Origin of the sequence: Streptomyces sp. NBC_00554 (genome assembly GCF_041431135.1) — a bacterium.
In the GTDB taxonomy this organism is placed as follows: Bacteria; Actinomycetota; Actinomycetes; order Streptomycetales; family Streptomycetaceae; genus Streptomyces.
This window is the reverse complement of record NZ_CP107799.1, coordinates 2,066,351-2,181,693: the sequence shown is the minus strand read 5'-3', so window position 1 is coordinate 2,181,693 and position 115,343 is coordinate 2,066,351. Positions and strand designations below refer to the sequence as shown.

Below are 115,343 nucleotides of genomic sequence, written 5' to 3'. Positions count from 1 at the left end.
GTAGAAGAAGAACTGGGGGTCGTCGATCATGCGGATGCCCCATATCTTCCCGTCGATCGTGTGGGACGCGATGTCGGCCTGGTTGAAGTCGTCCTTGACCGGGGCGATGAGGTCGGTCAGATCCGCGACCTGGCCGCTCTCGACGAGCTGGATCTGCGGGTGGAACTCGAACACGTCCGGCGCGTTGTCGGTGAGCAGCGCCGAGAACAGCTTGCTCTCGAAGTTGGAGCCGGTGATCCACTGCGTGGTCACGTTCGCCTTGTCGTAGGCCTTCGCGTACTTCTTGATGGCCTGCTCGGTGCCGGCCTCGCCGTAGGCGTGGAAGTACTGCGTGAGGTTCTTGCCCGAACTCCCGCCCCCGGAGCGCCCGTTGTTGCTCCCGCAGGCGGCCAGCGGCCCCAGTGCGGCGAGGCCCGCGGCGGCTCGCAGTACGGATCGACGGTCCCAGTTGCTGCTGCTCATTGCCGACATGGTGACGCCCTTGTCTCTAGTACGGCTGCGGCTCAATTCCCTGTGCGGTGCGGGACGTTAACCTTCGGCTAAGGCTTCGGCAAGGGGTCGGACGAAGTCTGTTCGAAGCGTTGTGCCTGGTTCGGGATACCGGACGTGCGGGCCCCCTGAAGGCGGGGGCTTTGTGCGCTGCGGTGGGTAACTACTTGCGCTTGGCGGGCCGTTGGCCGACCGACTGGAGCGCCCCTTCCAGGGCGAACGTCGCGGCTCCGAGGCAGACCGGATCGGTCGGAACGGGGGAGAGGACGATTTCGGTGGCCGCGAACGGGCGCTTCAGCGCATGCCGGGCGACGGCCTCGCGGACCTCTTTGAGCAGCGGTTCGCCGAGCGTCGCCGCGACCCAGCTGCTGAGCACGACCACCTCGGGGTTGAGGAGGTTCACCAGGTCGGAGATCCCGGCACCGAGGTAACGGGCGGTGTCGCGCACGACCTTGAGGGCCACCGGGTCCTGCGCGGCGACACCGCGGGCGAGCGCGTCGATCGTGGCGGTCTGGTCCTCGGGGTGCAGCAGCGGGCTGCGCGGGCTCAACTCCCGCAGGTTCAGCATGATTCCGGGCGCCCCGACATACGTCTCCACGCATCCGTGGTTCCCGCAGTGGCACAGCCGGCCGTCAAGGACGAGCGTCGTATGGCCCCACTCGCCCGCGCTGTTGCTGACCCCGCGGTGCACCCCGCCGCCGAGTACGAGCCCGGCCCCGACACCCGTGCCGAGGTTGACGACCACGGCGTCCCCGCGCCCACGGGCCGCGCCGAACCACAGCTCGGCGACCGCGCAGGCGCGCAGCGGATTGTCGAGGTACAGCGGGTAGGCGATGTGCTCGGCGAGCAGCTCGAGCAGCGGCACGTCGTGCCAGTCCCAGTTCGGGGCGTACTCGCACACCCCGTCCTCGCGGTCGACCTGGCCCGGCACACTCACGCCGACACCGAGGACGCGCGCGCCCTCGATCCCGGCCTGGGTGACCACCGAGCCGACGGCCGCCGCGACATGCCCGACGACCTGCTCCGGGCGGCTCTCACCGGGGCGCATGTCCTCGGTGGCGCGGGCGAGCACGTTCAGCGCGAGGTCGAACAGCTCCACGCGTACGTACGTCTCCGCGATGTCGACGCCGATCAACGCGCCCCCCGACGCGTTGACGGCCACGAGCCCCCGCGGGCGGCCACCCGCGGAGTCCTCGAACCCGACCTCGGTCAGCATCCGAAGGTCGAGCAGCTCGCCGACGAGCGTGGCGACGGTGGCCAGGCTGAGCCCGGTGGCCGCCGCCAACTCCTGCCGGGAGGTGGGCGACCGGGCGATGATCTGGCGCAGGACCTCATAGCGGTTCGCCGTGCGGATGTCGCGTGATGTGCCGCGCTTCATCGATCTCCCCTCGGATCCCCGCGCCCGTGCCGAGGCTCGCAAGCATCGGCGCGGCGCAAGGCTATGGTCTGGGACGGACTTTCGACAAGGGGTTAGGAAATGGGGTGTAGAAAGTCCCCCACGAAGGCGTTGGTGAACTTGCCCGCGGGGTCGAGCGACTGGGCCAGCGACCTGAAGTCGTCCAGCCGCGGGTACCGCTCGCGCAGCACCGCCGACGGCACGGTGAACACCTTGCCCCAGTGCGGCCGTGCGTCGAAGATGTCGAGCGCCGCCTCGACCCGCCGCACCACCGGCAGTACGGCCGCGGTGTCCTCGACCCAGGTGAAGTGCAGGGCGACGGTGTCCCGCCCGTACGCCGGGCTCAGCCACTGGCGGTCGGCGGCGACGGTCCGCACCTCGCAGACCTGGAGCACCGGTGCGATCGTCTCGCGGATCGCGTCCAGCGCGTGCAGCGCCGACAGGGCTGCCGCGCGCGGCAGCAGATACTCGGACTGGAGCTCGGCCCCGCTGCTCGGGGTGAACTCGGCCCGGAAATGCGGGAGTCGCTCGTGCCAGGGGCCGGGGACGCCGAACTGCTGGGTGCAGTTGCGTGCGGGCATGCCCGGCACGGGGTGCGCGGCCTCGGTGGCGGGCTCGGCCCACGGAAACCCGGGGAAGGGCTGGTCGGTGCGCCGCTTGAGCCACACCTGCCTGAAGCCCGGCCGCCCCCAGTCGGTGAAGAGACTCACGCTGTACGCCGATGCCGCCACCGCCTCGAAGTCCAGCCCCTCCAGGGGGAGTTCGGTGAACACCTGCTGGCTCACCTCGAAGTCCGGCTCCAGGTCGAGGGTGAGCGCGGTGACGACACCGAGCGCGCCCAGCGAGGTCACGGCACCGTCGAAGCGGTCCTGGCCCCGGGCGATCGTCACCGTCGAGCCGTCCGCCGTGATCAGCTCGACCTCGCGTACGGCGGAGGCCAGTGAACCGTTCGTGACCCCCGAGCCGTGTGTGCCGGTCGCCACGGAACCCGCCACGGAGATGTGCGGAAGGGACGCCATGTTGTGCAGCGCGAGCCCGTGCTCGTGCACCTGGCGGGCGAGTTCGGCGTAACGGACGCCGCCCGCGACCCGTACCGTACGGGCCGTCGTGTCGACGTCCACCGCCGGGGGCAGCGCGGTCAGCGAGAGCAGTACGCCGTCGTCGCCCGGCTCGGCGATCTCGTTGAACGAGTGCCCGCTGCCCAGGACACGCACCTTCCGGCTGTCCGCCACCAGCGTCGCGAGTGCGTCGAGCGAGTGCGGCCGGTGCAGTTCCTTGGCCGTGTACGTGATGTTGCCGGCCCAGTTGGTCAGGGTCTCGGTCATCCCTGTGATCCCTCCCCGGGAAGTCGCCGTCCGCCGCGGCCGGTGTAGTGGCCACCGGGGGAACGTACCTTGCCGGGGCGCGGCCCTCCACGGGCGGTCCGTCGAGTCGTGGTCGTGACTCACCGCCCGGTCCATTGACCCTCCCGCGCGGCGACAACTACCGTAGAGACCGGTTGCTATCCATGAAGTCGCCGAGCCGGAAGGTCGCCTCCTTGTCCGAGCGTCCGTTGGCCTTGTTCGCCATGACCGCCCAGAACGTGCCGCATATTTTCCCGCCGGAGGTACTGGCTCGTTTGCGCGACTCCGTAGAAATCGATCCCACTCTGGTGGCCGAGAACTTCACCGACCCCCGGGTGCGCGAGGCTCTCGCGGAGACCGAGATCCTGATCACCGGCTGGGGCTGCCCGACCCTCGACGAAGTCACCCTGGAAGCCGCACCGAAGCTGCGCGCCGTGCTCCACGCCGCGGGCTCGGTCAAGAGCCTCACCACACCCTCGGTCTGGGCACGCGGACTCGCCGTGTCGTCGGCGGCCGCCGCCAACGCGCTGCCCGTCGCCGAGTACACCCTCGCCATGATCCTGCTCGCCGGTAAGGACCTCTTCGCGCACCGGGACCGTCTGCGCTCTCAACGCGCCTTCCCCTACGGGGAGATCATCCCCGGCATCGGCAACTTCGGCCGCCGCGTGGGCATCGTCGGAGCCTCCCGCATCGGCCGGCGTCTCATCGACCTGCTCCGCCCCTTCGACCTCGCGGTGAGCCTCGCCGATCCGTACGTCGACGAGGCAGGGGCCGCCGAGCTGGGCGTTCCGCTGCTGCCGCTCGACGAACTGCTCGGCGGCAGTGACGTCGTGACCGTCCATGCCCCGGAGACCCCTGAGACGCTCCACCTGATCGGCCGCCGCGAGCTCGCCCTGATGCCGGCCGGGGCGGTCCTCATCAACACCGCGCGCGGGTCGCTCGTCGATCACGACGCGCTGATCGACGAGCTGCGCACCGGACGGCTCAGCGCGATCCTCGACGTCACCGCCCCCGAGCCGCTGCCGGCCGACTCCCCGCTGTACGACCTTCCGAACGCCTTCATCACCCCGCATCTCGCGGGTTCCCAGGGCAACGAGGTCGCCCGGCTCGGGCTCACCGTCGTGGAGGAGATCGAACGGCTACTGTCCGGGCGGGAGTTGGCCTTTTCGGTCGACCGGGAGGCGCTGTCGCGGGCGGCGTGACCGTCATCGGGTTCTGGCCGGGTCTCATCGGTATCCCGGCCGGAACCGCACCTGCTTTCGATGTGCGGATATCGTTGTTTGTGGTCGCTCCGGCAACTAATAACGTCAATCAATGGTCACGTGGATGCGATATCGGTAGCATCCGCCCATGACGTACAGCCGCCGCCTGCCCGAATCCGACCTCACCCGCCACAGCCGCCTGCGTGAACAGGGCAGCCTCGATCGCGCCGACCTCGACGCGATCCTCGACGCGGGGTTCGTCTGCCACCTCGGAGTGATCGTCGACGGGCGCCCGCTGGTCGTACCGACCGTCTACGGGCGGGACGAGCGGCAGCTGTACGTCCACGGTTCGGTGGCCAGTCGCAGTCTCGCGGCCGACAGCCCGGTCTGTGTCACCGTCACGCACGTCGACGGGCTCGTACTCGCCCGGTCCGTGTTCGAGCACGGCGTGAACTACCGGAGCGCGATGATCCACGGCGTGCCGCGAAAGGTCACCGACCCGGCGGAGAAGTTCGAAGGCCTGCGACGGCTCACCGAGCACGCCACGCCAGGTCAGTGGGACTACGCGCGAAGGCCCAGCCGCAAGGAGCTGGCGGCGACCACCCTGCTCGCGCTGTCCCTCGAAGAGGCCTCGGTGAAGATCCGTACCGGCGCCCCGGACGACGGGGACGGGCCCGACGCCGAGCTGGGCCTGTGGGCGGGCACCCTGCCGCTGACCTCGGCCTGGGGCGCGCCCGAGCCCGATCCCCTGCTGGCCCCGGACCTCGCGGCTCCGGCGCACATCTCGCGGCGCGAGGGGACCCGGCACGGGTGACGCGCAGGCAGGGGCATAACGTGAGGAGTCGAGCACAGGGCTCGAACACTGAGCCTGAGTGAGCCGGGAGCGAGGAGATCGGGATGGGCGGCAGCCGTACCGCGCTGGTCGAGGATCTGATGGAACGGTTCCCGCACGTGCCGCGGGAAGCCGTCTTCAAGGAGGACCTGCTCCGGGGAGGTGTCGCCTTCGACGCGTCGGCTCTCTCCGACAACGAGGGCGGTGACGTCAAGCCGAAGTCGTACTTCATCTTCTCCTTCGACCACGGCACCCTGCCCGAGCTGGGCGAGGCCGCACTCAGGCGCCCGCCCGAGGAGATCATCCTCACCGGTGGCCCGTACGACCTGCGCCGCACCGTCGTCTCCGTACGCGTGAACCCGGCCTCGCCGTACCGCGTGGCCGCCGACGAGCACGGCGTCCTCGGGCTCTACCTCGACGGGAAGCGGATCTCCGACGTCGGCGTGCCTCCGATGCCCGAGTACTACAAGCACAAGCTCTCCAACGGGAAGTCCGTGATGGAGGTGGCCCCGACCATCCAGTGGGGCTACCTGATCTACCTCACCGTCTTCCGCGTCTGCCAGTACTTCGGCGCCAAGGAGGAGTGCCAGTACTGCGACATCAACCACAACTGGCGCCAGCACAAGGCGGCGGGGCGTCCGTACACCGGCGTGAAGGACGTGGACGAGGTCCTCGAGGCGCTGGAGATCATCGACCGGTACGACACCGCCAAGGCGTCCACCGCGTACACGCTGACCGGCGGCGCGATCACCTCCAAGCTCCAGGGCCGTGACGAGGCCGACTTCTACGGCATGTACGCCAAGGCCATCGAGGAGCACTTCCCGGGCCGCTGGATCGGCAAGGTCGTGGCACAGGCGCTGCCGAAGGACGACGTACAGCGCTTCAAGGACTACGGCGTGCAGATCTACCACCCCAACTACGAGGTGTGGGACGAGTACCTCTTCAAGATGTACTGCCCGGGCAAGGAGCGCTACGTCGGGCGCGACGAGTGGCACAAGCGCATCCTCGACTCCGCGGAGGTCTTCGGGGCGCGCAACGTCATCCCCAACTTCGTGGCGGGCGTGGAGATGGCCGAGCCCTTCGGCTTCACCACGGTCGACGAGGCCATCGCGTCGACGACGGAGGGGCTGCGCTTCTTCATGTCGCACGGCATCACGCCCCGCTTCACCACCTGGTGCCCGGAGCCGACCACCCCGCTGGGCAAGGCCAACCCGCAGGGCGCGCCGCTCGAGTACCACATCCGCCTGCTGGAGGCCTACCGCGCCACCATGGACGACTTCGGGCTCCAGTCGCCGCCCGGATACGGTGAACCCGGCCCGGGGCGTGCGGTGTTCTCCGTCAGCTCCTTCATGGACAGCCTTCCCGCACGGGAACCCGAGACGGAGCCGGCCGGCCTGTAGTCGCGTAAGCACCTAGTCATCAACTCGCCGCCGGACCGCGGCCGGGACGTCCCCCGGCCGCGGTCCGGCGGCTTGCGCCCGGTCATGTCACGAACCAGCCGTCACGCTGATACTTCCGCGCCTCAATTCCGTACAAGACTGTGGATGCCCGCAAGGCGCTCGCAAGGCCGGAACCCTGGCCGCGCAACCGCTTACCGCTTCATTTGAATACGCGGCTTGTCAGTTGTGTGGAAACCGTGAAAGGCTCGGGCCCCGTCGTTGAGACGGACCCCAACTCCTTTGTAGGACAAGTGAGTTGGCATTGCATGACTTGGCACATGGACGCAGTTGATGCAGGAGCCCCCCATGCCTGACCTGCCGACCCCCCAGGACGCTGCCGAGGCCGCGCTGTTCTCGGAGTGCTGGGACGTGGTCCTGTCGTACGCCGACCTGTGCACGTCCGGTTCCGCCGCGGCCACACAGCTGGCGACCGAGGCGTTCACCCACGGCATCCGTGAGGCGCGCGCCCTCGGTTCAGGAACGAAGGGTACCGGCCGCAGGACGCCCCGGCTGCCCCGAATTCCCTTGCTGCTGACCTCGGTTCGCACCACCGCCGCCGCCTGGGAGGAACACGGGCAGGGCCACCGGCTCGACCCCGACCTCAGGCTGTGGCTCAACTCCGGGAAGGCGGCCCGCTATACCGGGCCGCCGCTGCACCGCCCGCTGGCGCTGCGCGGCCTCCGTGACATGCAGGAACCGGACGCGGCGCTGTTGTGGCTGGCCGAGGTCGAGGCGCTGCCGCTGCCCGCGGTGGCCCGAAGACTAGGCCTCGACCCGGCGGCCGCGGCAGAGGAACTCGCCCAGGTACGGGCGCTGTTCAGGGACCGGTGCCATCGCAACCACCTCGACACCCCGATGGACGCCAACTGCCGCAGTTACGCCCGGCTCCTGGATGCGGTGACCCGCTCGCCGGGCGCCGAGACACCCGAGGATCTCTCGCGGCATCTCGCCCGCTGCGTGGACTGCGCGGAGGCGGCGGCCTGTCTGCGGCTGCACGGCGGCGGGCTGCCCTCGGCGCTCGCGGGCGGCGTGATCGGCTGGGGCGGCCTCGCGTATCTGGAGCGGCGCCGCCGGGCGGCGGACGCCGGTCTCCTTGGCGGACGCAGGGACGCGGCCGTGGACACCGGCCTCGCCGTGGGCAAGATGGCGGCGCCCCGGATCGGCCGGACCGGGCTCCTGGTCACGGCCGTCCTCGTCTCCGCGCTGGCGCTCGGGGTCACGCTGATGCCCTCCGACGACACCGCGGGGACCGACACCTCGGCGGGCGGAGAGTCAGTGAACCGCCTGCCCGTGGCGGAGCCGGGCACCGTGCTCCCGGCGGCCACCGCCCGCCCCTCGGGCTCGTCGGCGTCGCCCGATCCCTCGGAGTCGGACCCCCGCACGGGGGCGACGACCCCGAACCCCGATACCGAACCCCAGGGCAATTCCTCGTCCTCCGCCGACGTCACACACAAGGCGGCGGACCCCACGAAGACCGCGTCGCCGTCCTGCCGGATCAAGTACGAGATCATCAACCAGTGGCCGGACGGCTTCCAGGCCACCGTCACCGTCACCACCACCAAGGCCCTCGGCACCTGGCGCGTCTCCTGGACCTTCCAGGACGGCCAGCGGGTCACCCAGATGTGGGACGGCACCTTCGCCCAGGAGGCCACCCGAGTCACCGCCACCGCCGCCGACTACAACAAGACCGTCGCCGCAGGCGGCACCTTCACCGTCGGCTTCCTCGGCTCCTGGCAGGGCGCCAACTCGGTCCCGGACGACTTCACGCTGAACGACGCAAGCTGCGCGACCGGGAGCTGACCCGGGCGCCTCGTCGGATTCGCCCGATTGCTCCGGTCGCCCTGCCGCCCGTTGCTCTGTCCACTGGGCGAGATCTTCCGGCCGAGGCGTTGCGCACCCCGTCCCGCTTGACTTAATTTCTGAAATTAAGTCCGGTGGGGAGTGAGGGGAACCATGAGAGCCGAGGGCATGCGTCGAGGCAACGCTTCGGCGGTTCTGCGTGCCGTCCTCGCCGGGGGCCCGCTCTCCCGCGCCGACATCGCACGCAGTACGGGTCTGTCGGCGCCCAGCGTCACCAAGCTCACCGCCGTACTCGTCGAGGCGGGGGTACTGCGCGAGGAGGCCCCGCTGGAGACGGCGCAGGGGCGGCCCCGTGTGCCGGTCGGCGTCGACCCGCGTGGCCCCGCCGCGCTGGGCGTGCACATCGGGCTGCTGCGGACGACCCTCGGGCTCGTCGCCCTCGACGGGACCGTCGCCGCCCAACGGGTCCTCGACCACGACGCCCCCGCCGACGGCGGGCTCGACCCGCGCCGCATCGCGGAGCAGGCCGTCGACGGCGCCCGGGAGTTCCTGGCCGACCGGCTCGGCGGGCGGCGGATCCTCGGGACCGGCATCAGCCTCGGCGGCTGGGTGGACGGCGACACGGGCACGGTCGTCGAGCACAGCGCCCTGGGGTGGAGCGACGTACGGCTCCTTGAACTGCTTGACGGGCGGCTGCCCGGGCCCGTCCTCCTCGACCAGAACGTACGGGCCTCCGCGCGCGCCGAGTTGTGGTTCGGCGCCGGACGCGAGGTGGACGACTTCGTGTACGTCTTCTTCGGCAACATTCTGGGCGCCGCCGTGGTCGTCGACCGTTCCGTGCACCGTGGGCCGGGAGCCGCGGCGGGCGGCATCGAACACCTGCCGGTGAGCGGCGAACCGGGCACCCCGTGCCCCTGCTGCGGAGCCGCCTGCCTCTCGGCAGTCGCCAGCGACGCGGCTCTGGTGGAGCGGGCCCGCACCGCGGGCATCCTGTCCGCCGCCGACGAACACCTCCCGCTGGAACGGCTCATCGCCGCCGCACGCCCGGCCGGCACCGGCTCCGGCGACCTCCGCGCCCAGGAACTGCTGCGCACCCGCGCCCGCCACGCCGGCCGTGCGGTCGCGACCGTCGTCGACCTGCTCAACCCGAGCCGGGTCGTCCTCGCGGGCGGCATCGTCGCCGCCGACGAATACCTGGCCGACCTGCGCCAGGAGATCACCGACCGTGTGCACCGCGGCTGGAGCGCCACCGAACGCGTCGTGACCAGCACCTTCGGCTCCGGCACGCTGGTCGTCGCCTCGGCGATGCCGCTGCTGGAAGGGGTCTATCAGGACCCGATCGCACTCCTCGGCCCCGAAGGCCGGGAAGGCCCGGCAGCTCAGGGCGTCGCGTCATGAACCCCTTGCGGCAGGAGAGCTGGGAGCTGTTCCGGATCACCGTGAGCGCGCGGACGGAGTGGCTGGTGCTGCGAGTCTGCGGGCCGGACGGCGATCACGGATACGGGGAGTGCTCGGACGCCGGGTCGTTGGAGACCGTGATAAGGGAACTGGACCGGTTCGACGGCGCCTGCGATTCCTGCGGCTTCGCCGCGATCACCGTACGCGGTGCCGTGGAACAGGCACGCCTCGACCGCGCCGCCCGCCGCGCGGACGTACCCCTGCGAAAGCTGATCATCGGTCAGGAAGCTTCGAGAACCGTCGAGTTGTACGCCAACATCAACCGCGCCCCGGGCGGCCGCACCCCGCGCGACATCGCCGCGACCGCCGAAGCCGCCGTACGCGAAGGCTTCACGGCCGTCAAACTCGCCCCGTTCGACACCCCGGACACCGACGGGCGCCGTACCCTCGCCGAGATCGGCCTGGAGCGCGTCCGCGCCGTACGCGAGGCGGTCGGCTCCGGCGTCGACGTCATGGTGGACGCGCACGAGCGCCTCACCCTCGACGAACTCACCCCGCTGCTCGGCCCGTTCGAGGAGCTGGCCCTGTACTGGCTGGAGGACGGCGTCGGCATCGCCCGCCCCGCCGAACTGGCCGAACTGCGCGCCCGCACCCGACTCCCGCTGGCCGGAGGCGAGTTCGCGCACCGGGCCGACGACATCGAAGCCGTACGCGGACTCCTCGACGTACTGCTGCCCGACGTGAAGCACGCGGGCGGCCCGCGCGCCGCGCTCGAACTCACCCGCCGGACCCGGGGCACGGCCCGCATCTCCTTCCACAACCCCTCGGGCCCCGTCGCCACCCTGCACGCGGCGCAGCTCGCGCCCACCGACGCGGCGGTCGCCGAGCGCCTGGAGTTCGCGTACGGCGAGGTCGCCTGGCGTTCCGACGTCGTGCACGGCGCCGAGCGGGTCCGCGACGGCCGGCTCACCCTGCCGGACGCCCCCGGCATCGGCCTCGAACTCGACACCGATCACCCGGCGGTCACCCGGGTCTGGAGCGGGCGCCTCGAACCGCGCCCCTCCTGTTGTAGCTGACACCTCACCACGCGCTTTCGCAGCTCTCGCCTGCCCTCTCATCTCCCTTGCTCTTCATCTCCCCTTCTGCCGACCGGAGTTCCGTCATGCCCTCGTCCAGCAATCTCCGCACACCAGAGAGACTCGCCATGTCCCGGCGCCGACTGCTCGCCGCCATCGGTGCCGGCGGCGCACTGCTCGCCGTCCCCGCCTGCCGCAGCGCCGCCGACGAGGGCGCCACGACGTCAGGGACGGCCGCCGCCAAGGGCGGCACGCTGAAGATCGCGCAGACCGCCGACATCGCGCCCGCCACCCTCTTCGGCCAGAACAACCCGAACTTCACCGTCGCGCGCACGGTCTTCAACACGCTGACCGAGTACGACCACAAGACGCTCGAGCCGAAGCCGTCGCTCGCCGAGTCGTGGACCGAGGCGAAGGACGGCAGGTCCATCACGCTGAAGCTGCGCGAGGGCGTCACCTTCCACAGCGGCCGCGCCTTCACCTCCGCCGATGTCGCCTTCGCCATCGAGAACCTGAAGAAGGACACCACCGCGTCCCAGCTCAAGCACGTCGCCCTCGCCATCGAGAAGATCGACGAGACCGACGCGCACACGATCACGCTGCACCTCGCGCACCCGGTCAGCAACCTCTTCGACCTCTTCGAGATCCTCCTCATCGTCGACAAGGAGTCCATCGACGAGCTGCTCAAGGGCACGAAGATCATCGGCACCGGCCCGTTCGAGGTCGCCGACTACACACCGGGTACCGGCTTCGAGCTGAAGCGGAACGACGCGTACTGGAAGAAGGGCGCCCCGCTGCTCGATGCCATCGAGGTCTCGGTCGTCAGCCAGTCCGCCTCGATGGTCTCCGGGCTCCGCTCCGGCGGCACCCACCTCCTCGTCGACGTCGCCCCGCTGGACGCGGCCTCGGTCAAGAACGACGCCCGCTTCGAGGTGACAGTCTCCGATGCCCACGACTCCGGCTTCTACGTCGCCTCCAACGTCAAGGTGAAGCCCCTCGACGACAAACGCGTACGCCAGGCCGTCGCCTGGGCCGTCGACCGCGAGCGGATCCTCAGCCAGGTCCTCGGCTCCATCGGAACGGTCACCTCCCTTCCCTGGGCGACGAGTTCACCGGCGTACGACAGGACGAAGGCCGCCCACTACAGCCGCGACCTGAAGAAGGCCAAGGCCCTCATCGAGGCGGCGGGCGCGCAGGGCGAGAGCGTCAAGGTCGTCTACAACGCCGGGCTCGCCACCAACGCGAAGATCGCCGAGATAGTGCAGTACGACCTCACCGAGTTGGGCCTGGACGCGAAGGCCGAGCCGCTCCAGGCCGCCGACTTCCTTGCTCAGCTCCAGGCGGGCGAACTCCCCGGCCTGTTCATCAACGGCCACGGCTTCGGCCAGCTGCACCCGGCGACCCTCGTCAAGGGCGCCTTCCCCTTCAACGCGGAGAAGAACGCCTCCAACTTCGACAGCGACGCGTACCGGACCCTCGCCGACCAGCTGTGGAAGGCGACCGAGGAAGCCGAGGCGAAGCAGGCCGCCGACGCGCTCAACGACCTGCTGCTGGAAGAGCAGTTCGTCTCCGACCTCGTCGCGAGCTCCCACACGTACACGCGCAGCAAGAAGGTCCAGGGACTGAACTGGACGATGTACGACTACCTCGACCTCGACCAGACCTCGATCGGCTGACCCCGCCATGCTCCGCTACGCACTGCGGCGCGTGCCGTCCGCCCTGCTCGTGCTGCTGGTGGCGTCCGTGCTCGTCTTCGGTGTCCTGCGGCTCGCGCCGGGGGATCCGGCCGTCGTCCTCGCGGGCCCGGACGCCTCAGCGGCCACGGTCGCCGAGGTGCGATCCTCGCTCGGCCTCGACGCCGCGCTGCCCGTCCAGTACTGGACCTGGCTCACCGGTGTCCTCACCGGCGACCTCGGCACGTCGTTCATCCTCGGCGCGCCGATCACCGAACTGATCTGGCACAGCCTCGGCAACACGCTCGAACTCACCGCGGCCGCCCTGCTGTTGGCGCTCGCGGGCGGCGGCGCGGCGGGCATCGTCCTAGGCACGGCACGCCGCGCACGCCTGCTCAGCGGCGCCGTGCACCTCGCACTCGCCGTCCCGCCGTACGTCACCGGTGTGCTGCTCGTCCTCGTCCTCGCCGTCACCTTCAGGGTGCTGCCGGCCTCGGGGCACGAGTCGCTGCTCGCCGACCCGGTCATCGGCGTGCAGTACCTGCTGCTGCCCGCGCTCTGCCTGGCACTGCCCACCGGCGCGGTCCTCGCCCGCTTCCTCGCGGCCTCGCTGCGCAGGTCCCGGCAGGAGGACTTCGTCCGCACGGGCCGGGCCAAGGGCGTGACGGAGGGGCGGCTGCTGGCCCGGCACGTACTGCCGGGTGCGCTGCCGCCCGTCGTCACCGTCCTGGGCATCCAGGTCGGTCAGCTCCTCGGCGGCGCGATCGTCGTTGAGGCGGTGTACGCCTGGCCGGGGGTGGGGCAGCTGCTCCTGCAGGCCGTACTCAGCCGCGACTATCTCCTCGTACAGGATCTGCTGCTGTTCGCCGTCGCGGTGTTCGTGGTGCTGCAGACACTCACTGACCTGGTGCAGGCGGGGCTGGATCCGCGGGCGCGGATCGGGGGATCGGTATGACCACCCTGGTCGCGGTACGGGTCCGGCGCGCCGTCGGCTCCCGGGCGCTCCGCGCCCCCGCCGCCCGCTGGGGTCTCGCCCTCGTTGTCCTCCTGGTGCTGCTCGGGGCGGCCGCGCCCTTGCTGACCGGGCATTCACCGCTCACCCAGGGCACCGGCGCACTGGCCGGGCCGAGCGCCGAACACCCCCTCGGCACCGACGAGTTCGGCCGAGATCTGTTCAGCCGCACGCTGTACGGCATCCGGCTCGACCTGCTCGTCGCCTTCACCGCGGTGCCGCTCGGCGCGGTGGCCGGTATCGGCCTCGGCCTGCTGTGCACCCTGCACCTGGCACTCGACGTCGTCCTGCAACGGGCCTTCGACGTCATGCTGGCCTTCACCGCCCTGATCCTCGGCGTCACGCTCGCCGCGATCCTCGGCCCGGGCACGGCCGCCGTCTTCTGGACGGTGACGGGCGTCAACATCCCGCTCTTCGGGCGGATCACCCGCGATGCGGTACGAGTGGAGAAGGACCGGGAATACGTCCTGGCCGCAGTGGCCCTGGGCGCCCGACGGGGCCGGATCCTGCTCGGCGACATCCTGCCCAACATCGTCGACCCGCTCGTCGTGCAGGCGGCGCTCTCGCTGTCCACGGCCGTCTTCGTCGAGGGCGCGATGAGCTTCGTGGGCATCGGAGTCACCCCGCCCACCCCGTCACTCGGCGCGTTGCTGCGGACCAGCGTGTCCTTCCTGGCCGACAATCCGGCCTACGCACTCGGTCCGATCACCGTCGTCGTGGGGCTTGTCGTCGGCTTCAACCTCCTCGCCGACGGGCTGAACAAGGGGTTGCTGAAACGATGACTGTCGCTGTTGTCACTGGTGCGGCTCGCGGAATCGGGCGCGCCATCGCCACCGAACTCGCCGACCGCGGGCACATGGTCGTCGCCGTCGACATCCTGGAGTCCGTACGGGAGGCGGCCACCGAGCGGATCAGGCCGGTGGTCGTCGACCTCGCCGACTCCGACGCGCCCGAGCGCATCCTCGACGGCGCCTGCGGGGTGCTCGGTGGTGTTCCCGGGAACCCTGACGGCGCTCCCGGTGCTCACGACGGCGCTCCCGGGATTCTCGTCAACTGCGCCTTTGCCGAAGAGCGTTCGGCCCTCCTCGACAGTACGGAGTCCGGCTGGGGGCTCACCTTCGACGTCAGCCTGCACGCGGCCGTCCGGCTCTCGAAGGCCTTCGCCGCCCGGCTGATCGCCGAGGAGAGGCCGGGTGCCATCGTCAACATGGCTTCCGTACATGCTCAGTTCGCGGCCACCGGGTTCGGCGCGTACTCCGCCGCCAAGGCCGGGCTCGTCGCCTTCACCCGGACCGCCGCGCACGAATGGGGCCCGCACGGCATCCGCGTCAACGCGGTCGCGCCGGGGCTCGTCATGGTCGAGCGCAATGCCCAACTGGCCGATGACCCCGAAGAGTTCGCCGCGCGGGTCCGGCCCTATCCGCTGCGCCGGGCCGGTCTGCCGCACGAGGTGGCCCGGGCCGTCGCGTTCCTCGCCGGGGACGACGCCTCGTTCGTCACCGGTGCCGTACTGCCCGTCGACGGCGGCCTGTCCGCCCGTACCCCGGAGGTAGACCTGTGATGCACCGCGCGCGATGTAGCCGTCTCCGTGCCGCGCCCTTCCCCCGTCCCGCCGTCCCTCACGGAGTCCCGCCATGCGTTCCGGAAGCACCGCCCTGCTGACCTGCCTGACGGCCCTCGGCGCGGCCCTCACCGCCGCCTCACCGGCCCAGGCCGCCCCCACCACGTACTACGTGGACTGCTCCGCCGCCGCCGACGGCACCGGCGGCTCCTCTTCCCCGTACAACTCCCTGACCTCGGTCAACGCCCTCACCCTCACGGCCGGTGACCAGGTTCTCCTGCGGCGCGGCACCGCCTGCTCGGGCCAGCTCGCCCCGGACGCCACCGGCACCGCTTCTGCCCCGGTCGTCATCGGCGCCTACGGCAGCGGTGACAAGCCGGCGGTCAACGCGGACGGCGCGGTCAACGCCGTACTCCTCGACAACACCCCGTACATCACCGTCCAGGACCTGGAGTTGACGGCGGACGGCGACAACACGGCGTACCGGCGCGGGGTTTACGTCCACGCGGCGGACGCGGGCGTCGTCAGCGGCATCACGCTGCAACGGCTCGACATCCATGACGTACGCGGTGTGCTGCCCGCGACGGTCAGCGGGAACTATCACGGCACCGGAAAGTACGCGAACGCCACCGGCGGCATCGTCATCGAGGCGCAGGGCACCACCACGCCGACGGCCTTCGCGGACACGCGCATTCTCGACAACGAGATCCACTCCGTGGACCGCGAGGGCATCTACACCTGGTCCAACTGGTGCAAGCGGGACCAGCTCGCCGCCTTCTGGCAGGACACCCTGTGCTTCGCCGACTGGAAGGCCTCGACCGGTCTGGTCGTCCGCGGCAACGACCTGCGTGACATCGGCGGAGACGGCATCGTCGCCAAGGGCCAGGACGGCGCGCTCATCGAGCACAACAAGGTCACCGGCTTCAACGAGCGCGCGGGCAGCGTGAACATCGGCATCTGGACCGCCAACAGCGACAACGGCCTCTTCCAGTACAACGAGGTGTCCGGGGGCAACACGACCAAGGACGGCCAGTCCTACGACGTCGACCACTCCACGTCCGGCACGGTCTTCCAGTACAACCTCTCCCACGACAACGACGGCGGCTTCTTCCTCATCTGCCCGTACGACACTCCGGTCACCGACTTCACGATCCGCTACAACATCTCGGTCAACGACCGCACCCGCACCTTCCAGGTGTGCTCCGGCGAGATCGACAACGGCGACATCTACAACAACACGATCTCCGTGGGCACCGGCCTCAGCCCGGTCTTCCTCACCGAGTCCACCTCGGACCCGCTCGACCTGGCCTTCACCAACAACATCGTCCGCAAGTCCGGCTCGGGATCGGTGAGTTGGAACTACTCCGACGCCAACGTCACCTTCGACCACAACGCCTTCCACGGCCTGACGGCACCGGCGGCGGCGACCAACACGGTCACCACCGCACCGGGTCTCGTCGCCCCCGGCCTCCGCGATCCGCACGGCTACCGTCTCATCACGGGGTACGGAACACTCGGCACCGGCGCGGTGGTCGCCGGCAACGGGGGACTGGACTACTACGGCAACGCGGTCTCCTCGACAACCGCCCCGAACATCGGGGCGTACGGCGGCAGCGGTACGACGACCCCCCTGGTGACCGACCTCTTCGACACGCTGTCGTCGACCTGGACCACAACGGGTACCGCATCCGTGGTCACGGACCCCTCGGGAGATCTGGGCAACTCGGCCCGCCTGACAGGTACTTCGACCCTGACCCGCACCATCGGCGGCACCACCACACGCCGCGTCTCCGCCCTCGTACGCTCCGACTCCCCGTCCACGCCCGTCGCCGTCGAGGTCCTCAACTCCTCGGGCACGGTCGTCGCCACCGCCTCGCAGTCCGACACCACGGCGGGGGAGTGGCACCGCGTGGAGCTGTCCGCACCGTCGACGGCGACGATGCTGCGGGTTCGGGCGACGTCGCCGGGGTTGTCATACGTGGATGACGTGATCGTGCAGCCGGTGGGTTGATGACGGTCGGCCGAGACCCGGCGGTTGATGCCGGTCGGTTGATCCCTGCGGGGCCTGGGGCGACGCCTCAGGCCCCGCCGCGGTCACGCGTCCGACAGCAGCACCTCCAGAGCCACCCCCGTCTCCGGATGACGGCCGGCCAGTGCTGCTCCCCGCGGGCCGGGATCCGCCGGCTCCCATGCCCCGTCGCAGCCCAGCAGGCCCGCCACCGCGTCGCATGTCGCGGGGTGGGCGGCGAGGAGTGCGGTAGGGCGGTTGCCGTCCGGGTGCCGTGCCGGGTGGGCGGCTTGCGGTTGTGGCCGGGTCCGCCAGGGCGGGACCCATTCGTCGAGCGCCGCGAGCCGGCCGGGGAAGGTCCGTCCGGCCTCGCGGATCAGCAGGGGAGCCAGCTCGGTGCCGCTCGATCGCAGGGTGGTGATCAGGGTGGGCAGCCAGGGCAGGAGCACCGGGTCCGGCAGCCGCCCGAAGGCGTTCGACACCGCTTCCACGACGAAGTCGGTGAGGCTCGGGACGGGCTCCAGGGCGTGGACGAAGCCGCTCAGATAGCGCGGATAGGCGGGTACGACCAAGGGGTTGGCGAGGAGTTCGTCGCACCTCGCCCGCAGGTCCGCGCGGGAGAGGTGTCCGAGCTGCGTCCGGGCCGCCCACAGCAGCGCGGTCCTCGACGGGTCCTGCGGATGCGACTGGGCTACGGCCAGCTCCAGTTGGGTCCGGTCGCAGCCCAGCGACAGCGCCAGACCCTCCATGCTGAACAGGAAGCCCAGCATCGCCGCCACCTGGCGGACGGTGGCGTCCTCGTCGGTGAACGCGGTTGGCAGCAGGGTGCAGTAGTGCGCGTATCCGGCCTTCACGAAGGACTCGATCCACGGCGGCAGCACCGGCTCACTGGTGCGGTAGTACGCAAGCAGCCGCCGCACCCGGCGCAGCACCTCCGGCGCGCCGTCCACGCCGCGTTCGGCCGACAGCACTTCCAGGGCACGGGTGCCCAGCTCGTCGGGGAGACGGCGGCCGCGCAGGTACAGCGTCGCGTCCTCGACGGCCGCCAGAACGGTCGCCGCGGTGGCCTGCGGGCCGTACGCCGCCCGGCGCAGGCGCTGTTCGAGGACCTGCTCGATGCTGACGCCCTCGTAGCCGAGCTCGATGAGCGCACGCTGATGGGTGCCGAGCGCCAGGTCCCACGACTCCTGGATCGGCCGTTCGCCGAGCCTCCGCTCGCCCATGATCGGCCGCGCGGTGCCGTGAGGCATCAGGTACTTCAGCATCCACAGCACGTCGGAGCAGGGCCCCAGCTCCGGCTGGCCGGCCATGTCCAGCAACGCCCGCTGCACACCTCGCTGTTGGAGCCGCAGGTTCAGCGGCGCGAGCCGGTCGTGCACATCGCGGGCCAGCGGCGGCAGCGCGTCGTAACCGACCTGGCCGACCCGGTCGCCGCCCATCATGATCTCCACGAGGCGGCGCACATCGCGCCGGCCCGGCACGGAGTCCTTCTCGATGCAGGTGACGGCCGCGTCCTGGAAGTCGTACGGCGTCGGCTTGGCCCGGTCGCGCATCCCGGCCAGCAGGATCGACGTCTCGAACACCGCGATGGCGTCGGCCGTGGAGGCCAGATAGCCGGCCCGGCGCGCGGCACGCACGATGTCGACCGACCAGCCGAGCAGTTCCGCCTCGTCCAGCGGGTCCAGGACGGGCTGTTGGCGCAGGAAGCCGGTCAGCCTGTCCGAGGGCGGGACGGCCGACGGTACGGGGACCGCGGCGGCGGTCTTCCTGGCGCGCGTCTTCTTCACGCCCGCCTGTCCCGTCAGGCGGTACGGCTCCACGCGCGTGCGCCCGACGTTCTTCGCCCATTGCGTCGCAGCGATCGACACCGAGCCGGCGGCGAGGCCGAACTGCGCCTCGATCGCCGCGTGGCTGGACGGAATCAGACCGTGCTGCCACTTGGTGGCACTGCGGGGACCGATCTCGAAGGTGTCCGTGCCGTCAACACCGAACTCCGCGACGCGGCTGGCCGCGTGGAAGGCACCGCACACGTAGAGACAGTCCGCGGCATCGGTGCCGGTCGCGGCGAGGTGCTCGCGCATCCTGGTCCACATGTACCGCTCGCGGTCCTCGTCCACGCGCACCCGGTGCGGGTCGCCGGGTGCGAGACGCCGGAAGAGGCTGCCGATCAGCAGCATGACCTGGCGGTAGGTGTCGTGGTCGCTGTCGCCGAGCGGCAGTTCGACGTACTGGTGCCACCACTCCGACCAGTGCCGCACCCTGCCGTGCCGCAGCAGGTGCTCCTCCAGTTCGGCGAAGCGCGGCCGCAGGTCGCCGATCTCCACGCCGACCGCGTCACCGTGCAGCGCGGCCTCCTCCTCGGCGGGCGGTGCGTCCGGATCGGCCGGCCCGGCGTCCTCCGTACCGCGCGCGTCCCACTGGTAGACGTGGTCCGAGGAACGGTCGACGAGGACCAGTTCGACGCCCGGGGTGTCCAGGGCGTAGGCGATCGCCTGGTACTCGGCGGAGGCCTCGGTGATCGGGGCGACCACCGACAGCGGGGACCACTCGGCAGGGAAGCCGTCGACCTCGGTCGCGAAGGCCTGGACCGCCACCGGGAGCCTGCAGTTGCGCAGTTCGGTCAGCAGCGGCGCCATGTCCTCGCACAGCTCCAGGTAGACGACCTTCGGCTGCTTCTCGCGCAGGCGGCGGGCCATCGCGAGCGCCGAGGCGGGCGAGTGGTGGCAGACGGGGAAGATCTCCAGCGGCTCGCGCACCGCGCGGTCGACGTCCTCGACGATGCCGAGGAGGATGCCCTCCAGAGCGCCCGGCCCGTCGGCGAACTCCGTTGCCGCTTCCTGCAGTTGGGTGCGCAGTGCGGTGAAAGTTCCCTCGCTCATGACAGGGTGGCGATCGCGTCGCGGCCGCCCTCCAGGAATTCCGGCCAGGAGCCGCCCTCTTCCTTGCTGCGCGGCTCGACGACACCGTGCAGGTACTTGTTGAGGATGGCCAGGTCCTCGGGTTCGCGCCGGGCCAGCGACCCGACGAGCGAGGAGGCCAGCGCACGGGCGGTCAGGGCGCGTTCGCCGAAGAAGTTGCCGTGCAGGATCGCGTCCTCGAGCACCCCGATCTGCTCGGCGGTGGACAGCGCCGACTCCAGCTTCTCGTCGTCACTGCCGGCCGCGGACGCCGAGGCGCGCAGGTCGGCGAAGCTCTGCAGCAGCACGTCGAGCAGCGTCGGCGGCACCTCCAGCTCGATCTGGTGGCGGCGCAGCAGTTCCTCGGTGCGGAAGCGGACGATCTCCGCCTCGCTCTTCTTGTTCGTCACCACCGGGATGCGGACGAAGTTGAAGCGGCGCTTGAGCGCCGACGACAGGTCGTTGACGCCCCGGTCGCGGCTGTTGGCGGTGGCGATGATCGAGAAACCGGGCTTGGCGAAGACGATGCTGTCGCTGTCGAGTTCGGGAACCGAGACGTACTTCTCGGACAGGATCGAGATCAGCGCGTCCTGGACGTCGCTGGTGGAGCGGGTGAGTTCCTCGAAACGGCCGATCGCGCCGGTCTCCATCGCGGTCATGATCGGCGAGGGGATCATCGACTCCCGCGACTGGCCCTTGGCGATCACCATGGACACGTTCCAGGAGTACTTGATGTGGTCCTCGGTCGTACCGGCCGTCCCCTGCACGACCAGCGTGGAGTTACGGCTGATCGCGGCGGCCAGCAGCTCGGCCAGCCAGCTCTTGCCGGTGCCGGGGTCGCCGATGAGCAGCAGACCGCGGTCGGAGGCCAGTGTGACGATGGAGCGCTCGACGAGACTGCGGTCGCCGAACCACTTCTGCGCGACCTCCCGGTCCAGGCCGTCGGAGCGCTCGGAACCCAGGATGAACAGCCGGATCATCTTCGGCGACAGCCGCCAGGAGAAGGGCTTGGGGTTGTCGTCGACGGACTCCAGCCAGTCCAGCTCCTCGGCGTACTTGATCTCGGCGGGGGCGCGCAACAGCTCGGACATGCAAGGGCCTTTCTGGGCGTGAAAAGTCATGGGCGTGACGCGTCTGAGGCGTGTGAAGTGCTAGGCGAGAAACGTCTTGAGCTCGTGGACGAGCTTGCGGATGTGTCCGGAGAGCACCGGCGTGCCGAGGGTCTTGAAGCGCTCACGGAACCAGGGGTTGACCTCCTGGCGGCCCGAGCTGGTCACCGATCCGACCGGGATGAACTTCACCCCGGAGCGGTGAACCGCCTCGATGCCCTCGAACAGTGGCTGGGAGCGGTCGAATTCGTAGAAGTCCGAGATCCACACCATCACGGTGTTCCGCGGCTCCGTGATCTTCGGTCGGGCCATGGCCATCGCGACGGGCCCGTCGTTGCCGCCGCCGAGTTTGGTGCGCAGCAGGGTCTCGAAGGGGTCGTGCACCCAGGGCGTGAGGTCGAGCGCCTGTGTGTCGTACGCGATCAGGTGGACGTCGACCTTCGGCAGCCCGGCGAAGATCGACGCCAGGATCGTGCAGTTCACCATCGAGTCGACCATCGAACCCGACTGGTCCACGACGACGATCAGCCGCTGGGGCATCGTCTTGCGGGCGGTGTGCCGGTAGTAGAGCCGGTCGACGTACAACCGCTCCTCCTCCGGGCTCCAGTTGGTGAGGTTCTTCCAGATCGTGCGGTCGAGGTCGAGATTGCGGAACACCCGCTTGGGCGGGACGGAGCGGTCCAGGTCGCCCGCCGTGGCCTTCTCCACCTGGGTGCGGAGCACTTCGGCGACGTCGTCGACGAAACGGCGGATCAAGGACTTGGCGTTGGCCAGGGCGACGCCGGAGAGGTTGCTCTTGTCCCGCAGCAGCTGCTCGATCAGCGACATGCTCGGGGTCAGCTGCGCGGCGAGCTTGGGGTCGGCCAGCACCTCGCGCAGGTGCATCCGCTTGACGAGATCGGCCTCGATGGCGCCAAGTTCGGGGCCGAAACCCGGGATCAGCATGCTGCCCGCTCCGGCGCCTCCGCCCGCGCGGCCGCCGCGCAGCTCGCCTGGCCGGCAGCCGAGCGCGCGCTCCAGCCATCCCGCGTCGGACTGCCAGCGGGCCAGCTGCCCGGCGGTGACCGTGCCGGAACCGGAGGCGAAGACGTTGAGCAGCACCTTCGACACCAGTGCCGCGCGCCGTACTTCGGCGGCCCGGTCGCGGGCACCGGCGTCGACGCCGTCGGGCTCTGGCGCCATCAGACCGTCGAACTCGGCGGCCAGCTCCGGATGGCGCTGCACGATCGAGTCGATGGAGGCCCCCGGGTCCAGCAACGCGGGCGGCAGACCTAGGTCCTCGACGACGGCGAGGCTCCCCGATTCCAGGGCGGGCTGCTCCTCGTGGTCGAAGAGGCGGGCGAGGAGCCGCCAGTACTGGATCTGCCGGCGGTTCTCCTCGGAGTCCGCCCGGGGTGTGTGTTCGGTCGTCTGCTCGGTCATTTCCGCAGCAGCCTTCCCGCGCGCTCGCGCAACACCGTGACGGCATCGGTGGCGGCCTTCTCGGCCTTGACGGCGGCCTTGTCGGTCGTGCCTCCGGCCCACGCCCCGGCGTGGATCGCGAGGGCCTTCTTCCGCACGGTCGTCTCGACGGCGAGCGGCTGGACGCGATACCTCCCGGCGTCCCAGCGGAGCAGGCCGATACAGGCGCTCGACCCCGCGACGGCTTCCGGCGTCAGTGGTCCGGCGGCCGGGATGCGGTCGGTGTCGACGGCGAGGGGTTGTCCGGCGACGGTGAAGGTGAGGATGCTGCCGCCGTGTGCACCCTTGTCCTTGTCGATGCTGTAGCCCTCCAGGAACACCGGCAGGGCGATGCGCGCCGGGTGCCGGTCCAGCGGTGCCGTCGCCGTGTCGGTGGCGGTCGGCAGGGCGACGCGGGCGGTGACGAAGGCGTCGGCGGGCTCACCCGGGCGGGCGTGCTCGTCGCTCCAGACCAGGTCGCCCTCGGCGGTGACCGGCATACCGGTGAGGCCCATCGAGCGGCCTTCACTGACGGCCGCCAGCAGTGACATGTGAGGTCGGAGCAGCTGCCAGACACCGGCTCCGACGACGGTGTCCGGTTTCGGCACCGAGACGCAGGCGCGCACCAGGCGGGGCGCGGTGCCGTCGGCGGGCTCGAACACCGCGTGGACCTGGGCCTGCGCGGAGGTCGCGTGTTCCTGGAGGTCGACGCCGAGGGGCAGCAGGCGGCCGGTGGCGGTGCCGGTCGGGGGCGCGGCGGCGGCGCCGGGCAGGGTCAGGAGCATCGCCCGCGACCAGAGGTCGCCCCAGCGGCGGGCCGGGATCCTTTCCAGGGTCGCGCCGGGGCAGGACGCGGCGAGTTCGGCGGAGAACCCGTCGAGAAGGGTCGCCAGGCGGCGCAGGGCCGGGTCGGGCAGCATCGCGGAGACGACCTGCGCCGCCCCCGAGACCACCTCGTGGTCGATGCCCTGCCAGCCTGTGCGTGCGAGATCGGACAGCCAGGAGCGGGCGGCGGCGAGCAGGTTCGCGGCCTGCCGTTCGGCGGGCGCCGGGGGTGTCACCTCGCCGCGGGTACGCCCGGTCACCTCGTCGAGACGGCTCGCGAGGGAGTCGTGGACGGAGCCGAGGAGTGCGGTGCGGGCGGCGGCGAGGGCGACGAAGTGGTCCTCGCTCGCGACTCCGGACGCCGCCTTCTCGGCCGCTTCGGAGACCCGGGAAGCGAGCGGTGTGCCCGCGACCGAGTGGGCCAGCTCCGTCAGTCCGGCCACCTGGGCGGGCTGGGGGCGGAGCAGCCCGGCGACGAGAGCCCGGTCGAAGGCGTCCACGGCCGTCAGCGCTTCGTCGAGCCCGTCCGGCCCGTCTCCGGTTTCGGAGGACGGGTCGACGTGCTCGCCCGCGGTCGGACCGAGCTCGCGCGGGGGCGTACCCACCGTCGTCACCCTGGTCGGCGGGAACCACTGCATCTCCGGCAACGGCGCGGTGGTCGGGGCGAGTTCCAGGTAGGCCAGGTGGCGCAGGAACCGGCTGAAGACGGGAGCCGCTGCCTTGGTGTCTCCCTGCGGCGGACGGGCGCTGCTCATGTCGGCGGCTATCGTCAGCGCGCTCGGCTCCCCGCTCACGGTCTCGACCCTCAGATAGCGGGCGACGCGCTCGGCGCCGTACTGGAGCACCGCCTCGGTGATCAGCGCCCGGATGTGGTTGCAGAACCCGCCCCGCGCGCCGCCGCAGGGCCGGTTGTTGTTGGTGCTGCAGGCGAACGCGTAGTCACCGGCGGCGACCGACGAGACGTAGACCCGCTCGATGTCCGAGCCGCTGGACACCACGCCCTGCAAGCGTCCGTCGGCCAGTTCGACGAACGGGACCTTGGCGAGCTTGCGCGGTCGTGCGGGTGCGGTCACCCGTGCCGTGCTCGACCTCTCCCAAGCTGACAACGCACCATCTCCTATGCACCCGTGGGGACTTCCCCGTCACAACGGCGGGGCACGAATGAACATAGTGGCGACCACTGACAACGCCGGGCGGGCGCCGAGACCTGGCCTAGGAGCGCCGAGACCTAGGGGCGCCGAGGCCTACAGACCGTACGAACCGTCGGCGCGGATCGACTCCCTTTCCCAGTCCTCGCGGCTGCGCACATAGCGCGGAGAGGCGGCGACGATGGACTGCGTCTCCGCCGAGCCCGGCCGCAGGCGCCAACGTACGGTTCCCGTCACCCGGGCGGCACAGGAGTCCACGAACGACTGGCTCGCCTGCCGCAGTTCCCCGAACCAGCGCCCTTCGAGCGCCTCGCGCACCCAGATCTGTTCGATGTGCATCTTCTCCCGGATGGTCTCCGCGTCCAGCGTCGCCGTCTCCAGGTGGCGGTAGGTCTTCAGGAGCAGTGCGGCGGCAGGCATCTCGCGGAGTTCGAGCACCTTCTGACCGCCGGGGAGATGTTCGAGCCCGCTGTAGCGGCCGATTCCATGGGCGCCGGCCCGGCGGTTGAGCGCGGTGACCAGCAGATGCAGCGGGAGGCGCGTGCCGTCGACGGAGACGGGCACACCCTCGGCGAAACCGATCTCGACCGTCTCGTCCGGGATCCCGTCCTCCCGCACGCTCCAGCGGTACAGGTGCTCCGGAACGGTGTGCTCCTCGGGATCGTCCAGCACACCGGACTCGAACTCCCGGCACCACAGGTTCGCGTCGATGCTGGCGACCCGTTTGCTCATGTGGAAGAGCCCGATCTCCTCGAGCTCCCTGGCCTTCTGGTCACGGTCCACCGGGTCGAGGTCGTACGGGCTTCCGTAGTGGCCCTGATAACCGAGCAGTCCCAGTGCCCCGTTGAGTCTGCGCAGGGTGTTCTGCGAGCGGTTGGCCGTGTGCAGCACTCCCCAGGCGCCCAGGCCGACCGCGATGTCCATGGCCAGCTTCGCGATGAGGGGCCTGCTGAGTGACGAGCTGACCGGATGCGTGTCCAGATAGACGGCCTGCGCGGCGATCGCCGGGCGGACGTACTCGTCCGCGAACAACTCCCGCCCGTCGACGACATGAAGACGTACGGAGAGCCGATCGGTCACGAGCCGCAGATCGTCCGGGTCCTCACCGGCGCCCAGGTCGACGCTCACCGCGTGGATGTCGGTGAAGCCGGCCTTCGCCAGCCGGTGGAGGAGATAGCTGCTGTCCAGGCCACCGCTGAAGAGCGTGACCACGGGACGCCCCCGGTCGAACCGCTCGGAGGTGAGATCGGCGAAGGAACGGATGAGGCCGGGACGCCCGGGGCGGGGGCCGGGGGTGCTTCCCAAAGGGTTCAACTCGCGGGCTCCTGATCCGTATCCGTATGGGTGGCCATGTCCGTATCCATGTCCATGAGGCGCCGCAGTTCCGCGGCGAAACCGGCCACCGTCGGCTCGTGCAGCAGCGCCGCCAGCGGAATGTCCGCCCCCAGCCGGTGGCGCAGACTCTCGACCACCTGGACCACCTTGAACGAGTCGCCGCCCAGGTCGAAGAAGTCGTCGTCGGGGCCGATGCCGGGGGTCCCGAGCGCCTCGCACCACACCTCGGCCACGACGGTCTCCACGGACGCACCGGCTACCACCGTGACCGTGGAGACGTCCGCACCGGCGGCCGCCCCGACCGTGCCGTGCGCCACCGCCGCAGGCATGGGAACGGCCGCAGGCACGGGACCGGTCGCAGGCACGGGAACGGCCGCCCGCTGCGCCGTCCAGTCCTCGAGGAGCAGCCGGTCCAGCTTGCCGTTGGCCGTCAGGGGCAGGCTGTCGACCGCCTCGATGGCCGTCGGCACCATGTAGGGCGGAAGCCAGGTGCGCAAGGTTTGACGTACGGCCGAGGGCAGCCCCAGTGACTCCGCGCCCTCCTCGGCCACCACATACGCGGCCAGCCGCTTCTCGTACCCCGAGCCGTGGGCGACGACCGCCGCCTGCCGAACTCCCGCGCAGCGCACCGCGGTTGCCTCGATCTCCCCGAGCTCGATACGGATGCCCCGGATCTTCACCTGGCGGTCCACGCGGCCCAGGAACTCGAGAGCGCCGTCGGGACGGGCTCTGACCAGGTCACCGGACCGGTAGAGCCGGCTGTCCGGGCTCAACGCCGGGGAGGTGATGAAGCGTTCCGCCGTGAGTTCGGGCCGGTGCAGATAGCCCAGCGCGAGGCCGGCGCCGCCGATGTGGAGCTCGCCCGGTTCCCCATAGGCGACCGGAGCGCCCGCCTCGTCGAGGATCCACAACTCGGTGTCCTGGATGGCGGATCCGATCAGCACGGTGTCCAGGTCGGGATCGCGCGGGCACACCCAGGCGGTGCAGTAGATGGTGCACTCGCTGGGGCCGTACAGATTGGTGAGCGAGGCGGTGGAACGTGCGTGGAAGCGCTTGACCAGCTCGGGGCTGAGCGACTCCCCGCCGGTGAGCACCTGCCGGATGCCGTCGTACCGTTCCGCCGGGTCACGTGTCAGCAGAAAGAGTTCGAGCAGGGACACGACGCAGTAGAACGTCGTGATCCGGTGGTCCCGGATCAGCGCGGCGAGATAGTCGGCGTCGCGTTGGCGGCCCGGTGCCGCGATGACGACGGCGGCCCCCGCCAGCAACGGCCAGTACAGCTCGCAGAGATACATGTCGAAGCTGCACACCGTGTGGTGGATCATCCGGTCGTGCTCGTCCATGCGGTGCGTGGACTGCAGGGCCATCAGCCGTGAGACGAGCGCGCGATGACTGATCAGCGAGGCCTTGGGGCGGCCGGTGGAACCGGAGGTGTAGATGACGACCGCGGGGTCCTCGCCCGACGCGGTCACCGGCGGCGCAGGGGGCGTCGGCCGTCGTACGGCGTACTCCTCGTCCGTGACCACCACGAAGCCCGGCATCCCACTGAACCGCGAGCGCAGCGCGGGGCTGGTCATCAGGGCCCGGGGTGCGCAGTCGTCGATCGTACGGAGCGTGCGCCGCAGTGGGTCGTTCACGTCGATCGCCGCATGGGCGGCGCCCGCGAACACCACGCCCAGCATGGCCACCACGAAGTCGACGGACCGCTCGTGGTAGACGACGACGCGGTCCCCGGGCCCCACACCCCGCGCGCGCAGCGCGGCCGCGGCACGCAGGACCCGTTCCTTCAACTCGCCCATGGTGAGCACGGTGTCGCCGGACACGAGCGCGGGGAGAGCCGGGTCACGGTCCCACCGCTCCAGCAGGAGGGCGTCGATCCGGTGGTGGGAATCCAATGGCGCAGTCGTCATCCAAGTAGTCCTCACGCGAACTGGTCGAGATTGCCGGCAAGGGCGTCCACCACCACGGCGGGGTTCTCCGTCAGCAGCATGTGACCGCCGGGCACCCAGGCGGTGCGGGTGTTCTCGCTGAACAGGGACCAGCCGGCGGTCCGTTCCTCGGGACACAGGTGGTCCTCGTCCCCGAACACGGTGAGGAGCGGGCAGGTGAGGAGCGGGTCCGGATCCGACGAGTAGTCCTCGACGGCACGGATGTCCGCCACGATTCCCGGCAGAACGAGCTTGAGCATCTCCTCGTTGGCCGAGACGGATTCCGGGACGCCGCCGAACTCCTGGAGAATGTCCAGCACTTGATCCGTGTCGTCCGTGTCGCGCAGCAGACGGCGCCCGGGATCGGGCTTCTCGGTGACTGCCCACTGCGAGACGACCACGAGGCCCACCACATGGCCGCTGCCGTCACGCTGAAGTTCGCGCACCGCCTCCAGGCCGACGACCGCGCCGGAACACACTCCGACGACGATCAGCGGGGCCGTACCGGGCAGCGAACGGACCGTCGCCACGATGTCCGCCACCAGGCCGGGCAGCTCCGGGACGCCCTCCCGGATGCGCGACTCCCTCCCCGGCAGCCGGGCCGTCGCCACCAGCCACTCGGCCGGAGCGTGCTCCGCGAAGGCCAGACCGCTCGACGCCCCGGCACCGGCATGCGGAATGATCAGCACCCGCACTGCCGCGTCCTGCGGTGCGGCGCCCCTGAGTACGAAATTCCTCGAAGGCACGTTGTCAGCCCGCCGTGACGAACTCGGTGAGCGCCCCGGCCAGATGGCCGGGATCCCTGGCACCGACCAGCTCGCGCGCCGAGTGCATGGACAGGCCGGGCACCCCCACGTCGACCGTGGTCACGCCCAGGCGGGCAGCGGTGATCGGGCCGATCGAAGTGCCGCAGCCCATCGCGTTGTTGGACACGAACCGCTGCCACGGCACTCCGGCCCGCTCACAGGCGGCCACGAAGGCGGCGAAGCCGGTGCCGTCGGTGGCATACCGCTGGTTGACGTTGACCTTCACCACAGGTCCGCCGTTGGGCAGCGGATGGTTGTCCGGGTCGTGCCGCTCGCTGTAGTTGGGGTGCACCGCGTGGGACATATCGGCCGACACACAGAACGCACCCGCCATCGCCCGTGACCAGTCCTCGCCGCTGCCGCCCCGGGCGGCCAGTGAGCGGCTCAACACACGCTCCAGGAGCGGACTTTGGGCGCCGGTCTCCGAGCCGCTGCCGCACTCCTCGTGGTCGAAGGCGGCGAGCACCGGGATCCGGAAACCGCCCGTGGGCCCGGCGCCCTTCGACCACGCGTCGGCGGCCGCGGTGAGCGCCGTGACGCCCGCGTGCACGGACACCAGGTTGTCCATGCGCGAGGACACCAGGAACTCGCGCTCCAGGCCCAGGTGACCGGGCGCCTGGATGTCGTGCAGCATCAGGTCCCAGCCGAGGATCTCCGCGGGGTCCAAGTCGGCCTCCGCCGCGACCCTCCGCAGCAGTGCGCCCGGCTCTTGCCCGCCCAGGGACCAGATCGGCTGGGTCTGGCGCTGCCGGTCGAGCGACAGGCCCTCGTTGACCGAGCGGTCCAGGTGGATGGCCAACTGCGGTACGCGGAACAGCGGTTCGTCGATCTTGACGAGGGCGGAGCTGCCGTCACGCAGGCTGAGCCGCCCCGAGATGCCCAGGTCCCGGTCGAGCCAGGTGTTGAGCGGGACGCCTCCGTAGATCTCCACGGCGATCTGGCGCCAGCCCGCGGACGCGGTGTCGGGCGTCGGCTTGACCCGGAGGTTGGGGGAGTCGGTGTGCGCTCCGACGATCCGGAAGGGCGTGTGCGCGGGCGCGCCCTCGGGGACGTACCACGCGACGAGGGCACCAGCGCGGGTGATGAAGCCGCCCCCGCTGATCCCGGTCCACTCCTCGGTTTCCCGCAGCTCGGTGAAGCCCGCCTTCTCCAGGCGGCGCGCGGCCTGGGCCACGGCGTGGTAGGGCGAGGAACTGTCCTTGAGGAAGGCGAGCAGGTCCTCGTTGTGGCTGCGGTCGGTGGCGATGGTCACTCGGAGTCTGCCTCTCGGGGCGTCGCGTACGGGGTGAGTGCCGCCGCGACATGACGGTCGGGGTGTGTGCACAGGTCGTCGAGCAGCGTGAGATAGGAGGCGAGGAGATCCTCGGCCGACTCCCTGTCCCACAGGTCGGCCGAGTACTCGAGGAAGGTCCGGTAACCGAGGCGCGGGTCACGGCGCGGTGAGATGCCGAAACACAGTTCCGCCCGGGCCACCGGCGGGGCCAGGTCCTCCACCGTGACGTCGAGTCCGGGGATCTCGATGTCGGTGTCGGGGTAGTTCTGGAAGGCCAGGACGTACGGCACCCGGTCGGGGACCTCGGTGGCGCCCGCGTCGCGCATCGCCTGCATGATCCGCGCGGTGGGCAGGACGTTCGCCATCACGGCGAGCGCCTCCGCACCGATGCGCGCCACGAGTTCGGCGAAGCTCTCGGCGGGGTCGATCCGTACCCGGACCATGACTGCCGTGCTGGTCATCGCCACCAGCGTTTCCGACTCCGTGCCCTCGCGGTTGGCGTACGGGATGCTCAGCAGCACGTCCTGTTCGCCGGAGAGACGGGCGAGGTGGATCCCGAGCGCCGCGACCGTGACCGCGAACGGGGTCACGCGCCGGTCGGCCGCGAACTCCTCCAGCGCCGTACGGAGTTCACCGGTGCCCACGCCGCGCACCGTGCCGCCGTCACCGCTGAGCTTCGCGGGCCGGGGACGGTCCGTGGGGACATCGAGCCGGACCGGAACCCCCTTCAGATAGGTGGCGCAGTACGTGGCCCGCCGGGCCTCGGTGTCCGGGTCCCGCGCCTCCAGCTGGTGTCGGGCATAGTCCGTTGGCTGGGCCGTCGGCGCGCGGAGGGTGTGCGCGGTACCGGACGCGGCGGCCTCGTACAGCTCGGCGAGTTCAGAGATGAGCAGCGAGTGGGACCAGCCGTCGGCGCAGATGTGATGAAGGACGAACATCAGCTCCCACTCGTCCTCCGCGATCCGCAGCAGCCGCAGCGGGGCGAGCGTCGTGCGCGTGATGTCGATGGGGGTCGCGGCCAGCTCGCGGCACACCTTGTCGGCGCGCGCGGCGCGCCTCTTGGGATCGAGCCGGCTGAGGTCGTCGACCCGTAGTCGCAACGGCCGCGCGGCCGTCACCTCCTGCCACCAGACGCCCTCGCCGTCCTTCACGAAGCGTGTGCGCAGGGCATGGTGACGGTGTATCAGCTCGGTGAGCGCCGAGCGCAGTGCGTCGGGGGAGAACGCTCCCCGGAACCGGATCCTGGTCGGTACGTTCCAGATCTGGGCCTGCGGAACGGAGTAGTGGCCGGCGATCATCCGGTCCTGTTGGTCGCTCACCCGGGACCGGTCGACGACCTCGCCGTCGGCGGGCGGGAGGGCGACCGGGGTGAGCGCACTGCTGGACTCCGCCAAGTCACCGCGCTCGCCGTCCAGTTGGCCGACCATTGCGTTCAAGGTCGCGTCCGCGAAGAAGTCCGCAAGGGCGATCTCGGCACCCAGCACCTCGCGCACCCGGTTCACGAGCCGGATCGCCGCGATCGAATTGCCGCCCAGCTCGAAGAAGTTGGCGTCGTCGGCGACGTGCTCGACCCCGAGAACCGACTTCCAGACGCCGCGCAGCGCCTCGTGGAGGGGCTCGGCGGACGAGGTGGCGATGTCCCCCACCAGTTCGGCGGCACCGCCCGTCATGACACCGAGGACCCGGTCGAGGTCGCCCAGATACCCCTGAACCGTCCCCGCGTCGAAGAGATCCGCGTCGTAGCGGATACGCAGACGCAGTCCGGTGCCGCTCCTGATGACCATCAACGCCATTTCCAGCGGCGCCGATTCGGTACCTCCGTCGACCTCCTCGCAGCGCAGTCCCGGCAGGTCGAGCCGGGTCAGCGGCGCGGTGTCGAAGTCGGCCGACACGGTGATCAGCGGTCGCGGGCTCCCGCGGTCGGGGTTGACGTCCGCCAGCAGCGTGTCGAGGTCGACGTACTGGTGCGCGTCCGCCGCGAACAGGGCGTCGCGGGTGGCTCGTACGGCGGCGGTCAGGGACGTCGTGTCCGTCAGGGACGCACGCAGCGGCAGCACGGCGACATGGAAGCCGACGGTGTCGGTGGTCCCCGGCGTGCGCCTGCCGAAGGTGGAACCGACGACGAACTCGTCCTGGTCCGAGCGTTCGCGCAGCACCAACTGCCAGGCGGTGAGCAGCGTGGCGAAGAGTGTGACCCCGTTCCGCCCGCTCCACTGCTGGAGCCCGACGGTCCGGGCACCGTCGAGGCGGATCTCGGCGGCCGCGCCGCTGCCCGCCACCCGGCGGCCGCGCGGCCGGTCGGTGGGCAGCGCGGGCACGCGCGGCAGCGGGGCGAGGTACGTACGCCACCACTCCAGATCGGCCGGGTCCCGGTCGGGCTCGACCTCGCCCACGGTGCTGCCCGCCGGCGTCGGAAACCGCGCGGGACGCCCCTCGACCCCGGCCCGGTACAGCTCCTCCAGATCCGCCGCGAGGATCCCGGCGGAGTGCGCGTCGGTAATGAGGTGATGCAGGCCGAACACCAGGACGTGGTCGTCGTCGGCGAGTGTCAGCAGCCGCGGCGTGAACAGCGGGCCCTCGGCCAGGTCGTACGGCCGAGAGCTCTCCTCCTTCAGAACCGCCGCGACAGCCGCGTCCGGCTGCTGCCCCCGGGCGTCGGTCACTTGGAACGGAACGTCCAGGCCGCCCCGTACGACCTGCTGCACGGTCTCGTCCCCGCCGCCCGCGCGGAACACGGTCCGCAGTGCGGCGTGCCGCGCCACGAGACCCGCCACGGCACGGGTCAGAGCCGCCTCGTTCAGCGTGCCGCGCAGCCGCACCGCCTGGACCTCGTTGTACGCGGCCCGGTCGCCGATCAGCTGGGAGGCGAGCCACAGCCGTCGCTGGGCGGCGGTCGCAGGCGCCGACACATCGGTGCCGGGGGTGTGGTGGCGGCCGCGCAGCGCGTCGAGGCGTTCCAGCCCGGCACGCATCAGGTCGGCGGGCATGCCGAAGTCGACGAGCGCGGCGATCTCGTCGACGCCCGCCTCGCGCAGCGCGTCCACCACCGGGGAGCAGGTGTCGACCGTGCCGATCAGCGCCCGCTCGTCGCAGTAGCGGTCGTACGCCCGCCGGAAGAGGTGGTCCAGGTCCTCTTCGCGCGCCGATGCCACGTCCTGCGGCCCGGCGCCGAGCGCACCCGCGGCGGAACGCAACTGCAGCGAGGAGCGCAGATACCGGCTCATCGGTTCCAGCGCCTGCGCACGCGCCGTCGCGTGGTCGTCCCCGAGATAGGTGTGCAGGAGCACGGTGACCCGGCCCGCGTCCGGGTCGAGGCCGTGCTTCTCACGGGCCCTGCGGTAGTGGCCGATGTTCTCCGCGAGCTCGGCGACCGTCTGGTTCATCAGGTTCGTCACGATGCCCAGGTCACGCCGTGCCGCTTCCTCGTACGAATCCCGACGGCCCGAGGTGGCGAGGAACATCGGCGGCATGTCCTGCACCGGAGCGGGACGGATGCGTACGTCCGTCTCCTCGCCGTCCCCTGTCCCGCGCCGCAGGGTGCCGCCCGCCCAAAGGGTCCGTACGTCGTCGAGGTGGGCGAAGGCGATCTCCTTGCGGTTCCCGAAGCGGTCCGGGTGGAGGGCGAAGTCCTGCGCGTGCCAGCCGGTGGCGCAGCCGATGCCGACCCGGCCGCCCGAGAGGTTGTCGACGACCGACCACTCCTCGGCGACCCGGACCGGATCGTGCAGCGGCAGGACGACGGAACCGGCGTTCAGCCGGATGCGGCTGGTCTCCCGGGCCAGCGCGGCCGCCAGCACGGACGGGTTGGGGAAGAGACCGCCGAAGGAATGGAAGTGGCGCTCGGGTATCCACAGCGAGCTGAAGCCGTGCTCGTCGGCGAAACGGGCCGTCTCGATGATCCGGTCGTAGGCCTCGGAGGCCGGCTGAGACTCTCCGTCCCCGCGTGCGGGCGCGTCCGGGTAGTCGCCGAAGAAGTACACCCCGAAGTCGGGGGCCGGGCGGGGGCGCTGCTTCGGGTTCGGCTTCGGGTTCGTCGCGGGGCGCGGGCGGGTGGCCGGGAAGAAGCCGCCCTGGCGCAGGGCGCGCAGGGAGTCCTTCACCGCGTCCGAGACCCGCTCGATGTCGCTGTCGGTGTGGGCGGTGGACAGGTAGAAGCTGCGCCACTCCCACACGTAGATGCCGCGCAGCAGGAGGTGCTGGTAGAGCAGCTCCATGTCGGCCCGGGGGGTGAACCGGAACATGGACCCGAAGTGGCTTAGTTCCAGGGGGAATTCCTCTCCCGCGAAGAACCCGTTCAGGTCGGCGGCGAGGGCGTCCGTACGGCTGTTGAGCCGTTCCTGGAGACCCGGGCCCTCGGCGGTGAGATGGGTCAGCACCGCCTTGGCGGCAGCCATGGACAGCGGGTGCTGCATGTACGTACCGCCGAAGAAGGTGGTCTCGACCTCGGGGCGGCTGTCGTCGCCGTACCGCCAGAAGCCGCCGTCCACCCCGTCCAGGATGTCGGCGCGGCCCGCGATGGCGCCGATCGGGAAGCCGCTGCCCAGCGCCTTGCCGTAGGTGGCCAGGTCGGGGACGACACCGAAGTGGTGCTGTGCGCCGCGCGGGTGCGGGCGGAGACCGGTGAGCATCTCGTCGAAGAGCAGGACGATGCCCCGGCGCCGGGTGAGCTCGCGCAGACCGCGCAGGAAGTCGACCGGGCGCAGGGCGGGGTTGCGGCACTGGACCGGCTCGACGAGGACCGCGGCGATGGTGTCGCCCAGCGCGTCGATGGTCTCCAGGGCCTCCTGGCTGCCGTATTCGAGGACGAGCAGCTCGGCCACGGCGCTGTCCGGGATGCCGTGCGACACGGGCACCGCACGACCGGCGTCCGGGCCGGGACGGCCGAGCACGGAGTCGATGTGGCCGTGGTAGGACCCGCGGAACATGACGATGCGGTCGCGTCCGGTGGCGGCGCGGGCGAGCCGGATGGCGGCCGAGTTCGCCTCGGTACCGGAGTTGGCGAACGCCACCCTCTCCATACCCGTCAAGTCGGCCAGCAGCTGGGCGACTTCACCCGCTTCGACGGGCCGGGGGCCGAACCGCAGCCCCTGCGCGAGATGCTCCTGCACGGCCCGCGTCACGAACTCCGGCTCGTGGCCGAAGAGAAGGGCACCGAAGCCCATGGTGATGTCGGTGTAGTCGTTGCCGTCCACGTCCGTCAGATGAGCCCCGCGCGCCGAGCTGGCCGCGAGGGGGTACAGCGTCTCCTTCGTCGAACGGCGGAACCCGACGACGGCCCGGCTGTCCGCAAGCACGGAACGCCGGTTCTGCGCCTGCTCCTTGGACGTACGGGTGCGCTCGGCCAGCCGGCGGCTGAGCTCGGCGGCGTGGGCCCGCTGCGCGGCGCCGGCGGTGTCGCCCACCATGCCGGAGCCTTCCGGGAGGGTCACGCGGGGGCCGTGCAGGGCGGGCGGGGGTGACACAGGTGCCGTCGTGGTGCGGCTCCTGGCCGCGGTGAGTTGCGCGGTGAGCTTCCGGGAGAGTTCCGCGGCCCTGTCCGCGGCGGTCACACTCACCGGGCGCGCTCGGCCGTGAGAAGCGCGACCGCCTCGGAGAGCTGGGTCAGCATGGCGGCCTGCGTCTCGGCGAGCAGGTTGACCTGACGGGTCAGTTCGGCGATCTCGGCACGGGAGGCGTACTCCGGGTGTGGGGGTGCGGGGGACTGTGCTGCCGGAGGTACGGGGGGTGGCGATGCCGGGGGCGTGAGGGGCTGCGAGGCCGGGGGTACGGGGGACTGCGAGGCCGGGGACGGGAGGGGCTGCGAGGCCGGGGCGGCAAGCGGCTCGGCGGCGGTCGGGGCGGGGTAGAGCACCGCAGGCGCAGGCGCAGGCGCAGGCGCAGGCGCAGACGCCCGCTCCGGCTCGTCCCGTCCCGCCCGCGACGCGATCAGACGCGCGGTCAGCTCCGGCGTGGCCGCCTCTTCGAGGAGCTCCTGAGCGGAGACCCGCACCCCGAACTCACCCTCCAACTGCCGCAATATCCCGATCAGTTGAAGCGAGTCCGCACCGAGAGCGACGAAGGCGTCCCCGGCGCCGAGCTCGTCGGCGCGATATCCGAGGTGCTGCGCGGTGAGCTCAAGTACCCGTTCCAGGACTGCCTGTTCGGTCATGCCAACCTCCATGGAACCTTCGGTTGCGGGTGCGGGGTCCGCTGCCGGACGGGGACGCGGTGGCGGACCGGGATGCGGTGGCGGACCGGTCCAGTACGACCTGTGCTGGAACGGGTACGTGGGCAGCGGGATCCGGCGGCCCCCGCAGCCGTCGAGCAGCGCCGCCCAGTCGATTCCGACGCCGGCGCAGTGCAGCCCGGCCACCGCCGACCACAGGCCGTCCGTACCGGGCCCGCGGCCCTGGGTCGGAACGCAGAGAGTGCCGGGCAGCGCCCGCCGCACCATGCCGGTGAGTGGCGCCCCGGGCCCCAGCTCGACCAGCACGTCGCGCCGCGCGAGCGTCCTCAACACCGCGTGGAAGTCGGCCGGTTGCCGGGCCTGACGTACGAGGTACCCGGTATCGGGCAGCCAGCCCCGCGGACGCACCGCCCCGTCGAGTCCGCTGACGAACTCCACCTCCACCGGGCGCAGTTCCGCCTTCTCCACGGCCACCCGCAGCTCGTCGAGTACCGGGTCGAGCAGCTCCGTGTGGAAGGCGCGGTCGACGGGGAGCGGCTCACCCGCGATGCCGTGCCCATCCAGCCAGGCCCGGGCCGCTTCCACGGCCTCAGGACGGCCCGCGACCACATGGTTCGCGGGCCCGTTGGACACCGCGAGTTCGAGGCGCCCGTGCCCTAACCGGCCGATGTCGTCAAGGAGTTGGCGCACGCGCTCCGGCGGAGCGAACACGGCGAGCATCGCGCCAGGTTCGGTGTCCTGCATGAGCCGGCCCCTGCGGCACATCAGCCGCATACCGTCCGCCACGGACAGCGCTCCTGCGACGCACAGGGCCGCGAACTCCCCGGCGCTGTGCCCGGCGACGGCGACCGGGGACACCTCGAACCGCCGCCACAGCATGGCCTGCGCGACCTGGAAGGCGAAGATCGCCGGCTGGGCGAAAGCGGTGTCCCACCGCTGCGGGCCCTCCCCGCCGACCAGCCGCTCGAGGAAGTACCGCTCCCCGGTCTCCTCCTCATGGACACGGGCGCACTGTCCAAGGACCTCGGCCACCACGGGGAACCGCCCGGCGAGCGCCGCGGCCATGCCGGGACGACCACCGCCCTGACCGCTGAAGACGTACGCGGGCACGGCGGCCGGTGCGGTGATGTCAACGGTCCCGGTGTGGTACGGCGCGGTGGGCGCCGCGATCCCCGTGCGGTACGGCGCCGCGGACGCCGGCGAGTCGGCGAGAACTGTTCCTCGCGGATCCGGATCCGCGAGGAACGCGTCGAGTGCGGCCACCAGACCCTCGGCAGGCGCCGTGACGACCAGCCGCAGCGACAGGTGCCGACGCCCGAGCGCGGTCGTCGCCAGCAGGTCGGCCGGTGCGATGTCCGGGTCGCGCACCAGCGCGTCGCGGAAGGAACGGGCGTACGCCTCCAGGGCCTCGGGGCTCTGCGCGGACAGCGGCAGCAGCGCGGGCACCGGAGCACCCTCCGCCCGTACGGACGCCGCCGGGGCCTCCTCCAGGACCACGTGCGCGTTGGTGCCGCCCATCCCGATGGAGTGGACGCCCGCGCGCCGGGGGCCGTGGGACGGCCACGCGGTGGACCGCTGCGGCAGCACGAACGGGCTGTCGTCCAGGCCGAGTTGAGGATTGGGCCGGGTGAAGTTCACCAGTGGGGGAATGACACCGTGGCGCAGGACCAGGACGGCCTTGATCAGTCCGGCGAGGCCCGCGGCGCTGTCCAGGTGCCCGATGGCCGGCTTGGTCGAGCCCAGCGCGCAGAATCCCGTGCGGTCGGTGTGCCGGCGGAACGCCTCGGTGAGCGCGGCGAATTCGATCGGATCACCCTTGTAGGTGCCGGTGCCGTGCGCCTCCAGATAGCCGATCCCATCGGCGGAGACCCCGGCCCGCTCCAGCGCTCCGAGCACCGCGTCCCGTTGGCCCGCGACACCGGGAGCCGCGAAACCGGCCTTGTCCGCACCGTCGTTGGTGACGGCGGAGCCCAGCACGACCGCGTGCACGGTGTCGCCGTCGGCGAGCGCCTTCGCCAGCGGCTTGAGCACCACGGCGGCCACCCCGTTGCCGCCGACCGTGCCGTCCGCCCCGGCGTCGAAGGCCCGGACCGCGCCGCTCTTGGAGATCGTCGAGCCCTTCATGTGCCGGTGCCCGGTGACCTGCGGCAGATGCAGCGCCGCGGAACCCACCACCATCGCCTCCGCGTCGCCCGCCAGGAGCGCCTGACAGGCCAGGTGGACCGAGACGAGCGCGCTCGAACAGGCCGTGGCGACGTTCACCGCGGGCCCGTCGAGCCCGAGCCGGAACGCCGCCCGATTGGCCGTGAAATCGGCGTAGTTGCCGACCTGGATCTGCTTCACGGCGTTCCAGTCGGCGTGGCGGAACGACTCGCCGATGTTGGAGGCCAGATAGCTGTGCAGGGAGTAGAGGCGGTAGCCGACGCTCGCGTACACACCGACCCGCTCGCCCGAACCGGCGTACCCGGCGTCCTCCAGCGCGTGATGGCAGCACTCCAGGAACAGCCGCTGCTGCGGATCGGTCAGGGCGGCCTCGCGACCGCTCATCCCGAAGAACCTGGCGTCGAAGCCGTCCACGTCGTGCAGCAGCGCACTGGCTCCCGTGAAATCCGGGTCCCGGTAGAGATCCTCGGCGAACCCCGCGGCCGCGAACTCCGCATCGGTGAAACGCCGTACGTGCGATACGCCGGACCGGATGTCGTGCCAGTACTGCTCGGGCGTCTCAGCCCCCGGAAACCTCAGCGCCATCCCGACGACCGCCACGCGCCGGTCCTGCATCGCCTGCCCCCTTCTGACTCCCGCTGCTTCCCCCACTCGCCCCCACCTCCCGAGCGCCGCGCTGCCGCAGCACCCGGACCACGAAGACCAGCGCGACGGCGATGGCGACGCCGTGCGCGACTCCCACGACCGACAGCGCCGTGAAGGAGTCAAGGGCGGCGGCGACCACGATCATGCCGACGCCGAACCCGAGGTTCTCCACCGTGGCCGAGGTCCCGAACGCGTGGGTGCGCACCGCGCCCGGCAGGGTCTGCAGATGCGAGGTGTACGACACTTCGGTGAGCCCGTCGGCCGCGCCCGCCAGCAGGGCGATCACGATCGTCGCGGCCCACGGGAGCCCGGCGAAGGCCAGGATGAAGGCGCCGGACATCGCGATGGTGCCGAGCCCGAAGCCCAGCGCTCCGACCGAGCGGCCGGTCCGTTTGGTGTACCGCTGCAACACCTGCTGGACGAGGATGTTGCCGAGCGCCCACACACACCAGAAGACACTGACGAACACGGCCGGGTTGTCCGCGTCGATCTCGGTGGAGTACACGGGCAGGGCCGCGTTGTGCGACGAGGAACCCAGGGCGTCGACCCCGCGCAGCAGCACCATCAGAGCGAGCGCCGGTACCGCGCCGAGCGCCATGAAGCGGGAGAGGAACCCACCCTTCGTCCCGGCGTCCCCGGCGGCGGTCTCCCCGCTCTCCTTGCCCACGGGGCTCAGAGCCAAGGGGAGAAAAGCAACGGTGAGCGCACACACCAGGAAGGAGGCCATGTCCACCAGGAAGGCCGCGGTGTAGCCGAGCAGGGACACCACCACGCCCGACGACGCGAATCCGGCCACCATGGCCAGTGAACGCCCGCTGACCATGAACGAGTTCGCCCAGGTCTTGCGATCATCACCCACGATCTCCGGAATGGAGCTGCGCAGGGCGACCATGAACACGGTGCCGGAGAAGCCGACCACCGCCGAGACGACGAACAGCGAGACGGTGTGGAGCCCGTCCGGGGCCACGACCAGGAGCAGCAGCGCCGCCGCCTGGGCCACGTTGACCCAGAACATGACCCCTTTCGCGGACCACCGGGCGAGCACCGAGCCGGCCACCAGACCCGCGACGAAACCCGCACCGAGCCGCACGGCCATGAACACGCCGACGGCCAGCGCCCGTCCGGTCACGGCGTACACGTACAGGTTGAGCGCCACCATGTTGAGGAACGTGCCGTACGACGAGACCGCGTAGCCGGTCACCAGGATCCGGTACCGCTGTTCCCTGAGCGCCTGTTCCCTGAGCGCTGCCGTGCCGGTCGTCACGAATGAACCCGCCCCGAGAGATGGTCGTGTCGCGCATAGCCGAACATGGGGCACCCCCGTTCGTGAACGCACGAGCGAGGGCGCTCCGTTCACCATAGGCAGGCTCTCGCTCGCCCGTTCGGGAGTCGATGCGGACGAATGTAATCTGCACAGTTGTGAAGCAAGAGCAATCCGGTACCGCCTCATGCAATTGCGGCCAATCGCCTCTGGAACAACCCTGCGAGGCGGCACTGGCCGTCTACCGGGAAGCGCTGCGCGAGGGCCGCCTCGCCCGCGGCGAGGTGCCGACCTGCTTGCGCGAACTCCATCTCGTCATCGACGCCCCAGAGGTGCCGGAGTACTCCGTGCCCGTGCCACCCGCCGCGGCGGCCTTCGCCACGGCCGGCCCCCTGGAGGACCTCCTTGCCCGCCAGCGGATGGCCTTGCGGTCCGTCAAGGCCCGGCTGGCCGCCTTCGAAGCGGTGTACACACAGGAGCAGGAGGCGGCGCGGCCCTCGATCGCGCGGCTCGCCGGAAAAGCCGTCATCAACGCGGCGCTCGAAGCAGCCGTGGGCAGTTGCCGGGCCGAGCTGCTCACGGCACAGCCCGGCGGCGGACGGCCCGAGTCGGTGCTCGCCCAAGCCCTGCTCAGGGACTTACGGGCGCTCGGCCGGGGAGTTCGCCAGCGCACCGTCTACCAGCACACCGTCCAGACCCACCGCCCGACCATGTCGTACATCGAGCAGGTCACGGCGGCCGGCGCCGAGGTGCGCACCCTGGCCGAGGTCGTCGAACGCTTCATCATCTGCGACCGCGAAGTCGCCTTCGTCCCCGTGTCCGACGAAACGGCCGACGGAGTGGTACAGATCAGGGACCCGTCGCTGGTCCGGTTCCTGGCCCGGTCCTTCGACCAGACCTGGGAGCACGCGACGCCGGTGCACGACACGTCCTCGGCGCCGCGCAACGATGTCGTCGCCTCCGATCTGCAGCGGACCATCCTGCGGGCCGTGATCTCCGGCGAGACGGACAGCGTCATCGCCCGCCGCCTCGGAATGAGCCGCCGCAGCGTGGCCGAACACGTCCGCAAGGTCTCCGCCCAGCTGGGCAGCGGCAGCCGGGCCCAACTCGGCTATCTGGTGGCCACGACCGGGCTGCTGGAGAGCGGCGACTGATGTCCGCCTCCCACCCCGATCTCGTGTCCGCTCAGTCGCGGAGGCCGTCACCGCGGGACATCGCTATCGGTCCTCGTCCGCGAGGAGCAGGGCGTCCAAGTCCCCCGTGAACTCATCCGTGTCCAGGAACATCAAGTCCAAGGCGTCGGACGGCGGTTCCTGCCGGCTCTCCGGGGTGAGCAGTGCCTGTTCCGTCCAGATGCATTTGCCGGTGGCCGTGTAGCGCGTGCCCCAGCGTTGGGAGAGGGCCGTGACCAGTTGCAGGCCGCGGCCGCCCTCGTCGGTTTCCGTCGCGCGGCGTATTCGGGGCATCGTCAGGCTGCCGTCGAAGACCTCGCAGATCAGTTCGGCGCCGTGCAGGAGGCGCAGGTGCAGTGGGCCTCTGGCGTGGCGAATCACGTTGCCCACCAGTTCGCTGGCCAGGAGTTCCGTGGTCGGGGTCAGGTCGTCCAGGCCCCACAGGGAGAGCTGTTCGCGGACGTGGCGGCGGGCCTGGCCGGCCGCTCGTGGGTCCTCGGGGAGGGGCCAGGAGGCCATCCGGTCGCCGGTGAGGGCGTGCAGGCGGGCCACGAGCAGGGCCGCGTCGTCGGTCGTCGCGTGCTCGGCGGGGAGCAGACCCGTCGTCAGGGTGTCGCAGAGGCGCTCCAGATCGATGTCCGTGCCGGGCTCGGCCTGGTGCGCCTCGTGCAGCAGGCGCGCCAGATCCGCCATGCCCTCCTCCATCTCGCGCTTCGACGACTCCACCAGGCCGTCGGTGTAGAGCACCAGCAGGCTTCCCTCCGGCACCATCAACTCGACCGTCTCGAAAGGGGGTTCCGCCGCACCCAGCGGCGGGTCCGCCTCCAGGGGCGGGAAGATGACCGTGCCGTCGGGGTGGACCACCGCCGGCGGGGGATGGCCGGCCCGCGCGATGGAGCAGATCTGGGTGGTCGAGTCGTAGAGCGCGTACAGGCAGGTCACGTACGACTCCTCGCCCATGCCGGCGACCAGGTCGTTGAGGTGGCTCATGATCTCGTCGGGCGGGAGTTCCAGGTCGGCGAGGGTGTGGACCGCCGTGCGCAGGCGGCCCATCGTCGCCGCCTCCGGCAGGCCGTGGCCCATGACATCGCCCACCACCAGGGCGACCTGGCCGCCCGAGAGCGGGATGATGTCGTACCAGTCGCCGCCCACGTCCATGCCCTGGCCGGCCGGCAGATAGCGGGCCGCCGCCGTGCAGGCGGGCAGGTCGGGCAGGGCGCGGGGGAGCAGGCTCCGCTGGAGTTCGCGGGAGCGGGTGTGCTCGGCGTCGTACAGGCGAGCCCGCTCCAGGGCCTGGGCGACGAGAGCGCTGATCGTGGTCAGCAGGGTGCGCTCCTCGTCGTCGAGGCGGCGCGGGCGGTCGAAGGCCACGACGCACACGCCGAAGGTGTGGCCGGACGCCGTCAGCGGCAGGAACGCCCAGGACTGCATGCCCGTACGGTCGGGCGAGTCGGTCAGCCGCGGTGCACGCGCGGTGAACTCCTGCACGGAGGACAGGAACAGGGGCGTACCGGACGTGATCGTCTCCCAGGACGGGTCGCCGGACGCGCGGGGGCGGCTGTTGACCGTGGAGAGAAAGCCCTCCGGGTATCCGACCGCGCCCACGTTGTACAGCCGGTCGCCCTCGATGGCCTGCACCAGGAGGCCGGCGGCGGCGAACGGCGGGAGCACCCGGAGCGCGACCGCGTCCACCACGTCCTGCGAGGTCGTCGCCTTGGCGAGGGCGGTCGTCAACTCACCCATACGGGCCGCACGTTGGCCGGCGGCGCGCTCGGACGCCCGGCGCTCCTCCTCGTGCTGCCGTTTCTCGGTGACGTCGGTGAGATAGAGGGTGCGGCCATCGGGGCCCGGGACCAGCCGCACGTGGTGGCGACGGCCGGTGTCCCCCATCCGCACGTCGAAGCCGACGGACCTCTCCTCGGCCGCGGCCTCCCGGCAGCGGCTCTCCATGCCGGGAACCTCCCGGGTGGCGGGCAGCTCCCACAGCAGACGCCCGAACAACTCCTCCTCGGAGAAGCCCAGCGTGCGTTCCGCCTCCAGGTTGGCGAAGGTGATCCGCCACTCGTCGTCCACCGCGAGGAAGCCGTCGCTCATGTGGCGCAGGGCGCGGCTGAGCGCGTCCCGGGCGGAACGGGACTCGTTGCTCTCCCAGCCCAGGCCGATCATCCGGTGGGGTTCGCCGTCCTCGTGGTACGTCGCCCGGCCGCGGGCCTGCGTCCAGCCGTACGTGCCGTCCAGGCGCCGTACCCGGTACTCGGCCTCGAACACGTCGTGGTCGCGGATCGCCCGGTCCACCGCGTCCAGCGTCGGCGCCAGGTCGTCGGGGTGGACGCACACCATCCAGTTCTCGACCCTGGCGGTGTAGTCCTCCGGCCTGGTGCCGTACAGCTCCAGGGCCGCCTCGTCCCACAGCAGCTCGCCGCCCTGGATGTCCCAGTCCCACGAGCCGACTCTGACCTCTTTCAAGGCCTGCCGCAGGCGGTCACGGTCACCGCTCAGCTCCCTCCGGGAGGGCGTGGAGGGCGGCGGGGCCTGGCTCATGCGCTCTTCGGTCCAGGTGATCAGCGCCCGGAGGAAGTCCCACTGCTGGGGGGTGGGCTCGCCCTGGTCGCTCGTCAGGACCGTGAGCGCGCCGATGCTGCGGTCCCCGCCGAACAGCGGTAAAGCGGCCAGGCCGGTGCCGGGCCAGATGACTTCCGTGTTCGACGCGTCCGCGGGCCTGGGCTTCCGCGGCACCCACACGCCACGGCCCTGGTGCACGGCCCGGGCCTGGGCCAACGGCCCCTCCTGGTCGATGATCTCCCAGGAGCGGGTGAGCGCGGGAGGCAGACCGGTGGACGACACCAGGCGCAGCGCGGACATGGGGCCGCGAAGGTGAATCGTTCCCCCCAGGGCGCTCAGCTCTCCCACGGCGTGCTGGAGTGCCAGCCGGAAGACCTCGCTCTCCGCGACGCTGGGATCCACCGTGCCGAGTAGAGCCAGACGCGCGTTCATGCCGCGGACTTTACCGTTCCAGTCTCACGTGATGCGTTGCTTCGCAGGATCCACACCTGCGGCTCCGGCAGCGGATGCGTGCATCAACTGGCGGAAATTCAGGACGAGTTACTGGTCGGTCACGCCGAGGTTCCGGTTGGTTGCACTGCGTAGGGCACTAGTATCCGACCGTGGTGCAGCGGCCGGTGACGAGCTATGACGTGGCGCGCAAGGCGCAGGTGTCCCAGTCGACCGTGTCGCGGGCGCTGCGCGACGATCCCCGCGTCGTGCGCAAGACACGCGACCGGATCCGGGCGATCGCGGCCGAGATGGGCTACGTCCCGCGCGTCACCGCCCGCCGGCTGGTCACCCGTAAGTCGTGGAGCATCGCGATCGTCAGCCGTGATCTGCGCAACCCGTCGTATCCCATGCTGGTCGACACGCTGCGGGACGAGTTCACCCGGCACGAGTACCGGATCCTGCTGCTCGGCGACCGTGCCGAGGGCGCGCTCGACCGGGACGTCCGGGCCCTGCGGGGCGGCCTCGTCGACGGCGTCGTGTACATCTCGCCGTGGCTCGACTCGCCCATGGTGTCGGAGCTGATCGACTGGCGGATCCCGCTCGTCATCCTGAACCGCGACCTCGACGGGGCGGGCCGGGCGTCTGTCGCCGACCGGGTCACCTCGGACAATGAACACGGGGGCCGACTGGTCGCCGGGCATCTGCTGGAACTCGGTCACCGACGGATCGGGCTGGTCTCGGGCCCCTTGGGGAACGCCGGGGTCGCGCTGCGCGAGAAGGGGTTCCGGGACGCCCTCGCCGAGGCAGGCCGGCCGCTCGGCGAGGCGCTGGTGTTCCGCGGCCGGATCGATCCGGCGACCGGATTCGAGGGTGGCCGGGCGCTGCTCGCAGGACCGGCCGCGCGGAGGCCGACGGCTCTGTTCTGCGTCACCGACTACGTGGCGTACGGGACGCTCGACGCGGCACAGCGGCTCGGCCTGGACGTGCCGGGCGACGTCTCCGTGATCGGCTACAACGACCTGGAGGCGTCCGGCTGGTCGATGTTCGACCTTTCCACTGTGCGCCAGCCCCTGCGGGACATGGCCGCGACGGCGGCGAAGCTGCTGCTCGCCCGGATCGACGGAGCGGCCGGGCGGCCGGTGCACCGGAACTTCGGTGTCGAGCTCGTCCGGCGCGGCAGCACGACCGCGGTGTAGCGCACCGTTCACAGATCGGGAGGGGGCCAGTAATGATCGACGAATACATTCGAAGTCATTCTGGAACTCATCGATCACACAAGCGCGTTGATACCCCGTCAGGCTCACCCCACCCGCCAACCAGGAGCGGCATGGACATCGGCGTCTTCATCCCCATCGGCAACAACGGCTGGCTCATATCGAAGAGTTCGCCCCAGTACCTGCCGAGCTTCGAGCTGAACAAGGCCATCGTGCAGAAGGCGGAGGAACACGGGCTCGACTTCGCGCTGTCGATGATCAAGCTCAAGGGATTCGGCGGCGAGACCGAGTTCTGGGACCACAACCTGGAGTCGTTCACGCTGATGGCGGGCTTGGCCGCCGTGACGGAGCGCATCAAGCTGTATGCCTCCACACCGATCCTCGCGCTGGAGCCCGCCATCGTCGCGCGCATGGCGGTGACGATCGACTCGATCGCCCCAGGGCGCTTCGGCATCAACATCGTCAGCGGCTGGGCACCCGGCGAGTACTCCCAGATGGGCCTGTGGCCCGGGGACGAGCACTTCGGCAACCGCTACGCGCGGGCCGCCGAGTACGTCACCGTGATGAAGGAGCTGTGGAGCGAGGGCGTCAGCAACTTCAAGGGCGAGTTCTACAAGATGGACGACTGCGTGCTGTCCCCGCGCCCGGCGAACGGGCACATCGACATCGTCGCCGCCGGCCAGAGCAACACCGGCATGAAGTTCGCCGCCGAGCACGCCCAGTACAACTTCATCCTGGGCAGCGGCGTCAACACCCCGCTCGCGCTCTCGGACACCACGGCCACCCTCGTCGACGCGGCGAAGAAGACCGGCCGTGACGTCGGCGCACTCTCGCTCTTCATGGTCATCGCCGACGAGACCGACGAGGCCGCCCAGGCCAAGTGGCAGGACTACCACGACAACGCGGACCACGCCGCGCTGGCGTACATGGCGGGGGAGACGGCCACGGACACGACCTCCGACGGCACGTCGACGGCGCGGACCATCGCGCTGCCCGAGGGTGCGGTGAACTTCAACATGGGCACGCTGGTCGGGTCGTACGAGACCGTCGCGAGCATGCTCGACGAGGTCACCGAAGTCGCGGGTACCAAGGGGATCATGCTCGTCTTCGACGACTTCCTCGAAGGCCTGGAGAACTTCGGTACACGCATCCAGCCGCTGATGAAGTCGCGCTCGCTTCCCCGGTGAACGATGCGGTGAACGTCGTCGGAGTCCGCGCGCGTCGGCTCCGGGGGTGCCGACTCCTGTACGTCCGACGACCGTTCGCCGCCCCCGCCGGGGGACTGCCGACGGGTGTGCAACTCGTCGGGCGCCCCTGGGCCGACGACGTCCGTCTGGGGCCGGCCGAGGTACTCCAGTCGGTGACGGGCCATCACGAGCGGGCCCCCGGTGGCCTGGACGTGTGGTCGGCCTGATGCCCGGGGAGAGGCCCGCCGTCCGTGATCCGCGGTGGGTGTTCGCCGCCACCGCGGTGGGTGTGGTTGCCGTGTTCCTCAACATGAGCGGTCTTGCCGTCGCGCTGCCCACGATCACCAGGGAGCTGGGGGCGGGCCCCGGTCAGGCCGACTGGATCCTGCTCGGCTACATGCTGGGCACCACCGCGCTGATCCTCGTCTTCGGCCGGATCGCCGACCTTGTCGGCCGCCGCAGGCTCTATCTGGCCGGGCTTGTCGTCTTCACCGCCGCGACCGGGCTCGCGGCGCTGTCCCCGTCGGCGGAGTTCCTGATCGCGGCACGGGTCGTGCAGGCGGTCGGTGCCGCCGCAGTGATCACCAACAACACCGCCCTGCTGACCGACGTGTTCCCCGCGCGGACCCTGGGCCGGGCGCTCGGCTGGAATGTGACGGTGGCCGCGGTGGCCCAGGTCGCCGGGCCGGTTGTCGGCGGCGCGGCGAGCGAACTGCTCGGCTGGCGTGGGCTGTTCGTCGTCTGCGTGCCGATCGGACTGGCCGCGATCGTCGCATCGGCGCTGGTCGTTCCGCTCATTCCGCCGAGCGGAGGCAGTACGGTCCGGCGGTCCGGCGGGGTCCGTGAACCGTTCGACCTGCTGGGCGCACTGCTGTCCATGGCGATGCTGACCACTCTGGTCCTCGCACTCACCCCTCGCGCCACGGCCACGGTCGCCGGATGGCTGCCGTGGGTCTGCGGCGGCGCGGCCGTCGTGCTGTTCGCGGTGTTCGTCCTCGTCCAGACGCGGCGGCCGTACCCCCTGGTCGACGTGGCGTTGCTGCGTACCCGCGCGATCGCCCTGGTGCTCGCGGCCGTGCTCGCCAACGCGGTCGGCACCTACGCCGTCGTCCTGCTGGCGTCGTTGCACGAGCAGGCGGCCGGCGGGGCCACGTCACTGGAGGCGGGGGTGCTGGTGACACCGGTCGCGATCGGCACGCTGATCAGCTCGGCGGCCGCCGGTTCGCTCTTCGGCCGTTTCACTCCGCGAGCGCTGACGACGGCGGGCATGGCGGTGACGGCGTGCGGGCTGCTGGGCTTCACGCTGACGCTGTCGCCGGCGGCTGTGCCCTTCTGGACCGTGGCCCCGTTCCTCTTCCTCATAGGGGCCGGCACCGGGCTGTTCATGACGCCCAGTACGAGCGCGCTGATGCTCGGCGTGCCGGCGGCCCGGCGCGGAGTGGCCAACGGCCTGCGGTCGACCACGCAGAACGTGGGCTATCTGCTCAGCACGGCGCTCGCACTCGCGTGCACGACGGCGGGACTGAGCGAACCGGCCCGGAACGCCGCGTACGAAGGGACACTGAACACGCTGAACGTGCTCGCGTCGGGCGAGTTGAGCCGGTTCGTCGCCAACATCCGCGTCACGGGGTTCGTCCTCACGGGCATCGCCGTGGCGGGGGGAGCGATCTGCCTGGCGTTTCCCACATCGTTCCGGTTGCCCCGTACCGCTGACGCCGCCATGGACGCCCGCCCGGAACCCGCCACCACACGAAGGACGTCGCCATGACCGGTTCCCAGCAGTCCCCGCACCCACAGCAGGCCCAGCAGGAGGACTACGAGCGCGCCGGGTTCGGCGGGGAGCTCACCCCCGGGACCTGCCCGGCTCTGCTCCTGGTGGACCCCGCCCGCGCTTACGTCGACCCGGACTGTCCGCTCTACGCCGGGGTCGAACCGGCGGTCGAGGCGATGAGGGTGCTGCTGGCCGACGCGCGCCGGGCCGGGATTCCGGTGATCGTCACGCGCGTGCTGCTGCGGGCGGACGGCAGCGACGGCGGCGTCTTCTTCCGCAAGGTGCCCACTCTGCGGGCATTCACCGAGGGCAGCCCCTTCGGCGAGTTCATCGACGGGCTGGCCCCGGTGGCGGACGAACTGACCGTGACGAAGCAGTATCCGAGTGCCTTTTTCGGCACCGAGCTGGCCGCTCACCTCACTGCCGAAGGAATCGACACCCTGCTCATCGGCGGACTCTCCACGAGCGGCTGCGTCCGCGCCACCGCTCTGGACGCCATGCAGCACGGATTCATACCCGTCGTGGTCGAGGAGGCCGTGGGCGACCGGGATCCTGACGTCCACGCGGCGAATCTCTTCGACATCAAGCACAAGATCGGCGAGGTCTGGCAGATCGGGCGCGTCCAGGAGTACCTCGGAAAGATGAGCGGGGCCCAGTAACCACAGTCCGGCCAGCACTGAAGCGCTCCGGGTCTGGTGGACGCGGTCCGGGGCGGGGACCGGCTCGGCCGGCAGGACGGACTCGCCGAAGAGGGTGGAGCCGTCGAAGTTCTTCGCGGCGTCGGCTGCCGTCGGATGCGGTTCTGTGCCGGAAACCGGAACCCGAGTCTTCTTTTCCGCCGAGAAATGTCACGAATGGTCACTTGGCGAAAAGGTGCACGAACTCGGTCTCTTTGATGCTGAGATGCGCCATGGAACCAGGTGAGCGCAAGCCACTAGCCCGCATCACTCCCGTGGCCGAGGAACCGTTTCGCGCGCTTCTGGAGGCGGCTCCGGACGCCATGGTCATCGTGGACGACACCGGAGTCATCCGCCTGGTCAATGCCCAGACCGAAGCCTTGTTCGGCCATCCAAGGAACGAACTGCTCGGTCAACCCATCGAGATTTTGGTTCCGGAGCGCTTCCGCGCCCAGCACCCGAGCCACCGACTGGGATACTCCGCCAACCAGCAGGTCCGTCCGATGGGCGCCAACCTGGAGCTTTACGGGCTGCGCCGGGACGGCGCCGAGTTCCCGGTCGAGATCAGCATCAGCCCGCTGCAGACCCCCGATGGACTGTTGATTTCCGCCGCCGTGCGTGACGTCAGCGAACGCAAGGCCGCCGAAGCGCGCTTCCGCGCCCTGCTGGAAGCCGCCCCCGACGCCATTGTCATCGTGGATGACACCGGCATCATTCAGCTGGTCAACGCACAGACCGAGGCCCTGTTCGGCTACCGGCGGGAAGAACTCCTGGGACAACAGGTGGAGATCCTGGTCCCCCAGCGGTTCCACCATCACCACCCCGCCCACAGGCACGGCTATGTCGACAACCGACGTGTGCGTCCCATGGGCGCCGGGCTGGAGCTGTACGGGCTGCGCCGGGACGGGGTCGAGTTCCCGGTCGAGATCAGCCTCAGCCCCCTGGAAACCCCGGACGGCACGCTGGTCTCCGCAGCCATCCGTGACGTCAGCGAACGCAAGAAGGCCGAGGCCCAGCTCGCCGAACTCTACGAACAGCAGCGGCATGTCGCCCTGACCCTCCAACGCAGCCTGATGGGCTCACCTGCCCCCCTGCCCGGCATGGACACCTCCAGTCGCTACTTCCCCGCCCGGCAGGGACCCGGCGTGGGCGGGGACTGGTTCGACCTGATCGCCCTCGGCGGCGGCCGGATGGGGGTGCTGATCGGCGACGTCATGGGCCGTGGCCTGGAGGCCGCTGCAGTCATGGGCCAGTTGCGCTCGGCCTCTCATGCCCTGGCCAAGACCGGCATGCCGCCCTGGCAGCTGATGCGGGCCCTGGACGCGGTCGTCAGTGAACTGCCCGACCAACTCGTCACCTGCTGCTATCTGGTCCTGGACCCCGACGAGAGCGCCCTGACCGTGTGCTCGGCCGGTCATTTGCCGGTGCTGGTGGTGGATCCCACCGGGCAGGTCCGCAGGCTCCCGGTTCCGGTCAGCGTGCCGCTGGGCGTCGGCGACGTACCACACCAGGAGACCCGGCTGACCGTGCCGCCGGCCTCGGTGCTGGCCCTGTACACCGACGGCCTGGTGGAAACCCCCACCAGCGACATCGAGTTGCAGATCGACGCCCTGGCCATCGCTCTGGAAAAGGCCGTTGCCGATACGCCGTGCCTGGAGCGGGCCGCCGACGCCGTGCTCACTGCCCTGCTGCCCGCCCCCCACGACTACACCGACGACGTGACCCTGTTGCTCGCCCGCATCCCGTCTGCTCCGGTGACCGCGGCGTCCGCGCTCCTGCCGGCGCAACCGGTCAGTGTGGGGGAAGGCCGCCGCTTCCTGCGCCGCACCCTGCAGGACTGGAACTGTGAGGACCTCACCGACACGGCCTGTCTGCTGGCCTCCGAACTGCTGTCCAACGCGGTACGCCATGCTTGCGACCCCCTGCGGCTGCGACTGCGCCGCACCCGGGACGAACTCCACATCGAAGTCTGCGACGGCAGCCCGGTTCTGCCCCGCGCCAGGACGGCGGGCCCCGATGACGAGTCAGGCCGCGGACTTGCCCTGCTCGACCAACTGGCCTCAACCTGGGGCACCTTGCTCGCCGAGGAAGGCAAAGCCGTGTGGTTCTCTCTTCCCCTGCCCGACTCGGCTCAACGTTGAGAAGTGAACACGCCGGGCAATGCCAGTGGCTCTCCGAAGTAACCCCTTCGGCACGCCATCGCCTTTCAACGACATGCGCCGCCGGGTGGCCCGATGAGCGAGCGCAGCACGGGGACAGCCGATCCGGCAGCAGCCGGCCCCGCGAGTACCGAACCCGCTCCGGGTGCTCCGCTGAGTGCCGTCAAACCACCCGCCACCAGCCCGACGGCGAAGCTGGTGAGCAGGACCCGGAAGGCAGTAACCCACAACGCGGTGATACTCAAATCCGCCGAGCAGACCCCCTGTCCTCGATCGCCCTCGCAGGGGCACTTCTGGACGCCGAACTGCCCGAACTGCCCGAGTGGCTGGTGCAGTTGCTGCCCGGCCCGGGCGAAACGGTCGGTGACCAGCTCGTACGGCACCCCGACGTCCGCTCCATCACCTTCACCGGGCCGACCGCGGTCGGCCGGCACATCCGGGCCGTCAGCTGTCCCGCCCGCACGCAGCTGGAACTCGGCTCCAACTCCCCGACCCTGCTCTGGCACGACGCCGGCCTCGACCACGCGCTGCCGCTCATCGTCCACCCCGCCCCCGCGAACGGTCGTGGGCGTCGTCCGTGAGTGTTCGCCTGTGAATCTCACATGAATCCCGCCAACTCTCTTTGTTAACAGGATCGTTGACATGTCTCATGGTCTCGCGACCGGGAGTGGACATGCTCATGCCCGGTTCAACTCCCCCGGAGTGGCCGCACGGCCATGCCGTCCCCCACCGGATCAGGAGAACCACGTGGCTCATCGCCCCGCAGATCCAGTTCGACCTGCGCCTGCCCATGACGACCTGGCAGGGGAGCTACCTCCAGACCGGCTGCGGCGGCAACTGCGGTGTCGTCACCTCGGGCAGCGCCCCGGCCGCCACCGGCTGCGTCCCGCTCACCGACGGCGCCCTCGCCGTGGCCACCGACGACCAGGGCCACTACGGCACCAGCACGAGCTCCGGAATCTTCGCCACCGACCCGACCCTGAAGGCCGACTTCGGCTACAAGTCCGAGCACCAACTCGCCGTCGTGGCCAAGGACATCATCAAGCGCTTCTACGGCCGGACAGCCACGCACTCCTACTACGACGGCTGCTCGCAGGGCGGCCACGAGGCCCTCACCGAGGCTCAGTGCTACCCGACCGACTTCGACGGAATCGTCGCGGGCGCCCCCGCCAACAACTGGACCGCGCACACCTTCCAGCACGCCTGGAACGCCCACGCGGTCTGCGCGGGCGCGGACGGTACGGCCACTCTGACCACGACGGACCTCAAGCCGCTGCACGCCGCCGTGCTCGCGGGCTGCGGCGCCACCGACGACGGGATCATCGAGGACCCGCTCGCCTGCGCCTGGGATCCGGGCAGCATCGCGTGCGCGAGCGGACAGACCTCCACCGCCGCCGACTTCTGCCTGACCGCCGCCCAGGTCACCACCGTGCGCAAGATGTACTCGGGCCCGCGCGACGAGCACGGCGAACTCCTCTACCCGGGCCGGCAGTTGCGCGGCAGCGAGCTCAACTGGGCCGGTGCCATCGTCCCGACCACCGCGACCGGCTCGACCTCGAACCAGACCAACGTCAACGAACGCGTCCGCTACCTGCTCTACGCCAGGCCCACCCCGAACTCTCCTGGAAGGACGTCGAGTTCACCTCGGCAAACTACCGGAAACTGATGAAGCTCAACGAAGGGATGATGGACGCCACCGACCCGGACCTGTCCGCCTTCAAGGCAGCCGGCGGCAAGCTGATCATCTGGCACGGCCTGGCCGACCCGAACATCTCCTCCGTCGCCTCCATGGCCTACTACCAGGCGGTGCAGAAGAAGATGGGCGGCGCGGCAGCCACCCAGGACTTCGCCCGGCTGTTCCTGCTCCCGGGCGTGGCGCACTGCGGCGGCGGTCAGGGCCCGGACAGCATCGACGCACTGTCCGCGATCATCGGCTGGGTGACCGAGGACCAGGCTCCGGACAGCCTGTTCAGTCAGGACATCGACTCGGGTGGCAACGTCACGGCAGCCCGGCCCGTCTACCCGTACCCGTACATCGCGGTCAACACGACCGGCGGCTACACGGCCCGCCTGTCCACCGCGGAGCAGAACCTCCGGGTGGACTACCTCGGCTCGTTCCGCTCCGGCTACGAGACGGTGAGCGGCTGGGTCGACGGCCAGTGGGTCACGCGGCCCGGGAAGAGCTGACCCGGCCTCTCACTCACGTCCGCCCGGCCCCGCGCCGGTGCCGGCGACGATGAACTCTGGGTCAAGTCACCGAACAGGCCTTGGAGGACGGCGTACCGCGCCCCAGGCAGCGTCCCCTGCCGCTTTGCAGCGCAGCCGCGGGACCCCGTGCAAGTCGCTGTTGGGCGCGTCGTAATTCGCTGGCGTCGCGGGCCCGTGTGCCTCTAGGGTCGGTGCTGTTCGAGCGGCGACCGGGAGTTGCCGTGGGCGACTAGGCATTGCTTGGGAGGTGTGACTGATGGCTGTCTTTGAGATGGGCGCTGCCCGCATCCAGAAGTTCATCAAGTCCACCTCTGTGGCCGCCGGCTGACCTTCCTCAACCTTCGCGCCTGAGCGCGCGTGCCGGGGCCGCCCTTGTGAAGGGTTTCCCTTGACTTCCTTTTCTCTCCCTCTCCACCCTCTGACGTCCTACGGCTGGGACGACGCATGGGCGGACGAGTTCGCCCCGTACGACGCCGAGGGGCTGCTGGCCGGGCGGGTGATCCGGGTCGACCGCGGGCAGTGCGACGTGGTCACCGCCGACGGGGTCATGCGCGCGGACACCGCGTTTGTGACGCCGAACGATCCGATGCGGGTCGTGTGCACCGGTGACTGGGTCGCCGTCGAACCCGCGGGCAACCCCCGCTACGTACGCAGCTATCTCCCCCGCCGTACGGCCTTCGTACGCTCCACCTCCTCCAAGCGCTCCGAGGGCCAGATCCTCGCGGCCAACGTCGACTACGTGGTCGTCGCCGTGTCGCTCGCCGTGGAACTCGAACTCGGCCGCGTCGAACGCTTCCTGGCGCTCGCCTGGGAGTCCGGCGCGCAGCCGGTCGTCGTCCTCACCAAGGCCGACCTCGTGCCGGACCCGGCGACGCTCGGGTACCTCGTGGAGGACGTGGAGAAGACTGCGCCGGGGGTGCCGGTGCTGGCGGTGAGCGCCAGCTCCGGGGAGGGCCTCGATGTACTGGAGGCCGTCCTCTCCGGCGGTACGACCGTGCTCCTCGGACAGTCCGGCGCGGGCAAGTCGACCCTCGCCAACGCCCTGCTCGGCGAGGACGTCATGGAGGTGCAGGCCGCGCGTGACGTGGACGGCAAGGGCCGCCACACCACGACGACCCGCAACCTCCTCGCCCTCCCCGGAGGCGGTGTCCTCATCGACACGCCAGGCCTGCGCGGCGTAGGCCTCTGGGACGCCGAAACCGGCGTCGGCCAGGTCTTCGCCGAGATCGAGGAACTCGCCAAGCAGTGCCGCTTCCAGGACTGCGCCCATGTGGCCGAACCCGGCTGCGCCGTCCTGGCCGCGCTCGACTCCGGCACCCTCCCCGAACGCCGCCTCGACAGCTACCGCAAACTCCTCCGCGAGAACCAGCGCATCGTCGCGAAGACGGACGCCCGCCTGCGCGCCGAAATCCGCAAGGACTGGAAGCGGAAGGGGGCGGAGGGCAGGGCGGCGATGGAGGCGAAGAGGGGGCGCTGGTAGCCGGCAGGGGTACAGGGTTTTTCGCCCCCTCCGCCCCTTCCCGTCCCGTTTCTGGGGGCTCCGCCCCCAGACCCCCGCATCGCGCTGACGCGCTCGTCCTCAAACGCCGGACGGGCTGACACCGGGCGTAGCCCGGAAGGATGGGACGGGTAGGGGTGGAGGGGGCGAAAAACCACCCCACCCGCACCCGCCCCCACCCTCCCCTCACCCCTCCAGCCCCCAACTATGAATCCGCCGAGGATGCACACGGATCAGCTCCTCACTGAAATGGGGTCCCAACTCATGTGGCCCGGTGAGGAGTTCGGCATCGCCCCGGATGTCGACGCCTCTCACCTTCCAGGGGTGGAGGCTGACGATGTCGTCGACGACGAGCGCGACCTTCGGGTTCTTCTGAAGGTTCCGCCACTTCTTGGTGGACCCCATCGCGTAGCCGCCGATCAGAATCGTCCCGTCGTCCTGCGGGAAGAAGCCGACGGGATTCGCCTGCGGCTGCCCGTGGGCATCGACGGTGGCCAGCCGCCCCAGCCGCTGCGATTTGAGATACGCACGCTCGGCCTCGCTGAATTCGGTCATGGGGCACCCAAACACGCGGGTACCCCGGTCCGCATCGGATCCTGGCCCTAAAGCCTGTTCCAGAAGTCCGTGAGCGGGCAGTGCGGTTGCGTCGTTGCGGGTTCGTCGATCATGTAGCGAGGGCGAGGTTGTGCATGCGGGCGACGGCCTGGACGGCGTGGTGGAGGCCGTCGCCGCGCTGTCGGCAGTCGCGGAGGATCTTGTAGTTCTTCATTCGGGCGAAGGTGTGCTCGACGCGGGCGCGGACCTTGCGGTGCTCGGTGTTGTCGGCTTCCTGGATGGGCAGTAGCGGCCGTTTGCCGCGGCGGCGATGCGGGATGACGAGACCGGTGCCCCAGTAGGCGCCGTCGGCGAGCACCGTGGTTCCGGCGCAGACCTCGGCCAGGCCGGTGTCCCGAAAGGCATGGGCGTCGGCGATGTTGCCCGCCACCGGGGTTGCGGTGGCGACTACGAGGCGGGTGTCGGCATCGATGACAACCTGCACGTTCGCGGAGAAGCGGTAGTTGCGGCTGGAGGCGGCAACAGTTCGGTCCCGCACCGGGATGAGCGTGCCGTCCACGATCCACAGCCGTTCCACCGCACCATCGGAGCGCGGCGCCGGCTCCAGCGCGAGGAGCGGGCCCACCTGCTGGATGGTCCGGCACACGGTCGCCGGACAGACGCCGAACAACACCGCCAGCTGCCGCATGGTCAGGTTGGTCCGGTAATACACCGCCACCAGCAGCACCCGCTCGGCCAGCGGCAGCCGCCACGGCCGCCCCATCCGCGGATGCTCGCCACCTCGCTCCCGCACCGCCCGCAGCAGCCGGGCGAACCGATCCGCCCGGAGCCCGGTGAACACCTCGATCCACACCGGCTCGGCCCTCAACACCCCACTCATACAAGGGAAATGCCCCGCTCACGGACTTCTGGAACAGGCTTTAGGTCGTGTCCGCAAAGTGGGTTGGTCGTTGGTCTGTTCGTGGTGCGTCGTCATGAGTTGACTGATGAGTCGTGGGCGGTGATCGGGCCGTTGCTCGCTCCGCCGCGGATGGGCCGTCCGGTGCGGGACCGCCGTCAGGTGGTCAACGGCATCCTGTGGAAGCTGTCGACCGGGGCGGCCTGGCGGGACCTGCCCGAACGGTACGGGCCGTGGAAAACGGTCTACGAACGCTTCCGCCGCTGGTCCGCCGACGGCACATGGGACCGGCTGCTGGCTCACGTCCAGCAGCATTCCGACGCCGTCGGCGCGGTCGACTGGACGATCGTGTGCCTGGACTCCACGACCGTGCGGGCCCACCAGCACGCCGCCGGGGCCCGAAAAGGGGGCCGTGGCCGGGCGAGGCGATCGGCCGTTCCCGCGGCGGACTGACCACGAAGATCCACCTAGCCTGCGACGGCCGGGGCCGGCCGCTGGCCTTCACCCTCACCGGCGGGAACGTCAACGACTGCACCCAGTTCGAAGCAGTGATGGCCCGGATCCGGGTGCCGGGATGCGGGCCGGGGCGACCCCGGACCCGGCCCGAGCGGGTCGCCGCCGACAAGGGCTACTCGTCCACGAAGATCCGCACCTACCTGCGCCGACGCGGGATCAAGGCAGCGATCCCGGAACGCATCGACCAGATCAACGGCCGCATCCGCCGCGGCGAGAGCCGCTGCCGCCTCGACAAAGCGGCCTACCGGCGCCGCAACCTCGTCGAACGCTGCTTCAACAAGCTCAAGCACAACAAAGCCCTCGCCACCCGCTACGACAAACGCGCCCGCCACTACCAAGCCCTGGTCACCATCGCCTGCCTACGACTCTGGCTCCCCTGACATTGCGGACACGACCTAAGGCCGGGGACGTAGTACGCGTGTACGGCCGTGCGCCCAATGGCGTGCAATGGGGCGAGAGTGCGTTGGTGGGACCGACGACTCGGGAATCGTTGGGCGCATGACCCGCGCGATCAAGGTCCGGCACGTCCTCGCGGTCCTGGTGACAACCCTGGTTCTCGCCCCACCGTCCGCGAGAGCCGACGCGGCACCCGCACTCGGCCCCTTCGCCCTCGCCCCGAGCCCCACCTGGACCGGAACCTGGGAAGGCGCGGCCTCCGGCACCACCCCCGCACTGCCCGGCGCCTCGATCCGCAACGTCGTGCACACCAGCGTCGGGGGCAGCGCCGCCCGCGTCCGGATCTCCAACCGGCTCGGTACGCGGCCCCTCCAACTCGGCGCCGTCACCCTCGCGTTGCAGGAGCCGGGCGCGCAGAGAAGCCCGAAGGCCGTCGCGGGTTCGATGCGCACCGCCACGTTCGGGGGCGCCAGGACGGTGACGATCCCGGCGGGCAAGGACCTGGTGACCGACCCCGTGTACCTCCCGATCCCCGCCGACGCCAACCTCCTGGTCTCGGTGCACACCCCCGCCGACTCCGGCCCGGCGACCTACCACCGCTCCGCCATCCAGGCCAACTTCGTTGCTCCCAAGGGCAATCGGACCGCCGAGGAGAGCGGCACCGCGTACACCACCGCCATCGGCAACTGGTACTACGTGACCGGTGTCGACGTACTCGGCACCTCCGCCGCGGGCAGCGTGGTCGCGCTCGGCGACTCCATCACCGACGGCACCGGTTCGTCCTTCAGCGCCAACCACCGCTGGCCCGACCGGCTCGCCGACCGTCTTAAGGCCCTTCCGTCGAACCGCCGGCTCGGCGTCCTCAACGCGGGTATCTCCGGAAACCGCCTCCTCCTGGAGGGTCGCGGGCCCAGCGCACTGGCCCGCTTCGACGCCGACGTCCTGTCCCGCACCGGCGTGCGCGTGGTGATCGTGATGGAAGGCATCAACGACCTCAAGGGCACCCCGGAGCAGACGAGAACCGCCGCCTTCGAGGACGCGTACCGCCGCGTCGTGAGCCGCGCACACGCCCGAGGGATCCGCGTCATCGGGGCGACGCTCACCCCGTACGGCGGCCACGGCGCCTACTCCCCGGCCCGTGAGGCCGTACGACAGAAGGTCAACGCCGTGATCCGCACGCGCGGTCTCTTCGACGCGGTCGTGGACTTCGACGCCGTCGTCCGCGACCCGGCCCGCCCGAGCCGCATCCTCCCGGCCTACGACCCCGGTGACCACCTCCACTTCAACGACGCCGGCATGAAGGCGATGGCCGACAGTGTCGACCTGGCGAAGCTGACACCCTGGACTCCTTGATCAGAGGGTTCAGGTGCCATCAACCCCAGATCACCGCCCCCAGCCACGCCCCCATGATCAGCAGGCACGCGAACAGCTCCGTCAGCACACTCCACCCGCCCGCGCGCATCGCCGTCCGCAACGACGCCACGGCCCGCGCGTGCCCGCCGAGGCGCAGCCGCTCGGAGAGGTAGATCCCGCAGAGGAAACCGGGTATCGCGCCGGCCACCGGCACCAGAAAGAAGCCGAGCAGGGCCCCGGCCCCGGCGTATACCGCCATTCGAGGGGTTGCTCCGCTCTCCCGCAGGCGTCTGGGCGGCAACATCCACCGGACCGCCTGGGACAGCAGCAGGACCCCGGTCGCGCCCACGAGCACGGCCCAGGCGAGCGCCCGGGTGTCCTCCAGTGCCCACCACAGGACCGCGGCCCATACGAGCCACGACCCCGGTACGCCGGCCACCAGTACTCCGGCCAGGCCGAGCAGTATCACCACGCCGACCAGCAGGAGTTCCCACGCTCCCATCTGCCCAGCCTGACTGAGCGGGCGGGAAACCGCAGGTCAGTCCCGGGCCACCCAGGCCTTTGCGTACGCGTGCCAGCCCAGCTGGAGCCGGGTCGTCACGCCCGTCAGTTCCATCAGCCGCTTCACCCGGCGCTGCACGGTCCGCAGCCCCAGATCGAGCTGCTTGGCGACGCTCGCGTCGGTCAGCCCGGCAAGGAGCAGCGAAAGGATCTCCAGATCGGTGCCGTCCGGGCCGTCCGCCTCCTGCTCCGCGATGCTCCCGCCGCTGAGCCGCAGTGGCAGCGCGTCCCGCCACACCGACTCGAACAGCCCGGAGAGCAGCTCGAGCAGTCCGCTCTCGTGGACGACCAGCGCGGCGGGTTCCGCGGTGCGAGAGCTGAGCGGCACCATCGCGAGTGTCCGGTCGGCGATCACCAGCTTGGTCGGCACCTTGTCCACGACCCGCACCTGCTCGTCCCGGCCGAGCGCGGCGGACAGCTCGGTGATCCCGTTGGGCATGTCGAGGACCGCCCGCTCGATGACCACCCGGTAGCGGACGCCCCGGTCCACGGCCTGCTCCTCCGCGTCGTTGTCCATCCCGGAGACGGCGAGCGGGTTGTCGGTGACCAGCGCGCACACCTCCTCGGCCGCGCCGAGCTGGAGCTGCAGGAACCGCTGCGAGACCGCCGCCGAGCCGATCACCACCTCGACCAGGTCGTGGACGGCGGGCTCGGCGGCCTGCCCGCGGTACTCCTCGGCGAGCAGCGCGGCCGCCAGCTCCGCCTTCTCCAGCTCGTGCCGCTGCTGGGTGAGCAGCGCGCCGAGGGCCACACCGGGCGGTGCGGCGACCCAGCGCCCCGGGCGCGCCGAGGACTGGGCCGCGAGTCCGTGCCGTTCAAGGCGGCGCAGGGCGCGCTCCGTGTCGTACTCGCCGAGCGTGAGCCGCCGCGCGAGATCGGGCACGTCCGCGGCGCCCACGGACACCAGCGCCCGGTACGCCGACTCGTGCGTCTCGTCCAGACCTATCGCTCCCAGCATGCGGCGATGCCCCTCCCCAAGGATCGGTTTCTGCAGGTCGGCGACAGCAGTGGCGGAAAACAGCCACGGCGTAAACCCGCCTCGCACATCATCACCGCACCACCCGCCCATCTGACAAGCTCACGCCACCGCGGCTTCACACACCGTCCGTAATGCCCTGCTTGGTCATCGCGAGCGGGCCGAGCGCGGCTGTGAATCACAGCGGAGCTTCAGGAAGTCAGGTCACACTCGGGGCCGAACTGACCGACAGCGACGACAATTCGGTCACACAGACTGTGACCCGGACCTATGACGTGTACTAGGTCCCGGTCACTCCGGCGCCGCCGGGCGGTTCTCCCGTGGGGGGTGGGACCGCCCGGCGGTTTCGCCGCAACGGCCTTTCGCAGGGCGTCCGCTTCGCATCGCCGTTCGACGATTCATCCGACACGCCGTTCGAGGGCCAGTCCCTTGGCCGGTTTTTCCGGATGCCCCGTTTTCATCCGGCTCCCGCGGTGGACAATTAGGGGCATGAGCCAGCAGGGGGAGAAGCCCACCGGTCATGAGGACGACTGGTGGGGGCAGTTGTACGACGACTCCACCGAGGACACGGGCCCCGCGGCCGTGGCCGATTCCCTCGACGACCGGTTCGCGTCGGCCGTGGGGACGGTGGGCGTTGAGCCCGCGCCCGCCCTTCCGCGACCGGAGCGGAAGCCGGAAGCCGACGTCCCTCCTCATCCGGAGCGGAGGCCCGGGCTCGACGCCCCGCCTTATCCGGAGCGGCCTCCGGCTGCGCCGGACCGGCCCCCGGCCGTACCGGAGCAGCGTCCCGCCCGCTGGGAGCGCGGCGACACCCCCAGGCAGAGTCCCGACTCTGGTCTCGGGCAGAGTCCCAGCCCCGGTCTCGGGCAGAGTCCCGACCCAGGTCTTGGGCAGAGCCCCGCCCCCTGGGAGGCCCCACCCACCCCTCTGCCCACAGGCCCGCCCGCCGACCCGTCCGTTCCCGCCATCTTCCCGCCGGGGCCGACCCCGCCGGGTTTCCGCCCGCAGCAGCCCCCGAGTCGTACGTCCACGGAGTCACCCGCCGCGGCCGCTCCTGCCTCGCACGCGCCCGCCTCGCAGGCTCCCGCGCCCCAGGACGCCCCGCCACCGCCCGCCCTCCAGAGCCGCACACCCACGCTCTCCGTCCCGTACCAGCCCCCCACCGTCGACTACGTCGGCTCGGGCCCGCCCACCTACGACGCCGAACCCACTGCCCTCCCGCCGGCCGACCCGGACGAGCTCGACGACCTGGTCGCCGACACGGTGCTGGACGGCGCGCGCTACGGGACCAGCACGCTGCGGGCCGTCTCTGTGCGCGGGGACTCCGCGCGCTACCGGGGCGAACCACGCCGGGATTCGCTGCTCACCGCCCGGTTCGGGACGGGCGAGCAGGCGCTCGTGCTCGTCGCGATGGCGACCGGGGCCCGGGCCACGCCCGGCGCGCACCTGGCCGCGGCCGAGGCCTGCCAGTGGATCGGGCGGGCCGTGGGGCGCAGCCATGTGCGGCTGGCCGAGGACATCCGGGCCGCCCGGCGCGGGGACCTGAAGTCGGGGCTGCACCGGCTCACCGACCGCAGCCTCGGCAAACTGCGGGCTAGCGCGGCCGAGCAGGGCATCGAACCCGAGGAGTACACCGCCAGCCTGCGGTGCCTGCTGCTGCCCGCCGATCCCGAGTGCCGTACGCGCGTGTTCTTCGGCGTCGGAGCCGGGGGCCTGTTCCGGCTGCGGGACGGCGAGTGGCAGGACATCGAGCCGCGGGTCGCCGACGCCGCCGGGGAGGCCGTGGTCGGCTTCGGGTCGCTGCCGCACGAGACCCCGGAGGGCGACCGGCTCACCATGGACCTGGGGATCACCACACCCCCGAGCCCGTACGAGGCGATCGCCGAACCGCCCCGCGCCCCGTTCCGTTTCCGCGCCTCCGTCGCCCGCCCGACGGACACCCTCCTGCTGTGCACCGGCGGCCTCGCGGAGCCGCTGCGCGGCGAACCGGAGCTTGCGGAGCATCTGACGGCGCGGTGGTCGGAGGGGGAACCGCCCGGTCTCGCCGCGTTCCTCGCGGACACCCAGGTGCGGGTCAAGGGATACGCCGACGATCGGACAGCGGCGGCCGTTTGGGAGGCGTAACGGTTGGCCTTGTGAATTCATGGAACCCAGAGGGATCTCGGGATACCGAAGGGCACGTGAAGTCATGGCCAAGCAGAACGTCGCCGAACAGTTTGTCGACATCCTCGCCCGTGCGGGGGTGAAGCGGATGTACGGAGTCGTCGGCGACAGCCTCAACCCGGTCGTGGACGCGATCCGGCGCAACTCCGCCATCGACTGGATCCACGTCCGGCACGAGGAGACCGCCGCGTTCGCCGCGGGCGCGGAGGCCCAGGTCACCGGCAGGCTCGCCGCCTGTGCCGGTTCCTGCGGCCCAGGGAACCTGCACCTGATCAACGGCCTGTACGACGCCCACCGCTCCATGGCCCCGGTGCTCGCCCTCGCCTCCCACATCCCCTCCAGCGAGATCGGCCTCGGCTACTTCCAGGAGACCCACCCCGAACGGCTGTTCAACGAGTGCAGCCACTACAACGAGATGATCTCCAACCCGAAGCAGATGCCGAGGCTGCTCCAGACCGCCATCCAGCACGCGGTGGGCCAGTCCGGCGTCAGCGTCGTCTCACTCCCCGGCGACATCGCCTCCGAGCCCGCCCCCGACAAGGCCCTGGAGACCGCCCTCGTCACCTCCCGGCCCAGCGTCCGGCCCGGTGACGCCGAGATCGACAAGCTCGTCGCGATGATCGACGAGGCCGACAAGGTCACCCTCTTCTGCGGCAGCGGCACGGCTGGCGCGCACGCCGAGGTCATGGAGTTCGCGGAGAAGATCAAGTCCCCGGTCGGGCACGCGCTGCGGGGCAAGGAATGGATCCAGTACGACAACCCGTACGACGTCGGCATGAGCGGCCTCCTCGGCTATGGCGCCGCCTATGAGGCAACTCATGAGTGCGATCTCCTCATCCTGCTCGGCACCGACTTCCCGTACAACGCCTTCCTTCCCGACGACGTCAAGATCGCCCAGGTCGACGTCCGCCCCGAGCGCCTGGGCCGCCGCTCCAAGCTCGAACTGGCCGTGTGGGGCGATGTGAAGGAGACCCTGCGCTGTCTCACCCCGCGGGTGCGGACCAAGGAGAACCGGCGTTTCCTCGACAGGATGCTGAAGAAGCACGCGGACGCGCTCGAAGGAGTCATCAAGGCGTACACGAGGAAGGTGGAGAAGCACGTTCCGATCCACCCCGAGTACGTCGCCTCTCTCGTCGACGAACTCGCCGACGAGGACGCGGTGTTCACCGTCGACACCGGGATGTGCAATGTGTGGGCGGCCCGCTACATCTCGCCCAACGGCCGGCGCCGCGTGATCGGTTCGTTCTCGCACGGCTCGATGGCGAACGCGCTGCCCATGGCCATCGGCGCCCAGTTCACCGACCGGGAGCGGCAGGTCGTCTCGATGTCGGGCGACGGCGGATTCTCCATGCTGATGGGCGACTTCCTCACCCTCGTCCAGTACGACCTGCCCGTGAAGGTCGTCCTCTTCAACAACTCCTCCCTGGGCATGGTCGAGTTGGAGATGCTGGTGGCGGGGCTTCCCTCGTACGGCACCACGAACAAGAACCCCGACTTCGCGGCTGTGGCTCGTGCCTGCGGTGCCTACGGCGTTCGTGTCGAGAAGCCCCGGCAGCTTGCCGGTGCGCTCAAGGACGCCTTCAAGCACAAGGGTCCCGCCCTTGTCGACATCGTCACCGATCCCAACGCCCTGTCCATTCCGCCGAAGATCAGCGCGGAGATGGTTACCGGGTTCGCGCTGTCGGCCTCGAAGATCGTGCTGGACGGGGGAGTGGGGCGGATGGTTCAGATGGCCCGCTCCAACCTACGGAACGTGCCGCGTCCTTAGACGCGTCGGCGCTCAGTCGGCCCTGGGGGCCAGGGGGCGGGGCTGGGCTGTGGGTTTTTTCGCCCCCTCCGCCCCTACCCGTCCCTTGTTCCTGGGGCTCCGCCCCAGACCCCGCTCCTCAAACGCCGGAGGGGCTAACCCCCTCAGCCCGTCCGGCGTTTGAGGACGAGGCCGTTCAGGCCGAAGGCGGGGGGCTGGGGGCGGCAGCCCCCAGGAACGGGACGGGTAGGGGCGGAGGGGGCGAAAAACCTCCGGCCCGGGCTGAATACGGCTGGATCGGCAGTGGTGGATCGGTAGTTGGGCCGATCGTCATCGGCCGGTGCGTCCCCACGGATGTCGGCTCGCAGGTGTGTGCGTGCACAGGGTCGAGCGGTGGCCCGAACTGCAGACGCACTGGTTCCACCAGAGTGTCCTTCCCGGCAGAGGCGCCGGGCATTCGGCCCCGTACGAACGGTCGTTGACCATTCGACATGACTGTCGCGTGGTGGAGCGGGCATGGATCCCCGTGAACGTGTTCGAGCGGGAAGGAACCGACATCGGCGCGCAGGCGGGGGTCATGAAGAGGCAGGCACGAGGAGGTGGTCCGATGGCCATCGGGGCCTCCTCCGGGGAAACGGTGGAGGAAGCGGCCGACAGCGCGATGGAGCCGGGCGGTGCGCAGCTGAGGCGCAGGCTGGGCAGGGCGGATCTGCGGGCGGTGCCCGAGGTCCGGAAGGCGCTGAGGGAACTCTTACGGCACTGGGGGAGGCCGGGTAGGTCGGAGATAGCCGAGCTGCTGACCAGCGAGCTGGTCACCAACGCACTCATCCACACCGATCACGACGCGGTCCTGACGGCCACCGTCGGGCCCCGTGGACTCCGCGTGGAGGTAAGGGACTTCGTGGGACGCAGGCCCATGCTGCGGGTACCGAACGCCGACGACGGTACGCATGGCAGAGGGCTCGTTCTCGTCCAGTCCCTCGCGGACGCGTGGGGTGTGCGGACGCACGGCGTGGGCAAGGCGGTGTGGTTCGAACTGGACGGCGGCGCGGTGTAAAGCAAACCGCGCCGCCGTCCCAGTGTTCTCAGTCCTGGCCGGTAACCCCGGCCGAACGTCCTAGCCGAACTGCTGCTCGAGATCCTTGAGCTTGCGCTCCAGGGAGTCGAGTCGCGGCAGGGCCATCGTGTCGTCCTCCGCCGTGAGGTCGACGGTGAACGGCTCGGCGCTCTTGCGGACGGGCTGAAGGGAGGGCCGCGAGCGGACGGGCAGCTGCTCCGGGGCCGATATCGCAGGCTCCGCGGAGGCCTGGGCGGAGGTTCGCTCCACGGTCGCCGACTCGAGCTCCCGTCCGCCACCGCCGCCACCACCGGGGCCGGGGGGCAGAGCCTTGTGGCCACGGCTGAGCGCCTTGAGGTGCGCACGCTCGACGCGCTCCTCGTTGCGGCGGCGCAGTCGCGTCTGCTCCTTCTGGCGCTTGTCCTCGCGCACTTCGTCCACGGCCTCGTCGAGGGTGCGGACGTTCTCGAGCAGCATCAACGACCAGGCGCTGTACGTCTCACGGGGCGCGCGCAGCCAGCGGACGATCCGGATCTGCGGCAGCGGACGCGGGACCAGGCCCTGCTCGCGGAGCGCGGCACGGCGGGTCTGCTTCAGCGCGCGGTCGAACAGCACAGCGGCCGACAGGGACATGCCGGCGAAGAACTGCGGGGCGCCCTCGTGGGTGAGGCCCCGGGGCGCGTGCATCCAGTTGAACCAGGCGGCGGCACCGGCGAACGTCCACACCAGTATCCGGGAGCCGAGCGCCGCGTCACCGTGGCTGGCCTCGCGCACCGCGAGCACGGAGCAGAACATGGCCGCGCCGTCCAGGCCGAACGGGACCAGGTACTCCCAGCCGCCGGAGAGGCCGAGGTTCTCCTCGCCGAAGCCGACCAGTCCCTTGAAGGAGAGCGCGGCCGCGACCGCGGCGCAGATGAAGAGCAGCATGTAGGAGGCGGTGCCGTAGAGGGCTTCCTTGCGCCTGCGGCGCTCCTCGCTGCGCTCCCACGAGTCTTCCGTGCCCGCCGCTTTCTCCCCGGACCGCTTGCCGCGCGCGAGCACCGCCACCGCCGCCAGCAGGCCCAGGAGCAAAACGGCGCCCGGAAGCAGCCAGTTCAGCGATATGTCGGTCAGTCTCATCTGGGGTCCCTTGCATTGGGATAGGGCGTAACGCCCGTCATAGTGGCCCAATCCCATCGGCCCTCAGGGGTTTTCGGGGCAAGAGGCCGCCAAGGGAGTGCAAGGGGATGCGCAAGGCGACATTCTGCTCGAACTGCCGCGCGAGGGACGGGAGTTGAGTGCGATTAACACTACCCGTACGGGTGGTTCAACGGAAAGTTCCTGCGACAAGTGAGGAAATTGTGAAGCGCCTGTAATCCGCGGACGCCTCCGTGGGCGGTCCAGCGGGAGTTGATCTTAGGGCATGTGCGGGGGCGGTCCGACCCGGGGTGCCTCGAACGGTCTGCCCCGGGGTGCCTCAACTTGCGGCGGCGGCCGTCAACTTGACGACGCGGTCGGCATCGCAGGTACGCGGGCAGGTGGCGCAGGTGTCCTCGGGGCGCAGTGTGTAGAAGAGGCAGCAGCTCACCCGGTCGCGGGTGGGCAGGGACTCCCCGTTCGGTCCTGTCAGTTCACGGAACGCGGCGGAACCCGCGTACGGCCGGGTCGCCCCCGGCAACAGCAGCTCCAGCTCGCTCATCGCGCGCTGCTCCTCGCCGAGGAGGTGGGCGACGTACCAGAGGCCCTCGACGATCTCGTCCGTCGCCATGCCCCACAGGGCCCGGCCGCGCCGCCGCATGCGCGGGCCGAAACCGCCGAGGACCGGTTCCAGGTGCTCGGCCACGGCGGACCGCACCTCGGCCCGCAGGGCCTCCTCGTCCGGCACGACGCGGGCGCCGGGCAGGCCGGCCGCGGGGTCGTCCGGCAGGCAGGCGAACTCTCCGGTCCGCACCGCCATGCGGCCGAGGGCGCGCTGGAATGTGACCTGCTCCACGGGGAGGCGGGGCACCCGGCGCTCCAGGAACCACGGCACGGTGATCAGCAGGCAGGCGGGCCAGGCGTAGCGGTGCAGCCCGAAGCTGGCCACCACGTCGGGGCGCGCCCGCTGCCCGTAGTCCCGGATCACCTGGGCGTCGTCCCACGCCAGGAACGCGTCGAGGTCGGCCCCGCCCGCCGCGAGCCCGGCGGCGCCGACCCAGCCGTCGTCCCGAGGGGCCGCTTCGTCCTGTCCGAGTTCCGTGACGCTCAGTCCGGGGAAGACCTCGGTCAGCCGGGCGTACGCGTCCGCGACCGCCGAACGGGCCGGACGTGCCTCGGCACGGGCCGGGGCGCCTGCGGTCGGGGCGGGAGCGTGCATACGGTGACCATCGCTTCACGATCGTTGAAAGGTTAGCCTTACCTTACCCTGAGCGATCGATGTTTGAACTGACAGCGACTGGGCCTATGGTGCTTGACGGACGAGTAACAACCGCCGCATTGACCCCCAAGTACCAACAAGCCCGGAGGAGGTTCCCGTGGAGCAGGCCGGTCGGCGCAGCGCGCACGGCTCCGCAGGGGCGGGAACCCCGGACATCCGTACGGAGGCCGTTCGGGTGCCCGCGCAGCCGCAGGCCGCGGACGTGGACCGGGGGAGGCATGCCGCCCCGGGAGGTGCCGGGGTCCGCGGTGAGCACACGCACAGCGAGGCGCCCATCCCGCGCCCCCGCGCCGAGAGCGCGCGTCCCGTCGTGCAGCGTGCTTCCGTACGCGGGCAGATCCTCGACGCCCTGCGCGCCGCGCTCGTGGCGGGTGAGCTGGCGCCGGGGGAGGTCTACTCGGCGCCCGTGCTCGGTGAGCGTTTCGGGGTGTCGGCGACGCCCGTACGGGAGGCGATGCAGCAGCTCGCGCTCGAAGGTGCCGTCGAGGTCGTACCCAACCGCGGGTTCCGGGTCGTCGAGCGCGGCACGCGTGAGCTGGCCGAACTCGCCGAGATCCGCGCCCTGATCGAGGTCCCGGTGATGCTGCGGCTGGCCCGTACGGTGCCCGCCGCGCGCTGGGCCGAGCTGCGCCCGCTCGCCGACGCGACGGTACGGGCCGCGTCCCTCGGCTGCCGGGCGACCTACGCCGAGTCCGACCGCGCCTTCCACCGTGCCGTCCTCGCCCTCGCCGGCAACAGCCAGCTGGTGCGGATCGCCGACGACCTGCACCGCCGCGCCCAGTGGCCCCTGGTCGGCGGCCCCGCCACCCGCGGCCGCGCCGACCTCGTCGCCGACGCCGCCGAACACACCGCCCTCCTGGAGGCGCTGGCCGCCCAGGACCTGCCGGTCGTGCAGTCGCTCGTACGGGAGCACTTCGCGGGCGCGTAGCCACCGCCCTCGGTGAGCGTCCCCTCGCGGCGCCCGTGTCACGGACGCGTGGGCTCCGCGCAACGAGTCCCGTACAGGGGCAACCCGGCGCCCGGCCGGTCGCGTGCTCCCCCGTGCAGGCACGACCACTCCTACTCCCGGGGGCGACCGACGATGGGTCCCGATCCAGGCCGGCAGGCGCAGCAGCAGTTCGACCAGTCACGCCGATTCCGTGAGATGAACGACCAGATGGACGCCCAGCGCCGCCGACGGGCCCGCAGGGGTTCGGGCTCGGGTCTCAGCGACCTGCTGAAGCTGGCCCTCCTCGTGGGCGTCGTCGTCTTCCTCGTCCAGAACCCCGAACTGCGCGCCGAAGCCTGGACGTTCGCCCAGGAGCTGTGGGCGGACGTCCAGAACAGCTGAGCGCTCCGCTGGAAGTGGCGGGATGTGCCGTCGACCGTCTGCGGCACCGCCGTGGCTGGCCGCGCAGTTCCCCGCGCGCCTTCAGGGCGCCGGCGAACCGCAGCGGACTTCATCCGCCCTGCATGGCGGCAGCTAGGCCGTCGCCGCCGGTGGGTCCAACTGCTGTGCCAGCCACGTCGGTACGCCGCCCAGAAGCCGGAACAGCCGTCCTGCCTCGGCCCGTAGCCGGGACGCCTCCGGCTCGGTCTCGGCGTCCGCGAGAGAGGCGAGCGCCGGGACGGTGCCGACGAGGAAGCCCAACTCCTCGCGGATCCGCAGGGATTCGGCGAAACCGTGCCGGGCCTCCGCCAACTCGCCTTCCTGGAGGGCGAGTCCGGCGAGATGACGCCAGGTGAAGGAAAGCAGCAGGAGGTCGCCGTTCGCCGTGGCGCCCGCGTGGGCGCGCCGGTAGGCGGCGCGCGCGGACTCCGGCGAGTGTGCGAGGTTCTGGGCGACCAGACCGCGCCGGAAGTCCAGGAGCGCCCGCCCCGGTGCCCCGGGCGTGATCAACGCGGCGGCCCGGCTGAGCGCGGCCCGCGCCTCGTCCGCGCGGTCCCGTACGCCGAGCAGCGTGGCCGCGTACGCGAGCTGCCCGCGCTCACACGCCGCCGCGCCCCGCTCGTCGTCGCTCTGGGCCACCGCCTCCGCCGTCCGCAGCGCGTCCTCCGCCTCGGCCCAGCCCTGCTCGGTGTACAGACACCCCTCCACGAGAAGCGACGCTCTCTGCAGCGCCGCCCCCGCGGTGCGCGGATCGAGCAGCGCCGCCGCGTCGGCCCAGCAGGCGCGCGAGCGCAGCCGCCATACCGCGGTCTGGAGCGGATCGTCCCCTGCAGTCGTTCCGGAACCAGACATGGCGGAATGCGCCACGTTGCCCTCCCCGAGCACACCATTGAGCTGTTGAGTGCTGGCATCTCAGCACGGATCGCGGGGCCCGGCCAAGGGGGTGGGTGAAGGATTTCACAAAGTCATTGATCTCACTCGGCGCATCCGGGCAGCCACAAATCAGCTCATTCGCAGTGCCAGGAAGAAGTCCAGCTTGTCCTCCAGGCGGGAAAGATCACGACTCGTCAACTGCTCGATTCGGCCCACGCGGTAGCGCAGCGTGTTGACGTGCAGGTGGAGACGGGCGGCGCAACGGGTCCAGGATCCGTCGCAGTCGAGGAACGCCTCCAGGGTGGGGATCAGTTCCGCGCGATGGCGTCTGTCGTAGTCCCGCAGCGGATCCAGCAGCCGGGCCGTGAACGCCCGGCGCACGTCGTCCGGCACGAAGGGCAGCAGCAGCACGTGCGAGGCCAGCTCCTGGTGCCCGGCCGCGCACACCCGCCCGGGGCGGGCGGCGGCGACTCGGCGGGCGTGCCGGGCCTCCTCCAGGGCGCCGCGCAGCCCCTCCGCCGAGTGCACGGCGGCGCTGACGCCGAGCGTGAGCCGCCCGTCGTCGTTCAGGCCGGCCGTCAGGGGGTCCCGTACGGCCTCCAGCAGCGTGTCGGCGAGCAGCCCGGTCTCCGTGCCGTCGTGCTCCGAGGACACCGCGGGAAGCGCGAGCAGGGCGATCGCCTCCTCGCCGGTGTGGGCGACGGCGATGCGGTCGGAGTGCTCAGGACCCGCCGACAGCGGATTGACGAGGATCTCCTCCAGGAGCGACTGGGCGACCGGGCCGCCCTCGATGTCGCCGCCGTCCCACTCGACCCGGGCCACGACCACCTGCCAGTGCGGGGCCGCGCCGAGCCCGGGCAGCAGCACCGGAGCGGCGACCCGCAGGCGCGCCGCGATCTCGGCGGGCGCCGCGCCCGTCTGCACCAGCTCCAGGACCTCCTGCGCGAGCCGCCGCCGCACGGTGCGCGCCGCGTCCCGCCGCTCCCGCTCGACCGAGATCAGCTGGGTGACGCCCTGGAGCAGATCGAGCCGCTCCTCGGGCCAGTCCCCGGCGTCCGCCTCGACCGCGAGCAGCCAGTCGGAGAGCACCGTCTCGCGCACATCCCGGGACGCCCCCGTGGAGCGGCCCGAGGAGGGGATCGGGAAGAGCGAGTACGTCGTCGTGCCCACCGTCACCCGGTGCGGCCCCCGGCGCCCGGTGCGCGCCGCCGCCAGATGCTCGGCGGCCAGCTTGGCGCAGACGTCCGCGGGCAGCGCGGCCCCCGCGAGCTTCGAGCCCGCGATGGGCCGGCCGGTGGGCGAGAGCACCCAGGCCCGCAGATCCAGGTCGGAGCCGAGCAGGTCCAGGACGACATCGGGTCCGCCGCCCGCCGGACCTGACGTCATCATCCGCCGGTGCCGGTCCACCACGGCCGCCAGATCCCCGGCCCGCTCCCCCGAGACCTGCCGTACGACGTGCTCGGTGATCGTCGCGAAGGCCACCGACTCGTTCACCCCGAACAGCGGCAGCCGGTGCCGGACGCAGGCCTGGATCAGATCGTCCGGCACGTCGCCGAGCTCCGCCTCACCTGCGGCGAGGGCCGCGACCCCGGCGCCCGCGAGGATGCGTACGAAGGGCTCGGAGTCCGCGGCGTCGTGCCGCCAGGCGAGACCGGTGAGGACCAGCTCACCGCCCGAGAGATAGCGGCTGGGATCCTTGAGGTCCGTGGTCATCACACCGCGTACGGTGCGATCCAGCTCGTCCTCGCCGCCGAGCAGCCGCAGGCCCAGCGCGTCGGTGTCCAGCAGTGCGCGCAGCCGCATTCTCGTCGCCGCCGATCTTTGTCTTGAAATCTACGATGGATCTGTACGACTCCGGGGTGAGGACCCCGCGAGCGGGGTTTCCGCCCGCCTGAGCCTGTGTCCTGGGCTTTCGAGAGCTGTGCTCACTGTTTCCAGGGAAAAACAGAGAGGTTACTGATGACCTCCGTTCATACGAATCTACAAGATGCGCACCCTGGCCAGCCAACTCCTTCATGGTTTCGGTGACTGACCCCGGTGGAGGACGGCGCTGTGTACTGGCCTCACTCCGCGTTAACAACTCATGAACGAGCCGGGCCTGCCGCACACGATCTGGCTTGATCAGAACCACCACGATACGAATGAAGAGAGCCACTCATGGACTTCCTTCGCCCCGCCAGTTGGGAGGAGGCGCTCGCCGCCAAGGCTGAGCACCCCACCGCTGTGCCGATTGCGGGTGGCACCGATGTGATGGTCGAGATCAACTTCGACCACCGCAGGCCCGAGTACCTCCTCGATCTGAACCGCATCGGCGAGCTGAGCGACTGGGAGGTCGGCGAGGAGAGCGTGCGCCTGGGCGCCTCCGTGTCCTACACCAAGATCATGGATCACCTGCGCGGTGAACTGCCCGGCCTTGCCCTCGCCTCCCACACGGTGGCCTCCCCGCAGATCCGCAACCGCGGCGGCGTCGGCGGCAACCTCGGCACCGCCTCCCCGGCCGGCGACGCCCACCCCGCGCTCCTCGCGGCCGGCGCCGAGGTCGAGGCCCAGTCCGTACGCGGCACGCGCCTGATCCCGATCGACGAGTTCTACACCGGCGTGAAGCGCAACGCGCTCGCTCCCGACGAGCTCATCAGGGCCGTACACATCAAGAAGGCGGACGGCCCGCAGCAGTACTCCAAGGTCGGCACCCGCAACGCCATGGTCATCGCGGTCTGCGCCTTCGGCCTGGCACTGCACCCGTCCACGCGCACGGTCCGCACCGGCATCGGCTCCGCCGCGCCCACGCCCGTCCGTGCCAAGGCCGCCGAGGAGTTCCTGAACGCGGCGCTCGAAGAGGGCGGCTTCTGGGACAACGGCAGGATCATCACCCCGTCGGTCGCCAAGCAGTTCGCGGACCTCTGCTCCGCCGCCTGCAACCCGATCGACGACGTCCGGGGCACGGCGAGCTACCGCCGCCACGCGGTGGGCATCATGGCCCGCCGGACGCTCACCTGGACCTGGGAGTCGTACCGCGGCACCGCCGCCCGCACGGAGGGAGTCGCGTAATGCGCGTCAATTTCACGGTCAACGGCCGTCAGCAGGAAGCCGACGACGTGTGGGAGGGCGAGTCCCTGCTGTACGTGCTGAGGGAGCGGATGGGCCTGCCGGGCTCGAAGAACGCCTGCGAGCAGGGCGAGTGCGGTTCCTGCACGGTCCGCCTCGACGGCGTACCCGTGTGTTCGTGTCTCGTCGCGGCCGGCCAGGTCGAGGGGCGCGAGGTCGTCACGGTGGAGGGGCTCGCGGAGTACGCGAAGCAGCGCTCCTGCGGGACCGGCGCCTGCGGTACGTCGGGTACGTCGCTTCAGGACGCCCAGCAGTGGAATTCCAAGCCCCAGGACTCGCACACCGGCGAAGGCGGCGAACTCGCGCCGATCCAGCAGGCGTTCATCGACGCCGGCGCCGTCCAGTGCGGCTTCTGCACCCCCGGTCTGCTGGTCGCGGCCGACGAGATGCTGGAGCACAACCCGACCCCGACCGACGCGGACATCCGCGAGGCGCTCTCGGGCAACCTGTGCCGCTGCACCGGCTACGAGAAGATCATGGACGCGGTCCGGCTGGCGGCCGCACGACAGTCTGAGGCGGTCTGACCATGGGAACGACAGGTACGCCCACCAACATCACCCAGGGCTCCAAGACCAAGGGCGGCATCGGCGAGTCGACGCTGCGCCCGGACGGCACGCTCAAGGTCACCGGCGAGTTCGCGTACTCGTCCGACATGTGGCACGAGGACATGCTCTGGGGCCAGATCCTGCGCTCCCCGGTCGCGCACGCCGAGATCGTGTCGATCGACACGGTCGAAGCGCTGAAGACGCCGGGCGTCTACGCCGTCCTGACGTACGACGACCTGCCGACCGCGGTGAAGAACTACGGCCTGGAGATCCAGGACACCCCGGTCCTCGCCCACGGCAAGGTCCGCCACCACGGCGAGCCGGTCGCGATCGTCGCCGCCGACCACCCGGAGACCGCGCGCCGCGCCGCCGCCAAGATCAAGGTCGAGTACCGCGATCTCCCGGTCATCACGGACGAGGCGTCGGCCACCGCGCCGGACGCGATCCTCATCCACGAGGGCCGCGACGACCACCACATCGGCCATGTCCCGCACCCGAACATCGTGCACCGCCAGCCGATCATCCGCGGCGACGCCGACGAGGCCGCCAAGAAGGCCGACTTCATCGTCAAGGGCGAGTACACCTTCGGCATGCAGGACCAGGCCTTCCTCGGCCCGGAGTCCGGTCTCGCCGTGCCGTCCGAGGACGGCGGCGTCGAGCTCTACATCGCCACCCAGTGGCTGCACTCCGACCTCAAGCAGATCGCCCCGGTCCTGGGCCTCCCCGAGGACAAGGTCCGTATGACGCTCTCCGGCGTCGGCGGCGCTTTCGGCGGCCGCGAGGACCTGTCGATGCAGATCCACGCCTGCCTGCTGGCGCTGCGCACCGGCAAGCCCGTCAAGATCGTCTACAACCGCTTCGAGTCCTTCTTCGGGCACGTCCACCGCCACCCCGCGAAGCTCTACTACGAGCACGGGGCGACGAAGGACGGCAAGCTCACGCACCTGAAGGCACGGATCGTCCTCGACGGCGGCGCGTACGCCTCCGCCTCGCCGGCGGTCGTCGGCAACGCCTCCTCGCTGGGCGCGGGACCGTACGTCGTCGACAACGTCGACATCGAGGCCATCGCGCTCTACACCAACAACCCGCCCTGCGGCGCCATGCGCGGCTTCGGCGCCGTGCAGGCGTGCTTCGCGTACGAGGCCCAGATGGACAAGCTCGCCGACAAGGTGGGCATGGACCGGGTCGCGTTCCGCCAGCTCAACGCGATGGAGCAGGGCACGCTCCTGCCGACCGGGCAGGCCGTCGACTCGCCGGCCCCGGTCGCCGAACTCCTGCGCCGCGTCAAGGCGATGCCGATGCCGCCGGAGCAGCAGTGGCTCGCGGCCGGCGAGGCCGCCGACGTACGCCAGTTGCCTGGCGGCCTCTCCAACACCACGCACGGCGAAGGCGTCGTACGCGGTGTGGGCTACGCGGTCGGCATCAAGAACGTCGGCTTCTCCGAGGGCTTCGACGACTACTCGACCGCTCGCGTGCGGATGGAGGTCGTCGGCGGGGAGCCCGTCGCGACCGTGCACACCGCGATGGCGGAGGTCGGCCAGGGCGGTGTCACCGTCCACGCGCAGATCGCCCGCACCGAGCTGGGCGTCACACAGGTGACGATCCACCCGGCCGACACCCAGGTGGGCAGCGCCGGTTCGACGTCCGCGTCGCGCCAGACGTACGTCACCGGTGGCGCCGTCAAGAACTCCTGCGAACTCGTCCGCGAGAAGGTCCTGGAGATCGGCCGCCGCAAGTTCGGTACGTACCACCCGGCCTGGGCCACCGCCGAACTCCTCCTGGAGGGCGGCAAGGTCGTCACCGACGGCGGCGAGGTCCTCGCCGACCTGGCGGACGTACTGGAGGACGAGGCCGTCGAGATCGAGGCCGAGTGGCGGCACCGTCCGACGGAGGCCTTCGACCTGCGTACCGGTCAGGGCTTCGGCCACGTCCAGTACACCTTCGCCGCGCACCGCGCGGTCGTCGAGGTCGACACCGAACTCGGCCTGGTCAAGGTCATCGAACTGGCCTGCGCCCAGGACGTCGGCAAGGCGCTCAACCCGCTGTCCGTCATCGGCCAGATCCAGGGTGGCACCACCCAGGGCCTGGGCGTGGCGGTCATGGAGGAGATCATCGTCGACCCGGTCACCGCGAAGGTGCGCAACCCCTCCTTCACGGACTACCTGATCCCCACCATCCTCGACACCCCGACCATCCCGGTCGATGTGCTCGAACTCGCCGACGACCACGCCCCGTACGGGCTCCGTGGCATCGGCGAGGCCCCGACCCTGTCGTCCACCCCGGCCGTCCTCGCGGCGATCCGGAACGCGACGGGTCTGGAGCTCAACCGGACGCCGGTACGGCCAGAACACCTCACCGGCACCGCGTAGGACTCTCCGGGCGGCGCAGGGAACGTCACACTTCGCCGCGCCGCCCGGAGTACTCAAGTACCGCACCGCTCGCGGGACTTGACGCACCATCAGCACCATCACGTATCAAAGCAACGTTCGTCTCGGGCCGTCCCCCGGGTCGTGCGGCCGAAGAACCTTCCCAAAACCCGTAGCCACCGAGGTGGTTGAGCAGCCGTCAGGGCGGCTGCCGAGCGGGTGTCCCTTTGAACCTTGGGAGCAGGCCCACATGACCCAGCAGTCAATTGAGCCGAAGACCGTCGCCGATGACGCGGGTGCGGGTAGCCGCGTCCCGGCCGGACGGTCCTGGCTCGACCGGTACTTCCACATATCCAAGCGGGGAAGCTCCGTCGCGCGTGAGGTGCGCGGCGGCACCACCACCTTCATGGCGATGGCGTACATCCTGCTGCTCAACCCGCTGATCCTGTCCGGCAAGGACGCGGCGGGGAACACGCTCGGCCAGCAGGCGCTGATCACCGCGACCGCGTTCGCGGCGGCCTTCAGCACACTCCTCATGGGCTTCTTCGGCAAGGTGCCGCTCGCCCTCGCCGCCGGACTCTCCGTGTCCGGCGTGCTCTCCTCGCAGGTCGCCCCGCAGATGACCTGGCCGCAGGCCATGGGCATGTGCGTCATGTACGGCGTCGTCATCATGCTTCTCGTCGTCACCGGACTGCGCGAGATGATCATGAACGCGATCCCGCTGGCGCTGAAGCACGCGATCACCATGGGCATCGGCCTGTTCGTCGCGCTGATCGGCCTGGTGAAAGCCGGCTTCGTCCACCAGGGCGAGGCGACCCCGGTCTCCCTCGGCCCGAACGGCGAACTCGCCGGCTGGCCCGTGCTGCTCTTCGCCGCGACACTGCTCCTGATCTTCATGCTGCAGGCCCGGGCCGTCCCCGGCGCGATCCTGATCGGCATCGTGGCGGGCACCGTACTGGCCGTCGTGCTGAACGCCCTTGAGGTCATCGACCCCAAGCAGTGGGCGAGCGGCGCCCCCGAACTGCACGGCAGCGCGGTCTCGATGCCGGACTTCTCGCTCTTCGGAGACGTCGAGTTCGGCGGTTGGGGCGAGGTCGGCGCGATGACGGTCGGCATGATCGTCTTCACGCTGGTGCTCGCCGGGTTCTTCGACGCGATGGCCACGATCATCGGCGTCGGCACGGAGGCCAAGCTGGCCGACGCGCAGGGCCGGATGCCGGGTCTGTCCAAGGCGCTGTTCATCGACGGCGCGGGCGGAGCGGTCGGCGGTGTGGCCGGTGCCTCGGGCCAGACGGTCTTCGTCGAGTCGGCGACGGGCGTCGGGGAGGGCGCCCGCACGGGCCTGTCCTCCGTGATCACCGGTCTGTTCTTCGCGGCCTGCCTGTTCTTCACCCCGCTCACCGCGATCGTCCCGGGTGAGGTCGCCGCGGCGGCCCTGGTGGTCATCGGCGCCATGATGATGATGAACGCCCGGCACGTGGACTGGGCCGACCGCGCCACCGCGATCCCGGTCTTCCTGACCGTCGTGATCATGCCGTTCACGTACTCCATCACCGCGGGTGTCGCGGCCGGAGTCATCAGCTACGTCGCCATCAAGGTCGCCCAGGGCAAGGCCCGGGAGATCGGGGCGTTCATGTGGGGCCTGACGGTGATCTTCTTCGTCTTCTTCGCCCTCAACCCGATCGAGAGCTGGATGGGCGTGCACTGACACGCCCTTCCGGAACGCCCTGTTGGAACCCTCCACGCAACCGCTGCCACGTCGTCGAAGGAGACCGAGACATGCTGGACATCGCCGAAGAGCTGCACCGGTGGGTCGAGCAGGGGCGCGACTTCGCCGTGGCCACCGTGGTGGCCGTCGGCGGCAGCGCGCCCCGCCAGCCGGGCGCCGCCCTCGCCGTCGACTCCGACGGCACGGCGATCGGCTCGGTCTCCGGCGGCTGCGTGGAGGGCGCGGTCTACGAACTGTGCCAACAGGCCCTGGAGGACGGGGAGTCGGCCCTCGAACGCTTCGGCTACAGCGATGACGACGCGTTCGCGGTGGGGCTGACCTGCGGTGGCATCATCGACATCCTGGTCACCCCGGTCCGCTCCGGCGACCACGCCCGGCCGGTGCTCGCCGCCGCGCTGGCCGCCGCGGCGGACGGGGAGGCGGCCGCGGTCGCCCGGATCGTGACCGGCCCGGCCGAACTGCTGGGGCGCGCCCTCGTCGTCCGTCCCGACGGCTCGTACGAGGGCGGCTTCGGCGCCCATCCCGAGCTGGACCGGACCGTGGTGGGGGAGGCGGGCGCCTTCCTGGACGCGGGCCGTACCGGCACCGTGGAGATCGGAGAGCAGGGCTCTCGTTGTGGAGCACCGCTCACGGTTCTGGTGGAGTCGTCGGTCCCGCCGCCCCGCATGATCGTCTTCGGCGCGATCGACTTCGCGTCGGCGCTGGTCCGCATCGGCAAGTTCCTCGGCTACAGCGTGACGGTCTGCGACGCCCGCCCCGTCTTCGCGACGGCCGCACGCTTCCCGGACGCCGACGAGATCGTCGTCGAATGGCCGCACAAGTACCTGGCCCGCACGGAAGTCGACTCCCGCACGGTGCTGTGCGTACTGACCCACGACGCCAAGTTCGACGTCCCGCTGCTCCAGCTCGCGCTGAAGCTCCCGGTGGCCTACGTGGGCGCGATGGGATCCCGCCGGACCCACCTCGACCGGAACGAGCGCCTGCGTGAAGTCGGCGTGACCGAGCTGGAGTTGACGCGGCTCAGGTCACCCATCGGGCTGGACCTGGGCGCCCGTACGCCCGAGGAGACGGCGTTGTCCATCGCCTCGGAGATCGTGGCCAACCGGCGCGGGGGGAGCGGGGTCGCGCTCACCGGGGCGCACACGCCGATTCACCACGACGCGGCGTCGTCGGTGTCGGAGTCGGCGTCGGTGGGGCGGATCGGGTCGGTGGCCTGAGGCGCGTACGGCTGCGTACGGCTGAGGGGCTCGCTCGCTGGGACGCGGCGGGTCCATCATTCGCATAGCCGCATAGCCGCATAGCCGCATAGCCGCATAGCCGCATAGCCGCATAGCCGCATAGGCCGACTCGGTCGCATCAGTCGTACGAAGTAATCCCGAGCCCGACGTATTGACGCGGGCATGTCCCTCGACGACGCTCCTGTGGGAGCGCTCCCGCAAGTCCCTCGTGACCGTTGCGATCCAGGAGTGAACCCACATGAGACGTACCTCAACATGGCTCGCCGCCCTGTCGTTCGGGCTGGCGGCCCTCTTCGTCACACCATCTCAGGCGCAGGCCGCGGACTCCCTCGAACGCGGCCCCTCCCTGTACGTCCCCGACGCCAACCCGGCTGCCTACCGGCAGGCGTTGGACCTCGCCCGAGCGGGCCAGTTCCTGGACGCCGCGGGCATCGTGGCCATGGTGAACACCCCGCAGGCCGTCTGGTACGGCGACCAGACGCCGGCCCAGGTGGAGCGGCTGATCAGGGGGGTGACGCGGGACGCGGACCGGGAGGGCGCGATCCCGGTGTTCGCGCTCTACAACATCCCAGGACGCGACTGTTCCAACTACTCGGGGGGCGGGGCCTCCAACACGGCGGAGTACAAGGAGTGGATCGACGCGGTGGCGCGTGGGATCGGTGGCCGCGACGCCCTTGTCACCCTCGAACCCGACGCCCTCGCCCTGCTGCCCGCGGACTGCGGCCAGGACGACGCGCAGGGCACGAAGACCGCGGCCCGGTACGTCGAGGTCAACTACGCGGTGTCCGTACTGGAGCCGCTGCGCGGAACACGCGTGTACCTCGACACCGGGCACCCCGGCTGGCACACCGTCAACTCCATCGTGCCGCGCCTGATCAGGGGCGGCATCGCGCACGCCTCCGGCTTCTACACCAACGCCTCGAACTACAACACCGACGACGCCAACTCCTGGTACGGCAAGCTGATCTCGTCGTGCCTCGCGTACGTCGACGGAGGCGGCGACGTCGCCGAGTGCCCGCACCAGTGGTGGCCGCGGGCCGACGCGCAGGCCTGGCTCGACGCGCACGTCCACGTGCCCGCGTCCCGGATGAAGCACTTCGTCACGGACTCCAGCCGCAACGGTCAGGGCCCCTGGACGCCGCCCGCCGGCAAGTACCCGGACCCGCAGGACTGGTGCAACCCACCGAACCGCGGCCTGGGTGCCCGACCGACCCTGCGCACCGGCGACCCCTTGCAGGACGCCAGGCTGTGGATCAAGACACCGGGCGAGTCGGACGGGCTGTGCCTGCGCGGCACTCCGGGCCCCGAGGACCCGGAGCGAGGGATGGTCGATCCAGACGCGGGGGACTGGTTCCCCGAACAGGCTCTGGAACTCGTACGGTTCGCCAAACCGCCGATTCTGGGCTGACGTTCAGGGGCGTTCAGGGGGTGGAGCGGCCCAGCGGGTGCCAACCTGCGTGCGACCGCCCATCCCCGTCACTCCCTCCGCTGCCGTTCCCATTCGCGTCAGTCCCCCCGCAGCAACCCCTCCACCGCCCGCCCGAACATCCATCGCCCCGCCCAGGCCAGCCCCCGGTCGAGGAACCCGGGCAGCAACCGCACCCTGATGTCCTCCCGCCAGACCACCCGCGAACCCCCGCCGTCCGCCGGATGCACCTCGATCTCGGCCCACCCCGTCACGAACGAGCCGCGCTTCTCCAGCCGGCACATGCCCGGCCCGTCGTGTCCCGGCGGCTGCCAGACGACCACCTCCATCGGGTCGTCGAACGCCAAGGGGCCCACACCCGACCGCGCCACGAACACGGTGCCCTGATGGGTCGGCGGCGGCGTGACCACTCTGATGCGGGTCAGGGGGACCACATCGGCGTGCCGCTGCCACTCGGTGAGCCGGCGCCAGCTCTGGTCGACGGGATACGGAGACTCGCGCTCCAGCAGGAAGAAGGCCACGGGCCGATCGTAGGCAGTCGAACGAGACATGAATTCTCACCCAACCACCTGAAATCGGGCGCGATCCCCCTACCATTTCCTCATAGGGCGAGCAAAGTGCCCGCCCCCAGGGGGAGTTGGTCGCCATGCCACTGAAGACCTACGGCGTACTCATCACACGGGCGGTCGACACCCGCCGCGAGGGTTCGTCCGACACTCCGCACTACCAGATCCACCTGACGGACGATCAGGGAGTGCACTACCGGGCGTCGGTCAACGTGAAGTCGCAGGAGCGGCCGTCCGAGCTGCTCTATCTGGTGAGCGACGACTTCCAGCACCCGGTCACGGCGCAGTTGGAGGGCCTGGGGTCCGGCTGGAACACGCTGCCGCACGGACCCGGCGGCGCCAACCTCGACTTCGTGCGCGGGAACCTCTTCGACCCGGCGCAGCTGCGGTCCCTGCCGCCGGACGCGGAGGGCCCCGACAACGACCTGGCCGACCTGCTCGACCACTACGTCCAGCGCGCGGTGGCCGACCCGGCCGCCCGGATGTACGTCTTCGGCGAGCGCTGGGGCCCCGAGCCCGCGGTTCGGGACAAGATCTTCGGGTTCCTGCCCGGAAACGGCGTGCACGACATCCATATGAACCAGGGCAACAGCCCCCGCTTCAAGGGCGACGACGGGGTCTGGCAGGACGGCGGGCTGCTGATCCACTTCCCCGGCCAGTCGCGCTGGGTCGCCGTCTTCCTCGCCTTCCAGAGCCAGTCCTGGCACACGGACGACATCACGGGCCACGCCCTGGTCCCGGCCCCGGATGACGGCGGCCCCCGCCCCGAGCCCGGCGACCGGCCGGTACGCATCGCGGCGGCGCTCGTGAACCCCCGCGGCCCGGCCCCCGAGCCGGAGACCGTGACACTCATCAACGCCTCCCCGGACCCCGTCGACCTCACCGGCTGGCACCTCACCGACCGCCTTGACCACCGCTGCCCGGTCCCCGCCGGTCAACTCGCCGCCGGAGCAAGCCTGTTGGTCCCCGTCACGGGCGAGGTCCAACTCGGCAACCGCGGGGGCCAGATCACCCTGCTGGGTGCCGACGGCCTGAAGGTGCACGGCGTCTCGTACACGGCCGAGCAGTCCGGGCGGGAGGGCTGGACGATCGTGTTCTAGCCTGGCTCGGCGGCCGGGGCCTGTCGGCGGCGTCCCTCCGACAGATCACCTCGGCCGCAAGGAGCCCGTGATGACGTCCCACACGTCCCAGCCCGTCACGCCCGACCAACTCACCATCGTCCCGGCCAACAAGGCGTCCTGGGACGACCTGCGCGCGGTCTTCGGCACCACCGACGCGGGCAAGTGCAACTGCCAGCGCTACAAGATGCGCGAATCCCTGTGGAACACGGTCTCCGACGGCGAGCGCGCCGACCGGCTGCGTGAGCAGACCTCCTGTGACAACCCGAAGGCCCGCTCGACCAGCGGTCTCGTCGCGTACCTCGGCGAGGAACCGGTCGGCTGGTGTGCGGTCGAGCCGCGCACCGCCTACCCGCGCCTGCTGCGCACGCGGACCCCGTGGACCGGACGCGACGAGGACAAGACGGACGACAGCGTCTGGGCCGTCACCTGCCTCGTTGTACGCAAGGGCTACCGCAAGCGCGGCATCACCTACGGGCTCGCCCGCGCCACCATCGCCTTCGCCCGCGACCGTGGCGCTCGCGCGCTCGAGGCGTACACGATGATCACCCAGCCCGGCAAGGAGATCACCTGGGGCGAACTCCACGTCGGCAGCCGTGATGTGTTCGCCGACGCCGGGTTCGCGCAGGTGAGCAAGCCGAGCCCGCGGCGCGTCGTCATGCGAGTCGACTTCTCCTGAGAACACGTTCAGGCCACGTACGACGCGTTCTGCGCCGTGCTCACCACCCGCTGCCCATCGGCGGCGCTGAGAAGACCCGCGGACACCCACGAGTTCACGACGCTCTGCACCCGCGAGACCAGCGCGCTCTTGCCGCTGAACGGAGCCCCGGCCCAGATCTCGTCGAGGAGAGTGGTGCCGTTCGCCCCGGTCGGGTTGGTGACGCCCGAGTCGGTGTTGCCGAAGACGAGTCGCGGCTCGGTCCTTCGGAAGTAGGCGTGCGTCGGGTCCTCCGTCCCCTCGGAGAACGGGGCGAACTCGGTGCCGTCGAGGGTGTAATGGAGGGGCTTGCCGGTCACCGGGGTGAGGGTGGGCAGCAGGTCTCCGGAGAGGGCGGCGTTGCGGTAGAGCCCGAACGGCAGGAAGGTCGTGCCCGCGTTGCGCGCCACCAGGTTGACCGGTCCGTAGAACAGGGTCTGGAGTGACGGGTCGTCGAGGGCCTTCTCCACCCGCAGCCGGAAGGGGACCGAGACGCGTACGACGTCGCCGCCGCGCCAGGTCCGGGAGACGGTGAAGTAGCTCCCGGCGACCGGAGTCCCGCTCACCGCACTGCCGTTGACCGTCACGCGGAAGCCGGCGGTCGCCCACGACGGCACCCGCAGACGCAGGGCGAAGGCCGCGCTGCCGCCCCCGATGGTGATCGTGGAACCCTGCTCGCGGGGGTAGTCGGTGGTCTGGGTGACGGTGACGCCCTTCTCGGACCAGTTGAGGGTGGTCGGGCTGTACAGGTTGACGTACAGCGCGCCCCCGTCCGCCGCCTTGAAGTACACCGAGTCCTGGTACTTGGTGGCGCTCTCCATGCCCGTGCCCTCGCAGCAGGTCGTCCCCTGCTTCGGGGTGTAGTCCCGGACATGACCGGGGGTGAGACCGATGAAGTACGTGACGAGCGGCTTCTCCGCATCGGCCTTGTCCTGCTTGGAACCCAACACCTGGTTGTAGAGGGCCCGTTCGTAGTAGTCCATGTACTTCGGGTCCTGCTCGTGGAAGAACAGCATCCGGCTGAGCTTGAGCAGGTTGTACGCGCAGCAGCTCTCGGCGTTGGTGTCGCTGATCGTTCCCGCGACGACCCCACGGGCCTTCCAGAACTCGGCGGTGCTGGTCCCGCCGATGCCGTACATCCGCACCGGTACGACCATGCCCCAGAAGTTCTTCGCGGCGCTCAGGTAGCGCTGCTCGCCCGTCGCGTCGTACAGCCGCAGCAGTCCGGTGAAGATCGGGATGTGCTGGTTGGCGTGCAGGCCGTCGAGGGTGTCGGTGTTCGCGGCGCAGGCGTCGATGAGTTTGTCGAGGTCGAACAGGCGGGCCAGCGCGAGGTGTTCGGCCTTGCCGGTGAGGGAGTGCAGATCGCAGATCGCCTCGACGATGCCGCCGAACTCTCCGCTGGAGAAGATGCCCCACATGCGTTGCAGGGTGGCGTCGGGCAGCTTGGAGAGCCGCGAGTACATCCAGTCGCACAGGCCGGAGGCGAGGTCGAGGGCGCGGGCGTCGTCGACGTGGAGGTAGGCGTCAAGGAGGCCGCGCAGGATCTTGTGCGCGGTGTAGTAGGGCGCCCACACCTTGGTGTAGTCGCCGCTGGTCATCGACTCCAGCGCGATGAACTGCGTCTCCGGGTACGCCGCGAGGAACCCGGGGTGGCTCGGCCCGCCCCAGGTGCGGCGCAGGGTGGCGGTCAGAGCGCGGCCGGAGGCGTCGGTGAAGGTGCCGCCGGTGGTCTCGTCGAAGGCGTACGAGGCGAGGTTGCCCCGGCCCGCGGGTGAGGAGGCGGCCGAGGACGTCTGCAGTGCGGTGATCTCGGCGGCGGTCAGCGCCCGTGACCAGACGTTGAACTCGTCGAATGCGCCCGCGAACACCGGGTCGGCGGGGTAGTTCGAGCGGCCGAGCCAGTTGTTCGCGAGGGTGCCAAGTGCCGCCGGGCTGAGGGTCATTGACGTGTTCTGCGCTACGGGCGTGCCGTTGACGTAGAGCGTGCCGGTGGTGCCCGCGATCGTCACCGCGAGGTGGCTCCACTGGTTCAGCGGCAGCGCGGCGGTGCCGTTGAGGCCCTGCTCGCCGCCCGGGCCGCCGGTGGTGATCGCGAAGCGCGGCACGCCGGTCGCGTTGCGGGCGGCCAAGTACATATAGCGGGTGGTGTCGTTGCCGAAGTCGAAGACCCGGGTCCAGTTGGCGTTGTGGGTGGGCTTCACCCAGGCCGACAGGGTGATCGCGGAGGCCCCGCCGAGTACCGCGGCGGGCAGGTCGACGTACTGGTAGGAGCCCCGGACGTTCTCCGCGCCCGTGCCGAACCTCCCGGAGACGCTGAGCACTGCCGGGGCAATCCGCAGCGCCGCCCGAACCTCGGTCAACGCCCCGACCATGGCGCGGACTTTGTCGGCGTACACCTGCTCGCCGGTGCTGCCGTAGGCCTGGGAGAGCATCGTCAGGAAGTGGCCGGTGTAGTGGCCCCGGAGGTTGCCGTTGGCCTCCCCGTCCAAGCCCTCCCAGCCACCGGGGGCCACCGCGCCCCGGGTGGAGAGCCCTGCGTTGGCGCGGAAGACCTGGAGCAGCCGGTCCACGTCGTACCCGCGGCCATGGTCGAGCATCAACTGCCGCTTGGCGGCGAAGACGCCCTGACCGAGCTTCACGTCCTTGAGCTCGAACGGCCGGAGTGTCCAGGCAGCAGGCGCGGGCAGGGTGGCGGCAGCGGCCCGGCCGGACGCGGCGTAGGCCAAGGCAGGTGCCGCCGCGGCCAGTGCCGCGCTCTGGAGCAGGAACCGTCTGGAGAGGTGGGGGGCCATGCGTTCCTCGTCTCTGCGCGTCTCGGGGTCTGGCCGGGCTACTCGGCGTAGAAGGTCGCGTCCTGCCGGTCCAGCGCGGTGCTCACCACCTGGAGCTGGATGAGGTTGGCGTAGTGCCGGACGTACCGGCCGGGGAAGTTGTACGACTCGAAGGAGACGCCCGCCGTGGTGTCCGCGAGGCCCGCGCGCCGCTGGAAGGAGGCGTCGGCCAGGAAGGTGGCGGTGCCGTCGTTCTTCTCCACCCACAGCTCGTAGTTCTTGTGGCGGAGGTAGTAGCCGGGGAAGTTCGCCGATTCGAGCGAGACCGTGCCGCTGCCCGCGAGTCCGGTCACCACCCGGAACTGCGAGTCGGCGAGGTTGGTGACGTTCGCTTCGAGTCTGGCGCGGAACTCCCAGTGGCGGATGAAGCGGCCCGGGTAGTTGTAGGACGAGAAGCGGACCGGGGTGAGCCCGTCGGCGACCGGGATGCCGAAGTTCGGTGTGCCGTCGGCGTTCCAGTACAGCTTCTGGTAACGGGTGCGCCGGTTGGGGTCGTTGAGCGGGTCGCCGGTGATGTCCTTGTAGTTGCGGTCGTGGTAGACGAGGACGTCGCTCTTGCCGTCCTCGGACGTGGTGAAGGTGTTGTGGCCGGGCCCGTACTGGCCGGTGGCCGCGTTGCTGGTGAAGACCGGGGTCGGCGTCTTGGTCCAGGAGGCCGCGTTCATCAGGTCGGCCGTCGCGGAGGCGGTCAACAGGCCGAGGCAGTAGTTGCTGTCGGTGGCGCTGGCCGAGAAGGTCATGAAGACCTTGCCGTTCCGCTGGATGACCGACGGCCCTTCGTTGACGGTGTGGCCGATGGTCTCCCAGGCGTTGGTGGGCCGGGAGATCATGACCGGACTGCCGCTGATCGTCCAGGGGTTGGACATCCTCGCGAGGTAGAGGTTGGTGCCGTCGCCGACCGCCGGGTCGTTCTGCGCCCAGCTCAGATAACGGGTCCCGTTCACGACGAAGGTCGTGGCGTCGAGCGAGAAGGTGTCCAACGGCAGCGCGATACGGCCCTTCTCGATCCAGGTGCCGGTCAGCGGATTGGCGGAGCTGGATTCGAGGACGTACGGCCGGATCTTCCAGATGTCGTTGGTGGCGCCGGCGGCGAAGTAGACGTACCACTTGCCGTCGATGAAGTGGATCTCCGGTGCCCAGATGTGGGCGCCCATCTCGCCGCTGCTGTGCTTGGTCCAGATGGTCGTCTCGGCGGCCGTGGACAGACCCTGGAGCGTGGTGGCGCGGCGCAGCACGATCCTGTCGTACGCGGGGACGGTCGCGGTGAAGTAGTAGTAGCCGTCGGTGTGTTTGAAGATGTGCGGGTCGGCGCGCTGTTCGGCGACCGGGTTGGTGAAGGTCACGGCGGGGGAGGCCGGGGCGGCTGCGTGGGCGGGGGTGACGGTGGCGGTGAGGGCCAGGGCGGCGAGGCCCGTCAGCACTACTCGGCGGCTGGGACGGCTCATGGGGGTACTCACTCCTGGGTCGGTGGCGGTCAGGCGGTGGTGGGCTGGAGGCGCCACTGCTGGCAGTTGTTGTTGAGCCAGGTCCACTGGCGTACGTCGGCGCCGTCGGCCGTGGAGCAGTCGGCGACGTCGGCGACCTTGCCGCTGTTGGCGTTGACGATCCGGACGTAGTCGCCGCCGGTGTAAATGAGCCTGAATTTCTGGCAGTTGTTGTTGAGCCAGGACCACTGCCGGATGTCGGCACCGTCGGCGGTGGAGCAGTCGGCGGTGTCCGCGACCTTGCCGGTGGCCACATTGACCAGGCGGCTGGTGTCGGTGCCGAGGTCCTCGATCCGCCACTTCTGGTTGGCGCCGCCGCTGCACGTCCACTGGAAGATGTTGGTGCCGTCGGCCGTGTTGCCGCCCGCGACGTCAAGGCACTTGCCGCTGTTGCGGTTCACCAGGGTGTACGCGGTCGGTGTGGTCGCCGTTTCCCCTGCGGGGCCGGGGAGGGTGGTGCCGGTCGCCACCGGGGTGCCGAAGTTCGGGGTGCCGTCCGCGTTCCAGGTGAACTTCTGTGCCCGGGTGGTGCGTCCGTTGCCGCAGCCGCCGCTCGCCGAGCTGTTGGCGTGGTAGACGAGCCAGTTCTCGGTGCCGTCCGGTGAGGTGAAGAACCCGTTGTGGCCAGGACCGTAGACCCCGGCCGCGTCATTGCGCTGGAAGACCGGCGTCTGCTTCTTGGTCCAGGACGCGGCGGAGAGCGGGTTGCTGCCCGTCAGTTCCAGCTGCCCCAGTTTGTAGTCGGCGGTCTGGCAGTAGCTCGCGGAGAAAGTCAGGAAGGTCCTGCCGCCGTGATACAGCGGCTCGGGGCCCTCGTTGACCGGGGCGCCGGACGTCTCCCAGCTCAGCGTGGGACTGGAGATGACCGTGAACGTGGAACTGCTCAGCGTGTACGGGTTGCTCATCGGGGCGATGACCAGGCTCTGCGCGCTGCCGTTGGCCGAACCGCTGCCCACCAGGTAGAGGCTGCCCCCGTGTTCGAGCACGCTGGCGTCGATCAGCCAGCCCCCGGGGTTCAGATTGGACCCGGTGAGGGTGTTCTTGTACGTGTACGGGCCCATCGGGTCGGTGCCCGCGCTCTCCAGGACGTGCGTGCGCTGGGAGTCGCAGCAGGCGACGCCGCTCGGCGCGGCCGAGTAGTACAGGTACCACTTGCCGTTGAGGAAGTGGATCTCCGGTGCCCAGAAGTTCGCGTTGCGCCCTGCGGTGGTGTCCGACCACACCTGGACGCTGGGCGCGGTGGCCAGGCCGGCGAGCGTCGGGGACTTGCGCATGGTCAGCTCGTTGGTGAACGAGGTGGTCACCAGGTAGTAGTTGCCGTTGTAGTACTCCAGCCAGGGGTCGGCGCCCTTCTGCGCCTTGACCGGGTTGGTATACGGCTGGCCGGCGGCCGCGGCGGCGGGCTGGGCGGTGACCGGTGACACGAGCAGGGCCAGGAGTACGGCGCCCAGGGCGAACCAGTGACGGATGCGGAACACGGCAAGTCCCCTTTGACGGCCAGTTGTTCGGGATTACGAACGCTGTGCGGGTGTCCGACCAGAAGATAAGTTTCGGGCAGGGGCACGTCAACGCTTCTGACGTGTTTCGATTCCGGTTCGACTCAAGGTGCTTGTGGGTGTTTGTCGTAACTCCCTTTGCGTGCGGGGTGAGTTGGAGTCACTTTGCCAATTGTTGACAGTTGAGGCACGGGTGTTGTTAGGTATGCCTTACCTAAGTTCGGACGGGCGTGGTGAGTCGACCGACCGGCCCGTCCGGCTTTTCCTGACGCCGTGAAAGGTGCTCTTCCCCATGAGAGTTGTTCCGTCCGCCCGTACCGCCGCCCGCGCGGGTCTCGCCGTCGTCGCCTCCGCCGCGCTGACCCTCGGCCTGGCCACCTCGGCCTCCGCCGCCACCTCGACCCGCACGATCACCGACGGGAGCACCACCTACAACCTGTCGCTGACCGCACCGGATTCGGCCGCCGCGGCAGGCCAGGTCATCACCGTCACGGGCTCCGGGTACAACACGAGCCAGGGCATCTACGTCGGCCTGTGTGTGGTCACGGGCGACCCCGGTGAGGCCAAGCCCACCCCGTGCCTCGGCGGCCAGGACGAGACCGGCACGACCGGCGCCTCCTACTGGGTGTCCAACGCCGGCGGCGGCTCGCTCCCCAGCAGCTCCACCTTCGGCACCGGCGGCACCTTCACCGCCACGATCTTCGTCAAGGCCACCCTCGACAACGGCAGCGTCTGCGGCCAGGACGTCGACTGCGCCGTCGTCACCCGCGCCGACCACACGGACACCAACGACCGCAACTACGACGTCCACGTCCCGATCGACTTCCAGTAAGCACAACGAAGGCCGGGCCCCCTCGACGGGGGCCCGGCCTGTGCGGTACCGGGGCTCACACGGAACGGTCGGGCAGCACGAGCGGTGCGCCGGTGCGCGGGTGGGGCAGGACCTCGACGGGCTGGCGGTAGACACGGGTGAGGAGCCCGGCCTCGAAGACGTCGGCGGGCGGTCCGTCGGCGGCGGTGCGGCCGTCGTGGAGGACGGCGACGCGGTCGGCGTACGCGGCGGCCAGGCCCAGATCGTGCAGGACGACCACGACGGCGTCGCCGGCCGCGGCCCGCTCCCGGCAGACACGCAGGACGAGTTCCTGGTGGCGCAGGTCGAGGGCGGCCGTGGGCTCGTCGAGCAGGAGCAGCGGGGTCCGCTGGGCGAGTACGCGCGCCAGGGCGACCCGGGCCCGCTCGCCACCGGAGAGCGCGGAGAAGGAACGGGCGGCGAAGCCGGTCGTCTCGGTGGCGGCCAGGGCACGGGCGACGGCGCTGTCGTCGTCCTCCTCGCGCGGTGTGCCTGCCCACGGGGCCCGGCCCATCCGTACGACCTCCTCGACCGGGAACGGGAAGGCGAGGGCGGCCGACTGGGGCAGCACCGCGCGGCGCAGGGCCAGTTCGGCGGGCGGCCAGGTACGGGCGTCACGGCCGCAGATCAGTACCTCTCCCGCATCCGGTGCCAGGTCGGCGGCGAGGGCGGCGAGGAGCGTGGACTTCCCGGCACCGTTGGGGCCGACGAGGGCCAGCACCTCGCCCGTCCGGACGGTGAGGTCGATGCCGGTCAGGACGTCGCGGGAGCCGAGTCGCACATGGAGACCGCGTGCCTCGGCGACGGTGCTTCCGGGCTCGTAGGGCTCGGGCAGCGAACGGTGGCGGGTGGCGGCGAAGAGGGATCTCATGCCCAGCCTCCTTGCGTACGGCGGGTGCGGCGCAGCAGCCAGAAGAAGACGGGGCTGCCGAGGAACGCGGTGAGGACGCCGAGCGGGAGTTCGGCGGGTGCGGCCAGGGTGCGGGCGGCCAGGTCCCCGGCGAGCAGGACGACCGCTCCGCCGAGCGCGCTGCCCGCGATGAGGAAGCGGTGTCCGGGGCCCGCGGCCATGCGCAGCAGGTGCGGGACGACCAGGCCGACGAAACTGATGATCCCGGAGACCGCGACGGCGGCGGCCGTCAGCAGCGCGATCACCAGGACGAGGACGAGACGCAGCCGTTCGACGTCCACGCCCAGGTGGCGGGCCGGGCGTTCACCGAGCGAGAGCAGATCGAGGCGGCGGGCGTACAACGGGGCGGCGGCCAGGCCCACGAGGGCGCACGGCAGGACCGCGAGGACCTTGGGCCAGGTGGCCTGGGAGAGGGAGCCGAGCTGCCAGAAGGCGATCTGGTTCACGGCTGCGGTGTCCGCGAAGAAGATGAACAGGCCGATCATCGCGCCCGCGAAGGCGTTCACGGCGATGCCGGTCAGGATCAGCGTGACGACCTCGCTGCGGCCCCCGGAGCGGGACATCCCGTACACGAGCAGGACCGTGGCGAGTCCTGCGACGAACGCGCAGGCGGAGACGGTCCAGTTGCCGAAGAAGTTCAGGCCCAGCGAGATGCAGCAGACGGCGCCGACCGCCGCGCCGGAGGAGATGCCGATGACGCCGGGTTCGGCGAGCGGATTGCCGAAGACACCCTGCATGAGCGCGCCCGCGCAGCCGAGCGAGGCGCCGACGAGCAGCGCGAGGACGATACGGGGGAAACGGACGTTCCACAGAACCGACTCGGCGACCCGGTCCAGGGAGGTTCCGCCGAGCCCGATCCTGTGCTGGATCGAGCCGAGGACGTCGCCGGTCGGGATGGGGTAGGCGCCGAGGGCGCCGGAGGCCAGGACGAGGGCGACGAGGGCGGCGATCATGCCGACCGTGAGCAGCCAGGCGGCGCCGCGTCTGCGCCGGTCGATGGGTGCGGGCTCGATCCCGGGCGCGCTCGGCCCGGTTTCGGTCTTGGGCCCGGGCCCGGCGGCTTCGCCGGACTGTGCGGGGCTGTCGAGGGCGGTCACTTCGCCTCCTGGCTGGAGCTGTTCACTGATCGACGGGGGAGTTCGGCACCTGGCCGGTGCGCGGGCCGTACCGGCCGGGACCGGAGCCCGCCCAGCGGTTCACCGGTCAGTCGACCCCGTCGCCGGCGTCATGTCCCGCGGCCGGGCAGGCCTGCGCGCACTCAGGCGGCGGGCCTGAACTCCTCGCCCAGCTCCCGGAATACCGCCCCGTTGAGGGCGAAGGCCCGGTTGCACTCCTCGATGACGCGCTGCTTCTCCAGGTCGTCCACCGCGATCGCGTCGAGCAGCGCGCGGTAGTCCCGCTTGAACTCCGCCGGGTTCCCGACGCCCTCGAAGACGTAGAAGCGGACCCCGTCGCCCTTGCGTGCGAAGCCCCAGGTCTTCTCCGCCGTACCGCGGATGATCTGGCCACCCGACAGATCGCCGAGGTACCGGGTGTAGTGGTGCGCGACATACCCGGCTGTCCACGTGCGCGCGCACTCCTCGACCCGCGCCGCGTACGTCTGTGTCGACGGCAGCGCGCTGACCGTCTCGCGCCAGTCGGCACCCCGCAGATGCGCGAGGTCGCGCTCGATCTCCGCCACCCGGAACAGCTCGGGCCGGATGAAGGGCCCGGCCACCGTGTCGCCCGCCAGCGCCTCGGCCGAGGCCTCCAGCGCCCGGTAAACGAACCACAGCTGCTCGGTGTAGCGCGCGTACGCGTCGAGGCCGAGCCTGCCGCCGAGCAGGTCGCTCATGAACCCGGAGTTCTCCGCCTCGGTGTGCTGGTCGTGCGACGCGGTGCGGATCAGCACCGAGAACGGAGTCGCGTCGGCGGTGACGGCACGGGCATTCACGAGGGCCTCCAGGCGCACGAAAAGGGAATGAAAGGGGACGAAGGATGGGGAAGAAGTGGGCAGCGGCCGCGAAGGGCCGCGTCGACAGCTCAGATCCTCCTACTTAGGCTTACCTAAGTCAATCTGTTCCCGACAGTCTGTCGGGAACTCCGGGCCTCTCGTGGCGGTACGCGGGCCGGGAACTCCGGGCCCTGGTGGCGATACGCGGGTCACGGGCTCACGTGCGATGGAGGCGGTCGGCGAGGATGTCGATGACCAGGGGAGTGCGCGGCCCGTAGCTCAGTAGAACCCCGTCCTCCAGGGTCACGATCCGCCGGTCCAGCCCGGCCGGGGTCTCCTTGATGCCGGGGACGTCGAGAAGCCCGTCGACTCCTCCGACCGACTCCAGGCCCTTGGTCATCATCAGGATCACGTCGGGCTGCGCCTTGACGAGGGCTTCGCCGGTGAGGGGGGTGAACGGCTTGTCCAGGCCCGCGTCGACACCCGCGTCCACCGCGCCCGCCGCCTCGATCAGCGAGTCCGCGCCCGACCCCTTGCCCCCCATGAGGTAGACGGCCGCACTGCCGCGCATGTACAGGAAGGCCACCTTGGGCTGGCTGCCCTCGGGGACGACCGCCCGGGCCGCCGAGAGCTCCTGGCCGATACGGGAGTTGAGGGCCTTGCCTGCCGCCGGAACGCCGAGGGCCTCGGCGATGCGCGTGGTCCGCGTCGCGACGTCGGCCAGTTCGGTGGCCGGGTCGAGGACGACGACGGGGACGCCGGCGTCGCGGATCTGGTCGATCGCCTCCTTAGGGCCGGTGTCGGTGTCGGCGAGCACCACGGTGGGGTGCAGGGAGAGCACGCTCTCCGCGCTGACATCGTGTGCCTTGGTGACCTGCGGGAGCTTCTTCGCCTCCTCGAACGTCGCGGTGATGTCGCGCCCCACGACCCGGTCGCCGAGCCCGAGGGTGAAGACGATCTCCGCCACACCGCCGTTGAGGGGCAGGATGCGGGAGGCGTCCTCGACGGTGACTTCGCGCCCGTCGGAGGAGTCGACGGTGACGGGCAACTCCGGTACGGGCGCCTTGCCTTCGAGGGGTACGACGGTGTTCTTCGCGAGCTGCTTCTCGGCCGCCGCGGCGCGCTCGCTCGCGGAGGCCGGGGACGGATCCGCCCCCGAGGAGCCGGAGTCGCCCGCGCAGGCGCCCGTGAGCAGCGCGAGGGCCAGGGTCAGGGCCAGGACGGCTGGGCCCCGGTGCCGCGGGGGCTGTTGGGGTCTTCCGGACATGCGCATCGCTCGGCCTTTCGGGTCGCCCGTCGGTATCGCACAGTTGATCAATAGCTTAGGTTAGGTTTACCTTAGGAACTCGTGGTGGGGGTGTAGACATGAAATTCGCAAGTGGCCTGCGCGGCAGGCGGTTTGCGTGGCCCGCTGTGGCCGCGGCCACGGTCGTCCTGGTGCTTCCGGCGGCTTCGCCGGCGTTCGCCGCGGGTGCCTCGGCGACGGGACCCGAGGGCCAGAAACTCTCCGTCTCCAAGGCTTCGGGCCTCGCTGAAGCGGGCGAGACGGTGACCGTGTCCGGCTCCGGCTACAACACGGAGAAGGGCATCTACGTCGCCTTCTGCGTGGACAACGGAGCGGGCAAGACGCCCACGCCCTGCGTCGGCGGGGTGGACATGACCGGCGACTCCGGGGCCTCGGTCTGGGTCTCCTCCAATCCGCCGTCGTACGGAGAGGGGCTGGCCAAGCCGTACACGGGCAGCGCGCACAAGGGCTCGTTCAGTGTGCAGATCAAGGTGCGCGCCAAGGATGCGAACACCGACTGCACCAAGTCCGGCGTGACCTGTTCCGTCATCACCCGCAACGACCACACACGCGGCGGGGATCAGAGTCAGACGGTCCGGATTCCGGTGACGTTCGGCGGCGGCGCGAGCAGTGACAGCGGTGACACGGCGTCGGCCGAACCGTCGTCGACCGCGACCGCCGGATCAGGCTCGACGACCAACGGCACGGCCGGTACCGGGAGTTCGACGAACTCCTCGGACGGCTCGATGGCTAGCACCGGTGCCGATCTCGCCATGCCGCTCGGACTCACCGCGGCCGGCCTTGTCGCGGTCGGAGCCGGGACCTGGTTCTGGGCGCGTCGGCGCCGTGCCGGGCAACTGGGCGACGCGAGCACAGGCTGACGAAGCGTCACATTCCAGCGGGGGCTCGGATGTTGAGGAGGGGTTTCAAGGTGAGGAAAAGACCCAGTGCGGTAGTCCTGGCGGGCGGCGCCCTGTTCGCGCTGCTCTGCCCGGGCATGGCGGCGGCGCAGGACGGGGACGCGTTCCCGCGCGAGGTGTCCGGAGGTTATGTGAGCTGGGCGACGGCCTCCGCGGCGCTGTCAGGTCACGGAGTGTCGCTGGACGCCGTCGCGCCCGCCGTACGAGGGTCCGCGGACCGGACCTGGTTCCCCGCCACCGGCGGCGGAACGGACCCCGGAACCGGCGACGCGGACATCGACCTCGGCGGCACCGCCCGCCTCACGGGGTCCGCGGAGGCTGCCGGGACCCTGCTCCTCGACGACCTGCGGCTGAGCATCGAGGACGGCGGCGGCGCGCTGTACGTACGGACCGAACTCGACGGCCAGGAACGGGACTTCGCCCTGGCCGGCGTACGGTCGGACGGCGCCGAACCCGCCGTACGCGATGGCGGGGTGACCTGGACCGGGCTGCGGGCGTCCCTCACGGACGAGGGTGCGCGGCTGCTGTCCACCTGGAGCGGGCAGCGGTTCGCGGCGGGGGACGGTCTCGGCACACTCGACGTGACCGTGGGAACGGGGTCCACGGGCGGTGCGTCCGAGAAACCCGCGCAGCCCGACGAGGCGCCGCAGGCGTCGCCGGGCGCCACCGCCCCGGACGGACAACAGGCGGCGCCGGAGCAGACGGCCGACGGGGCCGGTCCCTCGGCGGCGGTGGCCCTCGCCGATCTGACCGCGGGCGCCGAACAGGGCGTCACGGGTGAGGGGTTCGAGCCGGGAGAAGTGGTCCTTGTCGCGATCGACGAGGACACCCGGTACCAGACGGTGGCCGACGCCGAGGGCCGGGTCTCCCGGACGTTCCCGGTGTACGCCTCAGCGGTCGAGGGCGCGCACACGGTCGAGCTGTACACCGTGAACGGGGCGCGCAGCGCCGTCGCGCAGTTCCTGGTGCGGGCGGCGGGCTGATCCAACGCCGACAAGGAGCGGACCCGCCGGGTCCGCTCCGAGGCATGCCCAACTCCCGTCCCCTTGCCGGTAGTTGGGATTTCTTTGCCTTCCGTTGACAACTGACAGAAATTCATATTTAGGTATGCCTTACCTAAGTTACGGATGGGTTCGCGGCCCGTCCGGCTTTCTGACACCGAGAAAGGTGCTCTTCCCCATGAGAGTTGTTCCGTCCGCCCGTACCGCTGCCCGCGCGGGTCTCGCCGTCGTCGCCTCCGCCGCGCTGACCCTCGGCCTGGCCACCTCGGCCTCCGCCGCCAACTCGACCCGCACGATCGTCGACGGAACCACCACCTACAACCTGTCGCTGACCGCACCGAACACGGTCGCCGGAGCGGGCCAGGTCGTCACCGTCACGGGCTCCGGCTACAACACGAGCCAGGGCATCTACGTCGGCCTCTGTGTCGTCGACGGCGCCGCGGGCGCGAACAAGCCCACCCCCTGCCTCGGCGGCCAGGACGAGACCGGCGCCACCGGCGCCTCGCACTGGATCAACAACGTCTTCGGCGGCCTGTTCGCCAACAGCTCCAAGTTCGGCACCGGCGGCACCTTCAGCGTGCAGATCTACGTCCAGGCCACCCTCGACGACGGCAGCGTCTGCGGCCAGGACGTCGACTGCGCCATCGTCACGCGCGCCGACCACTTCGACAGCGGCGACCGCAAGTACGACGTGCACGTCCCGGTCACCTTCAACTAAGCGCTCGTAAGCGCGACCGGTCACGCGGGCCGGCCCTTCCGGCCGGCCCGTTCCACCCAGTGATCATCCGTCACCCGAGGAACCCTTCATGACAGACGACAGCCCCGACCGGCAGCGGCGGGACGACAGGACCAGAACCCGCTTCAGACGCTCCGCGGCGCTCCTGGGAGCCGTCGCCCTGGTGGCTGCCGGAGCCGTGGCCGTCACCGTCGGCTCGGCCGCCCAGGCCGCCGACACCCCGAAGACAGCTCTCGGCAAGGACGGCCAGAAGCTCACCGTCTCCGCCTCCGCCAACCTGGACCCGGACGGCGAGGAACTCCGCGTCACCGGCTCCGGCTACGACGAGGACAAGGGCATCTACGTCGCCGTGTGCAAGGACAACGGCGACAACCGCGTTCCCACCCCCTGCCTCGGCGGCGCCGACCAGACAGGGGGCAGCGGCTCCTCGATCTGGATCATCCCCAGGGACGCCTCGGACGAGGGCGCGGGCGGGGTCGCGATCCGGTGGGGCGAGGGCGGCACCTTCGATGTCGAGCTGGGCGTCAAGGCCAAGGACAGCGGCCTCGACTGCCTCCAGGTCGCCTGCTCGGTCGTCACCCGTGTCGACCACAACGGCTCCGGCGACCGCTCCCAGGACGTCCGCATCCCGATCACCTTCGAGGGCCAGAACCCCGGTGACGGAGACGACGGTGACGGCGTGGACGTCCCGCCGGGCACGGTCAGCTACGTCCAGTCGGCGGAGTACACCACCGCGGGACGCCCCCTCGACCTTCTGCTGCACCCCGACTCCGGGAAGCTGTACGTCGGTTCGGACAACATCCCCGACACCGCGGACGTGGCCGAGCAGGGCCTGTACGTCCTGGACTCGAAGGACGGCAAGGTCCTCAGCCACATCGCGCAGGCCCCCGGCCTGAACGGCGCGATGGCCAACCGCGTGGTCCGCCGGATCGCCGCCCCGCTCGCCGGCGGCGGAGTGGTCTTCCACTACCCGCTGCGCGGCATAGGCACCGCCAAGGACGGCGACACCGTCGCGCAGGGCGTCTGGTTCACCGGCGCGACCTTCACCGGCATCGGCCAGGACGCCGACACCTCCACCGTCCTGGTCGCGGCTGGACCCGAGTTGCGCCGTGTCGAGATCGCCACCGGCACCGTCAAGGACACCGCCACTCTTGAAGGCGGAGCCGAACTCGGTGTGGACGCCGCCCACGGCGCTGCCTGGTCCGTCGGCACCGCCGAGGGCAAGCCGGTGCTGCGCCGAGTCGACACCGCCACCTTCGACGTCACCGCCACGGCCGAAATCCCCGCCGACGTCCTCACCTTCGTCGAGCCGGACCCGGCCACCGGCAATGTCTGGGTGGGCAACGGCACTTCGGTGCTTGTCTTCGACAAGGACGCCAAGCTGCTGACCACCCTGACGGGTGCGGACCGGGCCATGGCGGTGACCTTCGACAAGACCACCGGACGGGCCTTCGTGCTGAGCGAGGACGTCTCCGACGGCACCACCGACAACATCGGATCCCTCCAGATCCTCGACAGCGCGACCTTCCAGCCGGCGGCCGCCGCGGTCGCCCTCCCGGGCAGCGTCAGGGTCGGCGTCTACGCGGGCGTCGCCGTCACCCCCGGCGCCACGTCCGTCTACCTCACCAGGGCCGCGGAGAGCAAGGTCGTCAAGCTCGACCTCCGGATGTCCCCCAAGGTCGTCCAGTCGCCCACCGACCGGTCCGCCGCCCCCGGCGACGAGGTCACGTTCGTCGCGGCGGCCGAGGGCACCCCGGAGCCGACCGTGAGCTGGCAGGTCAGCTCGGACGGCGGCCAGACCTGGTCCGCGATCGAGGGCGCGACTCAGAACGCGTACACCTTCACCGCGAAGGCGGCGCACGACGACTACGCGTACCGCGCCGAGTTCAAGAACTCCGTGGGCACCACCCGCACTTCACCGATCACACTGACCGTCACGGAGGCAAGCGGCGACGGCGGCACCACCACCGGAGGCGACGACGGCGGCGAGGACACCGAACCCTCCGGCACCAAGACGGTCACCGGATCCGAAGGCCAGAAGCTCACCGTCACCCCGGTCAACAACCTCGCCACCGAGGACCAGACCCTGAAGGTCAAGGGCTCCGGCTACGACGAGGAGAAGGGCATCTACGTCGCCCTGTGCGTCGACAACGGCGACGGCGAACTGCCCACCCCGTGCATCGGCGGCGTCGACATGACCGGCGCCTCCCACTCCTCCGCGTGGATCAGCTCCAACCCGCCGGACTACGGCGAGGAGTTGGCGATCCCGTACGGCGAGGACGGCACCTTCGAGGTCGAGCTCACCGTCGACGCCAAGGACGAGTACACCGACTGCTTCGAGGTGACCTGCGTCCTGGCCACCCGCGCCGACCACACCCTCTCCGGCGACCGCTCCCAGGACGTCAAGGTGCCCGTCGCCTTCGTCGGCCAGGACCCCGTCGGCACCGACGACGGCGACACCGGCGGTACGGACGGTGGCAGCACCGGCGGAAGCACGACGTCCGGTGGTACCAGCAGCACCGGCGGTTCGAGCTCCGGTTCCACCACGGGCGGATCCACCTCCAGCGGGACGACGACCACCACCACCACCGGCGGCAGCCTCGCCTCCACCGGTGTCACCGTCCTGAGCGTGGCGGCGGTGGCCGCGCTGCTCACGGCGGGCGGCTGGTTCGTCTACCGGCGCGCACAGGTGAGGGGCACGGACACCCCGTAAGCCGTACGACAACGAGGGCTCCCCGCACTGTGCGGGGAGCCCTCGTTCACGTAGAACAGGCCGTCAGGCGGCGACGGGCAGTCCCGGGGTACGGAAGACCCGGTGCTCGGTGTCGACCGCGAACACCTCGCAGCCCTCCCGCGCGGCGGCCCACTCGATGCCCTCCGCGCCCATCGCGAACGCCGCGGTCGCCGTCGCGTCCGCCTCGGTCAGGGACGGGGCCACGACGGTCATGCTGAGCAGCCCGGTCGCCGGGCGGCCGGTGCGGCCGTCGACGATGTGGTCACCGCGTTCGTAGCGCGCGGAGGTCGCCACCGCGCCGTCGCTGATCTCCAGCACCGTGCACAGCCGGTCGGCCTGCTCCGGGTGGCGTACGCCCACCCGCCAGGGGCCGCCCACCGAGGCCACGTCGCCACCGGCGTTCAGGCAGAACCTCGCCGCCCCACGCGCCGCCAGCAGATCCGCGGCCCGCTGCACCGACCAGCCCTTCACCATCGCGCAGGGATCGAGACCGCGGCCCGGCAGCCGCACCTGGAAGGCGCCGAGGGTCGCGACCCGGTAGTCCTCGCACAGGTCGAGGACCTCGACCAGGTCGGGGCTGAGCTCGTGGGGTTCCAACTCGCCCCGGTCAAGGCGGGACACCTCGCTGTCGGGCTTGAACGGGCTGAACCGCGCGTCGACCTCACGCAGCCAGGCGAACACCGCGTCCGCGGCCTCCTCCTGGGCGTCCCCGTCCCCGTCGTCGATCCGGAGCGACACCGGGAACCCCATCACATGCTCAACCCGCCGCACTTCAGGCGCCCTTCGCGTCGATGGCGGCCTGGAGCGATTCCTTGTAGCCGTCGCTGGTGATGGTGGCACCGGACACGTTGTCGATGTCGGCGCTCTGTGCCTCCAGGGTTTCCTGGATGAGCTTGGGTACGGCGGCGGTGGTCTGCGGGTGGTTGGGCTGGGTGAGCATCCGTACGGAGGCGATCGTGTCGCCTTCGAAGGTGACCTCGACCTGGACGTCGCCCTTCTCGGTGGCGACGGTGGAACCCGCGACGGTCTCGGACGCGGCCTCCGAGGAGGCGGACGCGGAGGGGGAGGCCGTGGAGGTCTCCGGCTTCGCGTCGATGGCGGCCTGGAGGGACTCCCTGTAGCCGTCGCTGGTGATCGTGGCGCCGGAGACCGTGTCGATGTCGGCGCTCTGCGCCTCCAGGGTTTCCTGGATCAGCTTGGGTACGGCGGCCGTGGTCTGCGGGTGGTTCGGCTGGGTGAGCATCCGCACCGAGGCGATCGTGTCGCCCTCGAAGGTCACCTCGACCTGGACGTCGCCCTTCTCGGTGGCGACGGTCGAGCCCGCGACCACGGTCGAGGTGCCCGAGGAACCCGAGGAGGCGGACGGCGTCGAGGCGGGCTCGGTGACCGTCGTGGCGGCGGAAGACGTATCGGCCGACGGTTCGTAGCGCCACACAGTGATCAGGCCCAAGGCGGACAGGGCGACGACAGGCAGTACTCGCTTCACTGTGTTCCCCTCATCCGGCCAGGCTGAAGCGTTCGGAATGGATCTGCGGCTTGGGCACGCCCAGCTCGCGCAGCGTGCGCAGGACGGCGCTGGTCATGCCGGGCGGGCCGCACACGTAGACATCCCGTTCGGTGATGTCGGGCACGAGCTTGACCAGCTCCGGCGGCGCCAGTCGGTCCGGCACGACCGGTCCGCTGATCAGGTGCAGCATCGCGCCCTTCGCGTGGGCGAGGTCCCGCAGCTCCTCGTAGAGGACGGCGTCCTGGTCCCTGGCGACCCGGTAGATGAGCACCACGTGGCCCTGCAGTTCCTCGAGGAGCGCCCGCATCGGGGTGATGCCGACGCCGCCGGCGATGAGCAGGGCGTCAGGGCGCGTCCGGTGCATCGTGGTGAACGCGCCGTACGGGCCCTCGGCGAAGACCCGCGTGCCGACCTTGATGTGCCGCAGGGCCGCGGTGCCCTCGCCGGCCGTCTTCGCGGTCAGACGCAGCGTCCGGCCGTCCGGGGCGGCCGACAGCGAGAACGGGTTGGCCTGCCACCAGCGGTCCCTGGTCAGGAACCGCCACAGGAAGAACTGGCCCGCCCGCGCGGGCAGTTGGTCCAGGTCACGCCCCGTCATGTAGATCGACACCACGTTGTCGGACTCGGGGACGACGGCGGAGACCCGCAGCTGGTGGCGCAGGTTCCGCCACAGCGGGAGCACCACCCTGCCCAGGAACACCGCACCGAGCGCCGTGCCCCACATGCCCCACCAGTACGCCGTCGCCGTGGACGACGTGGTGAAGGTCGTACCGACGCCGATCTGGTGCGTGAACGCCAGCACCACCGCCACGTACGTGTACAGGTGTATGAAGTGCCAGGTCTCGTACGCGAGCCGCCGCCGGGCGTACCGCGCAGACACCGCGCCTATCACCATGATCAGCACCAGCGCGGTGATCGACCGCAGCACGCCCTCGACGGTCTCGGCCAGGTTCACCAGCTGGTCCACCGGACCCATCGACGAGGACTCGGCGTAGCCGAAGGTGATGAAGACGCCGTGCCCGACCAGCGTCCACAGCAGGCTGAAGCCGACCCAGCGGTGCAAGGAGGTCAGCCGGTCCATGCCGATCCGCCGGTCGAGCCACGGCAGCCGGGCGACCAGCAGCAGCTGGAAGGCCATCAGGAGCGCGCCGTACAGCCCGGCGAGCCGCCCGATCAGGATCAGGGCGTTCGAGTCGCGCGGGGACTGGAGGAAGAAGACGGCCACCACGCCCACGTTGACGGCCAGCAAGGCGTACAGGCCGGTACGGGCCACCACCTTGGGACGTACCGCCGTGGGGGGCGGTTGGAGACGTTCGACAGTCGTCACGGACGGGAGCTCCTCGTTCGGGTCCGGGGACACCGAGCCTGCCGGGTGGGAGCTGTCGTTTCCCTGTCGATCAACTTTCAAGTTCTTACCGATACGCGTCCGGGGAGCCCGCGGCTATGGCGTCCGGAGGCAGGTGAAGCACTATGGGCTCGTGGAAAAAGTACGACTTCTCGTCGTGGACGACGATCCTCCCATCGCCGACCTGGTCGCGACGGTCGCCCGCTACGAGGGGTGGGAGGCCGTCACCGCGAACTCCGGAGAGGAGGCGCTGAGCCGCGCCGCCGAATTCCATCCGGACATCGTGGTGCTCGACCTGATGCTGCCCGGCCTCGACGGCTTCGGCGTCCTGGACCGGCTGCGCCAGTCCGGCACGATGGTCCCCGTGGTGTTCCTGACCGCCCGGGACGGAGTGGCCGACCGGGTCGCGGGCCTCACCCGGGGCGGTGACGACTACCTGGTCAAGCCCTTCGCCGTGGAGGAGCTCATGGCCCGGCTGCGGACCGTGCTGCGGCGCAGCGCCGGGCCCGGGTTCCAGCGTTCCGTGCTCAGGGTGGCCGACCTGACGATGGACGAGGACACCCGCGAGGTACGGCGCGACGAGAAGCTCCTCACGCTCACCCCGACCGAGTACGAGGTGCTCCGCTACCTGATGCGCAAGTCACCCACCGTGCTCACCAAGGCCCAGATCCTCGACCACGTCTGGGAGTACGGCTTCGGCGGCCGCTCCAACGTCGTCGAGCTGGTCGTCAGCCGCCTGCGCCGCAAGCTCGACGACGTCGGAGAGCCGCTGATCCACACCGTGCGGGGCGTCGGGTACGTCGTACGGCAGGTCGCCGAGTGATCCGCCGGTTCCGGGAGACCTACCGCAGGATGCGCCTGGGCACCCGGCTGGCCCTGGGCCTGGGCGTGCTGTCGCTCGTGGCCTTCGCCGTCGTCGGCACGGCGCTGTCGATGTACATGCGGGACTACCTGGAACGCCAGCTGAACGACCAGATGAAGGTCGTCCAGCTCACCCAGACCGAGGAGGCCAAGGAGAACGACAACGCGCACGGAGAGCCGTACTGGGGCTGGTACACGGCCTCGTACAAGGTCTCGGCCGGTACGGCCGAGATCCGCCGGCCCGCCGACGCGCCGGCGGACGACGCCGCACTCGCCGCCGCAGCCGAGGCACTGGCCGACTCGGGCTCCACCGACCTCGTCCGCACCGCCCACATCGAGGGCGAGGGCACGTACCAGCTGCGCGCCTGCGCCGTCGAACCCGGTGTGGTCCTGGTCACCGCGGCGCCCATGAAGGACATCGACAACACCATGCAGCAGCTGGTGACGGTCCAGGTCGTCGCGTTCGCACTCGCGCTGCTCGCACTCGTCGTGATCGGCCGGAGGGTGCTGCGGCGCGGCCTGCGGCCACTCAGCGACATGGCGCACACGGCCCGCGGCATCACCTCGCACGACTTCACCGAATCGGCCCGGCTGCCGGTACGCGCCGACCGCGGCAACGGCGGCCCCGAGGTCGAGGAACTGCGCACGGCGTTCAACACCATGCTGGAACACATCGACGACTCCCTCGCCGTCCGCACCGAGGCCGAACAGCGGCTGCGCCGGTTCGTCGCGGACGCCTCGCACGAGCTGCGCACCCCCCTGATGTCGGTACGCGGCTACGCGGACCTCTTCCAGTACGCGGCGGCCAACGAGCCCGGAGAACGCGACAAGCACCTGGCCCGCCTGCGCGCCGAGGCGGCCAGGATGGGCATCCTCCTCGACGACCTGCTGCTGCTCGCCCGCCTGGACGCCGCCGACGTGGAGGCACCGCTGCGACTGGCGGACGCGGACCTGGCGGAGCTGGCACGCGAGGCGGCGGACGCCTTCCGCGCGGGCCACCCCGACCACGAACTGACCGTGCAGGCCGGCCCCGAACCGGTCCGGCTGCGCCTGGACCCGCTGCGCATCCGCCAGGTGCTCGACAACCTCCTCACCAACGCCGCCGTGCACACCCCGGCCGGTACGCGGGTGTCCGTGGAGGTGTCCGTCGCCTCCGGCGCGGCGGTGGTCCGCGTCGCCGACTCCGGTCCGGGCATTCCCGCCGCCGACCAGGAACAGGTCTTCGACCGCTTCTACCGCGTCGACAAGGCCCGCAGCCGCGACCGGGGCGGCAGCGGCCTGGGCCTGGCGGTCGCGCTGTCCCTGGTGCGCGCACACGGCGGCACCGTCGAACTGACCAGCCGCCCGGGCGCGACGGCCTTCACCATCAGGATTCCCCTCACCGCCGGTCCCTGAGGGGGCGCGTTTCTCGGCCGACTTCGGGCGGTCCACGAGCGCGATGGGCGGGGCACGGTTGGAACAGTTGTGGTGGCGTACAACTGTTCGGGCGCGCGTATCCCCGGACTGCGGGACGAGTGGCGGAAGTACTGTCCACGGACTCCCGTCGAGGTGGCCGGAAGCGTTGCTCGCTCCCGTCGGTCGGAGAGACCTGACTTAGTGTCAAAGGTGCCTGCTCCAATGCCTGTTGTGCGGTCGCAGTGACCGTACGCAGGATCGCCGAGGGGGACGCGGTGTCTTGGATCGATCGGTACGTGAAGCATGACGGCAGGACTCCGATGTCGGGTGTCTCCGGGTTTGTCGCTGTCGGGGGGCAGCGATGAGCCCGCGCCCGGCCGCGCGGCGGCGGCCTCGCAAGCCCGTTGCACGCGCCTCGACGAAGCCCAAGGGGCCCCAGCGATTGGTGCTCGTCATTGCGGCCGCCGCGGGCGTCGCGCTCTGCCTCGCCGTAGGCCAGTGGCTGCTGGACAACTGGTGGCTGCTCGCCGTGCTCGCCGCCGTGGCGGCCGGGGCGGGCGGTCTCTGGCTCACCCAGTGGGCGGTGAGCGCCCGCTGGGAGTGGGTGCACGTACGGAGGCTGCGGTACAAGCTGCCCCAGCTCGACCGGCTCCATCACGAGGACTTCGAGTTCGCGGTGCGGGACCTGATGCGCCGTGACGGCTGCGGGGACGCCGTACAGGTGGGCGGCGCCGGGGACAACGGCGCGGATGTGACGGCGACCGATCCGCTCGGCAGGCGCTGGGTGATCCAGTGCAAGCACCGGCAGAACGGGGCCTCGGGGTCACCGGTGGGAACCCCGGATCTGCATGTCCTCAACGGAACCGGCCGACAGCTGCACGGCGGGGACGTGGTGGTGCTGGTGACGAACGGACGCTTCACCGCGGGATGTGAGCCGCTGGCGAAGTCCCAGAAGCTGCACCTGGTCGACCGCGGGACGCTGGGGGAGTGGGCGGGCGGCTCGCGGCCGCTCTGGGAGCTGCTCCAGAAGCTGCCTCCGCCGGGGAAGCGGTCGGCTTCGTTGTCCTGAGGAACGGGCGCCGGGCCGACCGCCCGCGGTCTCGTCGGGGTGCTCACTCGTTGTGCAGCACCTCCGCGATCGTCAGCCGTGCCGCGCTCCGCGCCGGAATGAACGCGCCCAGGACCGCGATCGCGACGCCGGCCAGGGCCATGCCGGCCAGCGCCGGGGCCTCCCAGACGTCCGTCATGTACGAGGGCAGGGAGATGGACACGGCGTCCGCCATCCGCGGGATCACCAGGTGGTAGCCCGCGATGCCCAGCGGGATGCCGAGCAGTGAGCCGACCGCACCGAGCACGGCCATCGATGTCACCATCATCGCCGTGACCTGCCGGGGCGTCATGCCTATGGACTTGAGCATGCCCAAGTCGCGGCGCCGGTCACGGGTGTTGAGGACGACGGTGTTGAAGACGCCGAGCGACGAGACCACGCCGAGCATCAGGGTGAGCACCGTCGCCGAGCCGATGATGGTCTGGGTGATGGTGTTCGGCCCGGTCACCGCTGTGCTGACCCCGGGGTCGGCGGCCCGGACCGTGCGTGCGTAGGCCGCCGCGTCCGCACCCTCGCGGAGTTTGACGTGGTACGCGATGGGCTTCTCCTTCGGGGCAAGCGCCGCCATCGTCGACCAGTCGGTGGCGATCCCGTCCCCGGTGCTCTCCATGTACTCGCCGACGATGGTCACTTCCTCCTGGCGGTCGCCCTTCTCCAGAGCTAGGTGGTCGCCGACCTCCAGACCGTGCTCGCGCAGGAAGGCCGATCCGGCGACGGCCTCGCCGGTACGGTGCATCCACCGGCCCTCGGTGAGCACGTTGTCCAGCTGCGGCCGGTCCCCGCGACGGCCCTCGACCCACAGCTTCTGCACGGTGCCCGCGATGCGCACGTCGGCGTCCGCCCTGGCGGTGACCTCGGTCGCGCCGGGCAACGAGCCGAGGAGCGACTGGAGTTCGAGATCGCTGTGGACCGGCTGGACCTCCTTGCCCTGCTTGTAGTTGCTCGCGTAGACCGTGACCTGGAAGGCGTCGCGCCCCGCCTCCCCGAACCTGGTCATCGTCGTGGCAAGACCGGTCGCGAACGTCACGGTGGTCACCCCGAGGACCACCGCGGCGAGCGTGAGGCCGCTCCGGCCCGGCCGGGCGAACGGCAGACCGAGCCCCAGGCTCACCGACCGCGGCAGCCTGCTGCCCGCCAGCCGGCGCTGGACGCTCAGCGCCCGCCCGGCGCGCGGGGCGCTGCCCGCGCTGATCGCCCGCGCCGCGGACAGCCGGTGCGCGCGTGCCGCCGGGGCGAGCGCGGCCAGCACACAGACGGCGGGCATGCCGAGCAGGGCGAGCGCGTTCACCCACGTCGGGATACCGACGTTGCCGTGGAACACCCCCGCCTCGGGCCCGGTGAACACGAACTCGAAGAAGGGGCGCGCCAGGACGTTGCCGAGGAGGGTGCCGAGCACGCACCCGGCGAACGCCGGAACGGAGATCATCGTGAGGTAGACCGCGACGACCTGCCCCGGCGTGAACCCCAGGGCCTTGAGGATCCCGATGTGCCGCAGGCCCGAAATCACCGCGCCGCCCACCACGTTGGCGACGATGAGCACCGCCACCACGATGCCGAGGACGCCGAAGGCCATCAGGTAGGGCGCGTACGCCCGCGCCGAACTGCCGATCGCCTCCTTGAGGGTGAGATACGACTGTGAAGAGGCCAGAGCCTCCTTCGGCAGCCCATCGGTGACGGCGGCCAGGTTCGCGCCGACCCGGCTCTCCGAGGACGCGTCCGTGAAGCGGAACAGCATCTGAGCGGTGGTCGGGTGCAGGGCCGCCATCTGTTCCGGCGCGACCCAGGCATCGGCGGTCCGGCTCAGGTCGAAGGCGAACCCGACGACGGTGAGCGTCGGACCCGACGGCACCCGGATCTTCTTGCCCAGGTCGTCCGGGGCCCAGCCCTGATCCCGGTTCACGACGATCTCGCCCGGCCGGGTGGCCCAGCGGCCCGCCCACACGTCCAGCCGGTCCACCGGGCCTTCCGGGTCGGCCCGGCCCACGACCGTGACCGTGCCGAAGAGGGCGAAGCCGTCGCCCTCTCTCGGCAGGTCGTCGATCGTGGCCTGGGCGAAGGGCCCTGCGGCGGCCTCGACCTCCGGCTGTTGGGCCGCCCGCGCCAACTGCGCGTCGGAGACCCTGTCGGGATCGAACGCGGCGACGACATGCGGGCCGCGTTGCGCGGCGAAGGCCTTGTCGAAGGGCGCGGAGGCCGCGTCGACCAGGCCGAGCGCGACCACCATCGCCCCGGTGGAGGTCAGCGTGACCAGCGCGATGACGATCGTCTGGAGCCTGCGCCGCCGCACCGCCGCGCGGGCGGCCCGCCACACCGCCCTCATGCGGACGGCTCCAGCGTGTGCTCGCCGGTCACCCGGCCGTCGCCGAGCTCGACGAGGCGGCTGGCGCAGCGCCGGGCGAGATGCTCGTCGTGTGTCACCAGGATCAGCGTCTGGCCGATCTGGTTGAGGTCGAGCAGCAGGTCCATCACCTGCTCGCCGGCCCGGCTGTCGAGCGCGCCGGTCGGCTCGTCGGCCAGCAGCAGAGCGGGGCGGTTCATCAACGCCCGCGCCACGGCGACGCGTTGCCGCTCACCGCCGCTGAGCACCGCCGGATAGGCGTTCGCGCGGTCCGCGATGCCGAGTTCGTCGAACAGCTCAAGGGCGCGGCGGCGGGCCTGCCGGGCGGGACTGCCGGTCAACTGCGCGGCCAGGGCGACGTTGTCGAGCGCCGACAGGTCGTCGATCAGGTTGAAAAACTGGAAGATCATGCCGATGCGGCGCCGCCGGTACAGGGCGAGCCCCTTCTCGTTCAGCGCGCCCACGTTCTCGCCGTGCACGAACACCGTGCCGCCCGTCGGACGGTCCAGACCGGCGATCATGTTGAGCAGGGTGGACTTGCCGCACCCCGAAGGCCCCATCACGGCGACCGCCTCCCCGGCGCGGATCTCCAGCGAAACCCCGTCCAGAGCCGTCGTCTCGCCGAACTCCTTGCGCACACCGTCGAGTCGTACGACGGGCTCTCCCCGGCTGTTGCCGCCCTCGGCGACCATGCTGCCTCCATTGACCATGCACAGGACGCTAAGTGGGGGAGCGGGCCCGGGACATCCCTCCCCGGGTGGCAAACAGACCCGCCCCTCATCCTGGGGATGCAGGGCCCTGCATCCCCAGGCCGATGCGGACCGGGCGGCCTTCTGCCAAGGTGATCCCCGTGGGGAAGTGGGAGCTGGAAGCGCTGGTGGCGGCGCTCGTGGTGGCATCGGCGACCGCCGGATGGCTGGCGGTGGCGTGGCTGCGTACCCGGCGCCGGTGGCACACGGCCGTGGGGGAACGCGGCTGGCTGCTCGAGCGGGAGCGGCAGAGCGCCGCCCATGACGCGGTCGCGGCCGAACGCGACCGCATCGCCCGGGAGTTGCACGACATCGTCAGCCACAACGTCAGCCTCATGGTCGTCCAGGCCGGAGCCGCCCGCGAGGTCCTCGGCACGATGCCCGACGAGGCCGCGAGGGCGCTGCGGGCCGTCGAGGACGCGGGGCGCGGCGCGATGACCGACCTGCGGCACCTGCTGGGTCTGCTGGCGCCTTCGCAGGACGGCGAGGAGACGGACCAGGACTCGGACCTGACCGGTGCGCGAAGCCACTCCGACGGCACGGCGGGCCTTGCGCCCCAGCCCGGCCTCGACCGCCTGGGCCGGCTCGTCGACCGGATATCGTTCGCCGGGCTGCCCGTCGAGGTGCGGATCTCCGGCGAACCGCGCCCGCTGCCGGAGGGGATCGACGTGACCGCGTACCGGATCATCCAGGAGGCGCTGACCAACGCGCTCAAGCACGGCGACGGCGGCAAGGCCGAGGTGACCGTGCGGTACGCGGACCACGCGCTGCGCGTGGAGGTGCTGAACACCGGCCCGTCCGTCCTGACCGGCAGCGTGCCGGCGCCGTCGGTGCCGGTTCCACGGCACCGGGAGGGCGCGGGCCGCGGACTCCTTGGCCTGCGCGAGCGGGTCGCGGTGTACGGAGGGGACCTGGACGCCCGGCGCCGCCTCGGCGGCGGCTACCGGGTCCGGGCGCGCATCCCGCTGGACCGGCCGTGAAAGGGAGAGCCGGGGAGCGTGCTCCCCGCGTGCTCATCGCCGACGACCAGACGCTGATCAGGACCGGCTTCCGGCTGATCCTGAACGCCCGCGGCATCGAGGTCGTGGGCGAGGCGGCCGACGGCGTGGAGGCGGTCGCGGCGGCACGCGAACTCCTCCCGGACGTCGTGCTGATGGACATCCGCATGCCGAACATGGACGGGCTTGAGGCCACCCGCCGGATTCTGGCGCAGGCCCCGGACTGCCGGGTCCTCATGCTGACGACCTTCGACCTGGACCGCTATGTGTACGCCGCGCTGGCGCTAGGAGCCAGCGGCTTCCTCCTGAAGGACGTCACCCCCGAACACCTCGCGGCGGCCGTACGCCTGGTCGACACCGGCGACGCCCTGCTGGCCCCGTCGATCACCCGCCGCCTGGTGGAGCGCTTCGCCTCGGACACCGCCCGCCCACCCGCCGTGCACGCCGACCTCACGGCCCTCACCCCCCGCGAGCTGGAGGTCCTCACCCTGCTGGGCCGCGGCCTCTCCAACACGGAGCTGGCCGCGGAACTGACCCTGAGCGAGGCGACGGTGAAGTCCCACGTGGCCCGGATCTTCGCCAAACTGACCCTCCGCGACCGCTCCCAGGCCGTGGTGCTCGCGTACGAGACGGGGCTGGTGAAGGCGGGGGACACGGGCGGGAGCACTCACCGGGGCGCGTGAAACGGACGTCCGATTCACCGGCCCGCTTCCCCGCCTGAACCACGCACTACACCCCGCTCACCTGCGCTTATCAGGTACCGCTTCTTCTCTCCGGCCTGATCCGCCGGACAGACCCTAGGGAGATCGCCGACATCTGAGCGACGTCCAAGCCCGTGCCGATGGTGCGGTCGCCGTGCTGTACGGCGACCGCACCTGCCCGGAGTGCGACGGGCCGAACCTCAGTCGTCTAGCTCCAGACGGTGGACGCCGCCCTGGTCGACACCGGCGAACAGGTACCGCCCGTCGGGCGAGGCCGCCAGGGACAGCACGTCCGTGTTCGGCATGCCGCGGGAGATGTTCTGCCAGGTCAGACCGCCGTCGGTGGAGCGCAGTACGCCCCGGCCGCCGGTGGGGGTGAAGTCCATCCAGCGTTGGTTGGTGCCCGCGTAGAGGGTGTCTCCGACCTGGAGCAGGTCGGAGACGCTGATCCGCAGGGCGCCGGTGTCGGCCTTGGTGAACGTATGGCCGCCGTCCTTGCTGATCCGGATCGCCTGTCCACCGGTGATCATGGCGTGGTCGGTGAACTGGATGGCGTGCACCTCGGCCTCGGAGACCTGGGTCGTGGTGGCCCCGAAGTCGTCCGAGTAGGACAGGCCCCACCAGCCGCCGAACCAGACACGGCCCGGCTTGTCGGGGTCCGCCACGATGGTGTCGTAGTACTGCCCGTGGTTGAAGGTCTTCCAGTGGGCGCCACCGTCGGTGGTGGTGTAGACACCGGCGGCGTTGGAGGACTTGAACGAGATCATCATCCGGTCCGGGTTCGCCGGGTCGACCAGGAACGCGGTGCCGTTGGCGTCACGCACGCTGACGTCCGACCAGGTCCTGCCCGCGTCCGTGGTCTTCTGCAGCACCACGTTGTACAGGTAGTTGACCACCTGCCAGCCGGTCTTCGGGTCCTGCTCCGAGGGCTGGAACCCGACGACGTCGGTGCCGGTCGTGCCCTCGCGGTCAGCCGGCCCCCACTCGGGGCTCGCGGCGGGCACAGTGGTGCGGTACGTACCCACCGAGGTGCCGGCCAGCAGCTGGTTGCCGAAAGTCGCCAGCGCGGGCACGGACTCGCCCTGCACACCGAGCCGGCGGTAGCCGCCGTCCGGGGTGGAGCGGAAGAGGCCGGCGGCGCCGGAGCCGATGGTGTACGAGCCGTCGGCCCAGCGGTCGAAGTCGTAGACCACCGAACCGTCTACGGGCTGCTCGACCGTGGTCCAGGTCCGGCCGCCGTCGCGGCTGATGGCGCCGGTGCCGGTCAGGTCGTCCTGGTAGATGTCGCGACCTGAGACGTCGAAGAGACCGCTGTAGGTGCGGCTGGTCTTCTCGACGGTACGGCCGCCGTCCCGGCTCACGTACAGGCCCGAGTTCTGGCCCTGCACCTTCATGGCGAGCAGCGATCCGTCGACGTCGAAGCCGCCGAGGATCTGCTGGCCCGGGGTGACCGTGAACACCTTCACCGCGGGCTTGGGGTCACCGGTGACGAAGTCGCGGATCACCCAGATCGCCTGGCCGGCCCAGAGGTACAGGTCGTCGCCGCCGATGGCGCTCTTGGCGAGGAAGCCCGTGACACCCGAGAGGTCCACCGGCGCCCAGGAGGCGCCGCGGTCCCGGCTGACGAAGTGCTCACCGGTGTAGTCCGACGTGGCGAGCAGCACCCGTGTCCGAGCGTCCGCGGTCAGCTCGGTGATGGGCGACGGCGGGCCGTCGATCCGCTCCCAGCTGCGGCCGCTGTCCTCCGTGCGCATCAGCACACTGCCCGACGGGGACGCGGACGGGTGCGGGCTGAGCACGGCCTCCCACCAGCGGTTCGGGTTGCGGGAGTCGATGACGAGGGACGGCTCGGTCTGGGCGTTGCTGACGGGAGTGTGGCCCCGCTGCTGCCAGGTCCTGCCGCTGTCGGTGGTGACCCAAGCGCCCGGCCGGGTGCCCTGCGTCATCACGGCCTGCTTCGGCGCGCCCGGGGCCAACTGGGTGGTGCCCACGGCGCTGTTCGGGCCGACCGCCTTCCAGCGCTTGGCCTTGGAGGAGGTGAGAGTCACCTCGAAGGCGCCGGTGCCGGACTGGCGCATCCCGGCGTCCGTGGTGGCGCGGCCGGCCATCTTGTACACCCCGGAGGCGAGGCCGGTGAAGTCGGCCCGGTAGTAGTACGGGTCCGCCGTGGGCTGGGTCGCCTTGGTGTACGACTTGCCCTTGGGCGGGGTGACCGTCAGCACCGGCGGCGCGGTGAGCGGCGTCGGGCTGTAGACGTAGACCGTGGTGGAGCCGTCGTTGGAGGGGTCCTCGGCCGCGTCGACGTACAGCGGGATCGCCGTCATCAGATACGGGACGGTGAGCTTTTGGCCCTCCTCGGGCGTGACGGTGACACGGCCGCTCAGGTAGTTGCTCGCGTAGTCCGTGACGTCGGGCCGGTCGCGCTCCACGGTGAGCGTGACGGTCGCGGTGCCGCCCGCCGGGATGTCGACGTGGTCCGGGGAGACCTTGGCGGGACCGGTGACGGTCACCTTGCCGCTGACCGGCGTGCTGTCGGTGTTGTGCAGGGTGATCACACGGCTGCCGGTGACCTTCGGCTGGTCCATGTGCGGCAGCCCGAAGGAGACCGTGGCGGGGGAGGCGTACAGCCTGGTCGCCGCCGCGGCGGCGGTGTCGAGCCGGCCGCTGCCCTGCGACTGCATGTCGGGGCCGGCGAGCGTCTTGGCGGAGCCGATCATCTCGGCGCCCAGCTCAGCCGCGGTGCGGTCCGGGTGGAGCTGCCGCAGCAGCGCGGCGGAGCCCGCCGCCAGCGGGGAGGCCATCGAGGTGCCGGACATCCGCTGGTAGCCCTCGGGCACCAGGGCCTTGGGCACCGAGGAGAGGACCTCGACGCCGGGGGCGACGATCTCGGGCTTCAGACCGAGGTTCTCGGTGTCCGGGCCACGGGAGGAGAACGAGGCCATCTCGTCCGTGGAGTCGCGGCTGTCGAGCACCACCTCGCCGCCGGACTCGGCCAGCGCGGCGAGCTGCGCGCCCGCCTCGGGGTCCACGCCGGCCAGGACCAGCTTGTCCATGCGCAGCGCATCGCCGGACTCGGTGGGCGTGGCGCCGAGCAGCGCCTCGCCCTTCACGCTCGCCGCACGGTCGAGCGTGGTGGGCGCCGTCTGCTCGCGCTGCGCCTGGAGGGGGTTCGTGCGGCTCTTGTCGCCCAGGACGACCGGGCCGCCGCCTCCGCCGACGCCACCGACCAGCGCCACGGCGCCGCGGCTCTCGGCCTCGCGCCAGGTCGTCATCTCCTCGGACCAGACGTCGTACGGGTTCACGGCCGGCGGGATCGCGTACAGCACGATCTTGCCGGTGACGTCGCCCGCCTTCTCCCACTCCTCCGGAGTGCCCATGCCGATGTTGACCACACCGGCGGTCACCGGCGCGGCGGGCGGGTTGGCGGAGCGGCCGCCGCGGTAGCTCTGCAGGGTGTCGCCCGCGACCTTGAGCACGGGCAGCCGGATGCCGCTGGTGGAGGCGCCGACGGCGATGACGCCGGGGGCCGCGGCCGGGGAGCCGACCGTCCAGTCGCCCGGGCCGGAGTTGCCGGCCGAGGCGAAGACCTGGGTGCCGCCGGCGACGGCGGCGGACGCGGCACGGGACAGCGGGTCGCTCGCGGTGCCGGCGCTGTTGCCGAGGCTCATGTTGATGATGTCGGCGCGGTGCGGGTTCGCCGGGTCGACCGCGGCCTCGATGGCCGCGATGATGCCGGAGTCGTCGCCGCTGCCGTCGGCGCCGAGCACCTTGTACGCCAGCAGCTCGGCGTCCGGCGCGGCGCCGGTGACGCCGCCCTCGGCGGCCGCCTTGCCGGCGATGATGCCCGCGACGTGGGTGCCGTGGCTCTGGTCGTCCATCGGGTCGGCGTCGTTGTTGACGAAGTCGTAGCCGCCGACGACCTTGTGGCCCTCGCCGAAGCCGCCGCCCAGATCGGGGTGGGTGTAGTCGACGCCGGTGTCGATCACGGCGACGGTGACGCCCTTGCCGGTGGCCTTGGCGCCGCTGGGGTCCTCCTGGGCCCACACGGCCGGGTTGCCCACGACCTCGTTGGCGTCGGTGTCCATGGCGTGCGAGGTGCCGGCGGGGCTGACGGACTTCACGCCCGGCAGCTTCCGCAGCTCCGCCAGGTCGTCGGCGCCGACGGTCATGGTCACGGCGTTGAGCAGAAGGGTGTGCCGGCGTACGGACTTGGCGGTGATTCCGGCGTCCTTCGCCTCGGCCAGGAAGTCGTCATGCCTGCCGGTCAGCTTCTTGCGCTCGGCCGTCACGTCCGCGGCCTTCGCGTTCTTCGCGGAGCCGGGCGCGGCCTCGAGCGCCGCGGCACCCTCGAGCTCGACGATGACCCGTTGTGTGCCGTGGCTCGCGGGCTCAGAGGCGGCGATGGCAGGCGGGACCGATGTGAGCAGTCCGCCGAGCACCGCGGCCACCAGGCCTATGTGCACGGTTCTTCGGTGTGAGTGACCCATAGGCGGTACCTAATGCGGCCCGGTCCGGATAGGGCAACGATTCCCTGTGGCCCATTGCTGCCGCTGGCACAGGTGGGCCACGATGGCCCGCATGTCCCAGGAGCTGGCGGCCGTCGGTATCGACGCCTTCGACGAGCAGGTCTACCGCGCGCTGCTCGCCCGGCAGGCGGCCGCGCCCACGGAGCTGGCGAGCGAGCTCGGCACGTCATCGGAGCGGGTGGCGCGGGCACTTGACCGGATGCACGACCGCGGGCTGGTCGGGCGGCTGTCCGGCACCCGGCGGCGCTATGCGGCCATCGACCCGCAGCATGCCGTGGAAGCGCTGATTCAGGAGCGCACGGTCGAACTCGGCCGGGTTCGGTCGGCAGCCGGAGAGCTGGCCGGGCTCTTCGAGGCCGCTCGGCGCGGCGACGCCAAGGAGGTCGAGATCGTCTCCGGCCGGGAGGCGCTGGGCCGCTGGTTCGTACGGCTGCAGCAGGAGGCGAAGCAGGAGGTCCGCACCCTGGACCGGCCGCCCTACGCGCTGACCACCGCCAATCCGGTGGAGGAGGCGGCGATGCGCGGCGGGTTGACGTATCGCGCGGTGTACGCCCCGGAGGCGCTGGAGTGGCCGGGGGTGCTGGACGACATCCGGCGGCTGGTGGACCGGGGGGAGCAGGCACGGGTGCTGCCAGGGCTGCGGATCAAGCTGGCGATCGCGGACGACGTACTGGCGCTGATGCCTCTGTCGCTGGATCTGACGGATGTGCGGGCGGCGGTGATCCGGCCGTCGTCGCTGCTCGACGCGCTGACGGACTACTGGCGGCTGTGCTGGACACTGGCGACTCCGCTGCTCGCGCCGCCGGAGCCGGCGGGACTCGGCGAGGAGTCCGCGGAACCCGGCGAGGAGGACCGGCTGCTGCTCGCTCTGCTGGTCA

At 70.7% G+C, this 115,343-nt stretch carries 85 protein-coding genes and 1 pseudogene (2 of these 86 running past the window's edge); 48 read left to right on the top strand and 38 right to left on the bottom strand.

The genetic code is table 11. From position 1 onward, the window contains the following. The 3 genes from OG266_RS09570 to OG266_RS09560 all read right to left on the bottom strand — a co-directional run. Positions 1-471, bottom strand: partial view of a sugar ABC transporter substrate-binding protein gene (locus OG266_RS09570; RefSeq protein ID WP_326719991.1) — the 5' portion only. It extends 795 nt beyond the left edge of the window; only the first 471 of its 1,266 coding nucleotides appear in the window; it begins with the start codon at positions 469-471; its stop codon lies off the left edge, out of view. Between the two features lie 181 nt (positions 472-652). Further along, a complete protein-coding gene (locus tag OG266_RS09565; protein WP_266473862.1) occupies positions 653-1,867 on the bottom strand; it encodes an ROK family protein in 1,215 nt (404 codons plus the stop codon). Positions 1,868-1,959: 92 nt separating this feature from the next. Beyond that, the gene (locus tag OG266_RS09560; protein ID WP_371544577.1) at positions 1,960-3,210 is read right to left on the bottom strand and encodes an FAD-binding protein; all 1,251 of its coding nucleotides are present in this window, start codon (positions 3,208-3,210) and stop codon (positions 1,960-1,962) included. Between the two features lie 212 nt (positions 3,211-3,422). Between OG266_RS09560 and OG266_RS09555 the strand changes: the two genes are divergently transcribed. The 11 genes from OG266_RS09555 (at position 3,423) to OG266_RS09505 (ending at position 17,232) form a co-directional block, all read left to right on the top strand. Then, entirely contained in the window at positions 3,423-4,430 is a 1,008-nt protein-coding gene (locus OG266_RS09555; RefSeq protein ID WP_371544574.1) for a hydroxyacid dehydrogenase, read from the top strand. A 148-nt stretch (positions 4,431-4,578) separates the two neighbouring features. After that, a complete protein-coding gene (locus OG266_RS09550) occupies positions 4,579-5,244 on the top strand; it encodes a pyridoxamine 5'-phosphate oxidase family protein (protein WP_371544572.1) in 666 nt (221 codons plus the stop codon). A gap of 83 nt (positions 5,245-5,327) precedes the next feature. Further along, the gene (locus tag OG266_RS09545; RefSeq protein ID WP_266473854.1) at positions 5,328-6,662 is read left to right on the top strand and encodes a radical SAM protein; all 1,335 of its coding nucleotides are present in this window, start codon (positions 5,328-5,330) and stop codon (positions 6,660-6,662) included. 345 nt (positions 6,663-7,007) lie between these two features. Next, entirely contained in the window at positions 7,008-8,501 is a 1,494-nt protein-coding gene (locus OG266_RS09540) for a cellulose binding domain-containing protein (protein ID WP_371544569.1), read from the top strand. 168 nt (positions 8,502-8,669) lie between these two features. Continuing rightward, on the top strand, positions 8,670-9,899 hold the full coding sequence (locus OG266_RS09535; protein WP_371544566.1) for an ROK family protein: 1,230 nt from the start codon (positions 8,670-8,672) through the stop codon (positions 9,897-9,899). Continuing rightward, the gene (locus OG266_RS09530) at positions 9,896-10,975 is read left to right on the top strand and encodes a mandelate racemase/muconate lactonizing enzyme family protein (RefSeq protein WP_371544563.1); all 1,080 of its coding nucleotides are present in this window, start codon (positions 9,896-9,898) and stop codon (positions 10,973-10,975) included. The genes OG266_RS09535 and OG266_RS09530 overlap by 4 nt, the downstream gene beginning before the upstream one ends. Positions 10,976-11,061: 86 nt before the next feature. Beyond that, a complete protein-coding gene (locus OG266_RS09525) occupies positions 11,062-12,651 on the top strand; it encodes an ABC transporter substrate-binding protein (RefSeq protein ID WP_371544561.1) in 1,590 nt (529 codons plus the stop codon). Positions 12,652-12,658: 7 nt separating this feature from the next. Then, the gene (locus OG266_RS09520; protein WP_371544559.1) at positions 12,659-13,603 is read left to right on the top strand and encodes an ABC transporter permease; all 945 of its coding nucleotides are present in this window, start codon (positions 12,659-12,661) and stop codon (positions 13,601-13,603) included. Then, entirely contained in the window at positions 13,600-14,442 is an 843-nt protein-coding gene (locus tag OG266_RS09515; RefSeq protein WP_371544556.1) for an ABC transporter permease, read from the top strand. The genes OG266_RS09520 and OG266_RS09515 overlap by 4 nt, the downstream gene beginning before the upstream one ends. After that, the gene (locus tag OG266_RS09510; protein WP_371544554.1) at positions 14,439-15,221 is read left to right on the top strand and encodes an SDR family NAD(P)-dependent oxidoreductase; all 783 of its coding nucleotides are present in this window, start codon (positions 14,439-14,441) and stop codon (positions 15,219-15,221) included. Before OG266_RS09515 ends, OG266_RS09510 begins: the two co-directional genes overlap by 4 nt. 73 nt (positions 15,222-15,294) lie before the next feature. Further along, entirely contained in the window at positions 15,295-17,232 is a 1,938-nt protein-coding gene (locus OG266_RS09505; RefSeq protein WP_371544552.1) for a right-handed parallel beta-helix repeat-containing protein, read from the top strand. An 83-nt stretch (positions 17,233-17,315) separates the two neighbouring features. Here the strand turns inward: OG266_RS09505 and OG266_RS09500 are convergent, their stop codons facing one another. The 12 genes and pseudogenes from OG266_RS09500 to OG266_RS09445 form a co-directional block, all read right to left on the bottom strand. Beyond that, the gene (locus OG266_RS09500; RefSeq protein WP_371544550.1) at positions 17,316-20,108 is read right to left on the bottom strand and encodes a hypothetical protein; all 2,793 of its coding nucleotides are present in this window, start codon (positions 20,106-20,108) and stop codon (positions 17,316-17,318) included. Beyond that, a complete protein-coding gene (locus OG266_RS09495) occupies positions 20,105-21,217 on the bottom strand; it encodes an AAA family ATPase (RefSeq protein WP_266473839.1) in 1,113 nt (370 codons plus the stop codon). The genes OG266_RS09500 and OG266_RS09495 overlap by 4 nt, the downstream gene beginning before the upstream one ends. 60 nt (positions 21,218-21,277) lie before the next feature. Further along, entirely contained in the window at positions 21,278-22,657 is a 1,380-nt protein-coding gene (locus OG266_RS09490; protein ID WP_371544547.1) for a VWA domain-containing protein, read from the bottom strand. Beyond that, positions 22,654-24,009, bottom strand: a complete 1,356-nt coding sequence (locus OG266_RS09485) for a hypothetical protein (protein ID WP_371552722.1) — start codon at positions 24,007-24,009, stop codon at positions 22,654-22,656. The genes OG266_RS09490 and OG266_RS09485 overlap by 4 nt, the downstream gene beginning before the upstream one ends. A 105-nt stretch (positions 24,010-24,114) precedes the next feature. Further along, a pseudogene (locus OG266_RS09480) lies at positions 24,115-24,606 on the bottom strand (hypothetical protein); the annotation flags it as partial. A 138-nt stretch (positions 24,607-24,744) separates the two neighbouring features. Further along, positions 24,745-25,962, bottom strand: a complete 1,218-nt coding sequence (locus OG266_RS09475) for an argininosuccinate synthase-related protein (protein ID WP_371544544.1) — start codon at positions 25,960-25,962, stop codon at positions 24,745-24,747. Continuing rightward, positions 25,959-27,893: an amino acid adenylation domain-containing protein gene (locus OG266_RS09470; protein WP_371544542.1), complete on the bottom strand. Its 1,935-nt coding sequence runs from the start codon at positions 27,891-27,893 to the stop codon at positions 25,959-25,961. The genes OG266_RS09475 and OG266_RS09470 overlap by 4 nt, the downstream gene beginning before the upstream one ends. Positions 27,894-27,904: 11 nt before the next feature. Continuing rightward, on the bottom strand, positions 27,905-28,657 hold the full coding sequence (locus OG266_RS09465) for a thioesterase II family protein (RefSeq protein ID WP_371544540.1): 753 nt from the start codon (positions 28,655-28,657) through the stop codon (positions 27,905-27,907). 4 nt (positions 28,658-28,661) lie between these two features. Then, on the bottom strand, positions 28,662-29,969 hold the full coding sequence (locus tag OG266_RS09460; RefSeq protein WP_371544537.1) for a M18 family aminopeptidase: 1,308 nt from the start codon (positions 29,967-29,969) through the stop codon (positions 28,662-28,664). Further along, entirely contained in the window at positions 29,966-35,545 is a 5,580-nt protein-coding gene (locus tag OG266_RS09455) for a MupA/Atu3671 family FMN-dependent luciferase-like monooxygenase (protein ID WP_371544534.1), read from the bottom strand. The genes OG266_RS09460 and OG266_RS09455 overlap by 4 nt, the downstream gene beginning before the upstream one ends. After that, a complete protein-coding gene (locus OG266_RS09450; RefSeq protein ID WP_371544532.1) occupies positions 35,542-38,934 on the bottom strand; it encodes a type I polyketide synthase in 3,393 nt (1,130 codons plus the stop codon). The genes OG266_RS09455 and OG266_RS09450 overlap by 4 nt, the downstream gene beginning before the upstream one ends. Next, positions 38,879-40,165, bottom strand: a complete 1,287-nt coding sequence (locus OG266_RS09445; RefSeq protein ID WP_371552720.1) for an MFS transporter — start codon at positions 40,163-40,165, stop codon at positions 38,879-38,881. Before OG266_RS09445 ends, OG266_RS09450 begins: the two co-directional genes overlap by 56 nt. A gap of 218 nt (positions 40,166-40,383) precedes the next feature. Between OG266_RS09445 and OG266_RS09440 the strand changes: the two genes are divergently transcribed. Continuing rightward, positions 40,384-41,379 (top strand): LuxR C-terminal-related transcriptional regulator, encoded by a 996-nt coding sequence (locus OG266_RS09440; protein WP_371544529.1) that lies wholly within the window; start codon positions 40,384-40,386, stop codon positions 41,377-41,379. Positions 41,380-41,442: 63 nt separating this feature from the next. Here OG266_RS09440 and OG266_RS09435 read toward each other — a convergent pair whose 3' ends face one another. Next, positions 41,443-44,391, bottom strand: coding sequence for a SpoIIE family protein phosphatase (locus OG266_RS09435; RefSeq protein WP_371544526.1), 2,949 nt, complete (start codon positions 44,389-44,391; stop codon positions 41,443-41,445). A 170-nt stretch (positions 44,392-44,561) separates the two neighbouring features. On the opposite strand from OG266_RS09435, the gene OG266_RS09430 reads away from it, so the two are divergent. From OG266_RS09430 to rsgA, 10 genes are all read left to right on the top strand, one after another. Continuing rightward, positions 44,562-45,587, top strand: coding sequence for a LacI family DNA-binding transcriptional regulator (locus OG266_RS09430; protein ID WP_371544523.1), 1,026 nt, complete (start codon positions 44,562-44,564; stop codon positions 45,585-45,587). A gap of 131 nt (positions 45,588-45,718) precedes the next feature. Continuing rightward, positions 45,719-46,792, top strand: a complete 1,074-nt coding sequence (rutA, locus tag OG266_RS09425; protein WP_266473819.1) for a pyrimidine utilization protein A — start codon at positions 45,719-45,721, stop codon at positions 46,790-46,792. Continuing rightward, a complete protein-coding gene (locus tag OG266_RS09420; RefSeq protein ID WP_371544520.1) occupies positions 46,789-47,019 on the top strand; it encodes a hypothetical protein in 231 nt (76 codons plus the stop codon). Before rutA ends, OG266_RS09420 begins: the two co-directional genes overlap by 4 nt. Then, the gene (locus OG266_RS09415) at positions 47,019-48,560 is read left to right on the top strand and encodes an MFS transporter (RefSeq protein ID WP_371544517.1); all 1,542 of its coding nucleotides are present in this window, start codon (positions 47,019-47,021) and stop codon (positions 48,558-48,560) included. The genes OG266_RS09420 and OG266_RS09415 overlap by 1 nt, the downstream gene beginning before the upstream one ends. Then, complete coding sequence (locus OG266_RS09410) at positions 48,557-49,222, top strand: isochorismatase family protein (RefSeq protein ID WP_266473816.1); 666 nt, start codon at positions 48,557-48,559, stop codon at positions 49,220-49,222. The genes OG266_RS09415 and OG266_RS09410 overlap by 4 nt, the downstream gene beginning before the upstream one ends. Positions 49,223-49,473: 251 nt before the next feature. Continuing rightward, on the top strand, positions 49,474-51,381 hold the full coding sequence (locus tag OG266_RS09405) for a PAS domain S-box protein (protein WP_371544514.1): 1,908 nt from the start codon (positions 49,474-49,476) through the stop codon (positions 51,379-51,381). Further along, on the top strand, positions 51,342-51,980 hold the full coding sequence (locus OG266_RS09400) for an aldehyde dehydrogenase family protein (RefSeq protein WP_371544512.1): 639 nt from the start codon (positions 51,342-51,344) through the stop codon (positions 51,978-51,980). The genes OG266_RS09405 and OG266_RS09400 overlap by 40 nt, the downstream gene beginning before the upstream one ends. 98 nt (positions 51,981-52,078) lie before the next feature. After that, positions 52,079-53,065: a tannase/feruloyl esterase family alpha/beta hydrolase gene (locus tag OG266_RS09395; RefSeq protein ID WP_371544509.1), complete on the top strand. Its 987-nt coding sequence runs from the start codon at positions 52,079-52,081 to the stop codon at positions 53,063-53,065. Next, a complete protein-coding gene (locus OG266_RS09390; RefSeq protein ID WP_371544506.1) occupies positions 53,065-53,586 on the top strand; it encodes a tannase/feruloyl esterase family alpha/beta hydrolase in 522 nt (173 codons plus the stop codon). The genes OG266_RS09395 and OG266_RS09390 overlap by 1 nt, the downstream gene beginning before the upstream one ends. Positions 53,587-53,995: 409 nt before the next feature. After that, positions 53,996-55,087 (top strand): ribosome small subunit-dependent GTPase A, encoded by a 1,092-nt coding sequence (gene rsgA / locus OG266_RS09385; RefSeq protein ID WP_371544503.1) that lies wholly within the window; start codon positions 53,996-53,998, stop codon positions 55,085-55,087. 204 nt (positions 55,088-55,291) lie between these two features. On the opposite strand, the gene OG266_RS09380 is transcribed toward rsgA, so the two are convergent. Continuing rightward, a complete protein-coding gene (locus OG266_RS09380) occupies positions 55,292-55,660 on the bottom strand; it encodes a PPOX class F420-dependent oxidoreductase (protein ID WP_266834214.1) in 369 nt (122 codons plus the stop codon). Between the two features lie 109 nt (positions 55,661-55,769). After that, positions 55,770-56,540 (bottom strand): transposase, encoded by a 771-nt coding sequence (locus OG266_RS09375; RefSeq protein ID WP_371543176.1) that lies wholly within the window; start codon positions 56,538-56,540, stop codon positions 55,770-55,772. A gap of 84 nt (positions 56,541-56,624) precedes the next feature. Between OG266_RS09375 and OG266_RS09370 the strand changes: the two genes are divergently transcribed. Together OG266_RS09370 and OG266_RS09365 are read left to right on the top strand one after the other, a co-directional pair. After that, a protein-coding gene (locus tag OG266_RS09370) for an IS5 family transposase (RefSeq protein WP_371552719.1) occupies positions 56,625-57,454 on the top strand; the annotation gives its coding sequence in 2 pieces (ribosomal slippage) (positions 56,625-56,982 and positions 56,982-57,454; 831 coding nt in all). Between the two features lie 118 nt (positions 57,455-57,572). Continuing rightward, on the top strand, positions 57,573-58,823 hold the full coding sequence (locus tag OG266_RS09365; protein ID WP_371544500.1) for an SGNH/GDSL hydrolase family protein: 1,251 nt from the start codon (positions 57,573-57,575) through the stop codon (positions 58,821-58,823). Positions 58,824-58,842: 19 nt separating this feature from the next. On the opposite strand, the gene OG266_RS09360 is transcribed toward OG266_RS09365, so the two are convergent. Next, positions 58,843-59,325: a DUF456 domain-containing protein gene (locus OG266_RS09360; protein ID WP_266473807.1), complete on the bottom strand. Its 483-nt coding sequence runs from the start codon at positions 59,323-59,325 to the stop codon at positions 58,843-58,845. A gap of 36 nt (positions 59,326-59,361) precedes the next feature. Further along, positions 59,362-60,342, bottom strand: coding sequence for a winged helix-turn-helix transcriptional regulator (locus OG266_RS09355; RefSeq protein WP_329544831.1), 981 nt, complete (start codon positions 60,340-60,342; stop codon positions 59,362-59,364). A gap of 507 nt (positions 60,343-60,849) precedes the next feature. Here OG266_RS09355 and OG266_RS09350 point away from each other — a divergent pair. The 3 genes from OG266_RS09350 (at position 60,850) to OG266_RS09340 (ending at position 65,327) form a co-directional block, all read left to right on the top strand. After that, positions 60,850-62,484, top strand: a complete 1,635-nt coding sequence (locus tag OG266_RS09350; RefSeq protein WP_371544498.1) for a protein phosphatase 2C domain-containing protein — start codon at positions 60,850-60,852, stop codon at positions 62,482-62,484. A gap of 64 nt (positions 62,485-62,548) precedes the next feature. After that, positions 62,549-64,291 (top strand): pyruvate dehydrogenase, encoded by a 1,743-nt coding sequence (locus tag OG266_RS09345; protein WP_371544496.1) that lies wholly within the window; start codon positions 62,549-62,551, stop codon positions 64,289-64,291. A 586-nt stretch (positions 64,292-64,877) separates the two neighbouring features. Beyond that, complete coding sequence (locus OG266_RS09340) at positions 64,878-65,327, top strand: ATP-binding protein (RefSeq protein WP_329544828.1); 450 nt, start codon at positions 64,878-64,880, stop codon at positions 65,325-65,327. A gap of 60 nt (positions 65,328-65,387) precedes the next feature. On the opposite strand, the gene OG266_RS09335 is transcribed toward OG266_RS09340, so the two are convergent. Together OG266_RS09335 and OG266_RS09330 are read right to left on the bottom strand one after the other, a co-directional pair. Continuing rightward, on the bottom strand, positions 65,388-66,446 hold the full coding sequence (locus tag OG266_RS09335) for a DUF2637 domain-containing protein (protein ID WP_266473798.1): 1,059 nt from the start codon (positions 66,444-66,446) through the stop codon (positions 65,388-65,390). A 337-nt stretch (positions 66,447-66,783) separates the two neighbouring features. Further along, positions 66,784-67,662: a (2Fe-2S)-binding protein gene (locus OG266_RS09330; protein WP_371544493.1), complete on the bottom strand. Its 879-nt coding sequence runs from the start codon at positions 67,660-67,662 to the stop codon at positions 66,784-66,786. Positions 67,663-67,819: 157 nt separating this feature from the next. Here OG266_RS09330 and OG266_RS09325 point away from each other — a divergent pair, with 157 nt between their 5' ends. Together OG266_RS09325 and OG266_RS09320 are read left to right on the top strand one after the other, a co-directional pair. Next, complete coding sequence (locus OG266_RS09325; protein WP_371544490.1) at positions 67,820-68,650, top strand: GntR family transcriptional regulator; 831 nt, start codon at positions 67,820-67,822, stop codon at positions 68,648-68,650. Between the two features lie 153 nt (positions 68,651-68,803). Further along, positions 68,804-69,052, top strand: a complete 249-nt coding sequence (locus OG266_RS09320) for a hypothetical protein (protein WP_371544487.1) — start codon at positions 68,804-68,806, stop codon at positions 69,050-69,052. 132 nt (positions 69,053-69,184) lie between these two features. Here the strand turns inward: OG266_RS09320 and OG266_RS09315 are convergent, their stop codons facing one another. Together OG266_RS09315 and OG266_RS09310 are read right to left on the bottom strand one after the other, a co-directional pair. Continuing rightward, positions 69,185-69,958: a hypothetical protein gene (locus OG266_RS09315; RefSeq protein ID WP_266473791.1), complete on the bottom strand. Its 774-nt coding sequence runs from the start codon at positions 69,956-69,958 to the stop codon at positions 69,185-69,187. 135 nt (positions 69,959-70,093) lie between these two features. After that, positions 70,094-71,767, bottom strand: a complete 1,674-nt coding sequence (locus OG266_RS09310) for a PucR family transcriptional regulator (protein ID WP_266473789.1) — start codon at positions 71,765-71,767, stop codon at positions 70,094-70,096. A 354-nt stretch (positions 71,768-72,121) separates the two neighbouring features. Here OG266_RS09310 and OG266_RS09305 point away from each other — a divergent pair, with 354 nt between their 5' ends. From OG266_RS09305 to OG266_RS09280, 6 genes are all read left to right on the top strand, one after another. Further along, on the top strand, positions 72,122-73,012 hold the full coding sequence (locus OG266_RS09305; protein WP_266473786.1) for a xanthine dehydrogenase family protein subunit M: 891 nt from the start codon (positions 72,122-72,124) through the stop codon (positions 73,010-73,012). Beyond that, complete coding sequence (locus tag OG266_RS09300) at positions 73,012-73,593, top strand: (2Fe-2S)-binding protein (RefSeq protein WP_266473784.1); 582 nt, start codon at positions 73,012-73,014, stop codon at positions 73,591-73,593. The genes OG266_RS09305 and OG266_RS09300 overlap by 1 nt, the downstream gene beginning before the upstream one ends. A 2-nt stretch (positions 73,594-73,595) precedes the next feature. Next, positions 73,596-75,983: a xanthine dehydrogenase family protein molybdopterin-binding subunit gene (locus OG266_RS09295; RefSeq protein WP_266473782.1), complete on the top strand. Its 2,388-nt coding sequence runs from the start codon at positions 73,596-73,598 to the stop codon at positions 75,981-75,983. A gap of 247 nt (positions 75,984-76,230) precedes the next feature. Then, the gene (locus OG266_RS09290) at positions 76,231-77,688 is read left to right on the top strand and encodes an NCS2 family permease (RefSeq protein WP_371544483.1); all 1,458 of its coding nucleotides are present in this window, start codon (positions 76,231-76,233) and stop codon (positions 77,686-77,688) included. A 71-nt stretch (positions 77,689-77,759) separates the two neighbouring features. Then, positions 77,760-78,926, top strand: a complete 1,167-nt coding sequence (locus tag OG266_RS09285; RefSeq protein WP_371544480.1) for an XdhC family protein — start codon at positions 77,760-77,762, stop codon at positions 78,924-78,926. 259 nt (positions 78,927-79,185) lie between these two features. Then, positions 79,186-80,355: a glycoside hydrolase family 6 protein gene (locus OG266_RS09280; RefSeq protein ID WP_371544478.1), complete on the top strand. Its 1,170-nt coding sequence runs from the start codon at positions 79,186-79,188 to the stop codon at positions 80,353-80,355. A 98-nt stretch (positions 80,356-80,453) separates the two neighbouring features. Here the strand turns inward: OG266_RS09280 and OG266_RS09275 are convergent, their stop codons facing one another. After that, on the bottom strand, positions 80,454-80,894 hold the full coding sequence (locus OG266_RS09275; protein WP_371544476.1) for an SRPBCC family protein: 441 nt from the start codon (positions 80,892-80,894) through the stop codon (positions 80,454-80,456). A 125-nt stretch (positions 80,895-81,019) separates the two neighbouring features. On the opposite strand from OG266_RS09275, the gene OG266_RS09270 reads away from it, so the two are divergent. After that, positions 81,020-82,039, top strand: a complete 1,020-nt coding sequence (locus tag OG266_RS09270) for a DUF2278 family protein (RefSeq protein ID WP_371544473.1) — start codon at positions 81,020-81,022, stop codon at positions 82,037-82,039. Positions 82,040-82,109: 70 nt separating this feature from the next. Further along, positions 82,110-82,736 (top strand): N-acetyltransferase family protein, encoded by a 627-nt coding sequence (locus tag OG266_RS09265; protein ID WP_371544470.1) that lies wholly within the window; start codon positions 82,110-82,112, stop codon positions 82,734-82,736. Positions 82,737-82,744: 8 nt separating this feature from the next. On the opposite strand, the gene OG266_RS09260 is transcribed toward OG266_RS09265, so the two are convergent. Genes OG266_RS09260 through OG266_RS09250 form a run of 3 tightly spaced genes read right to left on the bottom strand, consistent with a single transcriptional unit; the run spans position 82,745 to position 88,550 of the window. Further along, positions 82,745-85,549, bottom strand: coding sequence for a beta-L-arabinofuranosidase domain-containing protein (locus OG266_RS09260; RefSeq protein WP_371544467.1), 2,805 nt, complete (start codon positions 85,547-85,549; stop codon positions 82,745-82,747). 38 nt (positions 85,550-85,587) lie between these two features. Further along, positions 85,588-87,033 (bottom strand): family 43 glycosylhydrolase, encoded by a 1,446-nt coding sequence (locus OG266_RS09255; RefSeq protein ID WP_371544464.1) that lies wholly within the window; start codon positions 87,031-87,033, stop codon positions 85,588-85,590. 29 nt (positions 87,034-87,062) lie between these two features. Then, positions 87,063-88,550, bottom strand: coding sequence for a family 43 glycosylhydrolase (locus OG266_RS09250; protein ID WP_371544463.1), 1,488 nt, complete (start codon positions 88,548-88,550; stop codon positions 87,063-87,065). Positions 88,551-88,860: 310 nt separating this feature from the next. Here OG266_RS09250 and OG266_RS09245 point away from each other — a divergent pair, with 310 nt between their 5' ends. Further along, positions 88,861-89,400: a hypothetical protein gene (locus tag OG266_RS09245; protein ID WP_371544460.1), complete on the top strand. Its 540-nt coding sequence runs from the start codon at positions 88,861-88,863 to the stop codon at positions 89,398-89,400. A gap of 55 nt (positions 89,401-89,455) precedes the next feature. Here the strand turns inward: OG266_RS09245 and OG266_RS09240 are convergent, their stop codons facing one another. From OG266_RS09240 to OG266_RS09225, 4 genes are all read right to left on the bottom strand, one after another. Beyond that, a complete protein-coding gene (locus OG266_RS09240; RefSeq protein ID WP_329544811.1) occupies positions 89,456-90,289 on the bottom strand; it encodes a heme ABC transporter ATP-binding protein in 834 nt (277 codons plus the stop codon). Next, complete coding sequence (locus OG266_RS09235) at positions 90,286-91,281, bottom strand: iron ABC transporter permease (RefSeq protein WP_323178381.1); 996 nt, start codon at positions 91,279-91,281, stop codon at positions 90,286-90,288. Before OG266_RS09235 ends, OG266_RS09240 begins: the two co-directional genes overlap by 4 nt. A gap of 305 nt (positions 91,282-91,586) precedes the next feature. After that, positions 91,587-92,261, bottom strand: a complete 675-nt coding sequence (locus OG266_RS09230; RefSeq protein WP_371544455.1) for a heme oxygenase (biliverdin-producing) — start codon at positions 92,259-92,261, stop codon at positions 91,587-91,589. Between the two features lie 217 nt (positions 92,262-92,478). Beyond that, positions 92,479-93,528, bottom strand: coding sequence for a hemin ABC transporter substrate-binding protein (locus tag OG266_RS09225; protein ID WP_371544454.1), 1,050 nt, complete (start codon positions 93,526-93,528; stop codon positions 92,479-92,481). Positions 93,529-93,626: 98 nt separating this feature from the next. Between OG266_RS09225 and OG266_RS09220 the strand changes: the two genes are divergently transcribed. From OG266_RS09220 to OG266_RS09205, 4 genes are all read left to right on the top strand, one after another. Next, positions 93,627-94,427, top strand: coding sequence for a hypothetical protein (locus tag OG266_RS09220; RefSeq protein WP_371544452.1), 801 nt, complete (start codon positions 93,627-93,629; stop codon positions 94,425-94,427). Between the two features lie 50 nt (positions 94,428-94,477). Continuing rightward, positions 94,478-95,449, top strand: a complete 972-nt coding sequence (locus OG266_RS09215; protein WP_371544449.1) for an HtaA domain-containing protein — start codon at positions 94,478-94,480, stop codon at positions 95,447-95,449. Positions 95,450-95,645: 196 nt separating this feature from the next. Then, a complete protein-coding gene (locus OG266_RS09210; protein ID WP_371544446.1) occupies positions 95,646-96,185 on the top strand; it encodes a hypothetical protein in 540 nt (179 codons plus the stop codon). An 88-nt stretch (positions 96,186-96,273) separates the two neighbouring features. Beyond that, the gene (locus OG266_RS09205) at positions 96,274-98,916 is read left to right on the top strand and encodes an immunoglobulin I-set domain protein (protein ID WP_371544445.1); all 2,643 of its coding nucleotides are present in this window, start codon (positions 96,274-96,276) and stop codon (positions 98,914-98,916) included. A 63-nt stretch (positions 98,917-98,979) separates the two neighbouring features. Here OG266_RS09205 and OG266_RS09200 read toward each other — a convergent pair whose 3' ends face one another. The 3 genes from OG266_RS09200 to OG266_RS09190 are packed head-to-tail and all read right to left on the bottom strand — an operon-like array spanning position 98,980 to position 101,771. Then, complete coding sequence (locus OG266_RS09200) at positions 98,980-99,708, bottom strand: FAD:protein FMN transferase (protein ID WP_371544443.1); 729 nt, start codon at positions 99,706-99,708, stop codon at positions 98,980-98,982. Position 99,709: 1 nt separating this feature from the next. After that, positions 99,710-100,423: an FMN-binding protein gene (locus OG266_RS09195; RefSeq protein ID WP_371544440.1), complete on the bottom strand. Its 714-nt coding sequence runs from the start codon at positions 100,421-100,423 to the stop codon at positions 99,710-99,712. Between the two features lie 10 nt (positions 100,424-100,433). Continuing rightward, positions 100,434-101,771, bottom strand: a complete 1,338-nt coding sequence (locus tag OG266_RS09190; RefSeq protein ID WP_371544437.1) for a ferric reductase-like transmembrane domain-containing protein — start codon at positions 101,769-101,771, stop codon at positions 100,434-100,436. 151 nt (positions 101,772-101,922) lie between these two features. Here OG266_RS09190 and OG266_RS09185 point away from each other — a divergent pair, with 151 nt between their 5' ends. The 3 genes from OG266_RS09185 (at position 101,923) to OG266_RS09175 (ending at position 105,114) form a co-directional block, all read left to right on the top strand. Beyond that, complete coding sequence (locus OG266_RS09185; RefSeq protein WP_266473748.1) at positions 101,923-102,612, top strand: response regulator transcription factor; 690 nt, start codon at positions 101,923-101,925, stop codon at positions 102,610-102,612. Then, the gene (locus OG266_RS09180) at positions 102,609-104,045 is read left to right on the top strand and encodes a sensor histidine kinase (RefSeq protein ID WP_371544432.1); all 1,437 of its coding nucleotides are present in this window, start codon (positions 102,609-102,611) and stop codon (positions 104,043-104,045) included. The genes OG266_RS09185 and OG266_RS09180 overlap by 4 nt, the downstream gene beginning before the upstream one ends. A 361-nt stretch (positions 104,046-104,406) precedes the next feature. Continuing rightward, the gene (locus OG266_RS09175; protein ID WP_371544429.1) at positions 104,407-105,114 is read left to right on the top strand and encodes a restriction endonuclease; all 708 of its coding nucleotides are present in this window, start codon (positions 104,407-104,409) and stop codon (positions 105,112-105,114) included. Positions 105,115-105,157: 43 nt separating this feature from the next. Here the strand turns inward: OG266_RS09175 and OG266_RS09170 are convergent, their stop codons facing one another. Then, positions 105,158-107,473, bottom strand: a complete 2,316-nt coding sequence (locus OG266_RS09170; protein ID WP_371544426.1) for an FtsX-like permease family protein — start codon at positions 107,471-107,473, stop codon at positions 105,158-105,160. After that, entirely contained in the window at positions 107,470-108,201 is a 732-nt protein-coding gene (locus OG266_RS09165) for an ABC transporter ATP-binding protein (RefSeq protein ID WP_266473740.1), read from the bottom strand. Before OG266_RS09165 ends, OG266_RS09170 begins: the two co-directional genes overlap by 4 nt. 140 nt (positions 108,202-108,341) lie before the next feature. On the opposite strand from OG266_RS09165, the gene OG266_RS09160 reads away from it, so the two are divergent. Next, positions 108,342-109,220, top strand: coding sequence for a sensor histidine kinase (locus OG266_RS09160; RefSeq protein ID WP_371544424.1), 879 nt, complete (start codon positions 108,342-108,344; stop codon positions 109,218-109,220). Positions 109,221-109,249: 29 nt separating this feature from the next. After that, complete coding sequence (locus OG266_RS09155) at positions 109,250-109,921, top strand: response regulator (protein WP_371544422.1); 672 nt, start codon at positions 109,250-109,252, stop codon at positions 109,919-109,921. 218 nt (positions 109,922-110,139) lie between these two features. Here the strand turns inward: OG266_RS09155 and OG266_RS09150 are convergent, their stop codons facing one another. After that, on the bottom strand, positions 110,140-114,426 hold the full coding sequence (locus OG266_RS09150; protein ID WP_371544420.1) for a S8 family serine peptidase: 4,287 nt from the start codon (positions 114,424-114,426) through the stop codon (positions 110,140-110,142). A 91-nt stretch (positions 114,427-114,517) separates the two neighbouring features. On the opposite strand from OG266_RS09150, the gene OG266_RS09145 reads away from it, so the two are divergent. After that, positions 114,518-115,343: the 5' portion of a helix-turn-helix domain-containing protein gene (locus tag OG266_RS09145; RefSeq protein ID WP_371544419.1), read on the top strand. The gene runs 146 nt beyond the window's last position; the window shows 826 of its 972 coding nt (coding positions 1-826); its start codon is at positions 114,518-114,520; its stop codon lies off the right edge, out of view.

Excerpts from the sequence above, each read along its gene's own strand:
- OG266_RS09165 (WP_266473740.1), bottom strand. The coding sequence starts at position 108,201 with ATGGTCAATGGAGGCAGCATGGTCGCCGAGGGCGGCAACAGCCGGGGA.
- OG266_RS09255 (WP_371544464.1), bottom strand. The coding sequence starts at position 87,033 with ATGAGCCGTCCCAGCCGCCGAGTAGTGCTGACGGGCCTCGCCGCCCTG.
- OG266_RS09415 (WP_371544517.1), top strand. The coding sequence starts at position 47,019 with ATGCCCGGGGAGAGGCCCGCCGTCCGTGATCCGCGGTGGGTGTTCGCC.
- OG266_RS09395 (WP_371544509.1), top strand. The coding sequence starts at position 52,079 with ATGCCCGGTTCAACTCCCCCGGAGTGGCCGCACGGCCATGCCGTCCCC.
- OG266_RS09265 (WP_371544470.1), top strand. The coding sequence starts at position 82,110 with ATGACGTCCCACACGTCCCAGCCCGTCACGCCCGACCAACTCACCATC.
- OG266_RS09205 (WP_371544445.1), top strand. The coding sequence starts at position 96,274 with ATGACAGACGACAGCCCCGACCGGCAGCGGCGGGACGACAGGACCAGA.
- OG266_RS09290 (WP_371544483.1), top strand. The coding sequence starts at position 76,231 with ATGACCCAGCAGTCAATTGAGCCGAAGACCGTCGCCGATGACGCGGGT.
- OG266_RS09355 (WP_329544831.1), bottom strand. The coding sequence starts at position 60,342 with ATGCTGGGAGCGATAGGTCTGGACGAGACGCACGAGTCGGCGTACCGG.
- OG266_RS09260 (WP_371544467.1), bottom strand. The coding sequence starts at position 85,549 with ATGGCCCCCCACCTCTCCAGACGGTTCCTGCTCCAGAGCGCGGCACTG.
- OG266_RS09530 (WP_371544563.1), top strand. The coding sequence starts at position 9,896 with ATGAACCCCTTGCGGCAGGAGAGCTGGGAGCTGTTCCGGATCACCGTG.
- OG266_RS09210 (WP_371544446.1), top strand. The coding sequence starts at position 95,646 with ATGAGAGTTGTTCCGTCCGCCCGTACCGCTGCCCGCGCGGGTCTCGCC.
- OG266_RS09450 (WP_371544532.1), bottom strand. The coding sequence starts at position 38,934 with ATGCAGGACCGGCGCGTGGCGGTCGTCGGGATGGCGCTGAGGTTTCCG.
- OG266_RS09305 (WP_266473786.1), top strand. The coding sequence starts at position 72,122 with ATGGACTTCCTTCGCCCCGCCAGTTGGGAGGAGGCGCTCGCCGCCAAG.
- OG266_RS09560 (WP_371544577.1), bottom strand. The coding sequence starts at position 3,210 with ATGACCGAGACCCTGACCAACTGGGCCGGCAACATCACGTACACGGCC.
- OG266_RS09515 (WP_371544556.1), top strand. The coding sequence starts at position 13,600 with ATGACCACCCTGGTCGCGGTACGGGTCCGGCGCGCCGTCGGCTCCCGG.
- OG266_RS09390 (WP_371544506.1), top strand. The coding sequence starts at position 53,065 with ATGAAGCTCAACGAAGGGATGATGGACGCCACCGACCCGGACCTGTCC.
- OG266_RS09360 (WP_266473807.1), bottom strand. The coding sequence starts at position 59,325 with ATGGGAGCGTGGGAACTCCTGCTGGTCGGCGTGGTGATACTGCTCGGC.
- OG266_RS09525 (WP_371544561.1), top strand. The coding sequence starts at position 11,062 with ATGCCCTCGTCCAGCAATCTCCGCACACCAGAGAGACTCGCCATGTCC.
- OG266_RS09410 (WP_266473816.1), top strand. The coding sequence starts at position 48,557 with ATGACCGGTTCCCAGCAGTCCCCGCACCCACAGCAGGCCCAGCAGGAG.
- OG266_RS09345 (WP_371544496.1), top strand. The coding sequence starts at position 62,549 with ATGGCCAAGCAGAACGTCGCCGAACAGTTTGTCGACATCCTCGCCCGT.
- OG266_RS09545 (WP_266473854.1), top strand. The coding sequence starts at position 5,328 with ATGGGCGGCAGCCGTACCGCGCTGGTCGAGGATCTGATGGAACGGTTC.
- OG266_RS09565 (WP_266473862.1), bottom strand. The coding sequence starts at position 1,867 with ATGAAGCGCGGCACATCACGCGACATCCGCACGGCGAACCGCTATGAG.
- OG266_RS09335 (WP_266473798.1), bottom strand. The coding sequence starts at position 66,446 with ATGAGACTGACCGACATATCGCTGAACTGGCTGCTTCCGGGCGCCGTT.
- OG266_RS09175 (WP_371544429.1), top strand. The coding sequence starts at position 104,407 with ATGAGCCCGCGCCCGGCCGCGCGGCGGCGGCCTCGCAAGCCCGTTGCA.
- OG266_RS09310 (WP_266473789.1), bottom strand. The coding sequence starts at position 71,767 with ATGCGGCTGCGCGCACTGCTGGACACCGACGCGCTGGGCCTGCGGCTG.
- OG266_RS09270 (WP_371544473.1), top strand. The coding sequence starts at position 81,020 with ATGCCACTGAAGACCTACGGCGTACTCATCACACGGGCGGTCGACACC.
- OG266_RS09490 (WP_371544547.1), bottom strand. The coding sequence starts at position 22,657 with ATGACCGAGCAGACGACCGAACACACACCCCGGGCGGACTCCGAGGAG.
- OG266_RS09520 (WP_371544559.1), top strand. The coding sequence starts at position 12,659 with ATGCTCCGCTACGCACTGCGGCGCGTGCCGTCCGCCCTGCTCGTGCTG.
- OG266_RS09405 (WP_371544514.1), top strand. The coding sequence starts at position 49,474 with ATGGAACCAGGTGAGCGCAAGCCACTAGCCCGCATCACTCCCGTGGCC.
- OG266_RS09280 (WP_371544478.1), top strand. The coding sequence starts at position 79,186 with ATGAGACGTACCTCAACATGGCTCGCCGCCCTGTCGTTCGGGCTGGCG.
- OG266_RS09245 (WP_371544460.1), top strand. The coding sequence starts at position 88,861 with ATGAGAGTTGTTCCGTCCGCCCGTACCGCCGCCCGCGCGGGTCTCGCC.
- OG266_RS09340 (WP_329544828.1), top strand. The coding sequence starts at position 64,878 with ATGGCCATCGGGGCCTCCTCCGGGGAAACGGTGGAGGAAGCGGCCGAC.
- OG266_RS09540 (WP_371544569.1), top strand. The coding sequence starts at position 7,008 with ATGCCTGACCTGCCGACCCCCCAGGACGCTGCCGAGGCCGCGCTGTTC.
- OG266_RS09535 (WP_371544566.1), top strand. The coding sequence starts at position 8,670 with ATGCGTCGAGGCAACGCTTCGGCGGTTCTGCGTGCCGTCCTCGCCGGG.
- OG266_RS09320 (WP_371544487.1), top strand. The coding sequence starts at position 68,804 with ATGGGTCCCGATCCAGGCCGGCAGGCGCAGCAGCAGTTCGACCAGTCA.
- OG266_RS09500 (WP_371544550.1), bottom strand. The coding sequence starts at position 20,108 with ATGAGCGAGGGAACTTTCACCGCACTGCGCACCCAACTGCAGGAAGCG.
- OG266_RS09365 (WP_371544500.1), top strand. The coding sequence starts at position 57,573 with ATGACCCGCGCGATCAAGGTCCGGCACGTCCTCGCGGTCCTGGTGACA.
- rutA (WP_266473819.1), top strand. The coding sequence starts at position 45,719 with ATGGACATCGGCGTCTTCATCCCCATCGGCAACAACGGCTGGCTCATA.
- OG266_RS09550 (WP_371544572.1), top strand. The coding sequence starts at position 4,579 with ATGACGTACAGCCGCCGCCTGCCCGAATCCGACCTCACCCGCCACAGC.
- OG266_RS09330 (WP_371544493.1), bottom strand. The coding sequence starts at position 67,662 with ATGCACGCTCCCGCCCCGACCGCAGGCGCCCCGGCCCGTGCCGAGGCA.
- OG266_RS09495 (WP_266473839.1), bottom strand. The coding sequence starts at position 21,217 with ATGTCCGAGCTGTTGCGCGCCCCCGCCGAGATCAAGTACGCCGAGGAG.
- OG266_RS09435 (WP_371544526.1), bottom strand. The coding sequence starts at position 44,391 with ATGAACGCGCGTCTGGCTCTACTCGGCACGGTGGATCCCAGCGTCGCG.
- OG266_RS09380 (WP_266834214.1), bottom strand. The coding sequence starts at position 55,660 with ATGACCGAATTCAGCGAGGCCGAGCGTGCGTATCTCAAATCGCAGCGG.
- OG266_RS09170 (WP_371544426.1), bottom strand. The coding sequence starts at position 107,473 with ATGAGGGCGGTGTGGCGGGCCGCCCGCGCGGCGGTGCGGCGGCGCAGG.
- OG266_RS09235 (WP_323178381.1), bottom strand. The coding sequence starts at position 91,281 with ATGATCGCCGCCCTCGTCGCCCTCGTCCTGGCCTCCGGCGCCCTCGGC.
- OG266_RS09240 (WP_329544811.1), bottom strand. The coding sequence starts at position 90,289 with ATGAGATCCCTCTTCGCCGCCACCCGCCACCGTTCGCTGCCCGAGCCC.
- OG266_RS09375 (WP_371543176.1), bottom strand. The coding sequence starts at position 56,540 with ATGAGTGGGGTGTTGAGGGCCGAGCCGGTGTGGATCGAGGTGTTCACC.
- OG266_RS09220 (WP_371544452.1), top strand. The coding sequence starts at position 93,627 with ATGAAATTCGCAAGTGGCCTGCGCGGCAGGCGGTTTGCGTGGCCCGCT.
- OG266_RS09295 (WP_266473782.1), top strand. The coding sequence starts at position 73,596 with ATGGGAACGACAGGTACGCCCACCAACATCACCCAGGGCTCCAAGACC.
- OG266_RS09300 (WP_266473784.1), top strand. The coding sequence starts at position 73,012 with ATGCGCGTCAATTTCACGGTCAACGGCCGTCAGCAGGAAGCCGACGAC.
- OG266_RS09285 (WP_371544480.1), top strand. The coding sequence starts at position 77,760 with ATGCTGGACATCGCCGAAGAGCTGCACCGGTGGGTCGAGCAGGGGCGC.
- OG266_RS09505 (WP_371544552.1), top strand. The coding sequence starts at position 15,295 with ATGCGTTCCGGAAGCACCGCCCTGCTGACCTGCCTGACGGCCCTCGGC.
- OG266_RS09470 (WP_371544542.1), bottom strand. The coding sequence starts at position 27,893 with ATGACGACTGCGCCATTGGATTCCCACCACCGGATCGACGCCCTCCTG.
- OG266_RS09225 (WP_371544454.1), bottom strand. The coding sequence starts at position 93,528 with ATGTCCGGAAGACCCCAACAGCCCCCGCGGCACCGGGGCCCAGCCGTC.
- OG266_RS09150 (WP_371544420.1), bottom strand. The coding sequence starts at position 114,426 with ATGGGTCACTCACACCGAAGAACCGTGCACATAGGCCTGGTGGCCGCG.
- OG266_RS09510 (WP_371544554.1), top strand. The coding sequence starts at position 14,439 with ATGACTGTCGCTGTTGTCACTGGTGCGGCTCGCGGAATCGGGCGCGCC.
- OG266_RS09350 (WP_371544498.1), top strand. The coding sequence starts at position 60,850 with ATGAGCCAGCAGGGGGAGAAGCCCACCGGTCATGAGGACGACTGGTGG.